The organism is Rhodopseudomonas parapalustris (assembly GCF_053772255.1).
In genome coordinates this window covers 1-111,635 of the sequence record NZ_JAMKBZ010000017.1, presented here as the reverse complement: position 1 = coordinate 111,635, position 111,635 = coordinate 1, and the positions used below count along the sequence as shown (strand labels likewise).

The following is a 111,635-nucleotide window of genomic DNA, read 5'->3' as shown; positions in this document are numbered from 1 at the left end:
ACGAGCGCAATGCCGACATCCGGATCAAGATCGCGCTCGATGCCGAGTATCCGCGCGCCAAGTCGATCGGCACGGTGTTTCCCAACGCGCCGTGGTACGAGCGCGAAGCCTACGACATGTTCGGCGTCGAGTTCGAAGCCCAGCCGCATTCGCTGCGCATCCTGCTGCCGCCGGGCTGGGAAGGCCACCCGATGCGCAAGACCCAGCCGGGTCGCGCCACCGAGCGGCCGCTGTTCAACATGACCGCGTCGCTGTTCGACGCCAAGGAACACGCGCTCGCCGCCGATCCGGAGAAGTTCGGCCTGCCGACGCATCGCGACGGCGTCGAGCTGATGATCTTGAACTACGGGCCGCATTCGATGGCGACCCACGGCGTGTTCCGAATCGTGCTGGCGCTCGACGGTGAAGAGATCGTCGCGGCGCGGCCCGATATCGGCTTCCATCATCGCGGCGCCGAGAAGATGGCCGAGCGCCAGACCTGGCACAACTTCCTGCCCTATACCGACCGGGTCGATTATCTCGGCGGAGTGATGGGCGAGATGCCGTACCTGCAGGCGGTCGAGAAAGCCTGTGGCATCAAGGTGCCGGACCGCGCGCTTACGGTGCGGATCATGCTGTCGGAAATGTTCCGCATCATGAATCACCTGTTGTTCTACGGCACCATGGCGCAGGATACGGGTGCGATGTCGCCGGTGTTCTACATGTTCACCGACCGCGAGCGCGGCTACCGGGTGATCGAGTCGATCACCGGCGCCCGGATGCATCCGGGCTTCTTCCGCATCGGTGGCCTGTCGATGGATCTGCCGGAGGGTTGGGACCGGCTGGTGCGCGAATTCCTCGACTGGATGCCGTCGCGGCTCGACGACTACGAGGGCATGGTGCTGCGCAACGAGATCTTTCGCGCGCGGACCAAGGGCATTGCGGCCTACGACACCGCGATGGCGCTGGACTGGGGCGTCACCGGTCCGGGCCTGCGCGCCACCGGCTATGCCTGGGATGTGCGCAAGGCGCGGCCCTATGCGGGCTTCGAGAATTTCGACTTCGAGATTCCGGTCGGCCACACGGGCGATTGCTACGACCGCACGGTGGTGCGGGTCGAAGAGATCCGGCAATCGCTGAAGATCATCCGGCAGTGCGTCGACAACATGCCGTCCGGTCCGATCAAGGCCGATCATCCGCTGACGACGCCGCCGCCGCGCGAGCGGATGCTGCACGACATCGAGACCATGATCCATCACTTCGTCAGCACGAGCTGGGGTCCGGTGCTGCCGCCGGGCGAATACACCGGCCAGGTCGAGACCGTGCGCGGCCTGACGCAGTTCGCGCTGATTTCGGACGGCGAGCCGTCGAGCTATCGCACCCGGATTCGCACGCCGTCGTTCGCGCATCTGCAGATGATTTCCGCGGTCGCCCCCGGCATGATGGTGGCCGATCTCGTCGCCTATCTCGGCAGCATTGACTACGTGATGTCGGACGTCGACCGATGAGCCTCAGTCCCGCCCTCAAGACTGCGATTCAGCACGCTGCCGCCACCCATGGCGGCGCGAAGGCTGCGATGGTGGAAGCGCTGAAGTTGGTGCAGGAAGCCGAAGGTTGGGTGTCCGACGTCCACCTGAAGGAAGCCGCCGACGTGCTCGGCGTCACGCCTGCCGAGATCGACGCGCTCGCGACCTTCTACAGCCAGATCTTCCGCTCGCCGGTCGGCGACACCGTGATCCTGCTTTGCGACGGGCTGAGCTGCTATCTGTGCGGCGGCGATGCGGTGCGCGATGCGGTGATGAGCAAGCTCGGCATCGGCTTTGGCGAAACCACGCCGGACGGCAAGTTCACCCTGATCAACATCTGCTGCGTCGGCGGCTGCGATCGTGCCCCGGTGGCGCTGGTCGGCCCGGAGCGCAAACTGGTCGGCCCGTTGACGCCGGACGATCTCGACGCGCTGATCGGCGGCGCTGTAGTGGGAGGCCAGCCATGAGCGACAAGCCGCTCACCGGCCGCGCGCGTGCCGACCGTCAGCCGCACAGCCTTGCCGCCTGGCGCGGGCTCGGCGGCTACGCGGCGCTGTCGCTCGCGCTCAAGCGCCACAGCCCGGAAGCGATCATCGCGATGGTCGAGGCCGCGGGCCTGCGCGGCCGCGGCGGCGCCGGCTTCCCGACCGCCAACAAATGGCGCTTCATGCGCACTGGCAGCGAGAAGGCCGGTCCAGGCGCGCGCTACCTCTGCGTCAACGGCGACGAGACCGAGCCGGGCTCGTTCAAGGACCGGCTGCTGATGGAGGCGCTGCCGCATCAGCTGATCGAGGGCGCGACCATCGCGGCTTACGCGACCGGCGCCACCGAAGTGATCATCCTGGTCCGCGACGAGTATCGCGCCGCTGCTGCTGCGCTGAGCCGCGCAATTGCCGAAGCGGAAGCGAGCGGCCTGCTCGGACGCGACATTCTCGGCTCCGGCTTCGACCTGACGATGCGGGTCCACGCCTCGGCGGGCCGTTACATCGTCGGCGAAGAGACCGCACTGATCGCCGCGATCGAGGGCGAGCGTCCGGTGCCGCGGCATAGGCCGCCTTATCCTGCGGTCAGCGGCCTGTGGGGACGGCCGACCACGGTCAACAATGTCGAGACACTGTCGTCGGTGCCGTCGATCATCGAGAACGGCGCCGACTGGTATCGGTCGCTGTCGTTCACCGACGAAGGCGGCACCAAGCTGTACGGCATCTCCGGCTGCGTCGAGCGCCCGCAACTGATCGAAGCGCCGATGGGTTCGACCGCGCGTGAGCTGCTGCATCGTGCCGGCGGCGTCCGCAATGGCCGTGCGCTGCTGGCATTCCAGCCCGGCGGCGGCGCCACCGCGTTCTTCGAGAAGGCCGAGCTCGACGTGCCGCTCGATTTCACAAGCACGAAGAAGGCCGGCAGTTCGCTCGGCACCGGCGCGCTGATTGTGCTCGATGATCGCGCCTGTCCGGTGGCGGCGATCGGGCGTCATATGCGGTTCTATGCGCGCGAGAGCTGCGGGCTGTGCACGCCGTGCCGCGACGGTCTGCCGTGGGTGTCGAAGCTGCTCGATACGCTCGAAGCCGGCAAGGGCACGCGCGCCGACATCGACCTGCTGCACCAGCACGTCGCGCTGTCCGGCCCGTCGGGCCGCTCCTATTGCGATCTCAACACCGGCGCGCTGACGCCGCTGCGCAGCGGTCTCGAACGCTTCGGCGATATCTTCACGGCCCACCTCCAGGGCTTCTGTCCGGTGGGCCGCGCATGACCAAGAAGAAGATCGAGATCGACGGCCGCGTCATCGAAGCCAAGGACGGCGAGGATCTGCTGTCGGCGTGTCTGACCCATGGCATCGACGTGCCGTATTTCTGCTGGCACGGCGCGCTCGGCTCGGTCGGCGCCTGCCGTCAGTGTGCCGTGAAAGTCTATGACGGTCCGGACGACAAGGAAGGCCGCATCGTCATGAGCTGCATGACGCCGGTCGCCGATGTCGAGCGGGTGTCGGTGTCCGATCCGGAAGCTGTGGCGTTCCGCGCCCAGGTGATCGAGTGGCTGATGGTCAACCATCCGCACGATTGCCCGGTGTGCGAGGAGGCCGGCTCCTGCCATCTGCAGGACATGACGATCGCCACCGGCCACATCGATCGCCGCTACAAATTCACCAAGCGCACCCATCGCAATCAGGATCTCGGGCCGCTGGTGACGCACGAGATGAACCGCTGCATCGCCTGCTATCGCTGCACCCGGTTCTATCGCGACTATGCGGGCGGCCGCGATCTCGACGCGTTCGGCGCCCACGACAACGTGTATTTCGGCCGTGCCGAGGATGGTCCGCTGGAAAGCCCGTTCGCCGGCAATCTCGCCGAAGTGTGTCCGACCGGCGTGTTCAACGACAAAGGCTGGTCGCGCGATTACGCGCGCAAATGGGACATGCGGGCGACGCCGTCGATCTGCCCGCATTGCTCGCTCGGTTGCAACATCCTGGTCGACCAGCGTGACGGCCGGGTGAAGCGGGTGCAGAACCGTTACCACGGCGCGCTCAACGGCTACTTCATCTGCGACCGCGGTCGCTACGGGCCGCTGCACGTCGTCTCCCAGCATCGGCTGCGGCAGCCGTTGATCGATGGGATGCCCGCCAGCGAGCACGACGCCGCCTCGGCCGCGCATGCGATCGTCGCCGAAGGCGCAATCGGGATCGGTTCGCCGCGTGCCTCGCTGGAAGCCAACTACGCGCTGCAGCGTCTGGTCGGGCCGGAGCGGTTCTTCGCCGGCGTGTCCGATGTCGAAGCAGGGCTGGTGCGCCGCATCCTCGAGATCCTCCGCGCCGGCCCGGCCAAGATCGCGTCGCTGCACGAGGTCGAGCACGCCGATGCCGTACTGGTGCTCGGGGAAAATCTCACCGGCACCGCGCCGCGACTGGCGCTGGCGCTGCGGCAGACAGCACGGGGCGCCGAGCGGGAGCTCGCCGCGCAGAAGGGCGTGCACGCCTTCCTCGATCCGGCGGTCCGCACCGCCGGCGAGGGGCGCCGCTCGCCGATCATGCTGGCGACGCCGCTGCCTGATGCGCTCGACGATCTCGCCACGCTGTCGCTGCGGCTCGATCCGCAAGGCGTCGCCGCGTTCGGCGGCAGCGTTGCGTCTGCGCTCGGCGCAGGCCCCGCCGGCTTGGTCGAGGAGCATTCTGAAGCGGCGCGGGTCGCCGAGATTCTGGCGAACGCCGAGCGGCCGCTGATCGTCGCCGGCTGTGCCCTGATGTCGGCCGAGATTATCGAGACGGCTGCGCGCATCGTTGCGGCGCTCGGCACGAAAGCGCGGATCGTTCTGCTGGCGCCGGAAGCCAACAGCATCGGGCTGGCTCTGCTCGGCGGTGACGGCCTCGACAGCGCTGCCGCTCTGCTCGAACGCGGCGGTGCCAAGACCGCGATCGTGCTCGAGAACGATCTGTTCGACCGCGCGCCGCGCGCTAGTGTCGAGCGGCTGTTTGCCGCCGCAAAGGGCGTGGTCGCGCTGGACTCGATGGCCAATGAGACCACGGCGCGCGCGGCGGTTGCGCTGCCGGTGGCGCCGTTCACCGAAGCGACCGGCACCTTCGTCAATTATGAAGGCCGCGCACAACGCTTCTTCGCCGCGGTGGCGCCGCAGGAGTCCGCACCGGCGAGCTGGCGCCGGCTCGATGCGTTCGGCGCCGGCGACTGGCACGGGCTCGATGCACTGATCGGCGATCTGATCGTCGAGCGTCCCGATCTCGTGGCGGTGGCCGACGCGGCGCCGGGCGAAGACTTCGGAATGGCCGACGGCAAGGTCACTCGCGCACCGCGGCCTTACACCGGCCGCACCGCCGACGATCGCGCCGGACAATTCGCCGATGCGGTGATCCCGGTCGATCAGGATGGACCGCTGACCTTCGGCATCAAGGGCGCGCGTGGCACCGCGGTGCCGACGCCGCTGATCACCAGCTACAAGACCTCCGGCCTGCATTCGGCCAACAACGTCACGCGCTTCCTGGAAGAAGTCGGCGGTCCGCTGCGCGGCGGCGATCCCGGCACCTTGCTGATCAAGCCGGGCGAAGCGTCTCTGCCGGACGCCGTGTCGCAACGGGGTGAGGCCGGCGAGGGACTGTGGCTGATCCCGCTGCACGACGCCTTCACCGGCGGCGAGCTGAGCCGCGCCAGTGCGCTACTTGCTGCGCGCCGGCCGGCGCCGCGCCTGCTGCTGCATCCAGACGATGCGGCGCTTCATGGTTTCCGTGACGGCGCCGCGGTGCAGGTCGACGGCAATCCCTGCGCGCCGGTGGTGACGCTCGACGCAACGGTGCCGCGCGGCACTGTGGTGATCAGCGCCGGCTCGTGCCAGCCGCGCGGTCCGCTGCGCCGGGTCAAGGTCGAGGCGGCGCCATGATCGGGATGATCATCACCGCCACCATCTCGGTCGCGCTCATCATGGCGCTGCTGGTGCTCGCCGGCACGTTCACCTGGGTCGAGCGGCGGCTGCTCGGCTTCGTGCAGGAGCGCTACGGGCCGAACCGCGTCGGTCCGTTCGGGGCGCTGCAATGGGTCGCCGACACGGTGAAGATCCTCACCAAGGAGGATCGGCCGCCGCCGGGCGCCGACAAGCTGCTTTACATCCTGGCGCCGGCCGTCGCCGCGACGCCGGTGCTTGCCGGCTTCGGCGTGGTGGCGATCGGTGACGGCTGGGCGCTGTCCTCGGTCGATGTCGGACTGTTGTTCCTGCTGGGCATGCTGGGGCTGACGGCTTATGCCGCCGTGCTCGGCGCCTGGGCGTCGAACAACCGGTTCTCGCTGCTCGGCGGCATGCGCGCCGCGGCGCAGATGCTGGCCTATGAGGTGTTCCTCGGCTTGTCGCTGATGGGCGTGGTGATGATCGCCGGCTCGTTCTCGATGACCGAGATCGTCGAGGCGCAGCGCGGCGCCTGGTTCGTGCTGGTGCAGCCGCTCGGCGCGGCGCTGTTCACCATCGCCGGCGTCGCCGCGGCGCACCGGCTGCCGTTCGACCTGCCGGAATCCGAGAACGACCTCGTGGCCGGCTTCATCACCGAATACACCGGCATGTCGTTCGGCCTGTTCTTCCTCGGCGAATATCTCGCGGTGCTGCTGGTGTCGGCGCTGGCGGTGGCGCTGTTCTTCGGCGGCTGGCTCGGGCCGTGGCTGCCGGGCCCGATTTGGTTCGGGCTGAAGACGGCGGTGATCGCCGTGGCGTTCGTTTGGCTGCGCGCGACCTTGCCGCGACCGCGCTACGATCAGTTGCTCGGCTTCGCCTGGAAAGTGGCGCTGCCGCTGTCGCTGCTCAATCTGATGCTGACCGGCATCGTCGTCGTGGCGAGGAGTGCGTCATGATCGGATTCGGATGGCTCGAAGCCCTCTTGCGGGTCGGCCGCAAGCTGTTCGTCAAGCCGGAGACCCAGCTCTATCCGGAAGAAAAGCCGAAGCTGTATCCGCGCGCCCGCGGTCGTATCGTGCTGACCCGCGATCCGGACGGCGAGGAGCGCTGCGTCGCCTGCAATCTGTGCGCGACGGTGTGCCCGGTCGGCTGCATCGATCTGGCAAAAGCGGTGGCCGATGACGGCCGCTGGTATCCGGAATATTTCCGCGTCAACTTCGCCCGCTGTATTTTCTGCGGCTTCTGCGAGGATGCCTGCCCGACCGCGGCGATCCAGCTCACGCCGGACTACGAATTGTCGGAATGGCGCCGCGACGCGTTGGTGTACGAGAAGCACGACCTGTTGATCTCCGGCGAAGGCAAGGTGCGGGGCTATCGCTACTGGTCGTTCGCCGGCAAGGCGATCCCGGGCAAGGACAAGGGTGAGGCCGAGCACGAGGCGCCGCCGGTGAACCTGAAGGGGCTGCTGCCATGAGTTCGCTGCTTGCGATCTATGCCGGCGCCTTCGCGCTGATCTCGGCGGCGCTGTCGGTGACGCGGCCGAATGCGGTGCATGCGCTGCTGTATCTGGTGGTGACGCTGCTGGCGCTGGCGGTGTGCTTCTTCGCGCTCGGCGCCGCGTTCGCCGCGGTGCTGCTGATCATGATCTATGCCGGCGCCATCGTGGTGCTGTTCGTGTTCGTCGTGATGACGCTGCCGATCTCGCCGGAAGCGATCACGCGGGAGCGCGCGCTGCTGCGCAGCGCCTGGCCGTTGCCGTTGTTGATGTCGGTGCTGATTGTCGCGCCGTTCGTGTTCGGCGAATTCGGTCTCCCCGCGGCCGGCGAGCCCGCGCCGGTGTCGGCGCAGGCGGTCGGCAAGCTGCTGTTCGGGCCGTGGGCGCTGGCGGTCGAACTGGCCTCGCTGTTGCTGCTCGCCGGCCTGATCGGCGTCCGCCACATCGGTCGCAACGACCGCAGCCCGAGGAGCGGATCATGACCGGCTCCGATCTGATCGCCATTATGATCCTCGCCGCCGGCCTGTTCGCGGTCGGTGTGTTCGGGGTGCTGGCGCGCCGCGGTATGCTGTTTCAGCTCGTCGCGCTGGAAGTCGCGCTCAGCGGCCCGGCGCTCGGCTTCATCGCGGCCGGCGCCTATCACGCCGATTCGGAAGGGCAGGGGATGTTCATCCTGGTGCTGACCCTCGCCGCGGCCGAAGTTGCGGTCGGGCTGGCGCTGTTCCTGCGCCTGCGCCGTCTCACTGGCACCGACGACAGCGATGCCATCAGCGGACTGAAGGGGTGAGCATGGCGCATCTGCTTCCCTTCGTCCCTGTCCCGGCGCTGCTCGGCTTCGTGCTGCTGTCGCTGATCCCGGCGCCGCTGTCGCGCGCCGCGGTGATCGCGCTCGGCGTCGGCGCTGCGGTGCTGCCGGCGATCCTGTTCTTCCCGGTCGCGCTGTCCTGCATCGAGGGCGTCTGCGTCGCCGGCGCGGCGGTGCCGATCCTGTCGATCGATACCGGTGTGTTCGTCGCGCAGATCGCGATGTCGATGGATCCGCTCAGCATGGTCACCGGCGGCACCGTGGTGCTGGTCGGTGCGCTGGTGCTGATCTATTCCGGCGCCTACATGGCGTCCGAGCCGCTGCCGGATCTGCGTCGCTTCTTCGCGGTGATGAACCTGTTCCTGGCCGGGATGCTGGCGGTGGTGTTCGCCGCCGACGTCATCCTGCTGTTCCTGGGGTGGGAAACCATCGGCCTGTGCAGCTTCATGCTGATCGCGTTCTACGACAAGCTGCCGAAGGCGGTGGCGTCGGGACGCAAGGCGCTGATCACCACCCGCGTCGCTGACAGCCTGCTACTCGCCGGCTTGATGATGCTGTTCCTGAACGCCGGCACCACGCGGCTCGACGGCATGCTGGCGGCGGTGCCGGGAATTGATCCATGGCGGCTGGCACCGATCGCCGGGTTGATCGCGCTCGGTGCGCTCGGCAAGTCGGCGCAGTTTCCGTTCCATACCTGGCTGCCGAGCGCGATGGCGGGCCCGACGCCGGTGTCGGCGCTGCTGCATTCGGCCACCATGGTGGCGGCTGGCGTGATCCTGCTGGCGCGGCTGGCGCCGCTGTTCGCCGCCGCGCCGGAAATCTCCGCCATGGTGGCGATGCTCGGCATCCTCACCGCGGCGCTCGGTGCGCTGGTGGCGCTGATCCAGACCGACGTCAAGAAGTTGCTGGCGTTCTCGACCATGAGCCAGATCGGCTTCATGGTGCTGGCGCTCGGGCTTGGCGCGCCTGCGGTGGCGCTGTCGCACTTCGCCATCCACGCCGTGTTCAAGTCGCTGCTGTTCCTCAGCGCCGGTGTAATGAGCCACGCCGCCGGCGGTTCGACCGCAATCGAGTCCCTGCGCGGCTCGCGCTATCGCCAGCCGCTGGCGTTCTGGAGCTTCGCCGTCGGCGCTGCGTCGCTCGCCGGCCTGCCGGTGATCACGGCCGGCTGGTACTCCAAGGAAGCAGTGCTCGCCGCAGTGTGGAGCAGCGGGCCGTGGGGCGTGCCGCTGTGGCTGCTCGCCGCCACCGCGGCGGTGCTGACCGGCGCCTATGCGTTCCGCGTGGTGTTCGTCGCCGCGAGCCAGACCGCGGATCTTGCCGCGCCGCCATGGGGTGGTCTCGCCGTGGTGGTGCCGCTGTCGGTGCTGACCTTCGTTGCCGTGGTCGGCGGAATCTCGGTCGGCGCGCTGATCAGTTTCGCCGGTGGCGCGCCCGAGCACATTCCGTTGGTGCCGGCGCTGCTCGGCGCGGCTGCGCCGATCCTCGGCGTGATCCTGGCGCGATGGCTGGTCAGGCATCCGCAAGAGCTGCAGCGGCTTACGGACCGGATGCGGCACATGCGCATCTTCCGCATCGAGGTGCTATACTACTATTACTTCGTCCGGCGCTTTCGCCGCATCGCCGCGGTGCTCGGCAACGCCGAAGGCACCGAGGCCGTGGCCGACGCCGTTGCGCTGCGGCGCGAAGGCGTCGACGTGCCCGGGCTCGTCACCGACGATCCGCTCGGTCGTGGCGCCAGCCAGGTTCGCGGCATTCGCACCGACCTGATCACCCGCGCGACCGATGGTCAGACGCCGGTGGTGCGGATGGTGGCCGGCGATCCGGTGGGGCGGCTGCTGATCGTCGTGGCGCGGCTGTTCGTCGGGTTCTTCGTGGCGCGGTTCAATCCAGACCGGATCGATCGCGCCTGGATGGGCTTGGCCGGTGGTGCCGGTCACGCCTGGGCGCTGGCGCGGCGCACGCAGACCGGCCGCGTCCGCGATCACTCGTTGTGGATCGCGCTCGGTTGCGCGGGACTTCTGTTGTTTGCCTGGGGGACGTCATGGCGCTGATTGCGCTCATCCTGCTGCCTGCTATCGGCGGCCTCGTCGCATTCTTCGTCGCCGGCAAGGGCGAACGCGAGCGCTGGGTCACGATCGCGACCTTCGCGCTGATGCTGGTGCTGCTGGTCGCGGTGGTCGCCACCGGAGCCGATGGCCGCTGGTACGACAAGGTGTCGTATCCCTGGGTGCCCTCGTTCGGCATCTCGCTGGAGTTCGCGATCGACGGCCTGTCGGCGACGATGATCGCGCTCGCAGCCGGTCTCGGCATCATCTCGGTGATGGCGTCGTGGAGTGAGATCCGCACCCAGTCGGGCCTATTCCACGCCAGCCTGTGCTGGACGGTGGCGGCCACCGTCGGCGTGTTCCTGTCGTTCGACCTGCTGATCTTCGCGTTCTTCTGGGAAGCGATGCTGGTGCCGGCGTTTACGCTGATCGCGGTGTGGGGCCATGGCGACAAGGAAGGCGCTGCGCTGAAATTCCTGATCTTCAACGCGGCTGCGGGCTTCGGTCTGCTGGCGGCATCGTTTGCGCTGGCGGCGATGGCCGATCACATGACCTTCAGCGCCTTCGAACTCGCCGAGATGAAGCTCTCGACCCACGTTCAGGTGTGGATGCTGCTCGGCTTCTCGCTCGCCTTCATGGTCAAGCTGTCGGTGCCGCCGTTCCATGCCTGGTTGCCGGAGGCGCACACGCTGGCGCCGACCGCGGGCTCGATCCTGCTCGCTGGCCTTTTGCTGAAGACCGGCGCCTATGGGCTGTTCCGGTTCGCCCCGATGCTGTTTCCGGACGGCCTCGCCGCGGTGGCACCTTACGGCATTGCGCTCGGCGCTGCCGGCGCGCTGTATGGCGGCCTCGTCGCTTGCGGCCAGAACGATGCCAAACGGCTGGTCGCCTATACGTCGATCGCCCACATGTCGATCGTGCTGATGGGTATCTCTGCCGGCGTCCACTACGCGCTTGCGGGTGCGGCAGTCGAGATGATCGCGCACTCGTTCTCGGCCTCGGCGCTGTTCCTGCTGATCGGCGCGCTGTACGAGCGCACGCATACCCGCGACCTGCGCCAGCTCGGCGGCCTGCAGCAGACCGCGCCGAAATTCGCCGCGGCGTTCGCGCTGTTCTGCTCGGCGCTGCTGGCGCTGCCCGGCACCGCCAACTTCGTCGGCGAGGCGCTGGTGGTGGTCGGCATCTTCCAGGTCAACTGGGTGTTTGCGCTGCTGGCGCTGTCGACCCTGATCGTCTCGGTGATCTACGCCACGCGTCTGCTCAAGGGACTGGTGTTCGGCCTGCCGCAGCCGAAGCCACCGCTCGCCGACATGACCTGGCGCGAGTATTGGCCGATCCTGGTGATGGGCATCGGTACGTTGATCGTCGGCCTCTATCCGCAGAGCCTGCTGGCGCTGCTGGAGCCGGCGATCAAGGCCGCGCTGATCCACACGCCGTGATCGCCGCGCCATGACCGCAGCCCAATTCGCCGCGCTCTTGCCGCTCGTGGTGCTGGCCATCGCCGCCGTCGCGGCAATGATGCTGGTGCCGCTGGCGCGGCTGCAGATCGTGCAGGCTTCCGCGGCGGTCGGGCTCGCGCTCGCCGCCGCGGTCGTGCTGCTGCGGATCGGCGCGCCGGCAGCGCCGATGGGGGCGCTGTTCACCGACGACGGGCCGGCGCGCTTCGGCATCGTGTTCGCGTGCCTGGTGTCGCTCGGCGCGCTGGTGTTTCTGCGCACCGGCCACCCTGCCAAGGAGGCGCCGTCGCTCTTGGTGCTGGTGGCGATCGGTGCCGCGACCTTGGCCGGCGCCGGCCACGCCGCGACGCTGTTTCTCGGCGTCGAGATCCTCAGCCTGTCGCTGATCGCGCTGTTCGCGTTCCGCCTGACGCGGCAGGGGCTGGAGGCGGCCTACAAGTTTCTGGTGATGAGCGGGCTGGCCTCCTCCGCGCTGCTGCTCGGCATCGCGCTGATCTTCGCCGAAACCGGCGCGCTCGATTTCGCCGGCTGGGGCGGCCGCGGCGCGCTCACCGCGCTCGGCACCGCCCTGTTGCTCGCCGGCCTTGCCTTCAAATTCTCGCTCGTGCCGTTCCACATGTGGACGCCGGACGCGTTCGAGGCCGCCCCTGCGAGCGCTGCGGCGCTGGCCGGCGTGGTGTCGAAATCGGCCGTGGCGATTGTGATCCTGCGGCTGGCGCTCACCGCGCATCTGCCGGAGCCGGTGTGGAGCCAAGGTCTCGCCGCGCTCGGCGGCGCCTCGGTGCTGATCGGCAATCTGTTGGCACTGCGGCAGCCGCAACTGCCGCGGATGCTCGGCTATTCGACGATCGCGCATTCCGGCTACATCGCGCTGATCATCGCCTCCGGCACGCCGCATGCCGGCGAGGCGGTGCTGTTCTATCTGGCGATCTATGCGCCGGCGATGCTCGGCGCGCTGTGCGTCTCCGCCGCGCTCGGTCACGCGCCGACGCTGCCGGATCTGCACGGGCTGATGCAGCGTCGGCCGCTGGAAGCAGTCGCGCTGTCGCTGTCGCTATTGTCACTTGCCGGCCTACCGGCAGCCGGCGGCTTCATCGCCAAGCTGTTCCTGCTGCGCGTTCTGATCGACGGCGGGCTGTGGGTGCTGGTCGGGATCGTGGTCGCCGGCTCGTCGCTCGGCTTCTTCTACTACGCCAAGTTCTTCACAGCGCCGTTCGTCGGCCACACGCACGACGAGTCCCAGCCGCTGCCGCAGCTCGATCGCGGCCTGTTGATCGTCTGCATCGCCCTGATCGTGATCTTCGGCGTCGCGCCGGCCGGCCTGATGAACGTCGTCACTGTGACGATGGCGCCGTAGGGTGGGTTAGCGCGGAGCGCGTAACCCACCGATCTACGTTTCGTCGAAAGCTGGTGGGTTACGGCGCGAGTGCGCCTAACCCACCCTACAGCTTTGTGCGTTACGCCGCGTTCGCCAGGCGTCCCGCCGCGAGGCCGCGGTCGATGTCGGCGAGGATGTCGTCGATGTGCTCGAGGCCGATCGACAGCCGCACATAGCCGTCCGACACGCCGGTCGCGAGCTGCTCTTCGGTCGAGAGCTGCGAGTGAGTGGTCGAGGCCGGATGGATCGCAAGGCTGCGGGTGTCGCCGATATTGGCGACGTGATACAGCAGTTCGAGCGCGTCGATGAACTTGCGTCCGGCCTCGCGCCCGCCGGCGAGTTCGAAGCCGACCAGACCGCCGAACTTGCCCTGGAGATACTTCTCGGCGCGCTCGCGGGCGACGCCGCTCTGCTTCGACGGATGGATCACCTTCACGACCTCGGGGCGCTTCTCCAGATAGTCGGCGACCTTCTGGGCGTTCTGGACGTGACGCTCGATCCGCAGCGGCAGCGTTTCCAGACCCTGAATGATCTGGAAGGCGTTGAACGGCGACAGCGCCGAGCCGAGGTCCCGCAGCAGCGTGGTGCGCGCCTTGATGATGTAAGCGACCGGGCCGATCGGTTTCACGGCTTCGACCCAGACTGCACCGTGATAGCTCGGATCCGGGGTGTTGAGCGCCGGCTGGCGCTGTGGAAACTGTTCCCACGGGAAGTTGCCGCCATCGACGATGATGCCGCCGATCGAGGTGCCGTGGCCGCCGATATATTTGGTCGCCGAGTACACCACCACCGCGGCGCCGTATTCGAGCGGCTTCACCAACAGCGGAGCGGCGGTGTTGTCGACGATCAGCGGAATGCCGTGCTTGCGGCCGATCGCGGCGACTTCCTCGATCGGAAACACCGCTAGCTTCGGATTCGGCAGGGTTTCGGCATAGTAGGCGCGGGTGCGCTCGTCGGTGGCGCGTTCGAATGCCTGCGGGTCGGTCGGATCGACGAAGCGGACTTCGATGCCCTGGTCCTTCAGGGTATTGGCGAACAGATTCCAGGTGCCGCCATACAGATCGGTCGACGACACGATGTTGTCGCCGACTCGGGCGAGGTTCTGAATCGCGAAGGCCGAGGCAGCCTGACCGGAGGCGACCGCGAGCGCGGCGACGCCGCCTTCCAGCGCAGCGACGCGCTGCTCCAGCACGTCGGTCGTCGGGTTGCCGAGCCGGGTGTAGATGTTGCCGAGCTCCTTCAGCGCGAACAGGTTCGCGGCGTGCTCGGTGTCGCGGAATTGGTACGAGGTGGTCTGGAATAGCGGCACCGCCACCGAGCCGGTCGAAGGATCGGCGCGCCAGCCGGCATGCAACGCGAGGGTTTCGGGGTGGAGCTTCTGGGTCATGGCGACATCCTTCGGGCAATAAAAACCGGGCTGTGACCGCGCGCGCCGGTGACGGCAACGCAGGTCCGCGGGTGTTCATCAGGACGGCGCTGGTCCTCCAAGTCAATCGAGCGGAGGAAATAAAAATCTCCATATCGGCAGTATGAAAATCGCAGTCAGTTCATTCTTTGCCGATCGTAGGGTGAAAGAGAAAAATCTTCCGGGCGATGGACGATCTCGGGTCATCCGATGCATCGCCCAACAACAGAAAAGGCCACCATCGCTGGCGGCCTGTCTGTCCGATCCGATTGGCAGCCGATGCTGCGGCGGGGAGGCCCGCCGAAGCCGGCCTTAGGCGTCGAGATTGCGAAGCTGGGCGCGGTTGCGCAGCTCGATCTGGCGGGCCCCGGAGAAGCCGAGAATACCCTTGCTCTGAAGCTGAGACAGCGCGCGGGACACGGTTTCGAGGGTCAGGCCGAGATAATCGCCGATATCGCGGCGGCACATCGGCAGGGCCATCATGCCGGCGACGGCGAGGCGGCGGTCCATTTCCAAGAGGAAGTTGGCGACACGCTCCATCGCATTCTTGCGGCCGAGCAGCAGCATGTGGTCTTCGGCGTGGCGCAGCTCGCCGGCGGTCATCGACCACAGGCCGCGGGCGATGTTGATGTCGGTTGCGGCGGCCTGTTCGAGGCTGCGGCGCTTGATCAGGCGAACAGTGGTGTCGACGATCGCTTCGGCGGTGAGGCGGTGGGTCGGGCCCGATTCCAGCCCGAACACGTTGCCCGGAAGGTAGAAGGCGCCGATCTGGCGGCGGCCATCGGACAGCAGCTTGTAGCTGCGCACGGCGCCGGACACGACCTGGTAAACGTACTCGGACGGTTCGTCCTCGCCGTAGATTTCTTCTTCCTTCTTGTAGGTGAATTCGGAAGCGATCAGACCGGCGTGGCCGGTGGTCACGAAGAACTGCTCGGCCGAATAACAGGAAGGATCAATCGGGGCGGCGGTGGCGGGGGTCCTGAGCGACTGGTTCAGCATCTGGCCATCTCCTGGCGTGATCGGATGGCCAGGGTTGTACGGAAGATTCCGAGGTCGAGGTATTTCGCTCCATATCTTAAGTGGGTTCACCTAAGTAGATTTACGGAGGGCGCGGCGCGCTGCGCCCTCCGCATCCTGCGGAAAACACCAGTGTTAACAAGGTATTAAAATGCGAGCGCGCTGAGGGCGATCACGTCACGCCGCCGCGCCGCTCTCCTGCAAGGCGGCGCGGATATGGGACACCAGGCTCTCTTCCAGGTGCGGCTTCACCACCACATGCTGCACGCCCACCGTGCCGGCTCGGCTGGAGATGGTGGAATCCGGGTAGCCGGTAATCATCACGATCGGCACGCGGACATCGCGTTCGCGCAATCCCCGGGCGAGATCGATGCCGTTCATGCCAGGCATCTTGTAGTCGATCACGATGCAGTCGACCGGGCCCTGGCCGATCGCGTCCAGCAGCGCCGGCCCACTGCGGAACGTCCGCACCGCGAAGCCGTCGGTCTCCAACAGAAACCGCAGCGATCCGAGCACGCCCTGATCGTCGTCGACGACGTAAACAATGGTCTTTGTCGGCGGGCTTGGCATCACCAAACCTCACGTTTGGAGGGCTGCGGGATCATCTGAAATGCTACCATATGGCTAGATCGCGCAGCCGGATTGATCTGTCTCAATCCTTGATGGCTCCGCCGCGCATCGCCATTCGCACCAGTTCCGACAGGCTCGAGGCCTGCATTTTGGTCATGACGTTGGCGCGATAGACCTCGATCGTTCGCGGACTGATATCGAATTCGCGGGCGATCACTTTGTTCGACATCCCGGCGATCAGCCCATCCATCACCTGGCGTTCGCGCGGGCTGAGCGATTGGATGCGCGCCGCGATGTCCTGTGCCACCGCTTCGCTCTTGGCGCCTTCCTGGGCCTGCTTCAGCGCCAGCTCGATCAGTCCGATCAGGCGGTCGTCATCGAACGGCTTCTCGATGAAGTCGGAGGCGCCGAGCTTCATCGCTTCGACCGCGAGCGGCACGTCGCCGTGACCGGTCATGATCAGGACCGGCAACTTGCTGCCGGCCGCCTTCTGCCGCTTCAGCAGATCGAGACCGTCGATGCCGGGCATCCGGACGTCGGACAGGATACAGCCGAATTCCACATCCGGCAGATCGAGAAACACCTGCGCCGATTCGTACAGTTTGACCTCGTAACCGGCGGAGCTCAGCAGGAATTCGATCGACTCTCGCATCGCGAGATCGTCGTCGATCACATGCACGGTTCCCTTAGGCATCAGTCAAATCCCCGACAGGCGCGAGCGGCAGTGTGAAGCGAAACGTTGCGCCGCCGACGCTGTTCGTTTCCGCCCACATCCGGCCGCCGTGCGCTTCGATGATCGAACGGCTGATCGAAAGGCCGACCCCCATTCCGGTTTCCTTGGTGGTGAAGAACGTCTGAAACAGTTTGGCTTTGACCTGCTCCGGCAGACCGCTGCCGGTGTCCGAGATGGTGACTTCGACCATGTCGTCCGCAACCAGCGTATTGCCGGCGGACAACTCCTTCTTATCGGAATTGGCCATCGCTTCCAGCGCATTGCGAAATAGATTGACCAGCACCTGCTGAATCTGCACGCGGTCGACCAGCACCAGATCGTGCGCCGGATCCAGATTGAAGCGCAGCACGACGCCTTGTTCCCGCGCGCCGGTCAAACCGAGAGCGCCGGCCTCCTCGATCAGTTTGGCGAGGCTCTCGACCCGCTTCTCGGACTCGCCGCGTGCGACGAAATCGCGCAGCCGCCGGATGATCTGCCCGGCGCGCAGCGCCTGTTCGGCGGCCCGCTCCATGGCGGTCTCGATCTTCGCGGTGTTGGGATCGGTGCTGCCGGCCAGCAGCCGGCGCGAGCCCTTCATGTAATTGCTGATCGCCGACAATGGCTGGTTCAGCTCGTGTGCCAGCGCCGACGCCATCTCGCCCATCGCGGTGAGCCGGGAGACATGGACCAGCTCGGCCTGTAGTTCGTGCAGCCGCGCCTGGATCTGCTGATACTCGGTGAGATCGCGGATGAAGCCGGTGAAGTAACGCTCGCCGCCGGATTCCATTTCGCCGATCGACAAGTGCATCGGGAACGAGGTGCCGTCCTTGCGGCGGCCGGTGACGATCCGGCCGATGCCGATGATGTGGCGCTCGCCGGTCGCGTTGTAGCGGTCGATGTACTCGTCGTGGCGCGATGCGTCGGAGCGAGGCATCATCGCGCTGATGTTCTGGCCGATCGCCTCGCGTTCGGACATGCCGAACATCCGCTCCGCGGCCCGCGAGAAGAACCGGATGATGCCGTGGCCGTCGATCAGGATCATCGCGTCAGGGGCGGTGTCGAGGATCGAGCGAAGTTGGCCCTGCTGCAGCCGCAGCTCCTGCTCCAGCACCTTCTGCTGATCGATGTCGAGCACGATGCCGCACAGATACGACACGCCGTCCTCGTTGACGATGCCGCCGCGCGCGCGCAGCCAGTGGCTCGGCCGGGTTTTGTCCGTGACCCGGTACATCACATCGATCTGGTCTCCGGATTCGATCGATCGTTGCAGTGCGAGGGCAATCTGTTCCCGATCGTCTGGATCGACCAGGGAGATGAAGGTGTCATAGGTGAGGGGAACGTCGGCCGGCACGCCCAGCAGCTTCCGCGCGGTCGCCGAGCACGCCAATTCCTGCGTGGCGAGATTGAGCTCCCAGGTACCGACACCGTAGCCGTCGATGCCCTGCTGCAATCGACGATCGCGCGCGAGGAGTTCGGTCGGCGGTTGGGTTGGATCGGTCACGCGACGCCTGAAATGCTGTCTTTGTCGCTCTTAACACACCGTCATTCCGATCCGCAACACGGTGTGATGGCGCGCCGACACCGCGGCGGAAGGCCCGGCGCCCACCGCCTCTCAGGAACGCAGTCTCGGCGCCTGACGCGCCGATTTCAGCTCGCTTTCTTGGCGGCCCGATCGTCCTCCGGCGAATTGAGGTAGAACCCCGACATGGTGTCGACCCAGCACAGATGATCGTGCACTTCGCGCACCCCGCAGACGTTCTCGGCTACGACGACTGCCGCCTGGCGTGAACGCTCTTCGGTGATCACGCCGTTGAGGTGAACGACGCCGTCGCGCACCAGCACGCTGAGGCCGAACGGACGCCAGTCGTTGCGTTCGATCTCGGTGATGATCTTGTCGCGAATCTTGTCGTCCGCGGCGTTCGGCTCGGGCGCCTGACGTGCCAGATCGGCGACCGCGCGCAACAGGTTCTTGCGGGTGACGATGCCGACCAGCACGTCGCCGCGCATCACCGGAAACCGTTTGACGTGATGCTTCTCCATCAGCTTGACGATGGTCTCGATCGAGGTGTCTTCGGTGATCGTGTACGGGTGATGCGTCATCACTTCGCCGACCTTGCGGCCGTGTTCGTGAACGAAGTCGCCGGCGCAGGTGCCCGGGCCGAGCAGCATCCGCAGCCACCGTCCGCGCTTACGCTCGGTGCCGATCTCGGCGCGGCGGATGAAGTCGCCCTCGGAGATGATGCCGATCAGCTTGCCGTCGGCATCGACGACAGGCAGACCGCTGAGGTGGTTGTCGATCATCGCGTTGGCGGCATCGACGATCGACGCCTCCGGGCCGATCGTCACCACCTGCCGGGTCATGATTTGGTGAGCACGCATATTCAGTCTCCCCTGAGCCGCGGCGGCAATCCGAACGTCACGCCGTCGCACCATGGCTTGTTGTGTCGCTGGCCCGCGCGATACGTCAATGCGAGATCAGTGCAGGCAAGGTCAGCGACTTGAAGATGCCTCGGGTCACGCCGCCGAGGATGAACTCGCGCAACCGCGAATGACCGTAGCCGCCCATCACCAGCAGGTTGGCGCCGATATCGGCCGCGAACGACAGGATGGTGTTGTGAATGTTGTTTGGCGCCGCGGTGAGCTGGTGGCCGGTCGCAGCGAGATCGTGCCGCAGCAGATGCGCCAGCAGCGCGCTGGACGATGCCTGTCCGACCACATCCTCGTCTTCGTTGACGGCGACCACGTCGATCGTGTTGGCCCGCTCGAGGAACGGCATCGCATCGCTAACCGCGCGCGCTGCCGGCCGTCCGCCGTCCCAGCACACCAGGACGCGGTCCAAGGCAAGGGGGCCGGTGTGGATGTACGGCACCATCAGCATCGGCTTGCCGGAACTAAACAGCACCGCCTCCGGCAGCGGATCCTGGTGGCCCGGCTTGGCGCGGTCGGGCTGAGCCACGACGGTCAGGTCGTACAGCCGCGAGATCTCCGCCAGGGCCTGGTTCGCCAGCACCGGCGTATCGCAAAGCGAGCGTGCACCGTGCGTGATACCGGCGGCGCGCGCGGCGACTTCGAACTGATCGAGCCGGGCCGCGGCCTCGTCGCCGTCGGTGTTGTATTGGGTGGCGGCGGCGTAGTAGGCCGCCGAGGCGCCGACCATGATCGCCGGATTGATCGGCTGGTAGGTGCAGACGATGCCGTCCAGATGCGCATCGAACGCGCTAGCCACCGAGACGGCGCAGGCGACGACGCCATCGGCCGCTCGATCGGCCGGGATGTGGACGACGATGTCACTCAGCATTGCAGGGACTCCCGTTCCAACTGTCGTGGACGGTTGCGGAATATATGGCCGGGTACGTCGGCTACTTTGATCTAGCTCATCGTGTCGAAGCGGTTTGTTGCGGGATCATGGACGCCCTACAGCGGCCGTAAGCGGCGAGCGGCGGCTGCGAGAGATCAAATGCCGCGGCGGTTTCGGGGGAGGTGTCGATGACATACTCGACAGTGATGGTCGCACTTGCGTTCGATCAGCCCAATGCCTGTCGTCTCGGCATCGCCGCGGAACTCGCCGAGCGGTTCGAATCGCGGCTGATCGGTATCGCCGCCTCGGAGTTGAGTCCGCCCGTCTACTATATGAGCGGCGCGCAGGCCGAGCGGGTGATGGCGGAGGGGCTCGCTGCCATCAAGCAGCGGCTGGGCGAGCTGGAAGCCGAGTTCCGCCAGGCGATGAGCGGGCACGCGCGCGAACTGGAGTGGCGCGGCGCAATCGAACAGCCGTCGCGCTACATTGTCCAGCAGGCCCGCGCGGCCGACATCGTGGTGTGCGGTGCCGGCACGCCGAGCATCCTGACCGATCCGTTCGCGCTGGCCGACCCGGCCGATCTGGTGATGGAAATCGGCCGGCCGTTGCTGGTGGTGCCGCCGAACGTCTGCCGGATCGATCTGTCCAGCGTGCTGGTGGCGTGGAAGGATGATCCGGAAGCAAGGCGTGCGATCGTCGATGCACTGCCGCTGCTCCGGCAGGCGAGCCATGTCACCGTCGCGGAGATCGTCGAGAGCGAGGAGGACGAGGGGCGGGCCGCCGCGCTCGCCGGTGTGCACGATGTCGTCGATTGGCTGTCGCGGCACCACATCCATGCCGTCGGCGAGGTCCCTGAGCCCTCCGGCGACGTATCGCGGCAGATCACCGATGTGGCCCGCAGGGTCGGAGCTGGCATCGTGATCGCCGGAGCCTACGGGCGCTCTCGCTTCCGGGAGTGGATTCTCGGCGGTGTCACTCAGCATCTGCTGGAGCAGACCTCGCGCTGCGCATTCCTGGCGCGCTGACCGGCAACGGCGGCGGGGCGTGATCCTTGATCGGTCCGGTCGATGAAGGACGCCCCGAGCCACCTGAGCCGAAATAGCTACCGCAGCTTAACCATTTCTTCCGCCGTCCGCTGCGGGACCGTGGGATGACTGCAAGATGACATCCTCATCGTTCTATATGTGGAGAGAATGGGGGTGCCGTGGCGCCCAAATCCGGTCGAGAATGCCCGATAGATAGCGCGGCCTTCCCTGCGAAGGCCGCGACGAGGTGACGATGTTGCAGACTTCTCCTCAGGTGCAGAGCGCCGTTCCGCCGCAGCAGGCTCGGCCGCCGGCACCGCTCAGCCGCTCCAACGACAGTGATCGCACACTGCATGCGACGCTTGCGCCATTGACCGGCGGGCTGTCGCCGACCGCGCTGACGCTGGCCTATGCCGATTGGCTGTCGCATTTGTTCTGGGCGCCGACCCACCGAATGGATCTTGTGAGCGACGCGCTGCGGCGCGCCACGCAGCTCGGCGAGGCCGCGCTCGATCAGTCCGCGCCGTGGTCGCTGATCGCACCGCAGCCACAGGACCGCCGCTTCACCGCGCCGGAATGGCGAGAGCAGCCGTTCAACCTGATGGCTCAGGGCTTCCTGCTGGCCGAGCAATGGTGGCACGCCGCCACCACCGACATCCGCGGGGTTTCGGAGCAGAACGAGAAGATTGTCGAATTCGCCACTCGGCAGATGCTCGACGTCTGGGCGCCGTCGAACTTCGCCCTCACCAATCCGGAAGTGCTTCGCCGCACCGTCTCCACCGAAGGGCGGAATCTCGCCGATGGCTTCCGGAACTGGTGGGAGGACCTGCTCGAACTGATGGCGCACGAGCCGAGGCACGATTTCGTCGTCGGCAAGGACGTGGCGGTGACGCCCGGCAAGGTGGTGTACAGCAACAATCTGATCGAGCTGATCCAATATGCGCCCGCGACCGAGACGGTGCGGCCGGAGCCGATCCTGATCGTGCCGGCGTGGATCATGAAATACTACATTCTCGATCTGTCGCCGCACAATTCGCTGGTGAAGTATCTCACCGAGCAGGGCTACACCGTGTTCATGATCTCGTGGCGCAATCCGACTGCCGCGGATCGCGAGGTCTCCCTCGAAGATTATCGCCGGCTCGGGGTGACGGCCGCGCTCGACAGCATCGGCGCGATCCTGCCCGAGCGTCGGGTTCATGCGGTCGGCTATTGTCTCGGGGGCACGCTGCTGTCGATCGCCGCGGCCGCGATGGGCCGCGACGGCGACGACCGGCTGAAATCGATCACATTGTTTGCCGCCCAGACCGACTTCACCGAGGCCGGCGAGCTGACGCTGTTCATCAACGAGAGCCAGGTCGCATTCCTCGAAGACATGATGTGGAATCGCGGCGTGCTCGACACCACCCAGATGTCCGGGGCGTTTCAGATCCTGCGCTCCAACGATCTGATCTGGTCGCGGCTGGTGCACGAATATCTGATGGGCGTGCGCTCGGAGCCGAATGATTTGATGGCGTGGAACGCCGACGCCACCCGGATGCCGTATCGGATGCACTCCGAGTATCTACGCAAGCTGTTCCTCGACAACGACCTGGCCGAAGGCCGCTACGCCGTCGATGGCCGGCCGATCGCGTTGTCGGACATCCACACACCGATCTTCGTCGTCGGCACCCAGCGTGATCACGTCGCGCCGTGGCGCTCGACCTTCAAGATTCATCTGCTCGCCGACGCCGATATCACCTTCTGTCTGACCGGCGGCGGCCACAATGCCGGCATCGTCTCGCCGCCGTCGCCGAAGGCACACGGCTATCAGGTGATGACCAAGTTGGCCGACGATCCCTATGTCGGCCCGGACGATTGGCTGCAGCAGGCGCCGCATGCCGAGGGCTCGTGGTGGACCGAATGGGTGCATTGGCTCGGCACCCGCTCCGGCGAACCGGCTGCGCCGCCTCGGATCGGCTTGCCGGAGGTTGATCCGGGCGCGCTCCCGAACGCGCCCGGCAGCTACGTGCTGCAGACCTGAGCGGCCTCGGGCAACGCCATTAGGGCCCGGTCGAGTGTGTCGGCCGGCGTGCCGGACGCATCGATTTCGGTCCAGCCGATCACGCCACGCGCGTAGCTCTGCTGCTGCCGGGCGATCGCCGGCGTCGCGTCGGATGCGTCGCCGGTGCGGCCGGCGACCCGCGCGATTCTGGTGTCGAGATCGGCGGTGAGAAACAGCCCATGAAACGGCACGGCAAGCTCGGTCGCGATGGCTTCGATCGCCTGGCGCTCGTCGGGTCTGGCGAACACCGCGTCGACGATCACCGAATGCCCTTGTTTCAACACGCGCGCGGCGTCCTTGGCGAGGCCGCGATACACCGTGTCGGTGACGTCCGGCGTGTACGCGGTCGCCGGCAGCCGCTCGGTGTCGGCGACGCCGTACAGTCGTTTGCGCGCCACGTCGGAGCGCAGCAGCACGGCACCCGGCAGGGGCGGGACGTGACCGGACAACGCGCGCGCCAGCACCGACTTGCCGGTGCCCGACAGGCCGCCGACCGCGATCAGCCTGGGAGGCGGCGGCGCGATCAGCCGAAGCGCTAGTGCGAAATAGGAATCGGCCGTGCTCCTGTTGGAGCGCTTGGTCGCGTCGTCGGCTGCGGGCCGTGCCAGCAACACCTTGGCGCGGATCGCTGCGCGCATCGACAGCAGCAGCGGCAGTGCCGATAAGGCGTCGAGATTGTCCTCGGGCGTCACCGCCAGATAACGGTTCAGAAGTTGTGCGGAGTCGCTGCTGCGGCCGTAGTGCAGCAGGTCCATCAGCGGGAAGGCGAGATCGTACAGCACATCGACCGAGGCGAAGGCCGGATCGAATTCGATGGCGTCGAACAGCATCGGCTTGCCGTCGATGATCACGATATTGGCGAGATGCAGATCGCCGTGACACCAGCGTACGAGGCCCGCGGCACCGCGCCGCTCCAACAGCGGCCGAAGCCGCGCCGCACAGGCGCGGCTGGCCTGATCCAGTGCCGCGACATCGGCGGCGGCATAGCCGCCCGCAGCGAGTTCGTTGGTATTGTCGGCCAGGATCGGTTCGATCGACGCCACCCAGGGCTCGCTCGCCGCCAGCGGCGCGGCGCGGTGCGATGCAGCGATCGTGTCGGCGACAGCGTCGATCAGCTCGGGGCCGAGTGCGCCGGCGTGGGCGAGATGATCAAGCGTTGCTTTGTCGTCGAAGCGTGTCATTTCGACCGCCCACTCCACCACGGGGCCGTCGCCGCCGATCTGTAACGCTCCCTTGTCAGTGCGTGTGATCGGAACGACACGGCGATAGATGGTGGGGGCGAATCGGCGGCCGACCTCGAGTTCCTGTTCGCAGGCTGTCTTGCGTTGAGCGAGCGTCGAATAGTCCAGAAACGGGAATTTGACCGCCCGCTTGATCTTCAGTGCCCGGTTTCCCTCGAGAAAGACCGCCGCGCCGTGGGTGTCGATCTGCACCGCCGGGGAGGGGCGATCGTCGCCGCCATGGCGGAGAAAGTCGAAGACTTCCTGTTGCTGGGATTTGTGGGCCGTGACGTTGGTCTCGGGCATCGGGACTACTACTTAGGGGATCGAGGAACTGTCCGAGGATGGATCACGCTGCATTCCGAACATGCAGTGGGACGGGCAGATCGTGCGCATTGTTATACGAAAAGCGGCGCTGCTGCGAATTGGCGCCTGTTTGACCTTGATCAATTCAATTCGCCAGAGCTGCGGTCAATTTGCAGGCCAACGACGATTAGCAGGACCGCCATCGGAACGCTGCAGATCGTCGGCGAAATTTCCAAGTGATTGGGTCCGGTCTTGTACAAGTTTCTAGAGGCAACCGTTGCCGACCATATGACGCGAGCGGTGAAATCCGTCTCGCGCGAGCTGACCATGCGCGAGCTGGAGGACAAGTTCGAGCACGACGACTTCAACGCCTATCCGGTGGTGGAGGATCAGCGTGTCATCGGCATGGTGACCAAGTACGATTTTCTGAGCTGCTTCGCGTTCCACCCGACCCAGATGCTGCCGCATTACGACGACCTGATGAATCGGTCGGTCGGCGACGTGATGTCGGCGGATTTCCTCTACGTGCACTCCGATACCAAGCTCACTCGGGTCCTCCAGTTGATGGTCGAACACCAGACGCGCAGCATCCCGGTCCTGGATGCCGATCGTAAACTGGACGGCATCATCTCGCGTGAGGACGTCATCAAGGCGCTGGCGAGCTTCACCAAGGTACGCTGACGGATCGATCGGTGCGCGTCTCTCCGCCGCGCTCCGCTGGCGTTGGCTTGACGCCGTATCTGTCGTACACAGTCACCCGCGCGTTCCGGATGGAGAGACGGCTGCCGTTCGCTGCTGGCCGGCCGGTGTCGAGGTGAGATGTCGACCTATCGATTGAACACTCTCCTGTCGCCTGGTGCGGTCGCGGTGGTCGGTGCAAGTCCGCGTCCCGCATCGCTCGGCCGAGCAATCCTCACCAATTTGCGCGAGGCGGGATTCAAAGGCGCCATCGGCGTCGTCAATCCTCGCTATCCGGAAATTGGCGGGTTCAAGACCGTCGGCTCGCTCGCGCAGCTCTCGTTCGTTCCCGATCTGATCGTGATCACTGCGCCGCCGCGCTCGGTCGCCAAGGTCGTCGCCGAAGCCGGCGAACTCGGCGTCGCTGGCGCGATCATCATCAGTTCGGAGATGGGGCGCGGCAAAGGCTCCTATGCGGAAGCGGCCAATCGCGCCGCGCGCAAGTCCGGCATCCGGCTGATCGGTCCGAACTGTCTCGGCATCATGATTCCCGGCGTCAATCTCAACGCCAGCTTCGCCGCCCACATGCCGCGGCGGGGCAATCTGGCGCTGATCTCACAATCCGGCGCGATCGCGGCCGGCATGGTGGATTGGGCGGCGGTGAAGGAGATCGGCTTCTCCGGCATCGTCTCGATCGGCGATCAGCTCGACGTCGATATCGCCGACATGCTCGACTTCTACGCGGCCGATATCGAGACCCGCGCGATCCTGCTCTACATCGAAGCCGTCACCGACGCTCGCAAGTTCATGTCGGCGGCCCGCGCTGCTGCGCGGGTCAAGCCGGTGGTGGTGGTGAAGTCGGGGCGGATGGCGCACGGCGCCAAGGCCGCGGCGACCCACACCGGCGCCTTCGCGGGCGCCGATGCGGTGTACGAAGCGGCGTTCCGACGCGCCGGCATGTTGCGGGTGTACGACCTGCGCGAACTGTTCGACTGCGCCGAAACGCTCGGCCGCGTTAGCGCGCCGCGCGGCAAGCGGGTCGCGATCCTCACCAATGGCGGCGGCATCGGCATTCTGGCGGTCGACCGGCTGGTCGAGCTCGGCGGCGAACCGGCGGCGCTGTCGGCCGATCTGCACAAGAAGCTCGATGCGATCCTGCCGACTTCCTGGTCCGGCTTCAATCCGATCGACATCACAGGTGATGCCGACGCCGAGCGTTATTCGGCGACGCTGTCGATGCTGCTCGCCGATCCGGACAACGACGCCATTTTGGTGATGAACGTGCAGACGGCGGTAGCCTCGCCCGGTGATATCGCGCGCGAAGTCATCCGCGTGGTCGGTGAGGAGCGGGTCCGCCGCACGTTGTTCAAGCCGGTGTTTGCGGTCTGGGTCGGGGCCGAGGAGGCGGTCACCCACGGCTTCGACGCCGCCTCGATTCCGAACTATCCGACCGAGGACGACGCGGTCCGCAGCATCATGAACATGGTGCGCTACCGCGAGGCGGTGCAGCTTCTCACCGAAGTGCCGCCGTCCCTCCCGAAGGACTTCGAGCCCGATACAGAAACCGCGCGCGCGATCGTCGAGAAGGCGCTGCGCGAAGGCCGCTCCTGGCTCGATCCGCTGGAGATCAGCGGTCTGTTCGCGGCCTATCAGATTCCGATGATCCCGACGCTGGCGGCGACCAACGCCGAAGAGGCGGTGTCGTGGGCGTCGTCGTTCCTGTCGCAGGGCGTCACCGTGGTGGTGAAGGTGCTGTCGCGCGACATCCCGCACAAATCGGATATCGGCGGGGTCGTGCTCAATCTCACCAGCGTCGAAGCGGTCCGCGCCGCGGTCGACGACATCCTGGCGCGCGCCGCCAAGCTGCGGCCGAATGCGCGCCTCGACGGCGTGATGGTGCAGCCGATGATTCTGCGGCCGAAGGCGCGCGAACTCACCATCGGCATCGCCGACGACCCGACCTTCGGTCCGGTGATCGCCTTCGGCCAAGGCGGCACCGGCGTCGAACTGATCGACGACCGGTCGTTGGCGCTGCCGCCGCTCGATCTGCCGCTCGCCGAGTCGCTGATCGCGCGCACCCGCGTGTCGAAGCTGCTCGGTGCCTATCGCGATGTGCCGGAGGTCAAGCGCAGCGCGGTAGCTCTGGCGCTGGTCAAGCTGTCGCAGATGGCGGCGGACCTGCCGGAGATCCGCGAACTCGACGTCAATCCATTGCTCGCCGACGAAACCGGCGTGGTGGCGATCGACGCACGCGTCGTGGTACGCCCGCCGGAGCGCAGGTTTGCCGGCCGCGGCAACGTCCATTTCGCGGTGAAGCCGTATCCGACCGAATGGGAGCGGCATCTGACCGTGAAGGACGGCTGGCGCGTGCTGGCCCGGCCGATCCGCCCGGACGACGAACCGGCGATCCACGAATTGCTCAAGCACGTCACGCCAGAGGATCTGCGGCTGCGGTTCTTCGCGGCCATGAAGGAGTTCAGCCACGCTTTCATCGCGCGATTGTCGCAGATCGACTACGCCCGCGCGATGGCCTTCGTGGCGTTTGATGAAATCACCGGCGAGATGCTCGGCGTGGTCCGCATCCACTCGGATTCGATCTACGAGAGCGGCGAATATGCCATCCTGCTGCGCTCCGACCTGAAGGGCAAAGGGCTCGGCTGGGCGTTGATGAAGCTGATCATCGAATACGCCCGGTCCGAAGGGCTGCACTATGTCTGCGGCCAGGTGCTGCGCGAAAACTCCGCGATGCTGCGGATGTGCCGCGATCTCGGCTTCGAGACCAAGACCGATGCGTCGGAGCCGGACATTCTCAACGTCCGGCTGCCGCTGACCGAAGAAGCCGCGCGCGCCGCCAATTCGGCGTGACGACCTGCTGGCTTATTGACCGCTACAGTCGGCTGACCGCGACGACGCGGAACGTATGCATGTCGCCTTCCTCGCGGAGCGACACGTATTCGCCCTGGACGAAGCGTTCGTCGGCGAAGTGATAACCGGCTTCGTCGGGCAGTTTCGCATCGCTGTCATATTGAAATGCCCATGATCCGCCGGGACGATGCACCAGATGGCCGAGGCTGTCCGGCTGATGCGGCCGCTGCCGTGACACCCGGCAGGCTTCGCGGTGCTTCTTCCAGATCTCCGGGTCGATCCGGTCGTCGGCATCGAGCGGAGCGATGATCACGTAGGCGATGTTGGCTTCGCCTTCGGGATGTCCAGGTTCGCGTGCGAGTTCGAGCCTGATCTGGCGGAAACATGCCGGCAACGAGGTGTTGAGGATTGTGGAGGGCGTAGCCTTGGTCATTGTTTCGCTCCTGTCGTTGCAAGCAATGCTGCTTCAGCGCAGAAGCACCATAATTGATTTGCATCAATCGAGGCACGAGACGCAGACTGTGCGCCGCAACAGATCGGCGCGAATCGAAACGGAGCAGCACATGCTGGCCTTCGACACCGGATGGGACCAGCCGTGAGCGTAGCGCCTGTCCTGGATGCCCACACCGATGGTGATACGCTGGAGCTCAAGCCGACCGGGGCTTGGATTGCGACCAACAGCAAGTCGATGGAGCGCCTGTCCGACGGCGTGGCCCCGCAGATCGCCGCGGCGAAGTCGCTGACCATCGACATGGCGGAGATCGGTGAGATCGACACCATCGGCGCCTGGGTGCTGGAAAGACTGTCGCGTAGCGCCGCGCAAGCCGGCCGCACGGCCCAGTTCAAAGGCATTTCCGGCAATTACGCCGAACTGATCGACGAGGTGCGGCAGCTCAATCGGCGTGGACCGACGCCACATCCGAAACCCAATCCGATCATCGCCAAGCTGGATCAGATCGGCCGCTCCGCCTGGAGCGCCACAGCCGATATCGCAGTGTTCCTGGAGATGCTCGGCGCGCTCGGCACCGCGCTGCTCGGCGTGCTACGCCGGCCGCGCTCGCTGCGGCTGACCTCGTTGACTTACCAGGTCTACCGGGTCGGCTGGCAGGCGATCCCGATCATGGTGCTGATCACCTTCCTGATCGGTGCGATCATCGCGCAGCAGGGGATCTTCCACTTCCGAAAGTTCGGCGCCGAGTCGTATGTCGTCGACATGGTCGCCATCCTGGTGCTGCGCGAGATCGGCGTGCTGATCGTCGCGATCATGGTCGCCGGGCGGTCGGGCAGTGCCTATACGGCCGAGCTCGGCTCGATGAAGATGCGCGAGGAGATCGACGCGCTCTCGACCATGGGCCTCGATCCGGTCGAGGTGCTGATCCTGCCGCGGATCATCGCGCTGGTGATCGCGCTGCCGATCCTCGCCTTCATCGGCTCGATGGCGGCGCTGTATGGCGGCATGCTGACGGCCTGGTTCTATGGCGGTATGCAGCCATCGGTGTTCATCGCCAGGCTTCATGAAGCGGTGTCGCTGAATTCGTTCCAGGTCGGGATGTGGAAGGCGCCGTTCATGGCGCTGGTGATCGGCATCGTCGCCTGCAGTGAAGGCTTGCGGGTCAAGGGCAGCGCCGAGTCGCTGGGCTTGCAGACCACGACGTCCGTGGTGAAGTCGATCTTCCTTGTGATCGTGCTGGACGGGATGTTCGCCGTGTTCTTCGCCTCGATCGGGATGTAGCGATGGACGCGCTCGCCGAACTCTACGCCATCCGCGTCGCCGATCTCGTGGTCGGCTTCGGTCGGCAGACGGTGCTCGATCATCTGTCGCTCGACGTCCGTCGCGGCGAAATCCTCGGACTGGTCGGCGCGTCGGGCGGCGGCAAGTCGGTGCTGATGCGCACGATCATCGGCCTGATCCCCAAGCAAAGCGGCCACATCGAAGTGATGGGCCACGACACCGAGCGCGGCTTCGGCAGCGCGCGCGCGTCGGTGGCGGCGACCTGGGGCATTTTGTTTCAGCAGGGGGCGCTGTTCTCATCGCTGACGGCGCGGCAGAACGTGCAGTTTCCGCTGCGCGAAATGCTCGACATATCGGAGAAGCTGCAGGACGAAATCGCCACCGCCAAGCTGGAAATGGTCGGTATCGGGCCCGACGACTGGGACAAATATCCGTCGCAGCTCTCCGGCGGCATGACCAAACGTGTCGCGCTGGCCCGCGCGCTCGCGCTCGATCCCAGCATCGTGTTTCTCGACGAGCCGACCAGCGGCCTCGATCCGATTGCGGCCGGTGACTTCGACCAGTTGATCAAGACCCTGCAAACCACGCTCGGGCTCACCGTATTCATGGTGACCCACGACCTCGCCAGCCTCAACGTCGTTTGCGACCGCGTCGCCGCGCTGGCGGACGGCAAGATCGTGGCGGTGGGGCCGATGCACGACTTACTGCAATCCCAACATCCCTGGGTGCGGGCCTATTTCCACGGCAAGCGCTCGGCGATGCTTCAGCCCAAACAGGACTAGGACGCCACGCCCATGGAAACTCGCGCTCCTTTCGTGATCGTCGGTGCGTTCGTGCTCGCAGCGATCTTCGCGGTGTTCGGCTTCGTGTTCTGGTTGCACAACACCTCGGGCGTCGGCGCACGCACCAGCTACCACGTTCAATTCCGCGACCCGGTGCCGGGGTTGCTGGTCGGCGCCGCGGTGCTGTTCAACGGCATCCGCGTCGGCGAGGTCACAGCGCTGGGGCTCGCGGCGGATGATCCGCGGCGCGTCGACGTGACCATTGCAGTCGCGCCATCGACGCCGGTCCGGCCGGACACCAAGGTCGGGTTGGATTTCCAGGGATTGACCGGCGTGCCGGTGGTGGCTCTCGAGGGCGGCAAGCAGCTCACCGGATCTGCGATCGCCACCACGCTGGTCGCGGAGCCGGGCGCCGGGATGAGCATGACCCAGGCCGCCCGCGAGGCGCTGCGCAAGGTCGATACCGTGCTTGGCGAGAACTCCGGGCCGCTGAAAGACACGATTGCGAATCTCAAGACGTTCTCGGAGTGGCTGTCGAGCAAGACTGGTAAGCTCGACGGCATCCTCGGCGGCGTCGAACGGATGACCGGCGCCAACGAGCCGGTGGTCAAGAAGGTGGTGTACGACCTGTCGGCTGCGAGCGGATTCCCGCCGCCGTCTCCGCCGCTCAAGGGACAGCTCACCATTCCGGAATCGAACACGGTGGTGCTGTTCGACAGCCAGAAAATGCTGCTCGCGCCCGGGCTCGAAGTCCCGGCATTCGCCGGTGCGCAATGGAGCGACAGCCTTCCGAAGATGTTGCAGGAAAAGCTGATCCAGAGCTTCGAAAACTACGACATCGCCCACGCTCCGATGCGCCCCAACGATGCCGTGCAGCCGGACCATCAATTGTTGACCGATATCCGTAGCTTCCAGGTGATCGGCGAGGGCGAACGCCTTCGCGCCGAGATCGCTTTCAGCGCCAAGATCATCGATAAGGACGGCAAGCTGGTCGCGGCGCGACTGTTTCAGCAGACGACGCCGCTGGACAAACCGGAGCCGGCTGCGGCGGTCACCGCGTTCGACAAATCGTTCGATACGATTGCCAAGGAGCTGGTGCCCTGGGCCGCGCAGGCGCTCGCGTCCGGCCGTGCCGAGGCCGAGCCGGCGTCGGAGACCAGTCGGCCGCCTACCTCTCCAAGGTCTTCAGGTACGATAAAAGGTCGTTGATCTCGTTCGGATCGAGCTCGAAGGCCGGCATCCGCGGGTGGCCGGTATAGATGCCTTCAGCGAACGCCTCGGCCAACGTTTCGATCGGATACCGCTTGTGCAGGGTGCGGAACGGCGGCGCCTGTTCGAGCCGACTTTTGCCGGAGCGCCCGATTGCATGGCAGCGCGCGCAATGCGCTTTTGCAAAGCCCAAGCCCCGCCTTTCCGACGGGGTTGCCGCAGACCCTTGGCCTGCCAGCATCATTAGGATCGCCGCACCGGCGAAAAGGCGTCGCATCAAGCCGTCCGCTCGGTAGAACAGGTCATCCAACAACAACTTGCACGATGCATGTGGGGCGTGGCATGACCTTGATCTGTGTCAAGCTGGCTTGACGATTTGCCGACATATTAGCTTTTCTGGCGCAACGGGGCGGTCAGTCGACGGCGATGCGCGCCAGGATTGGTTCTGTCTGGCGACCGCATGGAGTGATGGATGCCGCATCTCGCTTACCCGACCACGACCTGCGATGGATTTCGGTGTGAGACGCATTGCGCGGTGCGCGGGTTGGCCATTTGCGGCGAACTCGCCCCGGCCGAGCACGAGGAATTCGAGCGTCTCGCCCAGCACGTCCGCTATGGGCCGAAAGAGGCGCTGTTCTCCGAGGACGAGGTCGCCGATTCGGTCTACAGCCTCGTCGAAGGCATTGCCCGCCTGTACAAGCTGCTGCCCGACGGCCGTCGCCAGATCATCGGTTTCGCGCTTCCGGGCGATTTCCTCGGCATGGCGCCCGGCAATCGGTACTCGTTTTCGGCTGATTCCATCGGCGGCGTGACCGTCTGCAAGTTCTTCCGCGGACCGTTCCTGCGCTTCATCGAAAATCGCCCACATATGCTGCTCCGCATGAACGAGTTCGCCACCCGCGAACTCAGCCTCGCGCAGGACCAGATGCTGTTGCTCGGTCGGCGCTCGGCCGAGGAAAAGGTCGCCGCCTTCCTGGTCGGTTGGCGGGAGCGGCTTGCCCGCCTCGAAGGTGTCACCAAGACCGTCAGCCTGCCGATGGGCCGACAGGACATCGCCGATTTCCTCGGCTTGACCATCGAGACCGTAAGCCGCACCTTCACCAAGCTCGAACGGGAAAAACTGATCGTGATCGTCCCGGACGGCGTGCGCGTGCTGGACCCGAAACGCTTCGACGCGCTCGCCGCGGCCTGAACCGTTGAGCCGTCGTCGCGCGCCCGTCGGGATCCCACCCGAGGCGCCAATGCGCGACGAAACGCCGGCCTATCTCGCAGTCAGGCATTACTGCTACGAAATCCTGGAATCCCAGGCCCAGACCTCGCGCATGGGCGTAGCGGTCAATCGCTTTATCGTGTTCTTCATCGTGCTCAGCGTCGCGGTCACCGTGACGGAGTCGGTGCCGGCGATGCGCGACGGCTACGCCGTGGTGTTCCGGGGCATCGAGCTGATCTGCTTGGTGGTGTTCTCGATCGAATACTACATCCGGATCTGGATCGCTCCGGAGCATCTTCCCTATCGCCACATGAGCCCGCTACGCGCTGGGCTCGCCTACATGCTGAGCCCGCAGGGCATCGTCGATTGCCTGGCGGTGATGCCGCTGTGGGTGGCCATGCTCGGGTTCGACGATCTGCGCGTGCTCATCATCCTGCGCGTGTTGCGTGTGCTGAAATTCGCGCGCTACTCGTCGGGGATGCGGTCTCTGCTGGAGGTGCTGGAAAGCGAGCGGCGGGCGCTGATGGCCTGTCTGGTGATCCTCGCCTGCGCGACCTTGGTCTCGGCGACCGCGATGCACATCGCCGAAGGCAACGTTCAGCCGGAGAAGTTCGGCACCATTCCGGATGCGATGTGGTGGGCGATTGTGACGCTCAGCACGATCGGTTATGGCGACGTCGTGCCGGCGACCGGGGTAGGGCGGATGGTCGCGTCGGCCACCATCATCTGCGGCCTGATCATGATCGCGTTGCCTGTCGGTATCGTCGCCAATGCGTTCTCTGAGGTGATCCACCGGCGCGATTTCATCGTCAACTGGAGCATGGTCGCGCGGGTGCCGCTGTTCTCGCACCTCACCGCCGGCGACATCGCTCATATCATGCAGCTTCTTCAAGCACGTCAGATCGATCGCGGCGAAGTCGTGTTCCGTCGGGGCGAGCCCGCCACCGCGATGTATTTCATTGCCGAGGGGGAGATCGAAATCGAACTCGGCCCCGAGGACAAAGGCCGCCGGATCAGGCTCGGCACCGGGCACTTCTTCGGTGAAATCGCCGTTCTGAATCGGGTGGAGCGTTCTGCGACGGTCAAGGCGGTGTCGCGCACGCGGCTGCTGGTGCTGGACGGAGCAGATTTGCGCGCGCTGATTGCGCGCGAGCCGAGTATCGCGCGCAAGATCAACGAAATCGTCGAAGGCCGCACCGGTCGTAACCTCAACCTCGAGATCGCCGATCTCGAGGGGCAGGCGGACGTGACGCTCGGGGAGAGCGCCTGACACAAGGCGGGCTTACTCGGCCGCCATCGCGAACGAGCTGTGCCGCAGTCCGCCGTCGCGGAGACGCCTCTTCGGAAATTCGCCCGGACGCGCCAGCGACCGCTGTGCTGCCAGAAACGCCATCACCTTGTTGCCGGCGTCGGCGAACGATGCGCCGGGCGGCAGGCCAAACTTGCGGCAATCCTCCGCCGACAACGTCTGCTTGGCGTGGCGCAGCGCCATTGCGGGGCCCCACCACCAGCCGGGCGCGGGGGCGCGATCGCCCGCCGGAACTGCTCGCCACGCGGCTATTTCCTGCGCCAAACGGTTGAAATCGATGTTTTGTGCCGGTTGCATGTTGCGCATCGTCCTTGTTGAGCCGGCATAACGAACGGACCCGTGAAAAAGTTGCAGCCCGCCCGGTGAAGACCTTCGCTTTGCGAAGCCATGGTCCGCTACCGTTCTCAGCCGCGAAAACTCGTGATAACGGTTCGCATATGAACCAGCGCGCCGCGGTCGACATCCGCCACTCCACCTGTCCGCATGATTGTCCGTCGGCCTGTGCGCTCGACGTCGAAGTGATCGACGGCGCGACCATCGGTCGGCTGCGCGGCTCGAAGCGGCAGACCTACACGGCCGGCGTGGTCTGCGCCAAAGTCGCCCGCTACGCCGAGCGCATCCACCATCCCGATCGGCTGATCTATCCGATGCGTCGGACCGGTCCAAAAGGCTCCGGGCAGTTTGCCCGTATTTCCTGGGACGATGCACTGGACGAGATCGCCGCGCGGTTTCAGGCCGCCGAAGCGCAGTTCGGCGCGGAGTCGGTGTGGCCTTATTACTATGCCGGCACCATGGGGCTGGTGATGCGCGACGGCATCAACCGTCTCGCCAACGTCAAGAAATACTCGCGGTTCTATTCGACGATTTGCGCGAACGTCGCCTGGGCCGGCTATGCGGCGGGCGTCGGCAAGGTTGCGGGTGTCGATCCGCGCGAAATGGCGAAGTCGGATCTGATTGTCATCTGGGGTACCAATCCGGTTTCGACCCAGGTCAATGTGATGACCCACGCCGCGCGTGCCCGCAAAGACCGCGGTGCCAAGATTGCCGTCGTCGATATCTACGACAACGAAACGATGCAGCAGGCCGACATCCGGATCATCCTGCGTCCGGGCACCGACGGCGCTTTCGCCTGCGGCGTGATGCATGTTCTGTTTCGCGACGGCCTCGCGGACCGCGCCTATATGGCGCGCTACACCGATTGTCCTGAGGCGCTGGAAGCTCATCTGGCGACCCGGACTCCGGCATGGGCCTCGGCAATCTGCGGCGTGCCGGAGGCGGAGATCGAAGCCTTCGCGCACGCGGTCGGCAGTACCAAGCGAAGCTTTTTCCGTCTCGGCTATGGCTTCACCCGCAGCCGCAACGGTGCCGCCCAGATGCACGCTGCACTGTGTATTCCGGCCGCGACCGGTGCCTGGCAGCACGAAGGCGGCGGCGCATTCTTCAACAACGGCTCGATCTTCGGCTTCGACAAATCCTTGATCGAAGGATTGGATCAGCTCGATCCGGCGACGCGGATACTGGATCAGTCGCAGATCGGTCGCGTCCTCACCGGCGATGCCGAGGCGCTAGCCGGCGGCGCACCGGTCAAGGCGATGCTGATTCAGAACACCAACCCGATGACCGTGGCGCCGGAGCAGGAGCTGGTTCGTGCCGGCTTCGCGCGTGAAGACTTGTTCGTCGCGGTGCACGAACAGTTCATGACCGAGACGGCGCTGATGGCCGACATCGTACTGCCGGCGACGATGTTCCTGGAGCACGATGATCTGTACTACGGCGGCGGTCATCAGCACATCTCGGTCGGCGCGCGGCTGATCGACCCGCCGGGTGAGTGCCGCTCCAACCACGAGGTGCTACAGGGGGTCGCGCAGCGGCTCGGCGTCGCCCATCCGGCGTTTGCCATGACACCGCGGGAAGTCATCGATACGACCCTGAAAAGCAGTGGCTACGGTGGTATCGAGCAGCTCGAGGCCGATCTTTGGCGCGATCTGCAGCCGGATTTCCGCGCGTCGCACTTTCTCGACGGCTTCGGGCATCCGGACGGCAAGTTTCACTTCCGCGCGGACTGGGGCAACGTCAATCTGGCACGCAAGCTGCGGCTCGGGCCGTGGCAGGCGATGCCGAGCCTGCCGGACCACTGGGCCGTGACCGAAGAAGCCGACGCGGAGCATCCGTTCCGGCTCGCGACCAGTCCGGCCCGGAGCTTCCTCAACTCCACCTTCAATGAAACGCCCTCGTCGCAAGCGCGCGAGGGTGAGCCGAACGTGATGATGCATCCGTCCGACGCGGGCGAGATCGGTGTCGGTGACGGCGATATCGTGATGCTGGGGAATACCCGGGGGGAAACGTTGCTCACGGTCCGGTTGAACAGTGGACTGCGGCGCGGCGTTCTGGTCGCCGAATCAGTGTTTCCGAACCGGACTCATCGCGGCGGACGCGGAATCAACATCCTGACCAGCGCAGAACCGATCGCGCCGCACGGCGGTGCGGCGTTCCACGATAACAAAGTCTGGGTCAAAAAGGCTGCTGCGCCGCTCGCGAAGCGCGACTGATAGGGCCGGATGAGCCGGCCCTGGCCTGCGATCGGCCGTCGTAGTCGCTTCGCGAGCTGCGCGTTCAGGCTCAGCGCTGGTGGCCGAGACCGATACCGAGCTTCAACGCCTTCTGGCGCAGCGAGCCGACGGTCCGATTGGTCAGACGGGCGATTTCCGCCACCGGAGTGCGCGCCTTCGAATGCGCCTTCAGCTCCTTGATGTCTTCCTTGGTGTATTCGCGGCGAGTGATCTTGCCCTTCTTGGCGGCCTTGGCCTTGGTAGCGGTCTTCGCCGCGGCCTTGGTCACGACCTTCTTGGCCTTCTTCGACTTCGCTGCGGTCTTCGCAGTCTTTGCTTTCGCTTTCTTTGCCACGCGTAGGCTCCTTTAGTGAAGCGCCCTTCTACTACACTCATTTCGTGCCGACAATTCAGAAATTGAGAATTTCGAACTGATCGAAGCGGCTTCGGTTAGCGTTAGTTTAAGGTTGTGTAGTTGCCAATCGGGCGGAAATAGGTACTCGCCGCGTAGTGACAATCGTCGTTTCGTCGAATTCGCCGCCGTTGATCCGCCTCAAACGACTGCAAATCAGCGCCGGCTCTGCTGGCTGCCGCGTTTTCTCGCAAAGCGGAATCCTGCCGCCAAAGAGTGCGAATCGGCGGTTGTTCGCCGTGTATTTCCTGAAATCGTGCTGCTGATGGAGACGATTTGTCGCGAATGACGAGGTCTGAGCGCTGCTGCGCTTAGTGCCTCGACGGCGACGTGATTGCTCGACCAAAGGTGTAACCGGGACTCTTCGGCAGGATAGTCGGCGCAGCGAGGTGCGAATCGAGATTGCTTAGCGGGGGGATTTCGCGTCAGGCGCGAGTTCGGCGCGAGCGCGGGCCAGGGTGCGCTCGTAATATTCCTCACGCTCCTGCTTCAACCTGATCTGCAGATTTCGGAAGGCAGCAATGCGTTTTGCGATTTCGTCGCGTTCGTCGAGGGCTTTGGTCGCGTTCTGCTGCTGTGCGGGATCGCCAGAGAGCAGCAGCGCAGGAGCTGTGTTCTGGTCTTGATCGTCTGCGGTCTCAGCAACCGCCGCATGCTGCGCGGCATCGTCGGCCCGCTTTGCAGCGGCTTGCTGCTCAGGGCTGTTACCGCTTCGCTTCGGGATTTCTTTGTCCGGCAGTTGCGATGACGTCATTCTGTCCCCAGCGGGCATCATTGAAGTGCTGATCAGGTGCGTCAATTGAAATGAGCCCTGCCAGAACTGCAGTAGTGGATAAGATATGCGCACGGTTGCGGTCGTGTGCGGTACTCGGTAGCCGGTCTCCAACATCGGGAGGAGGTATGGCGGAAAGCGATCTTCATTTCTCGCGTATCGAGCAACTCGCCACGCCACGGCCAAGACCACCGAGATGTGCGCTGCCTATCTCGGCTGTTGCCGGCTTGCAATATCACGCAGCATCGTTCTTAGTCGCATGGCGGTGCATTCCGAGCGTTCGAACGGCCTTCGGGTCCGCTCGCACCGAGGTCTCAGCGGAATTCCAACATGTCTGATCATCACGGCCCCCTTCGCGTCGGTATCGGCGGCCCGGTTGGCTCCGGCAAAACCGCGCTGATGGATCTGCTCTGCAAGTCCATGCGCGAGCGCTACGACATCGCCGCGATCACCAACGACATCTATACGAGGTGGGACGCCGAATTCCTGGTGCGCTCCGGGTCGCTGACGCCGGATCGGATCGCCGGAGTGGAGACCGGCGGCTGTCCGCACACGGCTATTCGAGAGGATGCTTCGATGAATCTCGCCGCCGTCGCCGAGATGCGCGGCAAGTTTCCTGGCCTCGACCTCGTGCTGATCGAATCCGGTGGCGACAATCTGGCTGCGACATTTTCTCCGGAACTCGCCGACATCACCATTTACGTGATCGACGTTGCCGCCGGCGACAAGATCCCTTCGAAGGGAGGCCCGGGTATCACGCGGTCCGACTTGCTGGTGATCAACAAGATCGATCTGGCTCCCTACGTCGGCGCCTCGCTCGACAAGATGGATACCGACGCCCGCCGGATGCGCGGTGCGCGGCCGTTCGTGATGACCAATTTGAAGAAAAGCGAAGGCCTGGACCGCATCATCAGCTTCATCGAGGAGAAGGGTGGCCTGATCCCCCGTGGCAAGTCGGCTTGAAGCCTTCGCGGTCGACGAAAGCTCACTCCGCAGTGAGGCGTTCGCGGGCCGATGTATCGTGTTTGTGATCGGCGGCGTCGGAACCGGACTTGGGGCCGTTGTGTTGAACCGCTCTTGAAAAGAAGCCCCGACGCGCAGTCCTCAGGGATCATTCGGTTGCGTTGCAGTCGATGTCTCTGCATGGTGGAGGGCGATACCTTGAATACGAGAGGCGGGCGCTCCGCCTCGGACAATGAGTAAGAGCGTGGTTAGGCTTGGCTTCATCATCGGCTTGATCGCTGTTATCGGGGTGGTGCTGTCAGGCTTTTCCGCATCCCGGGTGTACGAGCAGGAAGCGGCGATCCAGCGGATCGCTCTCGGCCGGGCCATCGATGTTCATGCCAGTCAGGTTCAGGATCGCCTCACCGAGCGGGAGCTGCTCGGCCGCGTCGCGTCGGGACTGTTCCGCAAGCCGTCGGTGATCAAGGCCGACATGCTGCAGCCGCTGCGCTCCTCGATCTACACATTCAAGACAGATTTCGTGTTGGCGACCTGGGTCGCGCGGTTGAAGCCCGACGAAGTCACGGCTGCGGAAGAGGAGCTCACCAAGGCGGGCTTCCCGGATCCCACCGTCCGAGAATACGACGGCACGCCGCTCGAGGCGAGCAGCGATGCGGTCCCGCTGGACGTCGTCATGGACGTCGAACCTCGCAATCCCGAGACGATGGCGCTCACCGGCCGAATGCTGGACCACGATCCTGTACTCGGGCGTACATTCGCGCGCGCGTTGGCTGAAGGTCAGCCCTTCGTCTCCGATCCGGTGCCGTTGACGCGCAATGGTCCGATCGGTGTCGTGCTGGCTGCGCCGGTGAAGAATCCCGACAGTTCGGACACCGTCGGTTTCGTCACCTTCTCCTATAATCTGGCCACGCTGATGCTGACCAACGACGATTTGTCGTTGTTCTCAGTCGTGCTCAAGGATCCGGGCCGGGATGGATACGAGCTGGTCGCCGACGATAGCGGCGAGGTGACGACGCGCGCGGTTCCGGACGGCGCGGCGCCGATGATCACACGGACCGTGACGTTCGGTAACCGCGATTGGTCGCTCGCCTATTATCCCAAGATCGACCCCTACGACCGCGCGCAGAGAATGGCGCTGTTGATCGGCCTTGCCGGTCTGGCGCTCACGCTGATCATTGGCGGCCTGTTCGGCTACGTCAGCTACAGCAATATTCGGCTTCGGCGCGAGATCCAGATGCGGATCGGCTTCGAACGTCGTCTGACGGCGGTGATCGATGAGCTCAATCACCGGGTGAAGAACATCCTGGCGGTGATCCAGTCGATCGTGACCCGAACCTTGCGCCATGGTTCTGATGTCGACGTCGCTCGGGAATTGCTGATTGGCCGGATTCACGCGATGTCCAACGTGGTATCGCTGCTCAGCGAAAGCCAATGGCAGGGCGTGATGCTGAAGGGGCTGTTCGAGGGGCGCGCGATTCCGCATGCGGACCGGATCGAGATCGATGGGCCGGACATCGCGGTCAGCGCCCGTGCCGCACAGAGCCTGTCGCTGTTGTTCTTCGAGCTGGCGTCGCATTCCGACGAAGGGCTGGCCGTGGTCGGCAAGCACCCGCGGGTGGTGGCCAGTTGGTCCGTTGCCGGCGACGACAAGGATGCGACCTTCCACTTCCGTTGGGAGGAATTCAACACCAGCGCGGCGACCCGGCGTCCAGACAGTGAGTTCGGGATCATCCTGCTTGATCGCGTCGCGCCGGAAGCGCTCGGCGGGACGTCGAAGCGGTACTTCACCGACATCAGCTACGTCTACGAGCTGAATGCGCCGCTGGAAACGGTCGTGGATGTCAATGAGCGCGACCGCACCGGTCAGATCACCGCTCCGGTGCGGCCGGCTGCTAAGCCACGCAAGCGCTGAATCAGAAGAAAACTTTGGCGTCCACCCGGCGACCTGCGTCCGGTCGATGCGGAATCGACTCGTGCGGGCGAGGGGCCCTTTTCAGGGCCGTCCTCGCACGCGTGTCTTTGTGGGGTTGGCCGTGCGACCTTCGCTCGACGTCGTCAATTTGCGATCGAGCAACCGGTCGATCGGTGGCGGCTAGCCGTTGCCGCCGATCACGGCGCGCACCGTGTCGTCCGGGCCGAAATCTTCGGCGCCTTCGACATAGAGCAGCGCGCTGAGTTTAGACCGGGCACGGTTCACTCGGCTCTTGATCGTGCCCACCGCGCAGCCGCAGATCGCGGCGGCATCTTCGTAGGAGAAGCCCGAGGCGCCGACCAGGATCAGTGCTTCCCGTTGATCCTGCGGGAGCTTGTCCAGGGCGGTCCGGAATTCCTCGAACTCCAGATGCGCGGTCTGTCCAGGTTGCGACTTCAGCGTTTTGGCGTAGCTGCCGTCGGCATCCTCCACCTCCCGGCGCCGCTTGCGATAGTCCGAGCGAAACAGGTTGCGCAGGATCGTGAACAACCAGGCGGGCAGGTTGGAGCCCGGCTGAAACGAGTCGATGTTGGCCAGCGCTCGCAACAAGGTCTCCTGGACCAGGTCGTCGGCGCGATCGGCATTGCCGCTCAGCGAGATCGCGAACGCGCGCAGGCTCGGCACGGCGGCGAGGATGTCGTCTCGAAGGGAATCAGTGAGAGGCATATCAATCCCTCCCCTCTGTCGTACTCGTGGCACCCGCGGCTTGCGCTGCTTCCTGGGGATCATCCAGCTTCTTGATCAGCTCCGCGAACCTGTCAGGAACGCCCTGGCGAACGACGTCGTCGTACATCGCGCGCAACTGATGCCCGATCCGAGCCTGGATCTCCGCGTTGAGACCTCCCTTGGAGCCTGGAGCCGACTTCTTCATGGTTTGAGCCTTGAATTCTTGCATGACTGATCCAATGTGTTCCCCATGGTCAAGTCCCCTGAACTTCGAGGGTTTTCCTTGATCTGTCGCCGTTTACCGGAGCCTAATGCGGTCCCGGCGTGAAAGTTCCCGCAGGGAATGGAACTTTGGATCAGCTCGGGCGTAGTTGCCCTCGCAGAGGTGCAGGCCCGCCGCAGGCGTCGGCCGAGATGACTGATGGAGTGGGGATGTCGAGATCACAGGTTGTTGCCGAGCATTTGCCCTTGCTGCGCCGCTACGCGCGCGCCCTGACCGGAAGCCAAGCCTCCGGTGACGCCTATGTGGGCGCGATGCTGGAGGCGCTGCTCCAGGACCCGGCCCTGCTCGACGAGCGGCATGGCCCGCGGGCGGGTCTCTTCCGTCTTTTCACCCAGATCTGGAACTCGGTCGCGTTGAACGACGATACCGATGTGGCGACCCTGCCGATGCCGACCGAGCGCCGGCTGTCGGCGATCACGCCGCTGCCGCGCCAGGCCTTCTTGTTGCTTTCGCTGGAAGGCTTCTCCGAGGAAGAAGTGGCATTCGTGCTTCAGGTCGACGTCGTCGAGGTTCGGCAGCTCGTCGATACCGCGGGCCGCGAGATGGCCGAGGATATCGCTACCGATGTCCTGATCATCGAGGATGAGACCTTCATCGCGATGGATATCGAGAGCCTGGTCAAAGGGCTCGGTCACAATGTCATCGGCGTCGCACGCACGCACGCAGATGCGATCGCGCTGGCAAAGACCAAGAAGCCCGGTCTGATTTTGGCCGATATTCAGCTTGCTGACGGCAGTTCGGGTCTCGATGCGGTTAACGAATTGTTGCGAACCTTCGAAGTGCCGGTGGTGTTCATCACCGCCTATCCGGAGCGTTTCCTCACCGGCGAGCGGCCCGAGCCAGCCTTCCTGATTTCCAAGCCGTTCCAACCGGCAATGGTGTCCGCGGTTGCGAGCCAAGCGTTGTTCTTCCAGCGCAATTCACGCAATCGCAAGCCGAGCGCCGTCGCTTCCTGACATTTTCGCGTCTGCACAAAGTCAGCGCCGTCCGGGTGAACCCGGGCGGCGCTTTCATTTTGCGTTGCGACGAATGTCACCAACCGTTTGGAAATACTGGCCCCGCTAAAACAGGCAGAGCGCCGCTGGCATCACACAGCGGCGCTCTGTCCAGCCGGTTTCGTAATTCGGGGAGGGGGGACTCGACCGGCGCCTGTTGAACGCCGATGTGATCGGAACGTTCCAGTCAACTGTTAAAATCGTTAACACGCTCAGTTGATCGATGGTTATCGAACCGCTGCGCCCCCTGCGCGATTAATCATTGCGGGCGTCGTTAACGACGTTGTCACGGCCTCCGCACCAGGGAAAGCGGCACAACGCCTGCTACAACAAAGCGGCAAGATCACCATGTCACAGATCGTGCGGGGAATTTTGGGCGCCCTTGCTATCACCGGGACGCTCGGCGTAGCGCAACTGGCGGTCGGCGAAGACCTCGGCCGTGCGAACCTCATCCGGCAAGCATCGATCGCACCAGCGGTTCAGGACGTCAACCGCTCGACCAAAGCCGACCGGACAGTGACGCCGCTCGCGACGCAGCCGGGACAGACTTTTGCGGTGACGTTGATCGGACAGTCCGTGCTCGTTCGGATTCCGCAGGAGCAGATCAGCGGCGCCTTGCGCGCGCCGGAAGTGAAACGGCAGATGATGGCGCCGAAGCCGATCGTCGCTTGCGAGCCGGTGGTGAGCGTTCTGACCGAGGTCGCCAAGCAGCTCGCGCCGGGCCGATGCGTGGCCTGATGCTCGCCGGCTGACCGTCCGGACCTCACATCCGTTGTCGAACCGACATCCGCCCCCTTTGGGCGGATGCTTGCGTTTGAAAGGACCCGGATCCGCGGTAGCGGACAAGACGAGCCCTAGGTCGGCTCAACTGGGCTCAGCTGCCAGGAAGCTGTGGAGAGTCGTCCGGCATCAGGTGCTCTTTCAGCACCAGACCGACGATCAGCAGGGGCGACGCGAGGAAAGCGCCCATCGGCCCCCAAAGCCAGCTCCAGAACGCGATCGCGATGAAGACCGCCAGTGCATTCAGCGAAAGACGGCGGCCGATGACAGTGGGCGTGATGAAGTGCCCTTCAATGAAGGTCAGGCAGGCGAAGCCGAAAGCGGCTAGCAGCCCGGCGCCGAGTGTCGGCATGCTGACGATCCCGACGACGCACAGGATCAGGAACATCACGAACGGGCCGATGATCGGGATGAAGTTGAGCGTTGCCGCCAGAGCTCCCAGACCGGCGGGGTTCGGCATCCCGGCTACGGCGCAGATCAAGCCGGTTGCGGCGCCATAGCACAGATTGATCACCGTCACGGTCATCAGATAGGAGCCGAGGCTGTCCTCGAGTTCGTTCAGGATCCGCAAAGTCCGAAGCCGGGCTTCGCGCTCGGTGAACAGCATCACCAACGCCCGACGCAGGCCATGCCAGCTCGCCACGAACAGCACCAGAGTCACCAGAAACAGCATGATTTCGGTGAGCGTGGGGGAGAGAAATTCGACCGTCGGCTGCATCCAGTCGATCTTCGGCATCTGCATGGTCGGCGGCGCCAAGGTCTCGGCCCCACCCAATGCCGATTGGATCTGCCGCCACATGGCCACGGGCTTGTCGAGAACGTGAAGCTTGTCGCGCAATAGCGAGCCGAGCTCCGGGAGCCGGTTGGTCCACTCGATCAGCGGCACCGAAATCAGTCCGATCATGAAGGTGACGCCGGCCAGGCCCGCGAGCACGATCAGCACGGCGCTGACACCGCGCGGAATTCGCAAGCGTTCCAAAAGGCTCGCGACCGGCGACAACATCGTACCGACCACGAAGGCGGTAACGATCGGAAGGAAGAACGGTTTGCCGACGTAGAGCAGGCCGATCACAAAGATCACCAACAACGCCACCAGGGCGAAGGCGACCACCTCGGTGCGCCTTATCAGCGGTGGCCGGTCATCGGGGCTCTCGGGCAGCGGTGTACCTGGAAGCTCGGCTGGAAGACTGCGCACAAAAGTACCCCCAGCGACTGGATCGAACGGCCTTGTAGTCAGTCGCCGCTCGCTACGGCACTCGCCTTAAACCCATGTTGTCGCGGAAAGTTCCCCCGAGTTCTTTGCCGGCTTCGGTAGAGCGGTAGGGAACGGTTTGGGATGCGGCGACGTTTGTTAGCAGCTCGTGTCGAGACGACGCAACTAACAGGCGGGGATGCGATCATGATCACTCTTTCGAACACATCGACTTACGGCCGGTCGCCGACGCGCGTTGCGCGCCGCTGGCTGCTCGGTGCGGCGACGGTCTTGGTCGCGGGCGTCCTGTCTGCCGGTGGCGCATCGGCGCAAACGCTTGGCTACGCGGCTGCGCCGGAGGCCGGCCCGTTTACGACGGGGGACGAGGTTCTGGTGTCTCCGACGGATCAGGCCGACGACGCCGCCGTGGGCGACGAGGATGCGCAGCTTCCCGATCGGCTCCGCCGTACCGTCGTCAGCTATCCGTCCCGGGAGCCGGCCGGCACCGTCGTGATCGATACCGCCAATACGTATCTGTATTATGTGCTCGGCGGTGGCCGGGCGATCCGTTACGGGGTCGGTGTGGGGCGCGAAGGCTTCACCTGGTCAGGCGTTCAGACAGTCACCCGCAAGGCAGAGTGGCCGGATTGGCGGCCGCCGGCGGAGATGATCGCGCGTCAGCCTTACCTGCCGCGCTTCATGGCCGGTGGGCCGGGCAATCCGCTCGGTGCACGGGCGATGTATCTCGGTTCGACTGCCTACCGCATTCACGGCACCAACGATCCCTCGACGATCGGTAAGTTTGTGTCGTCGGGCTGCATCCGCCTGACCAATGAGGACGTCGAGGATCTGTTCAGCCGGGTCGGTCTCGGGACGCGGGTGGTGGTGCTGCCGAAGTCCGCCTCCCACCCGATCGAAGCGCGCGCGACGTCGCGGCCGGGTCGGCAGGCGATGAACATTTCAGTGTCGTCGATCGACTAACGCCAGAAAGCGACCGGAGATAGATCATGCGCAAGCTCAGTTCAGGCCGGATCGCAGTCGGCTTCGGCGTCGTCTTGGCTGCGGCCGCAGCGGCGCCGGCCGCCCATGCGCAGGACTTTTTCCAGGCACTGTTCGGCGGCTTCCAGGCGCCGCGCTATCAGCCGCGCATGCCGGCTTTGCCGTTTGCCGATGACGGTTATGCCCCTCAGACGCGTGAACGCCCGTCTCGTTCGAGCGCGCGCACCTATTCGGGCGGTGGTCAGGCGTATTGCGTCCGCAGTTGCGACGGCCGCTATTTTCCGATCTCGGCAACCGGCGGCGAGAGCAAGGCCGAGATGTGCAATAGCTTCTGTCCGTCGAGCGAGACCAAGGTGGTGTATGGCTCGTCGATCGACAATGCTCGCACCTCCAGCGGTAAGCCGTATTCGGAGTTGCCTAATGCGTTCAAGTACCGCACTGAGATCGTCGCCGGATGCACCTGCAACGGCAAGGATCAGTTCGGGCTCGCCAAGATTCCGATCGAGGACGATCCGACTGTGCGCAAGGGTGACCTCATCGCCGAAAAAGACGGGCTGATGGTCGCCGGCCGCAGCGCCTCAGGCAGCGACGGCAGAATCGCGCTCGCGCCTGCCTCCGGTGCGGATCATGTTCGAGCCGGCTATTCCAAGGTCCCGGTGCTGGCGCAGGACTGATTGTCCGCGCGCCTCATTGGGCAAATCGGCCCCCCGTCGGCCGACGCTGCTATAGCCACGGTTACAAACCTCGGCTCGCTAGGGCGCGAGACCGAGAATTGTGGTTGGCCCTGGCTATGAGATCGAAAGCGGCACCGGTGCTCCCATCCCTGAAGTCATCGTCCGGAGGCCCCGTCCCAGAGCACCTGATCCATCGCTCGAGGCTCGTAAAAGCTCCTGTAAGACTTGGGCCCTGCCTTCGCGGGGACGACAATCGAGATGGAGATGACTGAGAGGGGACGACAAACCCGAGCTCTGCGGCACGCTTCTGGTTGCAATCAGGCGCGATGCAGGCGGCGAAGGTGCGGACGTCAGTTCCGAGGCGGGAACCGATGAGCTTCTCGGCGATTGACCCAAGCGGAATAATCGCGGGTTGGAGCTAGGAAAAATGAGTGTCCTGATTGGAATTCTAATTACATTTCTCGTCATCATTCTGGTGCTGTACCTGATCAACATGCTGCCATTGGATGGTCGCGCCAAACAGATCGCACGGATCGTCGTCATCATCATCGGCGTCGTGTCGCTGCTGAAATATCTGGCGGTATTCTAAGTCATCGATCCGGCCGGGCATTTTGCCCGGCCGTTCTTTTTTCTGCGGCTTGTCGGCATTCGATTTCTGAAATGCCATTCAAATCAAAAAGCCCCGGCTCGCGCCGGGGCTTGTGTACGTCGACCTGTGAGGCCGATTACTTCAGGTTGGAGAACCAGTCGTCGACGTCCTTGCGGACCTGGTCCTTGGCGTAACCGTAGCGCTCCTGCAGCTTGCCTTCGAGCTGGTCGCGGCGGCCTTCGATCACGTCGAGATCGTCATCGGTGAGCTTGCCCCACTTCTCCTTGACGTTGCCCTTGAACTGCTTCCAGTTACCTTCCACGCGATTCCAGTCCATCTTGTCCTCCAGTGTTTGCATGCCGTTCAACGGGGAGCTTGGAGGATGGTTCCGGCTTTCGGTGCGGCAAGCGGTCACCAGAAATCGGCCTCGGGCACGCTTGAAATCGAACGTAAGTAATGAGCTACCAAAGCAAAAAGCCTCCCCCTTGCGGGGGGAGGCTTCGTGACGACGAAGTAACAAGTGTCGCCTGCTCAGCGCACCGTTTCCAGGTGCGCGGCCTTCGCCTCGCGGCGGCGTTCATGCAGGATGAACTCGGTGTAGCCGTTCGGCTGCGCCCGGCCCTTGAAGATCAAGTCGCAGGCAGCCTCGAACGCCACGCCGTCGAAGTCCGGCGCCATCGGCCGGTACAGCGCATCGCCTTCATTCTGCTTATCGACCACCACCGCCATCCGCTTCAGCGAGTCGAGCACCTGGTCTTTGGTGACGACGCCGTGATGCAGCCAGTTGGCGAGGTGCTGGCTGGAGATGCGCAGCGTGGCGCGGTCTTCCATCAGGCCGACGTCGTGGATGTCCGGCACCTTGGAGCAGCCGACGCCCTGATCGATCCAGCGCACCACGTAGCCGAGGATGCCCTGGCAGTTGTTGTCGATCTCTTGGCGGACGTCGTCCGGCGCCCAGTTCGAGTTCGACACCGGGATGGTGAGGATGTCTTCGAGCTTGGCGCGCGGACCGCCCTTGGCGAGTTCCTGCTGGCGAGCGATCACGTCGACCTGGTGGTAGTGCAGGGCGTGCAGCGTCGCAGCGGTCGGCGACGGCACCCAGGCGGTGGTAGCGCCGGCCTGCGGGTGGCCGATCTTCTGTGTCAGCATGTCGGCCATCTTGTCGGGGGCCGCCCACATGCCCTTGCCGATCTGGGCATGGCCGGGCAGGCCGTCGACCAGACCGGTGTCGACGTTCCAGTCTTCGTAGGCCTTGATCCAGGGCTGCGCCTTCATCTCGTTCTTGCGGATCATCGGGCCCGCTTCCATCGAGGTGTGGATCTCGTCGCCGGTGCGGTCGAGGAAGCCGGTGTTGATGAAGCAGATCCGCTTCGACGCGTTCTGGATGCAGGCCTTGAGGTTCACCGTGGTGCGGCGCTCCTCGTCCATGATGCCGACCTTCAGGGTGTTCGCGGTCAGGCCGAGCATCTCTTCGACGCGGCCGAACAGCTCGACGGTGAGGGCGACTTCATCCGGGCCGTGCATCTTCGGCTTGACGATGTAGACCGAGCCGGTGCGGCTGTTGCGGGTCTTGCCGAGGTGCTTGAGATCGTGGATCGCGATCAGGCCCGACACCGCGGCGTCGAGGAAGCCCTCCGGAATCTCCTGACCTTTATTGTCGAGCACCGCATCGGTCCACATGTGATGGCCGACGTTGCGCATCAGCAGCAGGCTGCGGCCGTGCAGCGAGATTTCCTTGCCGTCCGGCGCGGTGTAGGTGCGGTCGCCGTTGAGCGCACGAGTGACGGTCTTGCCGCCCTTCTCAAAGCTTTCCGACAGCGTGCCGTCCATCAGGCCGAGGGTGTTGCGATAAATCAGCACCTTGTCGTCGGCGTCGACCGCGGCGACCGAGTCTTCCATGTCGAGGATGGTCGACACTGCGGACTCGATGATCAGATCGGCGACGCCGGCCGGATCGTCCTTGCCGATAGTGTTGGTGCGGTCGATCTTGATCTCGATGTGCAGGCCGTTGTTGACCAGCAGCACGGCGGTCGGCGACGCGGCGTCGCCATTGTAACCGGCGAATTGGGCCGGCTTCTTCAGGCCGGTGGCGTTGCCATCTTTCAGCTTGGCGGAGAGCTGGCCGGAGATCACGCTGTAGCCGGTGACATCGCTGTGGCTGCCGGCGGCGAGCGGCGCAGCCTCGTCGAGGAACGCCTTGGCCTTGGCGATCACCTTGTCGCCGCGGGCCTTGTCGTAACCCTTGGCCTGGGTGGCTTCCTGCGGAATCGCGTCGGTGCCGTAAAACGCGTCGTACAGCGAACCCCAGCGCGCATTGGCGGCGTTCAGGGCGTAGCGCGCATTCGACAGCGGCACCACGAGCTGCGGGCCGCACAGCTTGCCGATTTCTTCATCGACATTGGCGGTCTCGACTGCGGCGGTCGCCGGCTCCGGCTGCAGGTAGCCGATTTCCTTCAGGAACGCGGTGTAGGCCGCCATGTCCTGCTTCTTGCCCTTGTTGGCGAGATGCCAAGCGTCGATCTTGGCCTGCAGATCGTCGCGCGTCTTCAGCAGCGCGCGGGTCTTCGGCGTCAGGTCGCGCAGGATCGCGGCGAGCCCGGCCCAGAATGCGTCGGGGTCTACCCCGGTCTTCGGCGCGGCCTCCTTGGCGATGAAGTCGAACAGGACGGGCGCGATTTTCAAGCCGTGGGCGTCAATACGATTCATTTTTGGATGTCTCGCGAGAAAACGGCGCGTGGGCGCCTTTTCAGGGGTCAAAATGACCGATCGCCGCTTGGCGGCGCCGGGTGCTCCTTTTAGCGTCAAAGGTCGCCAAAAGAGAAGGCCTGACCGCCGTGACGGGGCTTTCGATCCATCACGGACGTCGTGGTTCGTGGCGCGCGATACGGTCGAGCCCCGAGCGTGCCGCGTTTGGAATCATAAAATCGGCGGCACGAGGTTTGCTCGCCCAGCACGGCAGGGCCGTCCGCGAGAACCACAGTCTCCCGAACGCCGCTGCAGGGGGCGGAATTTCTCTCCAGCGGATCGCCAATGAAACGGAATGATTTTCTTCATCGATGGGTTGTGTCGGTCTCGTGGAGAAAATAATTCTAAACAGGCCGAGTAGGGCGACGGAGCGAACATGCGATTTCTTCCAGTGTTTCTGGATCTGGCGGCAGGGCCCGTGGTGCTGGTGGGCGCCGGCGAGATGGCGCGGGCCAAGCTGCGGCTCCTGCTTGGCGCCGGCGCTTCGATCCGCTGGTATGCGACCGACGGTGATCGCGATCTGGCCAGCCTGACCGAGGCCGAGCGGTCGCAGGTGAGCTTTCAGGACGGCGAGCCGCTGCACGCCGACCTCACCGGTGCGATTGCGCTGCTGTGCGCGGGGGCCGGCGATCTCGCCGCTCCGCTCGCGGCAAAAGCCCGGGCGCTCGGTGTGCCGGTCAACGTCATGGACGAGCTGTCGCATTCGACCTTCATTTTCCCCGCGATCGTCGATCGCGGCGATGTCGTGGTGGCGATCGGTACCGGCGGTACGTCGCCGGTTGTGGCGCGCCGCGTTCGCGAATTGATCGAGACCGTGCTGCCGGCGCGGATCGGCGATCTGGCGGCGCTGATCGGCCGCTGGCGGGCCCCGATCAAGGCGCGGATCGCTGAGTTTCCGCTGCGCCGCCGGTTCTGGGAGCGCGTCGTCGACGGCCCGATCGGCCGCGCGGTGCTCGAGGGGCGGCTGACCGAGGCCGAGACCGAGCTGAAGACGATCGACGACGCCACCGACTACGCGCGGCATTCGCTCGGCCGCCGGGCCGACGGCCATGTCACCTTGGTCGGCGCCGGACCGGGTGACCCTGATCTGCTGACGCTGAAGGCGCTGCGGGCGCTGTCGGACGCCGACGTGGTGTTCTACGACGAGCTGGTTTCTCCGGAGGTTCTCGATCGCATCCGCCGCGACGCCAAGCGCGTGCCGGTCGGCCGCCGCGTTGGTCAGCCGGGTATCGGTCAGGAGGCGATCAACGCGCTGCTGATCGAAGCCGCCCGCGCCGGCCAGCGCGCGGTGCGGCTGAAAGGCGGCGATGCATTCGTGTTCGGCCGCGGCGGCGAAGAAGTCGAAGCGCTGCGCGAAGCCGGCGTGTCCTATGCGGTGGTGCCGGGCATCAGCGCGGCGTTCGGTGCGGCGTCGCAGTTCGAAGTGCCGCTGACCTATCGGCACGAAGCGCTGCGCATCACCTTCCTCACCGCGCACAAGGCCAAAGACGCCGAGACGGTCGACTGGTCGGCGCTGACCGACCAGAAGATGACCGTGGTGGTCTACATGGGCATGAGCGCCGCTCCGACGATTCGCCAGGCTTTGCTCGCGGCTGGCCGCGCTGCCGATACCCCGGTCGGCGTGTTCGCGCGCGTGACACGGCCGGACGCCGTTGCGGCGGTCGGCGTGCTCGACGATCTGCCTGCGCTGGTCGAGCGGGTCGAAGGCGGTCCGGCGCTTCTGGTGATCGGCGATGTCGTCACCCACTCGGCGCCGTGGCGCCAGCAACAACTCCTACAACTCGTCTCGACCTATCAGATGGCCGCCGAATGACGTCCCCGCTGCAACAGAAGATCAAGATCACCGGCCCCTCGGTGGTGACCGCCAACCGCACGACCGACGGCGTGGTGATCTACCGGACCGCAACGAACGGCTGGTCGACCGATCTGGCCGACGCTGCGATCGTACGCGAGGCCGACCCGGCGCGCGCGCTGCTTGCCGCTGCGACCGCCGACGATATCGGCGCCGTCGGCGCCTACATCGCGCCGGTCGAGATCGGCGCGGACGGTGCCGTCGCTCCAGGAAATCTGCGCGAAAAAATCCGCCGTAACGGCGTCACCATCGCGCTGCCCGCTCGGGCTTGAGGGCTGTTCCATGTATGCTTACGACGAGATCGACCGTGCCATCGTCCACGAGCGCGTCGACGAATTCCGCGATCAGGTGCGCCGCCGCCTCAATGGCGAACTGACCGAGGACGAGTTCAAGCCGCTGCGGCTGATGAACGGCGTGTATCTGCAACTCCACGCCTACATGTTCCGCGTCGCCATTCCCTACGGCACGCTGTCCTCCGAACAGCTCCGCAAGCTGGCGCATGTCGCGCGGACCTACGACCGGGGCTACGGCCATTTCACCACGCGCCAGAACATCCAGTTCAATTGGATCGCGCTCGCCGATCTGCCCGATGCGCTCGCTGAGCTCGCCGAGGTCGGCATTCACGCGATGCAGACCTCGGGCAATTGCACCCGCAACGTCACTGCCGATCAGTGGGCCGGCGTCGCGCCGGGAGAGATCGAGGACCCGCGGGTCTGGGCCGAAATCCTGCGGCAGCACACCGCGCTGCATCCGGAATTCTCGTTCCTGCCGCGCAAGTTCAAGTTCGCCATCACGGCGTCCGATCACGACCGCGCCGCGATCAAGATCCACGATATCGGCCTGAAGCTCGTCAGGAACGACGCCGGCGAAACCGGCTTCGAAGTGCTGGTCGGTGGTGGGCTCGGCCGCTCGCCGTTCATCGGCAAGACCATCAAGCCCTTCGTGAAGGGTCGCGACATCCTCAGCTACATCGAGGCCGTGCTGCGCGTCTACAATCAGTACGGACGCCGCGACAACATCTACAAGGCGCGGATCAAGATCCTGGTGCACGAGCTCGGCGTCGAGAAGTTCGCCGCCGAGGTGGAGCAGGCATGGGCCGAGATTGCCGACGGGCCGCTCACGCTCGACGACGAGATGATCGAGGACATTCGCTCGCGCTTCATCTATCCGGCCTATGAAAAGCTGCCGGCCGAACCGGACGAGCTGCGCGCCGCGGCCGGCGATGCGCGGTTCGAAGCGTGGCGCGGCAACTCGGTCGCGCCGCATCGTCAGGACGGCTATGCCATCGTCACGTTGTCGCTGAAGCCCGCGGGCGGACCGCCCGGCGACGCCACGGCGGAGCAGATGGACGCGGTTGCCGATCTTGCCGACACCTACTCGTTCGGTGAGATCCGGGTCGGTCACGAACAAAATCTGGTGCTGCCGCACGTCGCCAAGCGCGACCTGCCGGCGCTGTGGGCCGCGCTCGACAAGCACGGTCTCGCCACGCCGAATGTCGGTCTCGTCAGTGACATCATTGCCTGCCCGGGGCTCGATTACTGCTCGCTGGCGAATGCACGGTCGATCCCGATCGCCCAGGAGCTGTCGCGGCGCTTCGCCAATCCCGACACCGCGGCGCTGATCGGGCGGCTGCACATCAACATCTCCGGCTGCATCAACGCCTGCGGCCATCATCACGTCGGCCACATCGGCATTCTCGGCGTCGAGAAGAACGGCGAGGAGTTCTATCAGATCACCATCGGCGGCCGCGCCGACGAGGGCGCCGAACTCGGCGTTCTGATCGGCCCGGCGGTGCCTTACGGTGAAGTCGCCGATGTGATCGAGGATATTGTCGAGGCCTATCTCAGCCTGCGGCAGCGGCCGGACGAGTTGTTCGTCGACGCCGTCAAGCGGCTCGGCGTCGAACCCTTCAAGGAGCGCGTCTATGCCACTCGTTAGGAACGGACAGATCGCGACCGACGAGTTCGTCGCTTTGGCCGACGACGCAGAGTTGCCGGCCGCCGGTCCGGTGCTGATCTTGGCTACGCGCTTGCTGGCCGATCCCGAGCGGCTGGTGGCGCGCAACAGCCCGCTCGGCGTGGTCTGGCCGAACAACCGTGACGTCGCCGAGCTGAAGCCCTGGCTCGACCGGCTGGCGCTGATCGCGCTGGTGTTTCCGACCTACAAGGACGGCCGCGCCCATAGCCAGGCGCGGCGGCTGCGCGAGGTCTATGGTTATCGCGGCGAGCTGCGCGCCACCGGGCAGGTGCTGCGCGATCAGTTCACTTTTCTGGTCCGCAATGGCTTCGACGCGCTCGACGTTAAGAAGGAAGCCGATGCACACGCCTTCCGCGAAGCGACGCATCGCTACACCGAGTTCTATCAACCGACCGGAGACGGTCACCGCAGCGCGCTCCAGCTCCGCCGCCAGCGGCATCTGACGTCGGCCAGTTAAGCCGCAGTTCTCCACGCCGTCATTGCGAGGAGCGTAGCGACGAAGCAATCCAGAGGCCGCACGCGTGGCGTCTGGATTGCTTCGCTTCGCTCGCAATGACGGGGGGAGGCATCGACCATCACGCCGCCGTTGACCTGGTGCGCGCTTTGCATCAAATGCGCCGCCATGAACAATCAACTTCTCGACCGTGTCGTTGCCGAAATCGCCGACGAGATGGCCCAGCGGGCGGACCGCGGCGAGGTGGCGAGCTACATCCCGGAGCTGGCGCGGGTCGATCCGAAGGCGTTCGGCCTCGCAGTGATCGCAGCCGACGGCCATATCGCGGCTGCCGGCGACGCCGACGTGGCGTTTTCGATCCAGAGCATTTCGAAGGTGTTCACGCTGACGCTGGCACTCGGCAAGGCCGGCGACCGGCTGTGGCACAGAGTTGGTCGCGAGCCGTCGGGATCGGCGTTCAACTCGATCGTGCAGCTCGAACACGAACGCGGCATCCCGCGCAATCCGTTCATCAATGCCGGCGCGATCGCCGTTACCGATCTGATCCTGTCCGGGCATCAACCGCGCGAGGCGCTCGGCGAGATCCTGCGCTTCATGCAGTTCCTGGCCGGCGATTCCTCGATCGCGATCGATGAAGCGGTGGCGAAATCCGAGCAGCGCACCGGCTTTCGCAACGCCGCACTCGCCAACTACATGAAGTCGTTCGGGGTGCTGGACAATCCGGTCGAGTACACGCTCGGAGTCTATTTCCACCATTGCGCGATCGCGATGAGCTGCCGTCAACTGGCGATGGCCGGGCGTTTCCTGGCGCACAGCGGCCAGAACCCGTCGACCGGCCACAACGTCGTGTCCAACGAACGCGCCCGGCGTATCAACGCGCTGATGCTGACCTGCGGTCATTATGACGGCTCGGGTGAGTTCGCCTACCGGGTCGGCCTGCCGGGTAAGAGCGGCGTCGGTGGCGGCGTGTTGGCGGTGGCGCCGGGCAAGGCCTCGATCGCGGTATGGGCGCCGGGTCTCGATGCCGCCGGCAACTCTCATCTCGGCCGGGTCGCGCTGGAGATGCTGACCAAGCGGATGGGCTGGTCGATCTTCGGCGTCTGACGGGATCCTCGCGCAGCAAAAAGGGCCGAACGCGTGCGCCGGCCCTTCGTCAGTCGCTGCGATGGTCGCGGCGGCATCGCCCCGCAAGTTGCGGTATCATGGCCGCTTGGTCGACTGCTCTTCGAGCATCGCGATCTCGTGATACCAGCTCGAGCAGGTCAGAATATTCGCCGGATTTGAGGCCGCTTCGCTGCTCGGCAGCGCCGTGCGGTTGGCTCCATCCCGGCCGCCGACCGGGAACTGGTAGATCTTGGCGGAGGTCTGATTCAGGCTACTCACGCGATCTCTCCTTTCTCTCCTTCGGGTCGATGAAGCTGACTCGACGAGCGGCCAGACCGCGCGTCGCAATGGATCATAACTTGGTTGCTTGGCGTGCAGGCAAAATGATCAATGAAGAACCAGTGATTGGCGCTTCTTTGCGCATTCAGTCGCCTGCTGATGAACTCGGCACTTGTTTGGTGCAACGCGACCGGGATGGCTTGGTTGCGCTTTCCACCTCCGAGAAAATCGTGCGCCCGAGTGGTTAATTTTGTTCACCGCTGCGAATGCGGGGGAATACGGATCATTCGGGCGTTTTGGCGCAAATGGCCGGCGATCGATCGATCGGGCTTTTCGCGCCCAGGTTGCTGTCTTGCAGCCGCTGCCGTGCCTGCGGCGATTTGGCTCAGTCTGGCATATTAAATGCTTCATCTCGGCTGGACCGAAGGCCGCCGGGTGCGGTTCCGCGTCCGCCATCGGGCCGAACGCCGATGGCATCTCCAACGAGAGGACCGCATGACCAAGTACAAGCTCGAGTACATCTGGCTGGACGGCTACAAGCCGACGCCGAACCTGCGCGGCAAGACGACCATCAAGGAATTCGAGGTCTATCCGACGCTCGAGCAGCTTCCGCTGTGGGGATTCGACGGCTCGTCCACGATGCAGGCCGAAGGCCACAGCTCGGACTGCGTGCTGAAGCCCGTCGCGATGTACCCGGACGCTGCTCGCAAGGACGGCATCCTGGTTCTGTGCGAAGTGATGATGCCGGACGGCGTCACCCCGCATCCGACCAACACCCGCGCCACCATCCTGGACGACGAAGGTGCCTGGTTCGGCTTCGAGCAGGAATACTTCTTCTACAAGAACGGCCGCCCGCTCGGCTTCCCCGATGCCGGCTATCCGGCGCCGCAGGGTCCGTACTACACCGGCGTTGGCTACAAGCACGTCGGTGACGTCGCGCGCCAGATCGTCGAAGAGCATCTCGACCTCTGCCTCGCCGCCGGCATCAACCACGAAGGCATCAACGCCGAAGTGGCGAAGGGCCAGTGGGAGTTCCAGGTGTTCGGCAAGGGATCGAGGACCGCCGCCGACCAGATGTGGATGGCGCGCTACCTGATGCTGCGCCTCACCGAAAAGTACGGCATCGACATCGAGTTCCACTGCAAGCCGCTCGGCGACACCGACTGGAACGGCTCGGGCATGCACTGCAATTTCTCCACCGCCTACATGCGCGAAGTCGGCGGCAAGGAGTATTTCGAAGCGATGATGAAGGCGTTCGAGGCCAACCTCGACGACCACATCGCGGTGTACGGTCCGGACAACCACATGCGGCTCACCGGCAAGCACGAGACCGCGCCGTGGAACAAGTTCTCCTACGGTATCGCGGATCGCGGCGCGTCGATCCGCGTTCCGCACTCGTTCGTCAACAATGGCTACAAGGGCTATCTTGAGGATCGCCGCCCGAACTCCCAGGGCGACCCCTACCAGATCGCTTCCCAGGTTCTGAAGACGATTTCGTCGGTCCCCACCTCGAAGTCGGCGGCCGCCGCCTGAACCTCCACGGCGACTGCTCACGGCCCGGACGCAAGTCCGGGCCGTTGTCGTTTGGGGGCCGTGACTCGCGTTTGCGGCCTGCGGCATCTTCACCATTCAGCCACTGTTGACGTGCAACAACTGCCCGGCGCGGCGTGAGCCGGTGACGGGCCGGCGGTGCCGATCGCGCGCGAATGGGGAATCTGCACAATGTTTCGCGGGGTGATGGCCGTTCTCGGCCTGTTGGTGCTGGCAGGCTGTACCGGCGATGTCGCGCCGTCGGTCGATACGCCGTCGATGTATCAGAGCATGGCGCGCGAAGGCGCCCGGGTCGATGTCGCCGCGGCGGCCACGATGATCTCGCAATATCGCCGGAACAACGGCCTTGGTCCGGTCACGGTGGATCCGGCGCTGACCAAGCTCGCCGAGGACCAGTCCTCGACCATGGCGAGACGCAACAAGCTCGACCACGACGTCAAGGCGCCGCTGGCGCAGAGGCTGAACTCCTCCGGCTATCCGGCGGCGATCGCGGTCGAGAACGTCTCGGCCGGCTATCACACGCTGGCGGAAGCGTTTTCGGGCTGGCGGGATTCGCCGCCGCATCGCGCCAACATGCTGAAGAACGGCGTCGACCGGATCGGTATCGCCGCGAGTTATGCGCCGGGCACCAAATACAAGGTGTTCTGGACCATGATTCTCGCCTCCACCGACACACCACGATAAACCGGGCGTGATCGCGCCCCGACGTTGGCGCGATTGACGCAGGCGCTGCGCCCCGCCAAGTTGCCGGCGTCTGCTCGAGGGTGCAACCAACCGGATGGACCAAACACCTCACAGAAAGGCCGGGAGGCCGTGCGATGCGCGCCGCGTGCTGGTGCTGCAGGGCGGCGGCGCGCTCGGCGCGTATCAGGCCGGTGCCTATCAGGCGCTGTGCCATCACGATTTCGAACCGCAATGGCTCGCCGGAATTTCGATCGGCGCCATCAATGCGGCGATCATCGCCGGCAATCCGCGCGAGCAGCGCGTCGAGAAGCTGAAGCAATTCTGGGAGATGGCGTCCTCGCCGGTGCCGTGGCAGCCGCTGCTGCACGACGATCATGTGCATTCGCTGTTCAACGAGGCCTCGGCGGCGATGATCGCGACCTTCGGTGTGCCCGGATTCTTCACGCCGCGGTTTCCGCCGACGCATCTGCTGCCGTCGGGCAAGCCGTCTAGTCTGAGCTATTACGATACCGCGCCGCTACGGTCGACGCTGGAGCGGCTGGTGGATTTTGATCGGCTCAACAATAACGGTATCCGGCTCAGTGTCGGTGCGGTCAACATCGTCACCGGCAACTTCGTTTACTTCGATACCACCAAGCAGACCATCGGCCCCGAGCACATCATGGCGTCGGCTGCGCTGCCGCCGGGGTTTCCAGCGATCGAGATCGACGGCGAGTATTACTGGGACGGCGGCGTCGCTTCGAATACGCCGCTGGATTACGTGCTCGACTGCGAGCAACGCGAGAATCTGCTGATCTTTCAGGTGGATCTTTTCAGCTCGCGCGGCCGTCTGCCGGAGACGCTGCTGGAGGCTGCCGAGCGCGAGAAGGACATCCGCTATTCCAGCCGTACCCGGCTGAATACCGACAAGAACAAGATGATCCACAATGCCCGCACGGCGCTGCGGGATTTGATCGACCGGCTGCCTGCGGAATTACGCGACGATCCGGCCTACGCCATCCTGCATCAGGCGGCGCAGGAGAATGCCGTCACGGTCGTGCATCTGATTTATCGTAAACGGGACTATGAGGCGTCGTCGAAGGACTACGATTTCTCCCGGCTGAACATGACCGAGCACTGGAAGGCCGGCGAGCAGGACGTCTACGTCTCGATGCGCGACCAGAGCTGGCAACGCGCGCCGCAGGACGGCGAGACCATGGTGACCTGGGACCTCACCCGGGATGCATTCGAATAAGCGGCCTGTTCTGCGCCGCTTTCTCAACCCCGCGAACAGGAGCGGATGATGACGAATCTGACAGGCAAAACCGCGGTCGTGACCGGCTCGACCTCGGGCATCGGGCTCAGCTATGCGCGCGCCTTCGCCAAGGCCGGCGCCAACGTCGTGATTAACGGCATGGGCGAAGCGGACGCGATCGAGAAGGAGCGCAAGGCGATCGAGACGGAATTCGCCGTGAAAGCGGTGTATTCGCCGGCCGACATGCTGAAGCCCGTCGAGATCGCCGAGATGATCAAGCTCGGTGAAATCACCTTTGGCTCGGTCGATATCCTGGTCAACAACGCCGGCATCCAGTTCGTCTCGCCGATTGAGGATTTTCCGATCGAGAAGTGGGACGCGATCATCGGCATCAATCTGTCGTCGGCGTTCCACGGCATCCGCGCCGCGGTGCCGGGGATGAAGAAGCGCGGCTGGGGCCGCATCATCAACACCGCCTCGGCGCACTCGCTGGTCGCGTCGCCGTTCAAGTCGGCCTATGTGGCCGCCAAGCACGGCATCGCCGGCCTGACCAAGACCGTGGCGCTGGAGCTGGCCACCCACAAGATCACCTGCAACTGCATCTCGCCGGGCTACGTCTGGACACCGCTGGTCGAGAAGCAGATTCCCGACACCATGAAGGCGCGCGGCCTGACGAAGGAGCAGGTGATCAACGACGTCCTGCTTGCCGCTCAGCCGACCAAACAGTTCGTCACGCCAGAACAGGTCGCCGCCCTCGCGGTCTATCTCTGCGGCGACGACGCCAGCCAGATCACCGGCGCTAACCTGTCGATGGACGGCGGCTGGACTGCGGCGTAAGGCGCACCAACAGCTTTCGCGCCTGCGCGGGGCGTAAGCGTCTGACCCACCACCGACGTCATCCTCCGCGAAAGCGGAGGATTCAGTATGCAGAGCATTTCGTATCTGGGGTACTTGGTCGCCCGGTCAAGCCGGGCGACGACTTTGGTCAATGAGTAGGGCGACTAATCGCTCTGCTGCATCGGCGCTCGCGCCGTGTGACGGATGTGCAGGATCTCGATCTTGGAGTCTCGCACGCGATAGAAGACCCGAAACGGATAGCGCACCACGGCTGCCGATCGAACGTCTGGACGTTGTGTGACTTTGGGCGCCGCATCGGGAGCCGATGCGATCCGAGCGATCACGTTTTCGATCCGCGCGCCGATCGATCGGGCAACTCTCGGGCTTGCGTGCTGGCCGTAATAGGCGGAGATCTGGTCGAGGTCGGCGAGAGCCTGCCGGGAGTAGACGACCTTCATCGCCCAAACTTGGCGAACGCAGCTCGAATTTCGTCGTCCGTGGCCTGCTCGCCCGCGTCGAGAGCTGCGGCCGCAGCGTCGATGATCCGCAGCTCTTCGGCACTTGCGTGATAGCAGTCTGCCTGAAGCTCGCTTTCGATCTCGCGGGCCACCGCGGCCAGTTCCTCCCGCGCCGCTTCCGGCCAGGATTCTGCCCGCTTGATCAAAGCCTCGAGGTTGTCCGCGCTCATGATGAAACTATAGCACGAGGTGGTGAGCTGGTCAGCAGCGCGCCGACCACTTGAACTAGCCTTTGCGGCCGAACGCCAGCACATGCAGGCCGAGGCGTTTGCGGACGATCCAGAACAGCAGCACGGTCTCGAAGGTCAGAGCCGCGGACGTCGCGGCGGCGGCGCCGTAGCCGCCGAAACGGGGGACCAGGATCAGGCACAACGCCAGATTCACCGCGAACGCCAGCGCATAGGCGAGGGCGCAGATGTGCTGGTGGCCGAGCATGTTGAGCAGGCGCTCGACCGGACCGATCGCGGCGCGGACCATCAGGCCGATCGCGGCGACGAACATGATGCCGTAGCCAGTGGTGAACTGCGGTCCGAACAGCCACAGCAGCGGCTTGCCGAGCGCCAGCAGCGCTAGCGTGGCCGCCAGCGACGGCCAGAACGTCCACTGAATTGCGTGACGGACATAGGCGGCCAGCCTCACGTTGTCGCCAGCTACGCTATATTCGGTGAAGCGGTGCGCTGTGCTCGCCGACATCGCGTAGTGAACGAAAGAGACCAGCGCCAGCGTTTTGACCACCGCGTAGTAGATGCCGACCTCTTCCGGCGTGCTGAACTGCTGCAGCACCAGCACGTCGGTGTAGGACAGCAGCAGATAGAAACTCTCCACCAGCAGGATCGGCAGCGAGGTGGCGAGCCAGCCACGGACGTCATAGGCGCTTGGGCCAGCCGGGATGTGGCCGGCGAGTCGGCGATTGAGCGCGACCATCTGGCCGAGCATGGCGATCCAGACCGCCGCACAGCTTGCCGCCATCGCCGCAACCGCGCCGAGTTCGAAACCGAGCACGAACAGGCCGGCCGTGAAACCGATGATCAGCGCCTGGCGGATGATGAACTGCGGCATCAGCCCGAGCCGCATCCAGTCGTGCGACCGGGCGATGCCGTCCTGGGTGTTGGCGACGACGAAGGCCGGCAGCGTCAGACAGCCGAGATACAGCGGCAGGACGGTGGCGTCGCCGATCAGCGGCGACAGCGCCCATACCAGCGCGGCGAGCAGCAGCGACACCACGCTGGAGGCGGCCAACGTGCCCCAGCGACTGCCGGACAGGAAGCCGCGCAACCGGTCGAGCTCGCCGCGCGCGCGATACTCTGGAATGATCTTCTGCGCCGAGGCGGAAATGCCGAAGTCCAGCATCGAACCGAGCAGCAGCACCCAGGTCCAGACGTAGACGTAGATGCCGTAATCCGACCCGCCCATCCAGCGTGCCAGCAGGATCTGCGCTCCGTAGGCGAGGCCAGCGCTGATGACACGAATGAGGAAAATGGTACCGGCGAGCCGGTTGGTGAGCGAGGCTTCGTTCGAGCCGCCGAACAGGGAGGCAAGGCGCGCTTTCAGCGCCGCCAGGGGCGTTGCTGGTGGAGAGTCCATAACGGCCAAAGCGCTTCCCCGAACCGGCCGTGTCGGCCCCGACGCGGCATCGGCTTGATTTAGCAACCGGATCTTAAGAATCGGTTGGGCGAAGCCGAGCCTGCTCGTCGGCAACGAGACGGTCGGTTTCGGTTATGGAACTCAGTCCCGCGCACCGCGTTGGGGTGTATGGCCTGCCCCAAATTGCCGCGGCGCCTGCGCCGCCAGACGAGCCTGGCCAAGCCCTCACATACGGACGTCCCTAGATGCCCAAATGGCCGATGCCGAAGTTATCGCGAAGGGATGTCGGACGCCTCGCTGGGGCCGGCGCTGCCGCGGTCATCATCGCGGCTGTTCTCAGCGTGGTGATGGTCAGCGGCTTCGGATGGCCGGTCACGTCCGTGAGGGTTTGGGCGTTGAACGTCGCCAGTCTGGTCGTTGCATTCCTTCTCATCGCAGGCGTCGGTCGTCGCCAGAACGATAAACGGTGAAGCCCGGACGGACGATTCGTTCTTGTCAGGGAAAATACTACAACGTGAGTTGATAGTATGCCGAACGATCGAATGGATGATCGAAACACCTCACTGTTCATTGCCTGCATTGGGCGGTTCGGTCGCTAGTTGGGCGAACTAACTATTAAGACCTGCCTCGTAGCTTTGCGTGGCGGGACCGGGGCGTTGATCAGTGTCCGCGCAAGTCTTCTTCAGCCGCTGAACCGGATTTCGCCGTGACCTCTTCCGTCAAGCCCACTGGCGTTGAAGTGTTCTTCGACGCCGACGACATTATCGTGTCCAAGACCGACCTGAAGGGACGCATCACCTACGCCAATCAGGTGTTCATCGACATCTGCGGATACAGCGAAGCCGAACTGCTCGGTCAGCCGCACTCGATCGTGCGACATCCTGACATGCCACGTTGTGTCTTCAAGCTGCTGTGGGATACCCTCGCCGAAGGGCGCGAGATCTTCGCCTACGTCAAGAACATGACAAAGGCCGGCGATCATTACTGGGTGTTCGCTCACATCACGCCGTCGTTCGACTCCGCCGGGACCGTGATCGGCTATCACTCCAATCGCCGCGTCCCGGAGCGCCGGGTCGTTGCCGCATTGGAGCCGGTCTATGCCGAGCTGCTCGCGCAGGAATCACGGCACCGCAACGGCAAGGATGCGCTGGCGGCCGGCCATCATCACCTGATCGATTTCGTCAAGTCGAAGAACATTTCTTATGATCAACTCGTCTTCTCTCTTTAGGGCAGGTCTCTGCCTCGCCGCCTGCGTCGCTGGGACCTTGGCTGCGGCGGCGGGCATGGTGCTCGGCATGCCGCTGCTGTTGCAGATCGGCCTCGGCGTGTCGCTGCTCGGCGCCACCGGCGTCGCGGCGATGCTGCTGCGGCTGGACCGCATGCTGAGCCAGATCGACGAGGTCTGCGGCCGCATCGCCGACGGCGACTTCGAGGCCCGGTTGGTCGGGCATCGCGATCGTGGGCGTCTGCTCGACCTGCAGAATCGCTTCAACGACATGATCGACCGCTGCGACGCGTTCGTGCGCGAATCCAGCGCTGCGATGGCGGCGATCCGCGACGACAAATACTATCGCCACATCCTGCCGCAGGGCCTGCGCGGCTCGCTGCTGATCGCCAGCCGCACCATCAACGAGGCGATGCAGGTGATCGAGACTCGGGTTGCGGCGTTCAACGCCAACACCGCAGAGTTCGAGACCGCGATCGGCACGGTGATCGATGCGGTCGGCGCCGCCTCCAGCAATATGGGCGAGACCGCCGGCAGTCTCAGCCGCGGCGTCAGCGCGACGCGCGACCGTACCATGGCGGTCTCGGCGGCCAGCGAACAGGCCTCGACCAATATGGAGACGGTAGCGGCGGCGACCGCCGAATTGACCGCCTCGGCCAACGAGATCCTCGGCAGCGTCAATCGCTCGGCGGCGATCGCGCAGGCCGCGGTGGCGGCCTCCGATCACGCTCGAGACACCGTCGGCAGCCTGTCGACCGCCACCGAGCGGATCGGCACGATCGTGCAGTTGATCGAAGAGATCGCCTCCCAGACCAATCTGCTGGCGCTCAACGCCACGATCGAAGCGGCGCGTGCCGGCGAAGCGGGGCGGGGCTTTTCGGTGGTGGCGCAGGAGGTGAAGTCGCTCGCCGAGCAGACTGCCAACGCCACCCGCGACATCTCGCGCAGCATCGCCGAAGTGCAGGAGACCACCCGCGCGGCGGTCGATGCGATTTCCGGGATCGGCCGCTCGATCGGCGAGGTCGACGATATCACGCATCAGGTCGCGCTTGCGGTCGAGGCGCAGACTGCGGCGACCGAAGAAGTCGCGCGCAACATCGAAGAGGCGTTCACCGGCATTCGCGACATCTCGGGGAACATCCAAAGCGTCGGCAGCAACATCACCGAGACCGAACAGCACGCCGAGGTGACGATGTCGGCATCCGGCACGCTGGCGCAGCAGGCTCGTTCGCTCGGCGATGCGGTGCGCGACTTCCTGCGCACGCTTCATCGCGACGGAGCAGAGACGCGCGAGGCCGCGTGAGCGGCTGCGGCCGAACCAGTTGTGCCGCACACCTTAACGAGAGTTCATGTAGATGAACTCTCTCGTCAGCGCCCGTTCAGATGCGACCTCCTAGGCTCAGGGCCGATCAATGGTTCTCGGTTCGAAGGAGGTTGTTCGATGAGACTGAAACTCGCCGTTGCTGCCGCTGCCACTCTGGGCGCGGTCGCGTTCGCTCCGGGCATCGCGTCTGCGGCGATGCCGAACGGTCTTCCCGGCACCGCGCAGGTCGCCGGCAGCACATCCGCCCAGGTCGACCAGGTTCGCTACGTCTGTAACGAATGGGGCCGGTGCTGGTGGCGGCCGAACTACTACGGCGCTTACGGCTATTATGGTCCGCGCTTCTACGGCCCGCGCTATTATGGCCCGCGGTTCTACGGTCCGCGGCCGTACTGGCGGCATCATGGTTGGCGCCGCTGGTGAGCGGACGACACCTTACTTGCCAACTGAAACAAGGGGCGGCCTCGCGCAGCAAGGCCGCCCCCTCGCGTTTGGGGCGAGCAGCGACGTCTCGTCGCTACTTCTTCACGCCGAAAGTCGCCGGGTCGAGCTTGGCGTAGACCTCGTTGTAGAACATGTCGCTGAGCTTCTTCGGATCGTTCTCGATCGGCGTGATCAGCTTTTCGTACTTCGCCAGTAGCTCTTTGTACTTGTCGACGAATTCCTGGGCATTCTCGATGCCCTTCTTCTTGGCGGCCTCGATGATGCCGGGCAGATCCTTCTCGACGAAGTCCTTGCGCGCGGCGAGCAGCGCCGGGTCCGGCTGGACCACCGGCACCTTCTTCTCCTTGGCGAGCTCGAGCGCCGCCTTGTCGCCGGCGTGATACTCGTTGACGGTCTTGACCACCGCCACCGGGATCGCCTTGAGGACGCCGGCGCGCTGCGGCGTTGTCATCTTCGACCAGGTGTCGAGGTTGATCGAATACAGATTGCCGGAGCGGAACGAGCCGAGATTGAGCATCACCACCTGGCCGGCGGTGTCGGCAAGGCCGTGGGTCTTGAGGCCGCCGACCGCATAGACCGCGGCATCGATGATGCCGCGCGACAAGGTCTCGTACATTTCGGACGACGGCACGTTGACGCCGGTGGCGCCGACCGATTTGGCGAAGCGGTCCCAGAGCGCGCCACCGGCGCGCAGCTTCTTGCCCTTGATCTTGTCGAGCGAATTGATGTCGCCTTTGGCGATCAGCACGTAGGGAGCGGTGCTCATGCCGCTGCCGAAAAGCTGGTTCTGCTTGGTGTATTCGGCAAGGCACGGCTTGCAGTGCAGGTTGAACAGCTCGGTGATCGCCATCGCGGCCGCCATGTCGTTCTCACCGACCATCGCCAGATCGTTGAGCATCACGCCGTAAGGATAATACGACGGGGTGTAGCTCATGGTGGCGAAGCCGACGTCGGCGACCTGATCGCGCAATCCGTCGGAGATCGCCTTGGCGCCGAGTAGGGATTCGGCCGGGAAGATGCGGACGGTGACTTCGCCGTTGGTGTTCTTCTTCACCTCCTCGGCGAAGGTCTCGTAGCCGAGCCCGACCGGGTGCTTCGGCGACAGATAGTGCACCGCCTTCAGCGTCACCGCCGAAGCGCTGCCGGAGGCGCCGAGTGCGAGCGCGAACGCCAGTGCGGTCGCGGCCATCCATTTTGCCTTCATGTCGTGTCTCCCTGTGGGTTTGATGTGCGGCTTGTCGCCGTCCTTGGTGCGTCCGTGAGCTACTCCGGCTAGTTGATCAGCGTGGTCAGGTAGGTCGCGATCTGCGGAAACGCGACCAGCAGCGCGACGCAGATCAGGTCGGCGACGAGAAACCACAGAATTCCGCGGAAGATCGTCTCGATCGGAATGGTGTCGCCAACGATGCCCTTGATGACGAAGACGTTGAGACCCACCGGCGGGGTGATCAGCCCGATTTCGAGCAGCTTGGTCAGCAGAATGCCGTACCAGATCAGGTCGACGTGCAGCTTCTCGACCGCCGGCAGGAACACCGGCAGCGTCAGCAGCATGATGCCGATCGGATCGAGAAAGCAGCCGAGGAACAGCAGCACCGCCATGGTGCCGAGCACCAGCATCAGCGGCGAGATCTGCCCCTCGATCACGACACCCGAGATGAAATCGGTGAAGCCGGACAGCGCCAGGAATCGGGTCAGCAGCAGCGCCCCGATCGCGATGATGAAGATCGAGCCGGTGGTCACCAGCGTCTCGGTGATGGCGAGCTTGATCTTGTCCCAGGTCAGCGTGCGCTGAGCGAAGCCGATCACGAACGCCAGCAACGCGCCGATGCCGCCGGCTTCGGTCGGGGTGAACACGCCGCCGAACAGGCCGCCGAACACGCCGAAGATCAGCACCAACACCGGCCACGTTCCCCGGAACGCACCGAAGCGGTCGGCCCAGGTGACCTTGTCGTCGATCCGCGGCGCCAGCGACGGGTTCAGCTTGACCCGGGTGACGATCATCGCGGCGTACAGCGCGGCCGTGAGCAGTCCCGGCACCACGCCCGCGATGAACAGTTTGCTGATCGGCAGTTCGGCGTAGATACCGTAGACCAGCAGCAGGATGCTCGGCGGGATCATCGAGCCGATGGTGCCTGCGACCGCGACCGTGCCGGCGGCAAGGCCGGGATGATACTTGCTGCGCAGCATCTCGGGGATCGCGATCCGTCCCATCGCGGCCGCGCAGGCGAGCGACGAGCCGGTGACTGCCGAAAAGCCGGCGGCCGCGCCGACCGAGGCCACGGCTAATCCGCCCGGCATCCACGACAGCCAAGCTCGCGCCACCCGGAACAGCCCGTCGGTGAGCTGCGAGTGGAAGCAGATGTAGCCCATCAACAGGAACATCGGCACCGAACTCAGCGTCCAGTGCGAGATGAAATCGTAAGGCATCGACGTCAGCGTGCCCCAGGCCACGCGCGGGCCGAGCATCGCCCAGATTCCGGCGAACGACAGACCGCCGAGTGCGACGCCGACCGGCACCCGGAGCAGCATCGCCACGATCAGCAGGCCGAGCACGACCCCGCTCAGCGTCAGATCATCCATCTTCGGCGTCCCCCTGCGCTCGGCTTCTTGTTATTCGATTGCTTCGCGCGCGACGTGAGGCTGCAGCACTTTCCGATCGCCTCTGAACAATCGGGCCGCCTTGTAGACGAGGACCAGAGCGATCATGCCGCAGCCGATCGGCAGGAAGAACCGCGTCGGCCACACCGTCACCGCCACGGTGCCGAGAGCCTGCTCGCCGATCTGATATTTCTTGATGGCGTCGCCGCCGGTCTGCCAGGCGAAGGCGCCGAAATAGGCCGCCGACACCAGTGCGACCACGCCGATCAGCATGTCCTGGACCCGGCGCGGGAAATGCTGAGTGGCGAGCTCGACCACGATGTGGCCGTTGGCACGCTCGATCATCGCCAGCGGCAGAAACACCACGGCGACCATGTAGTAGGCGGAGACGATCTCGACCGTCCCGTGCAGCGGCGCATTGAAAATGTAGCGAGCAACGACGTCGGCTGCGATGTGTAGCATCATCAGCACCAGCGCGATGCCGCCGATCCAGGCCAGCAACGCCGACGCGTAACCGAGCAATCTGCCCAGCATCTGTCCCCCCGCATGGATCGCATCGCCCGCGGGTTTTCCCGTCTTTTGCGTGTGCGGTCCGTAATCTTTTTCGTTGGCGACAGCGTCCAGTGCGCAGCGCTCAATGTCAAGCCCGTCGGCCCGATCCTGTTTCGAAGCAAATGAAATGTCGCATTGCAAAACTACGTTGTGGCCGTTTGGTACGGACTAATCGACAGGGATGTGGCTGTGGATCGATCAGCGAGATCGCTGTCAATCGCGCGCTTCGCAAACGTCGACCCATTCGGCGCCGACCAGTTCGGCCATCCGTTGCGGTGCGATCCGCACCGCGCTGTGGGTCGAGCCGGCGGCCGGAACCACGAGGTCGAATTGTCGCAGGGACACGTCGCAATAGATCGGAAGCGGCTCCTTCAAGCCGAACGGACACACGCCTCCGACCTCGTGGCCGGTGAGATCAGCAACTTCGTGAACGCCGAGCATCTTCGGCTTGCCGCCGAGCAGCGCCTTGGCCTTCTTGTTGTCGAGGCGCGTCGTACCGCTGGTGACGATCAGGACCACGCGCTCGCCGACGCGCAGCGACAGCGTCTTGGCGATCTGTTCCGGCGGCACGCCGTAGGCTTCGGCGGCGAGCGGCACGGTGGCCGAACTCATCTTCGATTCCTGAACGGCGATGTCGGGTGCGTGTTGCGCGAACCAGGCGCGGACGGATTCAAGACTCATGCGGCCCCTCAAAACCGGCGCTTCGAGCCGGCAACCGAGCAGCCGATATGCCGCAAAGCCCGTTACGGCGCAAATCTCAGTGGCTCGCGACGATCTCCGCCAGCGCCGTCAGCGAGCCGATGCGATGGTCTGGCTCGAACCCGAGCACATCCATCTGCGTGCGCAGCGCCTTGAACAGCGTTTGCGGCGGCAGCGGTCCTGGACGCCGCAGTTCGCGCGCCATCGCGTCGCGGCTGACGCGTTCGATCCAGGCCACGGTGAAGCCGAACGCCTTGGCGCCCGCCACGTCCCAAGGGTTCGACGACACGAACAGTATTTCGCGCGGCGCCACGCCGAGCCGTGCTTCGGCCAGCGCGTAGGCATGCGGATGCGGTTTGAACACCTTGGCGGCGTCGACGCTGATGACGTCGTCGAGCACGCGGTCGAGCCCGGTGTTGCGGGTGAGGGCGCCGAGCATATCGTGGCTGCCATTGGACAGGATCGCGCGCTTGCAGGGCGCGAGCGCATCCAGCGCCGACAGCGCTTCGGGATACAGCGCAAGATCGAGATATTTGGCGAAGATCCGCTCAAACGCGCCGCCGCCCGCCTCGATGCCGATGCAGTCGAGCGTGTAGGCGAGCGAATCCCGGGTGACGACCCCAAAGTCTTCGTAAGTCCCCATCTGCGAGCGCAGCCACGTATATTCGAGCTGCTTGATCCGCCAGAGTTGCGTGATCAGCTCGCCGTATCCGGGAAACTCCGTCTCGGTGATGGCTGCAACGGACTGAACATCGTACAGCGTGCCGTAAGCATCGAACACGACGGCCTTGATGGTCATGGGCGGGGCCCTCGGTTCGGTCGTCATTGCGTGGTGTACCCGGATCGGCGCTTAGCGCCGGCCCGGGTGCTTGTCATGACGGAGGATATCAGATCCCCAGCAGCTTGCGGGCGTTGTGCTTAAGCACCTTCGGCCGCACCTCGTCGCGGATCTCGAGCTTGGCGAAGTCCGACAGCCAACGGTCGGGCGTGATCACCGGCCAATCGGAGCCGAACAGCATTTTGTCCTGCAGAATGGTGTTGATGTAGCGTACCAGGATCGGCGGGAAGTACTTCGGCGACCAGCCCGACAGGTCGATGTAGACGTTGGGCTTGTGGGTCGCCACCGACAGCGCCTCTTCCTGCCAGGGGAAAGACGGATGCGCCAGGATGATCTTCATGTCGGGGAAATCGGCGGCGACATCGTCCATGTACATCGGGTTGGAGTATTTCAGCCGCATGCCCATCCCGCCCGGCATGCCGGAGCCGACGCCGGTCTGGCCGGTGTGGAACAGCGCGATCGCGCCGCCTTCCTGGATCGCCTCATAGAGCGGGTAGGCGAGCCGGTCGTTGGGATAGAAGCCCTGCATCGTCGGGTGGAACTTGAAGCCCTTGATGCCGTAGTCGGCGATCAGCCGCCGCGCTTCGCGGACGCCGAGCTTGCCCTTGTGCGGATCGATCGAGGCGAACGGAATCAGCACGTCGGAATTCGCCTTCGTGATCTCGATCATCTCGTCGTTGTTGTAGCGGCGGAAGCCGGTTTCGCGCTCGGCGTCGACCGGGAAGATCACCGCGGCGATTTTCTTGGCGCGATAATACGCAGCGGTCTCGGGCACCGTCGGCGGATGCTTGTTGGGCGAGCCGAAATACTCGGCCATCCGAGCCTGGAAGTCGTCGTAGCCGTCGTCGGCGTGGCAGCCGCACGGCTCCTCGGCGTGCGTGTGGATGTCGATAGCGACCAGGTCGTCGGGATTCAGCATCGGGCGTTTCCTTCGGGCGTTGCTCGCCTTCTTGGCGGCACAGAATTGATTATGGTGTATAATTATTTTGAGGAACTGTGAAGCGGTCCCGCACGCAGGATTGTGGCTTGTTCTGTTGCCTTATCGAGGTGTGGTGGACGGCGCGGACCGGTTTTCCGCATGCCATCCGCCGGTTCCGGCAGCGGATCGATTGACACGCGGGGACTCGCTGGATAGATAAACACCGTCCCGGGCGGGCTCCCGCCAGCGGGCTGTTCTCACTTTGCATTCGGCCAATTGTCACGGCCTTTCAAACAGTCAGGGTAGACCCATGAAGGTCCGTAACTCGCTGAAGTCGCTGCTTGCCCGCCACCGCGAAAACCGTCTGGTTCGCCGCAAGGGCCGGCTCTACGTCATCAACAAGACCCAGCGCCGCTTCAAGGCCCGTCAGGGCTGATCGCGAGAGCCGTTCGCGGCTCACGCCTTCGATTTCACGCCGCTGTGACGCGCGCGCTGCTTTGCAGCGCGCTTTGTCGTGTCTAGACTATCGCGATGGCGTTGATCTTCCCACATTCCCGGCGCGTCGGCTGCGTGCTGACGCTCGCTTTGTTGATCCTGGGAATGCCCGATGGCGCCTGGGCACAGGTGCCTGATGGCCCGAAGCATCCTTTGGAGAAACCGCTTGCTCAGCCGCCGGCCCCGCCGGAGAAGCTGCCGCGGGTTCCGACCGATCGTTCCAAGGGGCTCGATTTCCTGTTCGGCGCGCTGAAGGCCGCGCCCGATGAAGCCAGCGCCAAACACGTCGAGGGCCGGATCTGGGCGCTGTGGAGCCAGACCAGCAGCGACACCACGGCGCTGCTGATGGCACGCTCGAAAGTGGCGATGGACGCCAAGCAATATGACGTCGCGCTTAAGCTGCTCGACGCCGTGCTCGAGCTGAAGCCGGATTATGTCGAAGGCTGGAACCGGCGCGCAACGATCTACTATCTGCAGAACGAGTACATGCGCTCGCTCGAAGACATCGAGCAGGTGCTGGCGCGAGAACCGCGCCACTTCGGCGCGCTCGCCGGGCTCGGTATGATCATGCAGGAGCTCGGTGACGACAAACGCGCGCTCGATGCGTTCCGCAAGGCGCTTGCGCTCAATCCGCACCTCGACAAGGTGCCGGACCTCGTCAAGACGCTGTCCGAGAAGGTCGAAGGCCGCGACATCTGAGGCGGCTGACGGGCTCGTCCTTTCAATGCGGCCGGACGTTCCTACATCCAGTCTCCGCTGCCGCGGCCGGTTTGCCGCGGTTCATCATCGACAGCAGCACAGGAGAGCAAGGCATGAGCACGACATCCGGTTCGGCGAAGTGGCAGGGCGGCATCAAGGACGGCAAGGGCGCGATCTCGACCAAGAGCGGTGCGCTGTCGGATTATCCCTATGGCTTCGCCAGCCGGTTCGAAGGCAAGCCGGGCTCGAATCCCGAAGAGCTGATCGGCGCAGCGCACGCCGCCTGCTTCACCATGGCGCTGTCGCTGATCCTCGGCGAGGCCAAGCTCACCGCCGAGCAGATGGAAACCAAGGCCGACGTCACGCTGGAGAAGCAGGGCGACGGCTTCGCCATCACCGCGGTGCATCTGACCCTGACCGCCAAGATCCCCGGCGCCGACGACGCCACCTTCCAGGACTGCGCCGCCAAGGCCAAAGCCGGCTGTCCGGTGTCGAAGCTGCTCAACACCAAGATCACGCTGGACGCCAAGCTGGTGAGCTGAGCCAGCAACATCCTCTCCTCTGTCATTCCGGGGCGCTCACGAAGTGAGCGTACCCGGAATCCACATGCCCTGTGCAAGCTGTGAAGCACTGGGCGAGGGGGATTAGCGTAGCAACTAGTGTGATGGTTATGGATTCCGGGCTCGCGCTACGCGCGCCCCGGAATGACGAACGTGAGGTTGAACGAGGGAGGGCTTGCCTCTCCGTGCCGTCTCACACGTCCGTGTCGTTCGGGCCGACATAGGCGATGCGGACCATGTTCGTCGCGCCCGGTGTGCCGAGCGGGACGCCGGCGACGACGATGATGCGCTGGCCGGACTTGGCGAAGCCGTCGCGGAAGGCGATCCGGCCGGCGCGGTCGACCATGTCGTCCTGATCCTTGGCGTCTTCCGCCACCACGCAATGCACGCCCCACACCGCCGACAGCTTGCGCCCGGTGTTGATGTTCGGCGTGATCGCCACCACCGGCACCTTCGGCCGTTCGCGCGCGACGCGCAGCGCGGTCGAGCCCGACGAGGTCCAGCAGATGATCGCCGACAGATCGAGGGTTTCGGCGATCGAGCGCGCCGCGCCGGCGATGGCGTCGCCCGCGGTCGCTTCCGGCTCCGGCCGCTGCGCGGTCAGAACGCCGCGATACAGCGGGTCGCGTTCGACCTCTTCGCCGATACGATTCATGGTCGACACCGCCTCGACCGGATATTTGCCGGCGGCGGATTCGGCCGACAGCATGATCGCGTCAGCGCCTTCATAGACCGCGGTGGCGACGTCGGAGACTTCGGCGCGGGTCGGCACCGGGCTTGAGATCATCGATTCCAGCATCTGCGTGGCGACGACAACCGGCTTGCCGGCGCGCCGCGCCATTCGCGTCATCTGCTTCTGCAGGCTCGGCACTCGCTCCAACGGCATCTCGACGCCGAGGTCGCCACGCGCCACCATCAGCGCGTCGGAGACATCGAGGATGTCCTCGAGTCGATCGATTGCCTGCGGCTTCTCGATCTTGGCCATCACCGCGGCGCGGCCGCGGATCATCCGCTTGGCCTCGACGACGTCCTCGGCGCGCTGCACGAAGCTCAGCGCCACCCAGTCGATCCCGGTTTCGCAGGCGGCTTCGAGGTCGGCGCGGTCCTTGTTGGTCATCGCCGACATCGGCAGGTCGGTGTCGGGCAGGCTGACGCCCTTGCGGTCGCTCATCTTGCCGCCGATCACCACGCGGGTCACCGCGCGATCGCCCTCGGTCTCTTCGCAGATCAGCCGCACCTTGCCGTCGTCCAGCAGCAGCGCGTCACCGACCTTCAGCGCGGCGAGGATCTCCGGATGAGGCAGATGCACGCGCGTCGCGTCGCCCGGCTCCTTGATCGAGTCGAGCACAAAACTCGAGCCGTTGTTGAGCTGAATCGGCCCGTTGGCGAACGAGCCCAGCCGCAGCTTCGGTCCCTGCAGGTCGACCAGGATGCCGATCGGCCGGCCGTAGCTGCTTTCGACGTTGCGGATGGTCTTCACCAGCTCCCGCATCTTGTCGTGCGGGGTGTGGCTCATGTTGATCCGGAACACGTCGGCACCGGCCTCGAACAGCTTGCGGATCATCGCGCTGTCGGAGGAGGCGGGGCCGAGCGTGGCGAGGATCTTGATCCGGCGCAGGCGTCTCATGGCTTGGTCCCGGCCTCGCCTGGCGTGCCAGGCGTGGCGGGGGCGGTGCGGCCCGGCGTCGGAGGGATGCCCGGCAGTCCGGTCCCTGGCGCCCCGGGCATTCCCGGCAGCTTCTGCATGTTCTGTTCGTTGCTTTCAGTCAGTTGCACGGTCCAGGCCCGTTGCTCGCCGGTGTCGACCTCGAAGAAGCCTGTGCGGTCGAAGCCGCGCGCCAGGCAGTTCTCGGTCCCTTTGATGGTGAATTCCTTGTCGCGCGAGCACATGAAAGCCTGGCCGGACCATTCCCCGCCGCGGTCGTAGTCGAGCGCGTAGATGTAGTAGTACCGCGCGACCAGCGCGCCGCGCAGCAGCGTCTCGCAGCTGCGCGACGACACGTTCCACCAGCCTTCGGTGGTCCAGCCGTCGACGTCCTTGTAGCCCAGCGCAATTCCCACCCGGCTCGAGGTGTTGTTGCACAGCCGGAAGTCGGCCGCAGCCGGGACGCTGCCGCACAGCAGTACGCCGACGGCCAGCGCCGCGGTCACGGCTGCGGCGGGTCGGGCCCAGATGTGCCGGAAGGGGAGGGAATCTATGATGATCATGCAGCCAAGCTATACCAATTTGCTGATGATTTCGCGTGACAGAGGCGGCCTGTCAACGGCCGCGCCTGCCGCCGAGCCGTCTGGACCGGAGCCGCGGCGCGGCGGAGTCGGCTGTAGCCTCCAGATGTGGCAAAATCTCAGCCCGTCCCCATTTGGGGAGCACCACAAGCTCAGCATAAGGTGATCGCATGGACGACAGCACCCGGACAGAACTGGAGGCGGCGGCATTTCGCCGTCTGGTGGCGCATCTGCGCGAGCGCACCGACGTTCAGAACATCGATTTGATGAATCTCGCCGGGTTCTGTCGCAACTGCCTGTCGAACTGGCTGAAGGACGCCGCCGACGCGCAAGGCGTGGAAATGAGTCGGGACGAGAGTCGCGAGGCGGTCTACGGCATGCCTTACGAGACCTGGAAGGCCAAGTACCAGAGCGCGGCCACCGCGGACCAGGTCGAAGCGTTCAAGAAATCTCACCCGCACAGTCACTGACGCGGCGGCGTCGCGCTGCGCATCAAGGCGCAAATTCGGCGCCGGATATTTCCGCTGTGGGTCGCTGTGGATGGGCGCGATGCCCCTTGACGGGAGGCGTCGCGACGAAGAGTGTCCGGCGCAGATGCGGCGCGCGAGGCGACCGCCCCGCCGCTTTTTCCAATCATTATCTGCCAGGAGTGCACGATGGCCACCTCCGCTGCCGCCGTCCAGGACGATCCCGCGACCAATTTCGCCAAGGACCAGCTCCGGGCGATCATCGAGCGGATCGAACGTCTCGAGGAAGAAAAGAAGACGATCTCCGACGACATCCGCGACGTCTATGCGGAAGCCAAGGGGAACGGCTTCGACGTCAAGGCGCTGCGCACTATCGTGCGGATGCGCAAGCAGGACGCCAACGAGCGCGCCGAACAGGAGACGATCCTGGAGACCTACATGCAGGCGCTCGGGATGCTCTGAGGCCGGCTTCGGTGGGAGTCTGCACCGGACCGTCTCGATCCGCGATGGTCCGGCAAGACATCGCTCAACAAGACATCGTTCAAAACGAAAAATGCCCGGGGCGAACCCGGGCATTTTTTATGGATAGGATGGGATCGAAGCGAGGCCGTCAGCGCGATGCTTGGTCCGGGAACGACGTGGTGGTCAGCGTCGCCACCGCTGTGCCGCTGAAGGCATCGGCATAGAGGCCCGGCTGCGGATCATCGGCAAAGCCCATCGCCAGCGTGGCGTCCGGTTTGACGAAATAGCCGGTCAGCAGCGTCATGTCGGTGTCGCCGATCACAGTTGCGGCGGTGCGGATCGCCCGCGGCATCAGGATCATCGCGCGAATCCAGACGTCGTTGTCACGGCTGCCGGCTGCGGCGAGCCGCGCCGAGTTCGCCACCACGGTCTTGCCCTGTCCGGATTTGCCGATCACGCTGTCGATCTTGCCCGACACCGCGGCATGGCGCGACGGTTGAGCGCGGAAGCTGTGCGGGATCGGCGCACTGGCGGTGACCACCCGCGGATGCCGGCTTCGCGCATGCTGCGAGGTGTTGTCCTGGACCGACGGCGCGTAGGCCAGCGCATTCATGGCCGCCTCGTCCGATTTGTCAGCGGCGGCCAATGCCTCGCGAGCGCTGATGGCGGCGACCTGAGGGCGTTTCGCCTGCTCGGAGGCCAGCGGGAAATCGTCCCAGAAGCCGCGGGCGTTGATGATATCGGCCGGAGTCTGCAGCTTCGCTTCGGCGGATTTGATGTCGGCCGATTTGGCTTCCGTCTGCGTGGCCTTGGCCGGGCGCGGCGCCGGCAGCACCACGTCGCCGGCGGAGGCGAGCTGGATCGCAGCGGCGGGTTTGGCGCGCGGCACCGGCACCGGATCGCTGCTGCCGACATCGGCGGTCTTCACGCCGGCGGCGGCTGCCACGGCGTCAGCGGCGGCGACCTTGATGTCGGCCATCGGTTTGGCACCGGAGGGCTTGGCCACGGCTGCCGTCTCGTCCTCGTCGTCACGCGATTTGCCGCCGAACAATGCCGCGAGGAAATTGGTCTTGGCCGGCGCGGCACTGCTGCCGTCGCGACGGTTTTCGATGTCCGCCATGGCCAGCTCGTAGCCGCGCAGCGGCTTGCCATTGGACGGGATGTGCACGGTGCGTCCGTCCGGGAACACGCGGGCCAGCTGGTCGGCGGTCATCCGCGGCCAGTGCCGGATTCCGCCGGTATCGAGATGGACGAACGGTGAGCCCGAGGTCGGATAGAAGCCGACGCCGCCACGCTGCAGCCGCAGGCCTGCGAAACGGATCTTCTCCAGCGCGACGCCCGGAATGAAAAAGTCCATCGCATGCCCCAGCATGTGCTGGCTGTGGCGAGCCACGCCGGAGGAGCGGCGGCGAAGCATGGAGTTGGTGGAGGGGGAGCGGTAGGCGGAGATAATCTGAATTGGCTGTTTGGCGTCGACGTCCCGGTAGACTTCCCAGAGAATGTCGAACAGTCGGCGGTCCATCACCGTCTGGTCCTGGGACCGCCAGTCGCGCAGGAAATGGTTGAGCTGTTTCAGCGCATCTTCGTCGTATCGGCCGCTGCGCTTGAAGGTGACGGTGAGGCTTTCGCCCGAATGGGTGTGGTGGAACGAAAGGGTCCGGCTGTCGCCGACCGCGGACGCGTCATGGACCGAACCGGCGCCCACCAGCAACAATGCCGTCGTCAGCATGGCGCCGTAACCAGCTCTGGGCATCGACAGTGATTTCAGACGGCGCGAAATTGCAGCCAGCACGAAAGCAGCCCCACCAATGGTCGACCAACAAACCCTTGCCCGCGAACCCCAAGCCAGCGTGGCAGGGTAAACGCGCCGTTCACCGAAGTTAGCGATCCGGAAACGGCACCCGTGACCCCAAGTCGATCGTCAACCCTAACCCTCTGACTATGGCGAAATCGAGCCCGGTGCCCCAATCTAGATGGAGGATGGTTAATCTAAGTTAACGACAAAAGGGCCCGCCTCGCGGCGAGCCCTTGATATCGTTCAGTAACTTTCCGCGCCCGGGGTGGACGCGAGGATTGCTCAGCGGGTGTAGACCCGGCGCTGATTGCGCGCAGCCGGCTGCTGCGGCCGCGGCTGCGGTCCGCCGAACAGGTTCTCGAGGAACGAGAACGGGTTCGACGTGGCCCCCGACGAGCCGGTGTAGTCGCCGGCGACGCTCACGCCATCGGGCAGACGGGTGGGGCGGGTGTAGTTCGGCTGGGCGTGCGCCACCACGGCTTCCAGGTTCTTGCCCTTGTCGTTCTTCAGCAGCGTCAGCATCGTCGCGTCGCGGCCGTAGATGTCCTTGCGGAGCTGCAGCTTGCCGGAATCGTCGACGAACGCGGTCTGATAGGTGATGTTGACCGGGATCGGGGTCGGGAAGTTGAGATTGACCTCGTTACGGCCGTACATCGACCGGATCTTCGCCGGGGTGTAGTTCTTGTCCGGCATCGTGATGTTGAGCAGCGTCGCGGCGTACTGATCCGGATTCTGCACCCGCATGCAGCCGTGGCTGTAGGCGCGCTCGGTCTTGGCGAACAGGTTCTTGTCCGGGGTGTCGTGCTGATACACCAGGAACTTGTTCGGGAAGTTGAAGCGGATGCGGCCGAGCGCATTGGCTTCGCCCGGCGGCTGCGAGATGTGGATCGACCCGTCGCGGTTGCGCGACAGCTTCAGGCCCATGCGGTCGAGCACGGTGGGATCCTGCTGCAGCGCCGGCAAATATTCGTTGTAGATGATCGACGGCGGCACGTTCCAGGTCGGATTGACGGTGATGTACTTCATCGTCTCCGTAAGCAGCGGGGTGGCGTGCTTGCCCGGCTTGCCGGTGACGACCCGGGTCGACCACACTTCGGCGCCGTGCTGCATCACCTTCAGCGTGTAGTCCGGAATGTTGAGGATCACATAGGCGTCGCCGAGCGAGGGGACGCCGAGGTCGCGCGGCAGCCAGCGCCACCGCTCCATGTTGACGATGATGGTGTCGATGGTGCGGTCGCGCTTCGGCGTGTTCAGCGCCTTGACGGTGCGGTCGTCGAGCACGCCGGTGGCCTTGAGGTCGGCATGGCTCTGGAAGTGCCGCACGGCCGCCGCGACGGTGGCGTCGTAAGTGGTGCTGTCGGCGTTGTCGGTGATGCCGAGGCGGGCGCGGAGCTGCGGCACCCGCGGATCGTCCATCTTCACTTCGGCGCGCTTCTTGCGGGCCGGCTGGTAGCGCAGCGTCTCGCCCTCGGCGATCTTGGCCACCGGCTTGTCGCCTTCGCCGCGCAGCTCGGCGAGCTTCTTCTTCAGCTCGCGATACAGCTTGTGCGGCGGGTTGTAGCTGTCGAGCGCCGCCGAGGCGTCGGCCGCGGTGGTGACCTTGTCGAGCACCTGAGACGGATCGATCGGATGCTCGGGATACTGGATGTCGCCCGACACTTGCGACCAGTGCATCCGGCCGCTCTGCGCCTGGCGCGCATAGTCCATCATGCTCTCGGTCAGGCGCAGCTCGGCCTCGGCGAGCGCCTCTGGCGAGGTCGCGGCCGTAAAGTTCGGCACCGGATAGTCGTCGGGATCGAGGCCGTCGGCGGCGGCGTCCTTCAGCCGCGCGATCACGCCCTTGGCCGGGGCGGTCAGCGCGCCGGCGCTGGTCCACACCGGCGCATAGTCGCGGGTCTCGTAGAACTTCTCGACCGCGCTGCGCTCGGCCTTGCGCTCGAAATAGCGGTTGGCGCTCTTGGCGAGCAGATCGCGAAGCTGATCGGCGACCGGCTGGTCGGCCGTCGCGACCTTGCTGGCGGGCTGCTGCGGTTCGGCCGGTTTGGGGGAAGCGGCTTGTTCGGTTGCCGGCTTGGCGGGCTCGGCCGCTGGCGCAGCGGCCGTCGCAGCCGGTGTTTCGGCCTTCGGGGCGTCGGCCGCCGGCGTGGTTGCCGCGGTGTCGTTGCTCGGACCGGCAGCGGAAGGAGCGGCGGCGGTCGCGTTCGACTTGTCGCCCGTCGCTGCGGAAGGCGCAGCAGCGTCCTTGGTCGATTCGGCGGCTACGGGCTTGGCCGGGGAATCGATCTTGAAGTCACCGATCGAGGGAGGCGGAAGATCGACCGGGCTCGGAACCGGAACGGCGGCGTCGATCGCGAGATCTGCCGGTGACCGTGTTGGCGACTGCGCCAGCACCGAGGTCGCCGACACGGTGAGGAAGGTCGCCGCGACGGCCATCAGCACGCCTTCGAAACCGCGGCGTCCAGTCGAGTGATCTCGCATTCATCTACCCCTTTGGGAAAGCTGCCCGGCCGGCAGTTCGTGACTTGCAGTTCGTGACTTGCAGTTCGGTCTTCGAGCGTCGGGCCTCCGCCCGTGGAGCGGCGCGCGGCCGATCCCTTGCTTCAGTCGGAGGATACACAGGCCCGGTTCGAGCGGCCAGCATCGGCCGGGCAGACTCACGACAAACTGACCCCAAATGCTCTTTTCACTGAGGCGGTTCGGGCTTGTGCCATGGGCCGCCCCGGTTGTCTGTCACTCTCGCGCCACGGTGCGACAGGTTCCGCGAATCAGCGGCCCCGCGAGCCGCCACTCTGCAGCCACATTTGCTCCGCCGTCCCGAATCCATGCCTGGGCCGGCGGTGAAGTTCGTTACTGCGCCTCGGCCTGAGCGGCGCGTTCGGCTTCGATCTCGTCCAGTTTGCGATACAGCGTCGAGCGACCGATCTTCAGTCGCCGCGCCACTTCGGACATCTGGCCGCGATAATGCGAGATCGCGAACCGGATGATCTCGCGCTCCATCTCGTCGAGCGGGCGCACGTCATCGTCTGCAGTCAGCATTGACAGATTGCCGACGCTCGGCAGCGGTGCGATCGGCACTTCGCTCGCGGCGATGAATTGCGGCTCGCTGCGTTCGATCACCAGCGGCTCCCCGGTTGCGTCGTCCGCCGGGACGACCGACGGTGCGATCGCCAGCGGGAAGTCGGCGAGGCCGAGCTGGTCGCCGTCGCTCATCACCACTGCGCGATACACTGCGTTTTCGAGCTGGCGGATGTTGCCGGGCCAATCGAGCTGCGCCAGCCGCGCCATCGCCTCACCGGTGATGCCGCCGATGCTGCGGTTCTCTTCGGCGCAGAACCGCATCAAGAAGTGCCGCAGCAGCGGCGGGATGTCCTCGCGGCGGGTGCGCAGCGGCGGGACCGTCAGCGGCAGCACATGCAGCCGGTAGAACAGATCTTCACGGAATTGGCCGGCCTTCACGCGGTCGAGCAGCCGGCGATTGGTGGCCGAGATGATGCGGACATCGACCTTGATCGGCCGACGTCCGCCGACCGCTTCGACCGCGCCTTCCTGCAGCGCGCGCAGCAGCTTGACCTGAGCGCTCAGCGGCAGCTCGCTGACTTCGTCGAGAAACAGCGTGCCGCCAGAGGCTTCGACGAACTTTCCGTCGTGACGTTCGGTGGCGCCAGTGAACGCGCCCTTCTCGTGGCCGAACAGAATCGATTCGACCAGATTGTCGGGGATCGCTCCGCAATTCACGGCGACGAACGGCTTGGTGCGGCGGTCGCTGGAGCCGTGAATGGCGCGCGCGAACAGCTCCTTGCCGACGCCGGATTCGCCTTCGATCAGCACCGGGATTGCCGAGCCTGCCGCCTTCTCGGCGGTGCGCAGCACCGGGGCCATCGCCTCGCTGCGGGTGATGATGTCGGAAAACGTCAGCCGGCCTTCGCGGGCATGGCGAATGCGCTGCAGCTCGCCCTTCATCGCGCTGGCGTTGAGCGCGTTGCGCAACGACACCTGCAGCCGCTCGATGCCAACCGGTTTGACGACGAAGTCGTGCGCGCCGGCACGCATCGCCGAGACCACATTGTCGATGCCGCCATGCGCGGTCTGCACGATCACCGGCACGTCGAGACCGCCGGCGCGAATCTTCGACAGCACGCCGAGTCCGTCGAGGCCGGGCATCACCAGGTCGAGCACCACGGCATCGATCGCAGGCGCATCGGGCGCGGTCAGGACTTCGACCGCAGCGTCACCGCTATCGACAGAAATCGCCTCGTAGCCGCACTTCTGCACCATGTTCTCGACCAGCCGACGCTGCACTGCATCGTCGTCGGCGATCAGAATACGCTCAACCATTACTCGCTACTGCCCCAACCCGAACTGTCCCGAATTGGCGCACGATTGCGACGAATGCGTTAACGCTTGGTGAAAATGACGAGGGTTATCCGCTGTTATCCGAAGGCGTGCGGCCAGATCTCGAGCACGCCGCGATAGATCATGTCGCCGGCCACGTAGAGAATGATGGCGAGGCCAATATAGGCGATCCAGCGGTGCTTGTGCAGCAGCCGCGCGATGAAGCTGGCGGCGAGACCCATCAGCGCGATCGACAGGCCGAGGCCGAACACCAGAATCACCGGATGCTCGCGCGCCGCGCCGGCCACTGCCAGGACGTTGTCGAGCGACATCGAAACGTCCGCCAGCGTGATCTGCCACACCGCTTGCGCCATGGTCTTGGTCGGTGCGCCGCTCGCCGCGCCGGCTTCGCCGTCGAGAGCATCGATGTCTTCCGGCGGATTGCGCAGCTCGCGCCACATCTTCCAGCACACCCACAGCAGCAGCACGCCGCCGGCCAGCAGCAGGCCGATGATCTGCAGAAGCTGCACGGTGACGCTGGCGAAGGCGATGCGCAGCGCGGTGGCGACCAGGATACCGATCAGGATTGCTTTGCCGCGCTGCTGCTTCGGCAGGCCAGCGGCAGCGAGGCCGATGACGACGGCGTTGTCGCCGGCCAGCACCAGGTCGATCATGACGACCTGAGCGAATGCTGTAAGTCCTTCGGGCGTGAAGATCGCGAGAAAGTCGGTCATCGGGCGCTCCGTGAGCGTCCAGTCCGACATCACAGTTCAGACGAACTGCCAGAGGGGCCCGGTCCAGGACGTTGTGGCATGCCGCGCAGTCGAAACGACCGCGCCATCGCTTGCGTCGCTCCGATTCCATCACCAGACAGCGCGATGGTCAATCGCCACACAGTGATGGCTGATTATTCGGGAACGAACGCTTTGCAGCGGTGTCGTAATCCTGCCGCCGAGCTTGATCAAGGCGGCGAAGGCCTGTGCGAGGCGCGCTGCCTTGTCGCAGGGTTGTTCCCTTGAAGGAAACTGTGACTTGCGAAGCTGGTGACGGAGCTAGTAGCGTTTCGCAAGGCAAATCGCACGCGATCTGAAAGCACCATGGCGAAATCCGCGACCTCCCGAACCGCAAAGACCTCTTCCCGCAAGTCCACCCCCGCCAAATCAGCACCGCGCAAGGCTGCGCCGAGCAAGGCGAAAGCTGCCAAGACCGCGACGGCGGGCCGGAAGACGGCACCCAAGCCGGCGAAGCTGCCGGAGTGGAATCTGACCGATCTCTATCCGGCGATCGACGCGCCGGAGGTCGCCGCCGATCTCGACCGGCTCGATGCCCAATGCGCGTCGTTCGAGGCCGATTTCAAAGGCCGGCTCGCCGAGGAGACCGCGAAGGATGGCGGCGCGGTGTGGCTCGCCGGCGCGGTCAAGCGCTACGAGGCGATCGAGGATTTGGCTGGTCGGCTCGGCTCCTATGCGGGTCTGGTCCACGCCGGCGACAGCGTCGATCCGGTGAAGTCGAAATTCTATGGCGACGTTTCTGAACGACTCACCGCGGCCTCGGTGCATCTGTTGTTCTTCACCCTCGAGCTGAACCGCGTCGACGACGCGGTCCTCGAAACCGCGATGCAGACGCCGGAACTCGGCCATTATCGGCCGTGGATCGAGGATCTGCGCAAGGACAAGCCGTATCAGCTCGAAGATCGCATCGAGCAACTGTTCCACGAGAAGTCGCAGACCGGCTACGGCGCCTTCAATCGTCTGTTCGACCAGACGATCTCGTCACTGCGCTTCAAGGTCGGGGGCAAGGAGCTGGCAATCGAGCCGACGCTGAACCTGATGCAGGATCGCGCGCCGGCCAAACGCAAGGCGGCGGCTGAAGCGCTGGCCAAGACCTTCAAGGCCAACGAGCGCACCTTTGCGCTGATCACCAATACGCTCGCCAAGGACAAGGAAATCTCCGACCGTTGGCGCGGCTTCGAAGACGTCGCCGACAGTCGCCACCTCGCCAACCGGGTCGAGCGCGAAGTCGTCGACGCGCTGGTCGCCTCGGTGCGCGCCGCTTATCCGAAGCTGTCGCACCGCTATTACAAGCTCAAGGCCGGCTGGTTCAAAAAGAAGAAGCTGCCGTATTGGGATCGCAATGCGCCGCTGCCGTTCGCGGCCACCGGCACGATCGCCTGGCCGGACGCGCGCAGCATGGTGCTGACCGCCTACAATGCGTTCTCGCCGGAAATGGCGCAGATCGCCGAGCGGTTTTTCACCGATCGCTGGATCGATGCTCCGGTACGGCCAGGCAAGGCGCCCGGCGCGTTCTCGCATCCGACCACGCCGTCGGCGCACCCCTATGTGCTGATGAATTATCAGGGTAAGCCGCGGGACGTGATGACGCTGGCCCACGAGCTCGGCCACGGCGTGCATCAGGTGCTCGCCGCCAAGAACGGTGCGCTGATGGCGCCGACGCCGCTGACGCTGGCGGAGACCGCGAGCGTGTTCGGCGAAATGCTCACCTTCCGGCGGCTGCTGACGCAGACCAAGGACCGCAAGCAGCGTCAGGCGCTGCTCGCCGGCAAGGTCGAGGACATGATCAACACAGTGGTCCGGCAGATCGCGTTCTATTCGTTCGAGCGCGCGATCCACACCGAGCGTCGTAGCGGCGAGCTTACCGCGCAGCGGATCGGCGAGATCTGGCTCTCGGTGCAGGGTGAGAGCCTCGGCCCGGCGATCGAGATCAAGCCGGGCTACGAGAGCTTCTGGATGTATATCCCGCACTTCATCCATTCGCCGTTCTACGTCTACGCCTATGCGTTCGGCGACTGCCTGGTGAACTCGCTCTATGCGGTCTACGAGCACGCCCAGGAAGGCTTCGCTGAGCGCTATCTGGCGATGCTGGCGGCCGGCGGCACCAAGCACTATTCGGAACTGCTGGCCCCGTTCGGGCTCGATGCCAAGGATCCAAGATTCTGGGACGGTGGCCTGTCGGTGATCGCCGGGATGATCGACGAGCTGGAGGCGATGGGCTAGGGCGGTTCAGCGGCGTAAAACGTTTGTTGAACAGAGTGTCGTCCTCCGTTATACGTTTTGTATAACGGAGGCTTGCCCATGGACGGCCGAACCAAATCCGACAACGAGACTGGCCGCGTTCTGGCGACGGTCGAGATCAAAAAGATCGGCAATTCTTCGGGACTCATCTTCTCAAAGGAGCTGATGTCTCGGCTCAACCTGAATGCCGGCGACCAGCTTTACGCGACCCTGACGCCGGATGGCGGCATTCGATTCACGCCATCCAATCCCGACTTCGAAAAGGCGATGGAAGTCGCTCGCCGCGGCATGAAGCGCTACCACAATGCGCTGGCCGAGCTTGCCAAATGAGCGAGCCGTTCTGGCTGACTCGCCAGATGATCGTCGCCATTCATGACGAGCAATTGGCGGTTCATGGCGGGGCCGGCGGCTTGCGGGACGAGGGCATGTTGGAGTCGGCGCTCTATCGCCCGCGCAACAAATGGAGCTATGAACAGGCCGAGCTGCCCGAGCTTGCAGCCGGTTACACGTTCGACATTGCGCGAAACCATCCGTTCGTCGATGGCAACAAGCGAGCCTCGTTGCTCGCGCTTCATACGTTCCTTGGCGTGAACGGCATCGATTTCATCGTCTCTGAGGCCGATGCGGCGGCCATGATTCTTTCTCTCGCCGCAGGCGAAGTCAGCGAGGCCAGCCTGACGCGCTGGATCCGGGACAACTGGCCTGCCTGAGACGTGGTCGGGCGATCGCGCCGTGACCTCGAACCTCAATTCGTCTTCCCAAAAAGCGTGGTTGCTCCGCAGTGCGGAATAATCAGTTGTCGCCTTTTGCAATCGCTTCGTAAGAGCTTGTTCTAATCGTGTGTTACGATCACACTGCGCGGGCGATCGGTGATGGCGGCCTAGACTTTCGAACGAACCCAAACTGGCTAGGCTGACAATTGCTGCAGTGCCGTTGCCCTCGCAATAAGATTGCGCTAATTGCATCCCCCACTTCTCGAAGATGTCGGAGAGACGAATGGCAGAGCACCACGAGTTTGCCTACACGACTGCCGATGGCAACGACTACGCCGCGCATGAGCAGACCTACGAAGGGTTCATCAAGCTGGTGAAGTACGGCACCGTCGCCGTGATCGTGATCGTCTCGCTCATGGGCATTTTCCTGACTTGATCTGTGCTGGAGTGCGCCGTTACACGCGGCGCTCTCTCGGAGAACGCCCCGGCAAAGTGGAGTCCGGTTTGCCCCCGGACGTTCTCCAAACAAACAAGTAAGCGCGCATCCCGGTCCCAAAACCGGTCCCACTTTTGCGGGGTGCGCGCATATCTCGCTCGCTCACGCGCGTGCTTCGCGCCGCCGGAGGCTCCATGAAGATTGCTGTTGCCAAAGAACAAGATCCCGCCGAGCCGCGCGTCGCGGCGACGCCCGACACGGTCAAGAAGCTGAAAGCGCTCGGCGCCGAAGTCGCGGTCGAGCCGGGCGCGGGCCTCAAATCCGGCCTGCCGGATTCCGATTTCACCGCCGCCGGGGCCACCGTGTCCGCCGACGCTCTGAAGGACGCCGATGTCGTCTTCAAAGTGAAGCGTCCGGAGGCGTCCGAACTTGCCAGCTATAAGCGCGGTGCGCTGGTGCTGGCGATCATGGACCCCTACGGCAACGACGCCGCGCTGAAGAGCATGGCCGATGCCGGGATTGCCGCCTTCGCGATGGAGCTGATGCCGCGCATCACCCGCGCCCAGGTGATGGACGTGCTGTCGAGCCAGGCCAACCTCGCGGGCTATCGCGCCGTGATCGACGGCGCCGAAACCTTCGGCCGCGTCTTTCCGATGATGATGACCGCGGCCGGCACCGTGCCCGCCGCCAAGGTGTTCATCATGGGCGTCGGCGTCGCCGGTCTGCAGGCGATCGCCACCGCGCGCCGTCTCGGCGCCATCGTCACCGCGACCGACGTGCGTCCCGCCACTAAGGAGCAGGTCGAGAGCTTGGGCGCCAAATTCCTCGCCGTCGAGGACGACGAGTTCAAGAACGCCCAGACCGCCGGCGGCTACGCCAAGGAAATGTCCAAAGAGTATCAGGCCAAGCAGGCCGCGCTCACCGCCGAGCACATCAAGAAGCAGGACATCGTCATCACCACAGCGCTGATTCCGGGCCGGCCCGCGCCGCGCCTCGTCACCGCCGAAATGGTGAAGTCGATGAAGCCCGGTTCGGTGCTGGTCGACCTCGCGGTCGAACGCGGCGGCAACGTCGAAGGCGCTCAGCCGGGTCAGGTCGTCGAGATCGATGGCGTCAAGATCGTCGGCTACACCAATGTCGCCGGCCGTGTCGCTGCGTCGGCCTCTGCCCTCTATGCGCGCAATCTGCTGAGCTTCTTCGAGACCATGGTCAACAAGGAGAAGGCTCTGGCGGTGAACTGGGACGACGAACTGGTGAAGGCCACCGCGCTGACCCGCGACGGCGCCGTCGTTCACCCGAACTTCCAGCCCAAGTCGGCGTGAGCGCGACCGCTTAAGGAGAGTTGCTATGGAGCATATGGTTCAAGCGGTCGATCCGTTCGTGTTTCGGCTGTCGATTTTCGTCCTTGCCGTGTTCGTCGGCTATTTCGTGGTGTGGTCGGTGACGCCTGCGCTGCACACACCGCTGATGTCGGTGACCAACGCGATTTCCTCGGTGATCGTGGTCGGTGCACTGCTCGCCGTCGGCGTGTCGCTGGTCGGCAACGACAACGGTCCGCTGTGGGCGCGCGGCTTCGGCTTCGTCGCGCTGATCTTCGCATGTATCAACATCTTCGGCGGCTTCCTTGTCACCCAGCGCATGCTGGCGATGTACAAGAAGAAGCAGAAGTGATTAGGGGCCGTCGATGAGCGCCAATCTTTCCGCATTTCTGTATCTGATCGCAGGCGTCCTGTTCATTCTGGCGCTGCGCGGTCTGTCGTCGCCTGCCACCAGCCGTCAGGGCAACCTGATGGGCATGAGCGGCATGGCGATCGCGATCGTCACCACGCTCGCCGGCCATCCGCCGGCCGATCTGCTCGGTTGGGTGCTGGTGATCGCAGGCATCGCCATCGGCGGCGGCATCGGCGCGGTGATCGCCAAGAAGGTGCCGATGACCTCGATGCCCGAACTGGTCGCCGCCTTCCACTCGCTGGTCGGCATGGCCGCGGTGCTGGTCGCGGCCGGTGCGTTCTATGCGCCGGGTGCGTTCGACATCGGCGAGCCGGGCAACATCCACGCCCAGAGCCTCGTTGAAATGTCGCTCGGCGTCGCCATCGGCGCGCTGACCTTCACCGGTTCGGTGATCGCGTTCCTCAAGCTGTCGGGCCGCATGAGCGGCGCGCCGATCCTGTTGCCGGCTCGGCACGTGGTGAACATCGCGCTCGGCGTCATCATGTTCGCGGCGATCATCTACATGGTGATCACGCAGAGCGAGGTCGCCTTCTGGGTGATCACCGGCGTCGCGCTGTTGCTCGGCATCCTGATCATCGTCCCGATCGGCGGCGCCGACATGCCGGTGGTGATCTCGATGCTCAACTCCTATTCGGGGTGGGCCGCAGCCGGCATCGGCTTCACGCTCGGCAACTCGGCGCTGATCATCACTGGCGCGCTGGTCGGCTCCTCGGGTGCGATCCTGTCCTACATTATGTGCAAGGGCATGAACCGCTCGTTCATCTCGGTGATCCTCGGCGGCTTCGGCGGTGAAACCGCTGCGGCCGGCGGTGGCGGCGGCGAACAGCGCCCGGCCAAGCTCGGTTCGGCGGACGACGCGGCCTTCATCATGAAGAACGCCTCGAAGGTCATCATCGTGCCGGGCTACGGCATGGCGGTGGCGCAGGCTCAGCACGCGCTGCGTGAAATGGCCGATACGCTGAAGAAGGAAGGCGTCGAGGTGAAGTACGCGATTCATCCGGTCGCCGGCCGTATGCCGGGCCACATGAACGTGCTGCTCGCCGAAGCCAATGTGCCCTACGACGAGGTGTTCGAACTCGAGGACATCAACTCGGAGTTCGCGCAGGCCGACGTCGCGTTCGTGATCGGCGCCAACGACGTCACCAACCCGGCGGCCGAAGAGGATCCGTCCTCGCCGATCTACGGCATGCCGGTGCTGCAGGTCTGGAAGGCCGGCACCGTGATGTTCATCAAGCGGTCGCTCGCCTCCGGTTACGCCGGCATCGACAACCCGCTGTTCTATCGCGACAACACCATGATGCTGCTCGGCGACGCCAAGAAGATGACCGAGAACATCGTCAAGGCGATGGCGCACTAACCGCCGACGTCTTGCCCAAAACGAAACGCCCGGCCGCGAGGCCGGGCGTTTTTGTTTTTCGGCGGAGGTCGTCGCCACACCCTTCATGGCGAGCGAAGCGAGGCAATCCACGGCTCAGTCCACTGCGCTTCTGGATTGCTTCGTCGCTTCGCTCCTCGGAATGACGGGAGCGCGAGCCTCACATCCGGTGCATCACGCAGAGCTTGTTGCCGTCGGGATCGCGCAGGTAAGCGAGGTACAGCTTCATCTCGCCCATCGCGCGGATGCCGGGCGGGTCCTCGCAGCTCGTCGCGCCGTTGGCGACGCCGGTGGCGTGCCAGGCGTCGGCCTCTTCCGGGGATTTCGCTACGAAACCGATGGTGCCGCCATTGGCGGCGGTTGCGGGCTCGCCGTTGATCGGCTTGCTGACCGCGAAGGTCCCGGTCTTGGTCCGGTAAAAAATACGATGACGATCGACCACCGCAGGGGGAATGCCGAGGGTGCCGAGCAGCTTGTCGTAGAAGTCCTTCGCCGCTTCGAGATTGTTGGTGCCGATCATGATGTGTGAAAACATGGCGTTTCCCGTGTGCTCCTTGGTGCTTTCACCCTGAGGGTGCCCGCCGACTATACCGTTCGCCAGCCATCTGGCGATACCGCCGGAACATCTCCGCGCTGATTGTACGCATGGCCCCGACGTCGCATCGCCGGATGTCGGGCAGGACGATTGGTGGTATCCGTTTCTCGGTTGGCAGTGCTCTTGCCCCGGAGAAGGAACGACATGACGGTTGCGGCAAAATCCGAAGTTCAGATCGACAACGCCGAAGTGCGTGTGACCGAGTGGCGGCTGCCGCCGGGGTCGGCGACCGGGCACCACACCCACGGCATGGACTATGTCGTGGTGCCGATGGCTGACGGCGAGATGACCATCGTGGCGCCGGACGGCTCGCGCTCGCTGGCCCAGATCAAAGCCGGCCGGTCGTATGCCCGCAAGGCCGGGGTCGAACACGACGTTCGCAACGAATCCACAGCCGAGATCGTGTTTCTCGAGATTGAATTGAAGGCTTAACCTCTCGTTAAGCCACAAGCTCCAGCTTCGCCGGTGACCTGTCGGGTGGCGCTCAGAACGCTTCGTTCCGGTGCCACCGATCGGTCGCAGTTGATCCCTCAATCAGCCTCAAACTTCCAGCATCACCCTTTGCGGGGAAGAGGCCGGCCATGCTGAAATTCATCACCGAAAAACTGCTCGGGCAGATCCTGCCGTCGGTGGTCGCGACCGTGATCGGCGCCTATGTCGTCAATCAGTACATCGTCGCCAGACCCGACGCGCCGCCGCCGGCCCCCCCGGCGCAGCAATTCGACTCGGCCAGGGCGGCCGTCAAGCCGGCCGAACCTGTTGCAGCCTTGATGGTTCCGGAGCCCGCCAAGACCGAGCCAGCGAAGAGTGAGCCGCTCAAGGTCAAGCTCGGCGCCGAGAAGATCTCCACCGAGAAGACGGCGGCCGAGAAGCCTGCGGAGCGTCCGGCCGGCCGGCATCAGCCGCATGACAGGGCCTCGTCCTCGACCAAATCAACGACGAACACAGCCTCTACGACGCCGGAATCGGTCAAGGCGCAGGAAGAGCGGAACGAGGCTGCCCGCGACCCCAACGAGGTGCTGCGGGCCGCTGTCGAACGGCTGCGCGCCTCGGCCCCGGCCGAGGCCTCCTCCCGGGCTCGCGAGACCGCCAGCCGTGCGCCTGAGCCGCCCAAACTGTCCGAGCCGTTGCGCGCGCAGGAGCCGCCCCGCTTCCAGGAGACCGCACGCGTTGTGGCTCCGGTGCTCCCGCCGGCCGTGAACGTCGCGCCGGCCGCCATCTCGATCGCGCCCTATGCCAATCCTCCGGCGGCGACGGTGTCGGTGCCGGCAAGCAATCGTCCTGCCGATTCGATCGGATCGAGTGACGGTGACCAGCAGCCACCGACGCCACCGGCCGACATTCCAGGGGCGCGCGCGGATGGGTCCGGCGCCGGTAATGCCGCCCGCAAGCCCTCGGTCGCGGAGGATGTGCTGTTCAGCGCCAAATCGGTGCTGCATTCGGTGCTGCCGCGCTAGCAGCAAAGCCGGCATCTGCGGGTCCGGTTTGACCCGTGCCAATGTTCAGCGTGGCGCAGCCGGCGAGATGCCGGCTCGACGAGTCGGCACCGCAACGGAAAACGCGGGCTCGGAGCCCGCGTTTTTCAAACTCAGTTGGTTTGCTCGTCTCGGAGGCGCGATCAGCGCGCCGCAGCGCTCGGACGGCGATCCGCGCCGAAAGCCGGCTTCGGTTTGCTCGGCAGCAGGCCTTCGCGCTGCAGCTTCTTGCGGGCGAGCTTACGGGCGCGGCGTACGGCTTCCGCCTTCTCGCGCGCCTTCTTCTCGGACGGCTTCTCGTAGTGTCCGCGCAGCTTCATCTCGCGGAAAATTCCCTCACGCTGCATCTTCTTCTTCAGCGCCTTGAGGGCTTGATCGACGTTGTTATCGCGAACGAGAACCTGCACGCGGCATCCTCTTCAGGGTAATCAGATCTGAATGTTTCGGAATAGGCGGGGCCGACGACGGCCTGGCCCTCCACCTAGAGGGCGCCCATGTAACAGATCGGACCGCCAATGTCCACCAGACACTAAAATTAAGTTATGCACCGTTGGTCGGGTCTGTCAGCTCTTCCTGGGCTCGACCACGGTGACATGACCCATCTTGCGACCGGGGAGGGCGTGGCGCTTGCCGTACAGGTGCACGGTGGCGCCGGGAACCGTCAGCCAGCGGCCGTAGTCATGAACGTCGTCGCCGATCAGGTTGGTCATGGAGACCACACCGTGGCGCACCGGCTCGGCCAGCGGCCATCCGGCAATCGCCCGGATGTGCTGTTCGAACTGCGACACCGACGCGCCGTCCAGGGTCCAGTGGCCGGAATTGTGCACCCGGGGGGCGATCTCGTTGACCAGCACCTTCGGGCCATCGGCGCCCGGCACCACGAACATCTCGACCCCGAGTACGCCGACATAGCCGAGCGCATCGGCGATCGTCTTGGCGATCCGCCGAGCCTCGTCGGCCACCGCATCGGGGATCGACGCCGGCGCCTTCGAGACCTTCAGAATGTGGTCGCGGTGCTCGTTTTCGGTGACGTCGTAGCTCACCACCTGACCGTCGGCGCCGCGCGCGGCGATCACCGAGATCTCCCGCTCGAATGGGACGAAAGCCTCGAGGATCGCCACGCGCGTCTCCAGGCTGGCCCAGGCGGCTTCCGGATCGTCGCCCGGACGCAGCATCACCTGGCCTTTGCCGTCGTAGCCGAACCGCCGGGTCTTCAGCACCGCCGGCAGACCGAGCCGGGCGACTGCGTCGCGCAGCGCTTGCGGCGAGGTGATGTCGGCGTAGGCGGCGGTGCCGATGCCGAGCTTGGTGACGAAGTCCTTCTCCGCCAGCCGGTCCTGGGTGGTCTCCAGAATGCTGTGGTCCGGCAGCACCGGCTTGCGGGCCGCCAGCACCAGCGCAGCGGAGGCCGGCACGTTCTCGAACTCGTAGGTGATGACGTCGACCTCGGAGGCGAACAGTTCCAGCGCCTCGACGTCGGCATATTCGGCGCAGGTGGCGTTCTGCACCACGTCGAAGGCCGGCGAATCCGGGTCCGGCGAGAACACCTGGCACTTCAGGCCGAGTCTGGCCGCGGCGAGCGCCAGCATCCGGCCGAGCTGGCCGCCGCCTAGGATGCCGATGGTGTCGCCGGGCTTCAGCGGCTCACGACGGGGGCCGCTCACGCCGTGCCCTCCGGCCGGGCCGCGACCGCGTCGGTCTGAGCCTTGCGCCATGCCGCCAGTCGGGTCGCCAGATCGGAATCGGTCAGCGCCAGTACGCTCGCGGCGAGGAGGGCGGCGTTGATCGCGCCGGCCTTGCCGATCGCCAGTGTGCCGACCGGGATGCCGGCCGGCATCTGCACGATCGAGTACAGCGAATCCAGGCCAGACATCGTCTTGGATTCCACCGGCACACCGAACACCGGCAGCTCCGTTAGCGCCGCGGTCATCCCCGGCAGATGCGCAGCACCGCCGGCGCCGGCAATGACGATGCGGTAGCCGGCTGCTTTCGCGCCTTTGGCAAAAGCGTACAGGCGGTCGGGGGTACGATGCGCGGAAACGATCTGGGCGTCATGGGCGATGCCGAGAGCGGTCAGGGTGTCGGCGGCATGCCGCATCGTTTCCCAGTCCGACTGACTGCCCATGATGATCGCGACGGGAACTGTCATTCAAACGATTCTTTCGAGCGATTCTGTCGTGAATCCAGAAACATAGGTGGGAATTATAAGGACGCCGGCCGGTCCGGCCAAGGCGCCCGGAATGCACTATCCTTTCTTGGTGAAGAGCGGCAAGTGTTGTGGCGGTTCTCCGGCTGATTCTCATGAAAAAGAAGCCCATCCGCCCCGCGTCATCCTGCCAATCCGTCGGCCGCGGGATCCCGAAGCCTCCTGCCAAGAAGCGAAAACTGCCGCCTGCCGGGCCGCGCCCGGCGCCGGCGACGCCGCGGGCGCGGGTTGCCGGGGGACGGCTGCCGGTCGATCCGCAGCTCAAGATCCGCCGGCTGAAGGCCCAGCTCGCCGCCGCGCTGGCGGAGATCGACGTGCTGCGCGCTTCCGCCGAAACCGACTTCCTGCTCGGCATTGCCAATCGGCGCGGCTTCGAGCGAGAGCTCGGCCGCGCGCTCGCCTACATCAAGCGCTATGGCGCCACCGGCGCTTTGATCATGCTCGATGTCGACCGGTTGAAACCGGTCAACGACACGCTCGGCCATGCCGCCGGCGACGTCGTGCTCAAGGCGGTGACCGAAGCGCTGCTGCGTCATGTCCGCGCCTCCGATCTGATCGGGCGGCTCGGCGGCGACGAGTTCGCATTGCTGCTGTGGAATCTCGGCGAGAGCGATGCCCTGGCCAAGGCTCTGGGGTTGGAAGACGCCGTCGACTCGCTCGCGATCCGCTACGGGGATCAGACGATCGAAGTCGGTATTTCAGCAGGCGTCGCGATGCTGACGCCGGACATGGACGTTGCCGAAGCGTTCGCTTGTGCGGATCGTGCGATGTATGCGCGCAAAGCCGAACGCCGCGCCGCAGCAGGTGCGCCGCTCAGGCGATGATGTCGGGCGTGATCTGATCTTCGATGAAGGCGATGCGGTCGCGCAGCGCCAGCTTCCGCTTCTTCAGCCGTTGCAACCGCAACAGATCGGGCGCCGGCGAATGATGCAGCGCATCGATCGCGGCGTCGAGATCGCGATGCTCTTGTTGCAGCTTGGCCAGCTCGGCACCGAGGTCGCCCTCGTCTTCGTCGGTCATGTTCAGTGTCGGCTTGAACCAACTCGCGAACGGCGGGCCGGTTGCGGAGGATAATCGATCAGTTCTGCGTCATTATCGCTTTTGCAGCGTTGCGAGCAAGCGGCGCGACCTTGCGTGAAGCTGGTTACGACCTTTGTCGGGTGAATAATCCACCAACGCGAGCCCAGCGAGCGCGGGCTTCCGGAGGCCTGCACCGACCTCGGTGTTGTGCGGGGATGAAGTGGTGCCGCCGACGATTCGTTTCCTCAACCGCGAAATTATGACGCGGATATTTCAAGACCTATCGACAGACGGCGCCAGAGATGTAGACTTCCTCGTCCGGATGGAAACTCAGTCTCACCAAATGAGGAGGTTTCGTATGGCAATTCAAGCGCATCTCGTCGAACTGGAACGCAAGCACAAGGTTCTGGAGACCGAATTGCACGACGCTCTCGCCCATCCCTCCACGGACGATGCTCGTATCGCCGACCTGAAACGCCGTAAGCTCATGGTCCGGGATCAAATCGCGAAACTGAAGCAGACCGCCCCCAGCCTCCACTGACATCTCCACTGCACTGAAGCAGAGCTGACTCTCGCGTCGATCCGCATCCACGATGCCAACGACGCGATGACGTCAGCCTCGGGACATCGTCGACCTCTGACACCGAAGTGCCTTCCGGGCGGTGCCAGAGGTGACTTGAGAAGTCCCGATCTCAAGGTGTTTGGCGCCGGTCACACCGCCGCGAGTTCGGCGACGTGATCGGCAATTGCCAGCGATGCCGTCAATCCCGGCGACTCGATCCCGAACAGATTGATCAGCCCCGACACTCCGTGCTCGCGCGGTGTCTGGAGGACGAAATCCTGCACCGCGACCGACGGCGGCACGATCTTCGGCCGGATGCCGGAGTAGCCCGGCGAAAGCGCTCCATCGGGCAGTCCCGGCCAGTACTTGCGGATCGCCGGATAGAACCGCGCCGCCCGTGCCGGATCGACCACGTAGTCGATTTCGTCGATCCATTCGACATCGGGGCCGAACTTAGCCTGACCACCCAGATCCAGCGTTAGATGGACGCCGAGTCCGCCGGGCTCAGGCACCGGGTAGATCAGGTGTGAGAACGGCGCTCGCGCGCTGCAGGTGAAGTAATTGCCCTTGGCGAGATACGCGGTCGGCACCAGCTCTGGCGGCATCGTGTCGATCGCGCGCGCGATCGCCGGTGCGCCGAGCCCGGCGGCGTTGATCAGCAGCCGGCAGCCGAGCGTCATCGGCATCTCACCGCCGATCTCGAGCGCCAGCACTTCGCCTTCACGGCGTGCCGACAGCAACGGCGCGTGAAACGCGAATGCTGCGCCGGCCGCTTCCGCATCGCCGCGCAACGCGAGCATGTAAGCGTGGCTATCGACGATGCCGGTGGACGGCGACACCAGTGCGGCCACGCAGGCAAGCGCCGGCTCCATCCGCTGCGCTTCGGTGCCGTCGATCGCGCGCAGGTCATCGACGCCGTTGGCGGCGGCGTGAGCTCGGATCGACTCCAGTTTGTCGGCTTCCGCGCCGGTTGTGGCGACGATCAGCTTTCCGCATTGCCGATGCGGAATGCCGTGGTCAGCGCAGTAGGCGTACAGCGCGCGCCGGCCTGCGACGCAGAGCCGGGCCATCAGGCTGCCGGCGCGATAGTAAATGCCGGCATGGATCACTTCACTGTTGCGCGACGAGGTGCCGGTTCCAATCGCCTCGGCCTGCTCGACCACGACCACTTCGCGGCCTTGCTGCGCCAGCTTCCGCGCGATCGCCAAACCGACCACGCCCGCGCCGACAACGACGCACTCAACTTCATCCATCGATACGCGCTCTTGTTGCGAGTCACTTGCCAAGCGGCGTTTATGATCGGGTTAACCATCTCCGGTCAATTGACGAAAATTGACGCGATACCAATCCGTCTAACTTGCGTTGTTTACATGTTCCAAAGGTGTCGTGCACCAGAGTTCGGCTGCAATTTCTGGGTGTTGTATGAAGGCGTGGATAGGGAAGGCGGGCAGCGGAGCAGCATTGGCTGTAGTGACGACCGGTCTTCCTCTGTCGGCAGCGATCGCATCGCAGAGCTTCGCGCCTGCCAGCTATATCGGCGGCGTCGAACCTGACCTCATGTGGGAGTTGCTGATCGGCGGATTGACGGTGGCGTCGTTCACTTGCGCGGTCGCATTGTGGGCGGCATCGATGTTGCGCAAGCAGCGCCGCGCCCAGCGTCGAAAGAACATGCTGGTCGATTCGGTCCTCAACAAGCTGCAGCAGGGCGTGGTGATTGTCGACGCCTCGGGCCGAGTCGTGTTCTGCAACGACCGCTATCTCGAGATGTACGGTCTGACCCGCGCCGAGGTGCCGCGCGGCCTGCCGGGGCAAGAGTTGCTGGCACTACGCCGTGCCCGCGGCATGTTCGATCTGACCGACGACGAATTCTACCGCAGCGCCGGCCTGCCACAGGGCTGCGTCCACGAGCTCCAGGACGGCCGTTGCATCCAGGTCAAATTCTCGAAGCTCGCCAACGGCGGCACCATCGCGACGCACGACGACTGCAGCGAATTACGGCGGGTGTCGAAGGAGCTGGCAACCACGAAGCAGTTCCTGGAATCAGTGATCGACAACATCCCGGTCTGCGTCGCCGCCAAGAGCATCGACGACGGTCGCTACATCCTCGCCAATCGTGCGTTCGAAACCATGTCGGGGATGAGCCGGGAGCGGATCGTCGGTGCGACGGCAGACGATTTGTATCCGCCGCGATCGGCGGCGAGCATCCGCGAGGCGGATCGCCGCGCGCTGCAATCGAGCAGCGGCGCCCACTCCTGCGAATTGACCGTCGAGATGGGGCCGAGCGAGCGGGTTCTTGCCAGCAACCGCGTCGTCGCCCGCAATGAACGCGGCGAGCCCGAATTCCTCATCGCGCTGTTCGAGGACGTCACCAACCGCCGTGCGCTGTCGCTAGAATTGGAGAAGACCAAGCGCTTCCTCGAGCTGGTGATCGACAACATTCCGGTTTCCCTGACGGTGCAGAATACCGCCGATGGTCGCTACGTGCTCGCCAACCGCGGCGCCGAGATCATCTTCAACCGTCGCCGTGAGGACGCTATCGGGCTGACCTCCGCCGAGATCTTCAACACCAAGGAAGCGCGGCTGATTGCCGAACGCGACGAACTCGCGATCCGCAAAGGCGGCCTGGTGGTCGAGGAGCACCCGATCTCGACCGCCGGTGGCTTACGCCTGTTCGTCACCCGGCGGATGACCGTCACCGACGAGGCCGATCAGGCGCACTACCTGATCAAGACCCATGTCGACGTCACGGACCGCCGCCAGACCGAGGCGCGGATGGCCCATATGGCCTATCACGACGGCCTCACCGATCTGCCGAACCGCGATGCCTTCCTGAAGTCGCTGACCCAGATGATCGAGGCGTGCGACGATGCGGTTGACGAGTTCGCCGTGCTCTCTCTCGACCTCGACGGTCTGAAGGAGATCAACGACGTATTCGGCCACGCGATCGGCGACAAACTATTGATCGAAGTGGCGCGCCGGATCGAATGGGCGGCGCGCGGCGGTGTGGTAGCGCGGCTGTCCGGCGACGAATTCGGTCTGATCATCGACGGCCAGCAGCCGGCGGCTGCGTGCGACCTGGCCAGCATGGTCGCCAAAGCGCTGGCGTCCGGCTTCGTCATCGACGGGAAGACGGTGCGGATCTGTGTCACCACAGGCATCGCACTGTTTCCCGCCAACGGCACCGATGCGGCATCTCTGCTCGCCAATGCCGGTGCGGCGCTGTTTCGCGCCAAGGCAAAAGCGCGCGGGTCGGTCACGGTGTTCGAACCGGAGATGGACATGCAGATCCGCGACCGGCGGGTGCTGCATCAGGATCTGTCGAACGCGATCCGAAACGGCGAGATGTCGCTCTACTATCAGCCGCAGGCTTCGAGCACCAAGCACGTCGGCAACAACGACATCGTCGGCTTCGAGGCACTGGCGCGCTGGCGGCATCCGACCCGCGGCTTCGTTCCGCCGAGCGAGTTCATTCCGCTCGCCGAAGAGAGCGGGCTGATTGTCGAGCTCGGCGAATGGATCCTGCGCGAAGCCTGCCGTCAGGCCGCTTCCTGGGCGCGGCCACTGCAGGTCGCCGTCAACCTGTCCCCGGCCCAATTCCTGAACACCGATCTGGTCGGCTTCGTCCACGAGGTTTTGTTGCAGACCGGGCTCGATCCGGGGCGGCTGGAGCTGGAAATCACCGAGGGCGTGCTGATCGATGACTTCGATCGCGGCCTGTCGCTGCTGCGCCGGCTGAAGGCGTTGGGCGTCCGGGTTTCGATGGACGATTTTGGCAGCGGCTATTCGTCACTGACTTATCTGCAGGCGTTCCCGTTCGACAAGATCAAGATCGACCGTGCCTTCATCATGAATCTCGGCCGCAATCCGCAATCGGCGGCGATCGTGCGCGCCGTGATCGGACTCGGCCACGGCCTCGGTGTGACGCTTGTGGCCGAAGGCGTCGAGACCCAGGATCAGCTCGACTTCCTGGTCGACGAGTCGTGCGACGCAGTGCAAGGCTATCTGATCGGAAGGCCGGCTCCGATCGAACAGTATCGCTGGCTGGTCGGGCTGGACCCCGACCGAGCCGGCGCCTTGTCGGGTGCACGCGAAGCAGGCTGATCGCCTGTCGCGTGACACGCCGCGCAGCTTCGCAGACGCTCAGGCCCCGGTGCCGCCCGCGCCCGATTTTCCGCCGAAGGCCACCGGCGTTTGCGGTCGCTCGTCGACATGCAGCGTGAACAGGTCCGGTCGCGAATAGTGCCCGACCGCATCGAAGTCGAGCGTCGCGCCGAGAATATCGTCGGTGTCGATGTCCGCGGTCAGGATGCCTTCCTCGTCGAGCAGCGGGCCGGCGAGGATTTCGCCGAGCGGGCCGACGATCACCGAGCGACCGTGCATCATCCATTCGTCCGGGCCAGCGTCGATCCGGCTGGCATAGTCGGCGGGGAAGTCCGATCGCCGCATCACCTGGCAGGCGCCGATCACGAAGCAACGGCCTTCGAGTGCGATGTGGCGCATGGTGGCGATCCAGCTCTCGCGGTCGTCGGCGGTCGGCGCGGCCCAGAGCTGTACGCCCTTAGCGTAGTACGCGGCGCGCATCAGCGGCATGTAGTGCTCCCAGCAGATCGCACCGCCGAGCCTGCCGTAAGGAGTGTCGACCACGGTGAGTGTCGACGCGTCGCCGAAGCCCCACACCAGCCGCTCAGATCCGGTCGGCATCAGCTTGCGGTGGATGCCGAGCAGGCGGCCAGGGGCCAGGTACAGCGCCGTGCAATACAGCGTGCCGCCGTCGCGTTCGATCACGCCGACCACGGCGTGGATGTCGTGCTCCGCGCAAGCAGCGACGAGCTGCTCGACCTCTGGGCCCGGAATGCTGATCGAGCCACGCACATAGCGGGCGAAATCCTCTCGGCCTTCCGGCGTGCGCCGTCCAATCGCGCAGCCGAAATCGAGGCCCTTCGGATAGCCGCCGATGAAGGCTTCCGGAAACACCGCGAGCTGCACGCCCTTGGCGGCGGCTTCGCCGAGCAGCGCCACGGTGCGCGCGGTCGCGGCCGCGGCGTCGAACGGAACGGTCGTCGCCTGAATTGCAGCGACTTTCAACTTGGCCATCTGATGTGTCCTTATGATGTGGTGGTGGGAGTGATCTTCGCGTCCTGCCAGAGCGGACGGTCGAGATCGAACAGATCACGGGTGCGGGTGTAGGCGGAGGCGCCATGCATCCGTCCGACGAGATCGAGCGCGGTAGGATCGACGCGGGGCCGTTGCGGATCGCCGGTCAGGACGTGATGGGCGTAGTGTGCATGCAGCACCTCGCCGACCACCATCACCTGGCCGGGGCCGGTGTCGAGCCAATGCGTGCGGCGGCATTCGAACGCGACCGGCGAGGCGGCGATGCGCGGCGGCCGGATCGCGACGCTCGGCAGTGTTTCCAATCCCGCCAGATCGAGTTCGTCGATTTCCGGCGGAGCTTCGACGCAGGTCGCGTTCATCGCCGCGACTAGGCTGAACGGCACGAGGTTGACGACGAATTCGCCGGTGGTGCGGATGTTCGTGGCCGTATCCTTCGGCGCATCCGGTCGCGTCAGAATGCCGAGCGCGACCACCGGGCGGTCGGAGCCGAACATGTTGAAGAACGAGTAGGGCGCGGCGTTGACACAGCCGTCGGGCGCGCAGGTGACGACCCAGGCGATCGGGCGCGGCATGATGGTTGACGCCATCAAACGGTAGCGATCGGCACCGGACATTTTGGCGAAGTCGAAATGCCGCATCTCCGATGCGGCGTCGATGCAGCCGGCGGCGCGCGCGAGGGGCGTATCGGCGCGTTGCGGTTCGGCTGGTCGCTCCAGCAGGTCAGCCGAGGATGATATCAGCGTCTTGCTCATCGTGATCCTGTCACGCCGACGGGGAATGATGCGCCTCTGTCATGGCCGGGCTGGTCCCGGCCATCCACGTCTTTCCTGCGTTGGGCGCTGTAAGGCGTGGATGCCCGGCACTAGGCCGGGCATGACGATGTTCGACCGAGGCGTCCGGTCAGGCGCGGGTGATCTTCACGCTTTTGGGGTCGAAGCCCTGCGCAGCCATTTCCTTGTCGACCGCGCTGGCGATCGTAGTGTCGACGAATTTGGTGACGTCGGGTACGCGCGGCAGCAGCTTGTTCTCCACGCCCCATTTCGCGAGTGTGTCCATCTTGGCGATCTGCGCCGGGGTCAGCGTCGCCTTGATGTCGGTGAACGATTTGGCGCTCCAGGCCGGATCGTAGCTCGACGCCTTCTCCAAGACTTCGACCGGGATATTCTTGGCCGGCTCCAGCGTGCGGAACCAGCCGTTGACCAGGTCGTGGTTCTGGCTGGCGAAGAACAGTGCTTCGGAGTTCGCCTTCAGCATCCGCTTCAGCACCGCGGGGCGGTCCTTGAAGAAGCGGTTGTTGGCGGCGAGAACGATCACCGGAGTGACGTTCTGCGACACCACCTGGGCGAAGCCGGCGTTTTCGAAGAACGACACGAACGGATCGTAGGTGAAGAATGCGTCGATCCGCTGTGCGCCGACCGCGTCGGCCAGTTCGGCGGGGCCGACATTGACGAAGGTCACGTCCTTGCCGGGCGTCAGTCCGGCCTGCAGCACGGCATCTTGGGCGTTCTGGAATGCAGTGATGCCGAAGGTTCCGTAAATCTGCTTACCCTTGAGGCCGGCTAGATCGGTGATGCCGGACTTCTTGGTGGTGAGCACCGCAGAGCGGAAGATCGCCTGCGACGATACGGTGGTCACCGGGGCGCCGATCGCCATCGTCGTGACCGCGGCGAAGTCGGACAGGGTGCCGATGTCGGCAGCGCCGGAGACTAGCGCTTCGGTGATCGCCGGCGAGGCGGCGAGCTGGATCATATCCATCTTCAAGCCGTTGCGCGCGGCGATGTCGGTGCGCATCAGCACATGGGCGATCTGGGCCGACACCGTGGTGGTGTTGAACCAGCCCATCTTGACCACATCGCCTTCCTGCGCACGCAGGATCGACGGAGCGGCGAGAGGCATGGTGGCGGCGAAGCCAGCGGCGAGCTGACCGAAGCGGCGGCGCGATAGAGTGATGGTCACTGTCTATTCCCCTTTTTGCCATTCAGGCTTCAGCGTCTCCCACAGGTCTTTGACGGTGGAGACGAACCATGGATCGGAACGCATTTCGGCAGTGCGCGGCCGCGGCAGCGGCACCAGAACTTCGTCGCGGACGCGGCCGGGACGCGGGCTCATCACGACCACGCGGTCGGCGAGGAACACTGCTTCGTCGATACCGTGAGTGACGAAGATCACCGTCTTGCCCGCCTCGGTGGAGATGCGGGCGATTTCTTCCTGCAGCAGCACGCGGGTCTGGGCGTCGAGCGCGCCGAACGGTTCGTCCATCAAGAGGATGTCGGGATCCGGCGCCAGCGCGCGGGCGATCGCGGCGCGCTGCTTCATGCCGCCGGACATCTGGTGCGGATACTTGTCTTCGAAGCCGGCGAGATGGACGGTTCGGATCAGCGAGCGCGCGATTTCGGCGCGCTCGGCCTTCGGCAGACCCTTGGCCTTCAGCCCGAACTCGACGTTCTGTTGCACCGTCATCCACCCGAACAACGCGTAGTCCTGAAACACCACGGTGCGCGAAGCGTCGGGCTTGGAGATCGGCTTGCCGTTCTGCAGGATCTGGCCGCTCGAAGCCGACTGGAAGCCGGCGATGATGCTGAGCAGCGTCGACTTTCCGCATCCCGACGGGCCGAGCAGCGAGATGAACTCGCCTTTTTTGATGCGGAGCGAGACGCCGTCGAGCGCGATCACGGCCTGATGGGTAGTCTTTGAGTCGTAGACCTTGCCGACGTTGCGGATGTCGATCTGAACCTCAGCGGTCGAGGCTTGCGGCACGGCGATCTCGGCTGCGGCGAAAGTAGCGGCTGCAAATTGTGCGTTCATGATGAGGGCCCTCAGCTACGCTCGGAAGGAGCCCACGCGTTCACGCGCCGCTCGATACGTTCAAGGATGGCGGACATCGCGAAGCCGATCAGTCCGATCGTCACCATGCCGGCGACGACGTTGTTGATCTGGAACAGCATGCGCGATTGCTGGATCAGGTAGCCGAGGCCGGTCTGGGCGGCGATCAGCTCGGCCGTGACCACGCACATCCAGCCGACGCCGAGCGCGATTCGCAGGCCCGGCAGAATGATCGGCAGCGATGCCGGGATCAGCACGTCGGTGAAGAGTTGCCACGGCTTGGCGCCGAGACAGAGCGCGGCGTTCATCTGATTGCGGTCGAGGCCGCGGATCGCCGTGTAGGTGGCGATGAATACCGGAAACACCGCGCCGAGGAACACCAGGAAGTAGGATGCGGCGTCGCCGAGTCCGAACCACAGGATGGTGATCGGGATCCACGCCAGCGGCGGGATCGGCCGCAAGGCTTCGATGACCGGCCGGACATAGTCCGACACCGTGCGCCACCAGCCGCAGAGCAGGCCGAGCGCCAGCCCGACCACGCAGGCGAACAGAAAGCCGACTGCGACTCGCTGCAGGCTGGCGCCGAGGTGAATCCATAAGGAGCCATCGAGCGCGAGTTGCCACAGCGCTTCGGCGATCGCGACCGGCGAGGGCAGCAGGAAGCCATCGACCAGATTGAGCTGGGTGACCGCCTGCCAGATCGCGAAGAACGCGGTCAGGCCGACCGCGGCGCGCATCGGGCGGCCCGCAAAGGCGTTCTGAATCATCGCGAACCGCGGCCTCATGGTTTCAACCGGCAGGCGGCCCGCATCGGCTTCCGCTTCCATCTGCAATCCTCCTTTGGTCGCGCTCTGTCCTCGCGTGACTGCCCAATTTTGAAATATGTCGGACGTTTCCGTCAATCTAGAATCGGAGGTCGGTCGTATATAGATCGAGCAAATTCGCGGAATATCCGCTCAAATTCACGCCACTTGCCGGCGTATTGTGCATTGCGGTCTGTTTTTTGTGAAATTCGTCGGTGAAATCCGACAATAGACGTTGTGACCGAGATCGGACATGGTCGGCGCCGCTTAGGCGCTGGGGGACGACGTTGGATATCGAAGGAAAACTGGCCCGGATCGGCATCACCGGGACGCTGTACAAGCTGTATCTCACCGCCGTCGGCCTCGGCGGCGCGTCGGTGACCGCGATTGCAGCCAAGGCCGGTCTGCCGCGCACCACGGCGCACGATGCGCTCGCAAAACTGGAATCCGAGGGGCTGGTCCGGTTCGTAGATCACGGTCGGCGGCGCTTCGTCGTCGCCCAGGATCCCGGGATTCTGCTGGAGCGGCTGGAGGCGCGCCGGCAGATGCTGGAAGACGTCATGCCGGTGCTCCGCTCGATGTATCATCACGAGAGCGGCCAGCCGAACGTGCGCTTCCATCCCGGGCCGGAAGGTATTCGCACCACGCTGTGGGATACCCTGTCGGGCGGCGACAAGGTGCTGCGCGCCACGCTGTCGATGCGCGAACTGATGGCCGAGCCTGGGCTGGAGGAAATGGAGCGCTATCTGCAGGAGCGCGCCCGCCGCGGCATTTGGCTGCGGGTGATCCGCTCGGTCGAGCGCGACATCGCGCCGATCTGGCCGTCCAGCCAGGAACTGTGCCGCGAGCTGCGCTACGCGCCGCACGCGCACACGCTATCGATGACGTGCTTCATCTACGGCAACAAAGTCTGCCTGATCTCGTCGGCGCGGGAGAGCTACGGGCTGATCATCGACAGCGCTGAATTCGCGGCTTTCCAGGCCTCGATGTTCGACGCGATGTGGAGTCTCAGTACGCCGGACACGCAGCAGGCGATCCCGACGTCCGACAGCGACGGCTGAGCGGAGGCGCCAGCTTTCGCGACGGTTGAGTAGCGTGCGATAGGCCGCTACAGCTTGCGGTTCTGACCGAACGGGCCTGGAGCTGTAGAGACGCTGAAAAAAATGACGGAGCACGCTGGATATTCCGCGCCGGCCGAGGTTGCCGGTGAGCCGCTGTTGCGTATCGAAGCCGTGGAGAAGCGGTTCGGCGGATTCGTCGCCGTCGACCGGCTGTCGCTGGACATCAAGGCTGGTGAGTTCTTCGCGCTGCTGGGCCCCAGCGGTTGCGGCAAGACGACGCTGCTGCGGATGCTGGCGGGCTTCGAGACGCCGGATGCCGGGCGCATCCTGCTGAACGGCGTGGATATCGCCGCGGTGCTGCCTCACGAGCGCCCGGTCAACATGATGTTCCAGAACTACGCGTTGTTTCCGCATCTCACCGTCGCGGCCAATATCGCGTTTGGGCTGAAGCGCGCCCGGTTGCCGCGCAAGGAGATCAAGGCGCGCGTCGACGAGATGCTGGCGCTGGTCAGGCTCGACGGGCTTGGCAAGCGCAAGCCGGATCAGCTCTCCGGCGGCCAGCAGCAGCGCGTCGCGTTGGCGCGCGCGCTGGCGCTGCGGCCGAAGCTCTTGCTGCTCGACGAACCGATGGCGGCGCTTGACAAGAAGCTCCGCGAGAGCACCCAGCTCGAACTGATGGCGCTCCAGAAGCGGCTCGGCACCACCTTCGTGATCGTCACCCACGATCAGCAGGAGGCAATGACAGTCGCGGACCGCATCGGCGTGATGCGCGCCGGCCGGCTCGACCAGGTCGCGGCACCGCGGCAGCTCTACGAGGTACCGGCGTCGCGCTGGGTCGCGGAGTTTGTCGGAGACGTCAATATGCTGGAAGGCAGCGTTGCGGGCCATGAGCATGGCCGCATTACGGTCGCGACCGGCGGGGCCGGGGAGGTGGTCGCGACAGAGCCGCGCGAGGCTGTTGAGAACGACACGATCTGCGTGGCGATCCGGCCCGAGAAGATCAAGCTGTCGCTGCGTGGGCCCGCGTCCGACGCCGGCCATGCCGACGCGATCAACCGGCTCGACGGCACCATCACCGATATCGGCTATGCCGGCGGCATGACCAGCTACAAGGTCCGGCTCGATCACGGCGCGACGCTGCTCGCCGCGGTGGCCAACACCACGCGCCTCGACGTCGACGCCTATCACGCCGGCCAGCATGTGGTGGCGTGGTTCTCGCCCGACGATTGCGTGGTGCTGACCCGATGAGCGGCCGTCGGATCTTCACCAAGTCGGCGCGGCTCGCTGCGGTCGCGCCTTACGTCTGGATGCTGCTGTTCTTCCTGGTGCCGTTCGGCTTCGTGGTGAAGATCAGCCTGTCGCAGACCGCGATCGCGCAGCCGCCCTACACGCCGGTGTTCGATCTCTCCGCCGGCTGGACGGCGCTGCAGGCGGCGTTCAACGCGCTGTCGGTCGACAATTTCAAGCTGATCCTCGGTGACCACCTCTACGTGGTCTCCTATCTGCGCAGCCTGACGGTTGCCGCGGTCTCGACCGGCATCCTGCTCGCGATCGGCTATCCGATCGCCTACGCGATGGCGCGGCTGCCACGCGGCTGGCAGCCGCTGGCGATGATGTTGGTGATCGTGCCGTTCTGGACCTCGTTCCTGATCCGCATCTATGCTTGGATCAACATCCTGCAGCACGACGGCCTGCTCAACCAGCTCCTGCTGGCGCTGCATATTGTGTCGAAGCCGGTGGTGTGGCTGTCGACCGACACCGCGATGTACATCGGCATCGTCTACTCCTACCTGCCGTTCATGGTGCTGCCGCTGTACGCGACGCTGGCGAAGCTACCGCATTCGCTGTCGGAAGCCGCCGCAGACCTCGGCGCCTCGCCGCGCCAGGCGTTCTGGCTGGTGACGTTCCCGTTGTCGCTGCCCGGTATCGGTGCCGGCGTGCTGTTGTGCTTCATCCCCATCGTCGGCGAGTTCGTGATCCCGGACCTGCTGGCCGGATCGCGATCGCCGATGATCGGCCAGACGCTGTGGCTGGAGTTCTTCACCAACCGCGACTGGCCGGTCGCATCCGCGCTCGCGGTGCTGCTCCTCGGCGTGCTGCTGCTGCCGCTGCTGATCTACGAGCGGGCACAGCGCCGCCAGCTCGAAGGGAGGTCGTGATGGTGTTGGTGAAAACAGACCTCACCGCGAGCGTTGCCTTCTCCCTCCCCCCTTGCGGGGGAGGGTCGGGGTGGGGGGTAGTCACGAAGCGAGACTTCCGTCGTGGACCCCCACCCCCGACCCCTCCCCGCAAGGGGGAGGGGAGCAGAGGGGGCATGCCATGAAGCTCTCCCGTTTCAACCTCGTCTCGCTGACGCTGGGGCTGGCGTTCCTGTATCTGCCGATCGTGATCCTGGTGATCTATTCGTTCAACGATTCCCGCCTGGTCACGGTATGGGGCGGCTGGTCGCTGCGCTGGTATCGCGAGTTCTTCCAGGATCAGCCGATGCTGGATGCCGCCTGGATGAGCCTGCGCGTGGCGCTGACGTCGGCCACCGCGGCGGCTGTGCTCGGTACACTGGCGGCGGTGGCGCTGTCCCGCGCTGGGCACTTCAAGGGGCGCACCCTGTTCTCCGGAATGCTGTACGCGCCGCTGGTGATGCCGGAAGTCATCACCGGCCTGTCACTGCTGCTGCTGTTCGTCGCGATCAACGCGGAGCGCGGGTTCTGGACGGTGGTGATTGCTCACACCACGCTGACGATGTGTTTCGTCGCGGTGGTGGTGCAGTCGCGGCTGCACGCGCTCGACCGCAGCATCGAAGAGGCTGCGATGGATCTCGGCTGCGCCCCGGTGGAAGCGTTCCTCCGCGCCACCGTGCCGCTGATCTGGCCGGCGATTGCGGCGGGCTGGATGCTGGCGTTTGCGCTGTCGCTCGACGACCTGGTGATCGCCAGCTTCACCACCGGTCCCGGTTCGACCACGCTGCCGATCCGGATCTATTCGGAAGTGCGGCTCGGGGTGAAGCCTGAGATCAACGCGATCTGCACGTTGATCATTGCCGCCGTAACGGTGCTGATCGTGGTCGCGTCGCTGGCCTCGAAGCTGTCGAAGACCCAGGCCGACAACGCCGCGCCGATGTGACGCGGTCACAAGTTCTCGTCATTGCGAGGAGCGTAGCGACGAAGCAATCCAGCCGTTCGATGCCGGAGGGCACAGATTGCTTCGCTGCGCTCGCAATGACGGGGAGGGGCATGCCGGTGCGTAGCCGGCGGCCGCGCGGATCACGCTGAACTGATCAGTTCGCCTTCGGCTCGGGCTGCGCGGCGGCAGGGGCGTCGGCGGGCGGTTCGGCGTCCTGCTTCTTGCCGGTGATGCGTTCGAGCACCGAGCGGACGGTGTCGCGGGTCTTGCGGTCTTTCACCGCATCGAGCAGCGGCGCGGAGGCCGGCGAGCGGCGAATCAGGCTCTCCGGATCGGGGAAGATCAGCGGGTCGTCCCACGGTCCCTGCACGATGAAGGGCAGGTCGAATCCGGGCTTGGCGGCGGGGCCGTTCGCCAGGCTGGCGACGCCCTTCAGATCGTATTCCCGCGCTGGCACCGAGGCGGTGCCGCTCAGCGAGATCCGCGCGTTCGGCCCTTCGATCCGTACCTCGTCGGCGGTAGCGATGCCGTCGGCGAACCGCACCGAGACGGTGAGCTTGTCGAACGGCGTCTTGCCGCTGCGGAAATTGCCGCCGCCGGACAGCGGCCTGCGCTCGAGCCGCTTCAGGAGCTGTTCCACGTTGAAACCGTTGATCGAGCCGTCGTGTCCGGTGAGAAGCGCCGAGCCGTCGAGCGATTGGGCCAGCCCGAACGGGGAGGCGCCCTCGGCTTCCAGCGATACGCTGAGATTGCCGCGCCCCGACAGATTGCGCACCCCGAGCAGGTCGGCGGCGCAGGTCTGCAGCTCGACATCGTTGAACTGGAACTGGGCCTTCACGCTGGCGGCCTTTTCGGAGCGCGAGACGCCAAACGTGCCTTGCGCGACGCCGCCGTACACCTGCGCCTCACCGACGCTGAGCGCCAGCGCGCCGCCGCGCAAGTTGGCGCTGAGCGCGGTGCGGCCGAGCGTGGTGGAGCCGATCGTCACCTTGGCGGCCGACAGCCGCATGTCGAGGTCGACCGGGTCGGTCGAGGACAGGTCGAATAATTGCCGGTTCCAGTCGCGCGCGCCGCTGGCCAGCAGCCGGATCGTCGACAGATACGGCGTGACGTCGATACTGCCGGCGGCCAGCGTCGCCTGGAGCCCCTGATGGCCGCCGGCGACCGTATAGGTCATCACCCCTTCGGCGACGTTCTTGTCGAGCTCGACATTGACGTTGGTGAGCGCCACCGTTGGACCGATCAGATTGGCTCGCGCTTTCAGCGAGAAACGGCCGAATCCGCCGGTGCCTGGCGGCTCCTGTCCGGCCCAGCGCAGCGCATTGCGCAGCGATACGCTGTCCGCGGTGACCGTTCCGGTCAGAACCAGGCTGGTTTTGTTGGCGATGGTGCCGTCGAACGCGATCTTCATCGGTGCGCCGGCGAGCCGCAGCTTGATGCCGGAAGAATCGCCGCGCAGCGCGGCGATGAAGTCTGCGACCGTGATCGAGCCGTCGATGCGCTCGCCGCGGAAATCGAACTGGCCGGTAGCCGCAAAGGTGCGGGAGATCGAAGGCCATGCCAGCGACAGGTCGATGTCGCTGATGTGCTCGTGCTGGCCGCTGGCCTGGTCGAGATAGTTCAGCTCACCGTCCTGCAGCCGGATCTCGGAGAACGACACCTGGTCGTCGAGGCCGGGCTTCATGGTTCGCGTCAGGCTGTCGATGAACGGCGTCCAGTTGCTGCGGCCGTCGGCATCGCGCACCACCTCGATCGTCGGCTGGCCGAGCACCACGTCGGCGATCTCGAACCGGCGCAGCAGTAGCGGTAGCAGCCGGAGGTTGGTGGTGAGCGTCTTGACGCTGAGCGCAGCGTCATTGCCGGCGTCCTCGCCGCTTTTCAGCCGTACATCGCTGAACACCACGGTGCTGCGCGGGAAGATCGTGACGTCGGTGGTCCCGTCGACCTCGAGCTGGAGGCCGGTGGCGACGCGGAGCTGCTGTTCCACCGCTTGTCGCAGCGCACCGCGATCGATCGTCAGCGACAGTGCGAACGCCGCCATCACGGCGACGGCGATCAGCACTGCGACCGAGATCCCGAGGCGCTTAATTCCTTGGGCCATCGCCAACCAATTTCCGGAACGTGAGCGTGAATGTCGTGCGCGAGAGGCGGCTCATAGGGGGCCGGACCTGAGGGCGCAACTTGATCGGTTTTCTTGGCGCTTTCAAGGCTTTCCGGGCGTTGCGGGCCCTGGCGCAATTGACGGGTTGCGGGGTTTTTGCCTAATAGACCTAATCGCAGCCAAGCCCCCTCACAGGTCCCTGCATCATGAACAAGGTCTACCCCGACGCCAAGGCGGCACTCGACGGCATCTTGCGGGACGGCATGATGATCATGTCCGGCGGCTTCGGCCTTTGCGGCATTCCCGAGACCCTATCGGACGCGATCCGCGATGCGGGCGTCAAGGATCTCACCTTCGTCTCCAATAACGCGGGCGTCGACGGCATCGGCCTCAGCCGGCTGCTCGAAACCCGCCAGATCAAGAAAATGATCTCGTCCTATGTGGGCGAGAACAAGCTGTTCGCGCAGCAGTTTCTGGCCGGCGAGCTGGAATTGGAGTTCGCCCCGCAGGGCACCCTAGCCGAGCGCATCCGGGCCGGTGGCGCCGGCATTCCGGCGTTCTTCACCAAGACCGGCGTCGGCACACTGGTGGCGGAGGGCAAGGAAGTCCGCGAGTTCGACGGCGAGAAGTACGTGATGGAGCGCGGCCTGTTCGGCGATATCGCGATCGTCCACGCCTGGAAGGGCGATACCGCCGGCAACCTCGTGTACCGAAAGACCGCGCGCAACTTCAATCCGATGATGGCCACCGCGGCCAAGATCACGATCGCCGAGGTCGAGCATCTGGTGCCGGCCGGCGAGATCGACCCGGATCATATCCACACCCCGGGCATCTTCGTGCAGCGCATCGTCCATGTGCCGAACGCCAAGAAACACATCGAGCAGCGTACCACCCGCAAGCGCGCCGAAACGGCGGCGAGCTGAGGAGAACCCTGATGGCTTGGACCCGCGAACAGATGGCGGCGCGCGCCGCCAAGGAATTGCGCGACGGCTTCTACGTCAACCTCGGCATCGGGATTCCGACGCTGGTTTCGAACTACATCCCCGACGGCGTCGACGTGGTGCTGCAGAGCGAGAACGGCATGCTCGGCATGGGCCCGTTCCCCTACGAGGGTGAAGAAGATCCGGACCTGATCAACGCCGGCAAGCAGACCGTCACCGAGCTGCCGTCGACCAGTTACTTCTCGTCGGCCGACTCTTTCGCGATGGTTCGCGGCGGCCACATCGACCTCTCCATTCTCGGCGCCATGCAGGTCGCGCAGAACGGCGACCTCGCCAACTGGATGATTCCGGGCAAGATGGTGAAGGGCATGGGCGGCGCGATGGATCTCGTCGCCGGCGTCAAGCGCGTCGTTGTGGTGATGGAGCACTCCGCCAAGGACGGCCCGAAGCTGCTCAAGGAGTGCAACCTGCCGCTGACCGGTGAGCGCGTTGTCGACATGGTCGTCACCGACCTTGCGGTGTTCACCATCGACAAGCACGGCAACGACGGCATGGCGCTGATCGAACTCGCCGACGGCGTCACCCTCGACGAGGTCAAGGCCAAGACCGAAGCCGAATTCCGCGTCGCGCTGAAGAACGCTTAGTTGGTGTAGCAACGCAAGGTGGGCAAAGGCGCGCAGCTCCGAGCCCACTTTGTACCAATTAGCGCGACGACCTGCCAAACCAGCACGATGCCGTCATCTTGAGGTGCGCGCTCTTGCGTCGTCCGTGAACAATTTGGA

General features: G+C 64.9%; 110 protein-coding genes (1 of these 110 running past the window's edge). 64 read left to right on the top strand and 46 right to left on the bottom strand.

Going from position 1 to position 111,635, the window contains the following annotated elements:
• The 11 genes in view from nuoC to M9H71_RS16010 are tightly spaced (at most 10 nt apart) and all read left to right on the top strand, a layout consistent with a single transcriptional unit that may run on beyond the window.
• Positions 1-1,487, top strand: partial view of an NADH-quinone oxidoreductase subunit C/D gene (gene nuoC / locus M9H71_RS16060; RefSeq protein WP_455405961.1) — the 3' portion only. It extends 259 nt beyond the left edge of the window; the window shows 1,487 of its 1,746 coding nt (coding positions 260-1,746); the start codon falls outside the window, past its left edge; it ends in the stop codon at positions 1,485-1,487.
• Complete coding sequence (gene nuoE, locus M9H71_RS16055; RefSeq protein WP_455405960.1) at positions 1,484-1,972, top strand: NADH-quinone oxidoreductase subunit NuoE; 489 nt, start codon at positions 1,484-1,486, stop codon at positions 1,970-1,972. The genes nuoC and nuoE overlap by 4 nt, the downstream gene beginning before the upstream one ends.
• Positions 1,969-3,255, top strand: a complete 1,287-nt coding sequence (locus M9H71_RS16050; RefSeq protein WP_455405959.1) for a complex I 51 kDa subunit family protein — start codon at positions 1,969-1,971, stop codon at positions 3,253-3,255. Before nuoE ends, M9H71_RS16050 begins: the two co-directional genes overlap by 4 nt.
• Entirely contained in the window at positions 3,252-5,885 is a 2,634-nt protein-coding gene (gene nuoG / locus M9H71_RS16045) for an NADH-quinone oxidoreductase subunit NuoG (RefSeq protein ID WP_455405958.1), read from the top strand. Before M9H71_RS16050 ends, nuoG begins: the two co-directional genes overlap by 4 nt.
• Positions 5,882-6,841, top strand: a complete 960-nt coding sequence (gene nuoH / locus M9H71_RS16040; protein WP_455405957.1) for an NADH-quinone oxidoreductase subunit NuoH — start codon at positions 5,882-5,884, stop codon at positions 6,839-6,841. The genes nuoG and nuoH overlap by 4 nt, the downstream gene beginning before the upstream one ends.
• Positions 6,838-7,359, top strand: coding sequence for an NADH-quinone oxidoreductase subunit NuoI (gene nuoI, locus M9H71_RS16035; protein WP_455405956.1), 522 nt, complete (start codon positions 6,838-6,840; stop codon positions 7,357-7,359). The genes nuoH and nuoI overlap by 4 nt, the downstream gene beginning before the upstream one ends.
• Positions 7,356-7,862 (top strand): NADH-quinone oxidoreductase subunit J family protein, encoded by a 507-nt coding sequence (locus M9H71_RS16030; protein ID WP_455405955.1) that lies wholly within the window; start codon positions 7,356-7,358, stop codon positions 7,860-7,862. Before nuoI ends, M9H71_RS16030 begins: the two co-directional genes overlap by 4 nt.
• Complete coding sequence (gene nuoK, locus M9H71_RS16025; protein ID WP_455405954.1) at positions 7,859-8,167, top strand: NADH-quinone oxidoreductase subunit NuoK; 309 nt, start codon at positions 7,859-7,861, stop codon at positions 8,165-8,167. The genes M9H71_RS16030 and nuoK overlap by 4 nt, the downstream gene beginning before the upstream one ends.
• A gap of 2 nt (positions 8,168-8,169) precedes the next feature.
• Positions 8,170-10,239, top strand: a complete 2,070-nt coding sequence (locus tag M9H71_RS16020) for an NADH-quinone oxidoreductase subunit 5 family protein (RefSeq protein ID WP_455405953.1) — start codon at positions 8,170-8,172, stop codon at positions 10,237-10,239.
• Positions 10,230-11,672 (top strand): complex I subunit 4 family protein, encoded by a 1,443-nt coding sequence (locus tag M9H71_RS16015; protein ID WP_455405952.1) that lies wholly within the window; start codon positions 10,230-10,232, stop codon positions 11,670-11,672. Before M9H71_RS16020 ends, M9H71_RS16015 begins: the two co-directional genes overlap by 10 nt.
• A 10-nt stretch (positions 11,673-11,682) precedes the next feature.
• A complete protein-coding gene (locus tag M9H71_RS16010; protein ID WP_455405951.1) occupies positions 11,683-13,047 on the top strand; it encodes an NADH-quinone oxidoreductase subunit N in 1,365 nt (454 codons plus the stop codon).
• A gap of 100 nt (positions 13,048-13,147) precedes the next feature.
• On the opposite strand, the gene M9H71_RS16005 is transcribed toward M9H71_RS16010, so the two are convergent.
• From M9H71_RS16005 to M9H71_RS15975, 7 genes are all read right to left on the bottom strand, one after another.
• A complete protein-coding gene (locus M9H71_RS16005; protein WP_455405950.1) occupies positions 13,148-14,455 on the bottom strand; it encodes an O-acetylhomoserine aminocarboxypropyltransferase/cysteine synthase family protein in 1,308 nt (435 codons plus the stop codon).
• A 330-nt stretch (positions 14,456-14,785) separates the two neighbouring features.
• Complete coding sequence (locus M9H71_RS16000) at positions 14,786-15,472, bottom strand: helix-turn-helix domain-containing protein (RefSeq protein ID WP_455405949.1); 687 nt, start codon at positions 15,470-15,472, stop codon at positions 14,786-14,788.
• 195 nt (positions 15,473-15,667) lie between these two features.
• Positions 15,668-16,060 carry a response regulator gene (locus tag M9H71_RS15995; RefSeq protein ID WP_455405948.1) on the bottom strand — a complete coding sequence of 131 codons (393 nt, stop codon included), beginning with the start codon at positions 16,058-16,060 and terminating at the stop codon, positions 15,668-15,670.
• A gap of 82 nt (positions 16,061-16,142) precedes the next feature.
• The gene (fixJ, locus tag M9H71_RS15990; RefSeq protein WP_455405947.1) at positions 16,143-16,754 is read right to left on the bottom strand and encodes a response regulator FixJ; all 612 of its coding nucleotides are present in this window, start codon (positions 16,752-16,754) and stop codon (positions 16,143-16,145) included.
• Positions 16,747-18,273, bottom strand: a complete 1,527-nt coding sequence (gene fixL, locus M9H71_RS15985; protein ID WP_455405946.1) for a sensor protein FixL — start codon at positions 18,271-18,273, stop codon at positions 16,747-16,749. Before fixL ends, fixJ begins: the two co-directional genes overlap by 8 nt.
• A gap of 146 nt (positions 18,274-18,419) precedes the next feature.
• Positions 18,420-19,151 carry a CBS domain-containing protein gene (locus M9H71_RS15980; RefSeq protein ID WP_455405945.1) on the bottom strand — a complete coding sequence of 244 codons (732 nt, stop codon included), beginning with the start codon at positions 19,149-19,151 and terminating at the stop codon, positions 18,420-18,422.
• An 85-nt stretch (positions 19,152-19,236) separates the two neighbouring features.
• A complete protein-coding gene (locus M9H71_RS15975; protein WP_455405944.1) occupies positions 19,237-20,070 on the bottom strand; it encodes a universal stress protein in 834 nt (277 codons plus the stop codon).
• Positions 20,071-20,258: 188 nt separating this feature from the next.
• Here M9H71_RS15975 and M9H71_RS15970 point away from each other — a divergent pair, with 188 nt between their 5' ends.
• Both M9H71_RS15970 and M9H71_RS15965 read left to right on the top strand, forming a co-directional pair.
• Complete coding sequence (locus M9H71_RS15970; RefSeq protein WP_455405943.1) at positions 20,259-21,095, top strand: universal stress protein; 837 nt, start codon at positions 20,259-20,261, stop codon at positions 21,093-21,095.
• A gap of 253 nt (positions 21,096-21,348) precedes the next feature.
• On the top strand, positions 21,349-23,115 hold the full coding sequence (locus tag M9H71_RS15965; RefSeq protein WP_455405942.1) for a PHA/PHB synthase family protein: 1,767 nt from the start codon (positions 21,349-21,351) through the stop codon (positions 23,113-23,115).
• On the opposite strand, the gene M9H71_RS15960 is transcribed toward M9H71_RS15965, so the two are convergent.
• On the bottom strand, positions 23,097-24,662 hold the full coding sequence (locus M9H71_RS15960; RefSeq protein WP_455405941.1) for a bifunctional aminoglycoside phosphotransferase/ATP-binding protein: 1,566 nt from the start codon (positions 24,660-24,662) through the stop codon (positions 23,097-23,099). The genes M9H71_RS15965 and M9H71_RS15960 overlap by 19 nt on opposite strands.
• Before the next feature lie 252 nt (positions 24,663-24,914).
• Here M9H71_RS15960 and M9H71_RS15955 point away from each other — a divergent pair, with 252 nt between their 5' ends.
• Positions 24,915-25,343, top strand: coding sequence for a CBS domain-containing protein (locus M9H71_RS15955; RefSeq protein WP_455405940.1), 429 nt, complete (start codon positions 24,915-24,917; stop codon positions 25,341-25,343).
• 138 nt (positions 25,344-25,481) lie between these two features.
• Positions 25,482-28,205: a bifunctional acetate--CoA ligase family protein/GNAT family N-acetyltransferase gene (locus tag M9H71_RS15950; RefSeq protein WP_455405939.1), complete on the top strand. Its 2,724-nt coding sequence runs from the start codon at positions 25,482-25,484 to the stop codon at positions 28,203-28,205.
• A gap of 22 nt (positions 28,206-28,227) precedes the next feature.
• On the opposite strand, the gene M9H71_RS15945 is transcribed toward M9H71_RS15950, so the two are convergent.
• A complete protein-coding gene (locus tag M9H71_RS15945; RefSeq protein WP_455405938.1) occupies positions 28,228-28,638 on the bottom strand; it encodes a hypothetical protein in 411 nt (136 codons plus the stop codon).
• Between the two features lie 150 nt (positions 28,639-28,788).
• Between M9H71_RS15945 and M9H71_RS15940 the strand changes: the two genes are divergently transcribed.
• Genes M9H71_RS15940 through M9H71_RS15930 form a run of 3 tightly spaced genes read left to right on the top strand, consistent with a single transcriptional unit; the run spans position 28,789 to position 31,928 of the window.
• Positions 28,789-29,937, top strand: coding sequence for an MlaE family lipid ABC transporter permease subunit (locus M9H71_RS15940; protein ID WP_455405937.1), 1,149 nt, complete (start codon positions 28,789-28,791; stop codon positions 29,935-29,937).
• Positions 29,938-29,939: 2 nt separating this feature from the next.
• Positions 29,940-30,719, top strand: a complete 780-nt coding sequence (locus M9H71_RS15935) for an ABC transporter ATP-binding protein (RefSeq protein WP_455405936.1) — start codon at positions 29,940-29,942, stop codon at positions 30,717-30,719.
• 12 nt (positions 30,720-30,731) lie between these two features.
• The gene (locus tag M9H71_RS15930) at positions 30,732-31,928 is read left to right on the top strand and encodes an ABC-type transport auxiliary lipoprotein family protein (RefSeq protein WP_455405935.1); all 1,197 of its coding nucleotides are present in this window, start codon (positions 30,732-30,734) and stop codon (positions 31,926-31,928) included.
• On the opposite strand, the gene M9H71_RS15925 is transcribed toward M9H71_RS15930, so the two are convergent.
• The gene (locus M9H71_RS15925; RefSeq protein ID WP_455405967.1) at positions 31,888-32,205 is read right to left on the bottom strand and encodes a c-type cytochrome; all 318 of its coding nucleotides are present in this window, start codon (positions 32,203-32,205) and stop codon (positions 31,888-31,890) included. The genes M9H71_RS15930 and M9H71_RS15925 overlap by 41 nt on opposite strands.
• A 195-nt stretch (positions 32,206-32,400) precedes the next feature.
• Between M9H71_RS15925 and aadR the strand changes: the two genes are divergently transcribed.
• On the top strand, positions 32,401-33,120 hold the full coding sequence (aadR, locus tag M9H71_RS15920; protein WP_455405934.1) for a transcriptional activatory protein AadR: 720 nt from the start codon (positions 32,401-32,403) through the stop codon (positions 33,118-33,120).
• A 49-nt stretch (positions 33,121-33,169) separates the two neighbouring features.
• The gene (locus M9H71_RS15915) at positions 33,170-34,408 is read left to right on the top strand and encodes a cyclic nucleotide-gated ion channel (protein WP_455405933.1); all 1,239 of its coding nucleotides are present in this window, start codon (positions 33,170-33,172) and stop codon (positions 34,406-34,408) included.
• A 12-nt stretch (positions 34,409-34,420) separates the two neighbouring features.
• Here M9H71_RS15915 and M9H71_RS15910 read toward each other — a convergent pair whose 3' ends face one another.
• Entirely contained in the window at positions 34,421-34,744 is a 324-nt protein-coding gene (locus tag M9H71_RS15910; protein ID WP_455405932.1) for a hypothetical protein, read from the bottom strand.
• A gap of 140 nt (positions 34,745-34,884) precedes the next feature.
• Here M9H71_RS15910 and M9H71_RS15905 point away from each other — a divergent pair, with 140 nt between their 5' ends.
• Positions 34,885-36,996, top strand: coding sequence for a molybdopterin oxidoreductase family protein (locus M9H71_RS15905; RefSeq protein ID WP_455405931.1), 2,112 nt, complete (start codon positions 34,885-34,887; stop codon positions 36,994-36,996).
• A 70-nt stretch (positions 36,997-37,066) separates the two neighbouring features.
• Here the strand turns inward: M9H71_RS15905 and M9H71_RS15900 are convergent, their stop codons facing one another.
• Positions 37,067-37,351: a hypothetical protein gene (locus M9H71_RS15900; protein WP_011159765.1), complete on the bottom strand. Its 285-nt coding sequence runs from the start codon at positions 37,349-37,351 to the stop codon at positions 37,067-37,069.
• A gap of 463 nt (positions 37,352-37,814) precedes the next feature.
• Entirely contained in the window at positions 37,815-38,162 is a 348-nt protein-coding gene (locus M9H71_RS15895; protein ID WP_455405930.1) for a hypothetical protein, read from the bottom strand.
• A gap of 348 nt (positions 38,163-38,510) precedes the next feature.
• Between M9H71_RS15895 and ureG the strand changes: the two genes are divergently transcribed.
• Positions 38,511-39,143 (top strand): urease accessory protein UreG, encoded by a 633-nt coding sequence (gene ureG, locus M9H71_RS15890; RefSeq protein ID WP_455405929.1) that lies wholly within the window; start codon positions 38,511-38,513, stop codon positions 39,141-39,143.
• 244 nt (positions 39,144-39,387) lie between these two features.
• A complete protein-coding gene (locus M9H71_RS15885) occupies positions 39,388-41,055 on the top strand; it encodes a CHASE domain-containing protein (protein ID WP_455405928.1) in 1,668 nt (555 codons plus the stop codon).
• 180 nt (positions 41,056-41,235) lie between these two features.
• Here the strand turns inward: M9H71_RS15885 and M9H71_RS15880 are convergent, their stop codons facing one another.
• Positions 41,236-41,781 carry a sigma-70 family RNA polymerase sigma factor gene (locus M9H71_RS15880; RefSeq protein ID WP_455405927.1) on the bottom strand — a complete coding sequence of 182 codons (546 nt, stop codon included), beginning with the start codon at positions 41,779-41,781 and terminating at the stop codon, positions 41,236-41,238.
• Between the two features lies 1 nt (position 41,782).
• A complete protein-coding gene (locus M9H71_RS15875) occupies positions 41,783-42,010 on the bottom strand; it encodes a NepR family anti-sigma factor (protein WP_455405926.1) in 228 nt (75 codons plus the stop codon).
• 203 nt (positions 42,011-42,213) lie between these two features.
• On the opposite strand from M9H71_RS15875, the gene M9H71_RS15870 reads away from it, so the two are divergent.
• Together M9H71_RS15870 and M9H71_RS15865 are read left to right on the top strand one after the other, a co-directional pair.
• Positions 42,214-43,020, top strand: coding sequence for a response regulator (locus M9H71_RS15870; RefSeq protein WP_455405966.1), 807 nt, complete (start codon positions 42,214-42,216; stop codon positions 43,018-43,020).
• 255 nt (positions 43,021-43,275) lie between these two features.
• Positions 43,276-43,797, top strand: coding sequence for a hypothetical protein (locus tag M9H71_RS15865; protein WP_455405925.1), 522 nt, complete (start codon positions 43,276-43,278; stop codon positions 43,795-43,797).
• A gap of 136 nt (positions 43,798-43,933) precedes the next feature.
• Here M9H71_RS15865 and M9H71_RS15860 read toward each other — a convergent pair whose 3' ends face one another.
• Positions 43,934-45,034, bottom strand: coding sequence for an AI-2E family transporter (locus tag M9H71_RS15860; protein WP_455405924.1), 1,101 nt, complete (start codon positions 45,032-45,034; stop codon positions 43,934-43,936).
• Between the two features lie 204 nt (positions 45,035-45,238).
• Between M9H71_RS15860 and M9H71_RS15855 the strand changes: the two genes are divergently transcribed.
• From M9H71_RS15855 to M9H71_RS15845, 3 genes are all read left to right on the top strand, one after another.
• Positions 45,239-46,012: a L,D-transpeptidase gene (locus M9H71_RS15855; protein WP_455405923.1), complete on the top strand. Its 774-nt coding sequence runs from the start codon at positions 45,239-45,241 to the stop codon at positions 46,010-46,012.
• 26 nt (positions 46,013-46,038) lie between these two features.
• Positions 46,039-46,704: a DUF2865 domain-containing protein gene (locus M9H71_RS15850; protein WP_455405922.1), complete on the top strand. Its 666-nt coding sequence runs from the start codon at positions 46,039-46,041 to the stop codon at positions 46,702-46,704.
• A 427-nt stretch (positions 46,705-47,131) separates the two neighbouring features.
• Positions 47,132-47,293: a Thivi_2564 family membrane protein gene (locus M9H71_RS15845; protein WP_455405921.1), complete on the top strand. Its 162-nt coding sequence runs from the start codon at positions 47,132-47,134 to the stop codon at positions 47,291-47,293.
• 136 nt (positions 47,294-47,429) lie between these two features.
• On the opposite strand, the gene M9H71_RS15840 is transcribed toward M9H71_RS15845, so the two are convergent.
• Complete coding sequence (locus M9H71_RS15840) at positions 47,430-47,630, bottom strand: CsbD family protein (protein WP_455405920.1); 201 nt, start codon at positions 47,628-47,630, stop codon at positions 47,430-47,432.
• A 194-nt stretch (positions 47,631-47,824) separates the two neighbouring features.
• Complete coding sequence (locus M9H71_RS15835; protein WP_455405919.1) at positions 47,825-49,999, bottom strand: malate synthase G; 2,175 nt, start codon at positions 49,997-49,999, stop codon at positions 47,825-47,827.
• 415 nt (positions 50,000-50,414) lie between these two features.
• Here M9H71_RS15835 and cysG point away from each other — a divergent pair, with 415 nt between their 5' ends.
• The 5 genes from cysG to M9H71_RS15810 all read left to right on the top strand — a co-directional run bounded on the left by cysG (position 50,415) and on the right by M9H71_RS15810 (position 55,425).
• Positions 50,415-51,851 carry a siroheme synthase CysG gene (gene cysG, locus M9H71_RS15830; protein ID WP_455405918.1) on the top strand — a complete coding sequence of 479 codons (1,437 nt, stop codon included), beginning with the start codon at positions 50,415-50,417 and terminating at the stop codon, positions 51,849-51,851.
• Entirely contained in the window at positions 51,848-52,162 is a 315-nt protein-coding gene (locus M9H71_RS15825) for a DUF2849 domain-containing protein (RefSeq protein ID WP_455405917.1), read from the top strand. Before cysG ends, M9H71_RS15825 begins: the two co-directional genes overlap by 4 nt.
• A 10-nt stretch (positions 52,163-52,172) precedes the next feature.
• Positions 52,173-53,828, top strand: a complete 1,656-nt coding sequence (locus M9H71_RS15820; protein WP_455405916.1) for a nitrite/sulfite reductase — start codon at positions 52,173-52,175, stop codon at positions 53,826-53,828.
• Positions 53,815-54,324, top strand: coding sequence for a DUF934 domain-containing protein (locus tag M9H71_RS15815; RefSeq protein WP_455405915.1), 510 nt, complete (start codon positions 53,815-53,817; stop codon positions 54,322-54,324). The genes M9H71_RS15820 and M9H71_RS15815 overlap by 14 nt, the downstream gene beginning before the upstream one ends.
• 165 nt (positions 54,325-54,489) lie before the next feature.
• Complete coding sequence (locus M9H71_RS15810; protein WP_455405914.1) at positions 54,490-55,425, top strand: glutaminase; 936 nt, start codon at positions 54,490-54,492, stop codon at positions 55,423-55,425.
• A gap of 96 nt (positions 55,426-55,521) precedes the next feature.
• Here M9H71_RS15810 and M9H71_RS15805 read toward each other — a convergent pair whose 3' ends face one another.
• Positions 55,522-55,704 (bottom strand): DUF2735 domain-containing protein, encoded by a 183-nt coding sequence (locus M9H71_RS15805; RefSeq protein WP_012497457.1) that lies wholly within the window; start codon positions 55,702-55,704, stop codon positions 55,522-55,524.
• 68 nt (positions 55,705-55,772) lie between these two features.
• Here M9H71_RS15805 and M9H71_RS15800 point away from each other — a divergent pair, with 68 nt between their 5' ends.
• From M9H71_RS15800 to M9H71_RS15780, 5 genes are all read left to right on the top strand, one after another.
• Complete coding sequence (locus tag M9H71_RS15800; RefSeq protein ID WP_455405913.1) at positions 55,773-55,952, top strand: hypothetical protein; 180 nt, start codon at positions 55,773-55,775, stop codon at positions 55,950-55,952.
• 247 nt (positions 55,953-56,199) lie between these two features.
• Complete coding sequence (locus M9H71_RS15795; RefSeq protein WP_455405912.1) at positions 56,200-57,237, top strand: glutamine synthetase beta-grasp domain-containing protein; 1,038 nt, start codon at positions 56,200-56,202, stop codon at positions 57,235-57,237.
• 189 nt (positions 57,238-57,426) lie between these two features.
• Positions 57,427-57,939 (top strand): CAP domain-containing protein, encoded by a 513-nt coding sequence (locus M9H71_RS15790; protein ID WP_455405911.1) that lies wholly within the window; start codon positions 57,427-57,429, stop codon positions 57,937-57,939.
• Between the two features lie 94 nt (positions 57,940-58,033).
• A complete protein-coding gene (locus M9H71_RS15785) occupies positions 58,034-59,173 on the top strand; it encodes a DUF3734 domain-containing protein (RefSeq protein WP_455405910.1) in 1,140 nt (379 codons plus the stop codon).
• Between the two features lie 48 nt (positions 59,174-59,221).
• Positions 59,222-60,010 carry a 3-hydroxybutyrate dehydrogenase gene (locus tag M9H71_RS15780; protein ID WP_455405909.1) on the top strand — a complete coding sequence of 263 codons (789 nt, stop codon included), beginning with the start codon at positions 59,222-59,224 and terminating at the stop codon, positions 60,008-60,010.
• Positions 60,011-60,174: 164 nt separating this feature from the next.
• Here M9H71_RS15780 and M9H71_RS15775 read toward each other — a convergent pair whose 3' ends face one another.
• From M9H71_RS15775 to M9H71_RS15765, 3 genes are read right to left on the bottom strand one after another with little or no spacing between them, the layout of a single operon-like run.
• Positions 60,175-60,468, bottom strand: coding sequence for a type II toxin-antitoxin system RelE/ParE family toxin (locus tag M9H71_RS15775; RefSeq protein ID WP_455405908.1), 294 nt, complete (start codon positions 60,466-60,468; stop codon positions 60,175-60,177).
• Positions 60,465-60,698, bottom strand: a complete 234-nt coding sequence (locus M9H71_RS15770; protein ID WP_455405907.1) for a hypothetical protein — start codon at positions 60,696-60,698, stop codon at positions 60,465-60,467. The genes M9H71_RS15775 and M9H71_RS15770 overlap by 4 nt, the downstream gene beginning before the upstream one ends.
• A gap of 55 nt (positions 60,699-60,753) precedes the next feature.
• Positions 60,754-62,112 carry a lipopolysaccharide biosynthesis protein gene (locus M9H71_RS15765; protein ID WP_455405906.1) on the bottom strand — a complete coding sequence of 453 codons (1,359 nt, stop codon included), beginning with the start codon at positions 62,110-62,112 and terminating at the stop codon, positions 60,754-60,756.
• A 706-nt stretch (positions 62,113-62,818) separates the two neighbouring features.
• Between M9H71_RS15765 and M9H71_RS15760 the strand changes: the two genes are divergently transcribed.
• From M9H71_RS15760 to M9H71_RS15750, 3 genes are all read left to right on the top strand, one after another.
• Entirely contained in the window at positions 62,819-63,340 is a 522-nt protein-coding gene (locus M9H71_RS15760; RefSeq protein WP_455405905.1) for a PAS domain-containing protein, read from the top strand.
• Positions 63,315-64,640, top strand: coding sequence for a methyl-accepting chemotaxis protein (locus M9H71_RS15755; protein WP_455405904.1), 1,326 nt, complete (start codon positions 63,315-63,317; stop codon positions 64,638-64,640). The genes M9H71_RS15760 and M9H71_RS15755 overlap by 26 nt, the downstream gene beginning before the upstream one ends.
• Before the next feature lie 138 nt (positions 64,641-64,778).
• Positions 64,779-65,081, top strand: coding sequence for a hypothetical protein (locus tag M9H71_RS15750; RefSeq protein WP_455405903.1), 303 nt, complete (start codon positions 64,779-64,781; stop codon positions 65,079-65,081).
• A 94-nt stretch (positions 65,082-65,175) separates the two neighbouring features.
• Here the strand turns inward: M9H71_RS15750 and M9H71_RS15745 are convergent, their stop codons facing one another.
• From M9H71_RS15745 to M9H71_RS15720, 6 genes are all read right to left on the bottom strand, one after another.
• On the bottom strand, positions 65,176-66,306 hold the full coding sequence (locus tag M9H71_RS15745; RefSeq protein WP_455405902.1) for a C4-dicarboxylate TRAP transporter substrate-binding protein: 1,131 nt from the start codon (positions 66,304-66,306) through the stop codon (positions 65,176-65,178).
• A 68-nt stretch (positions 66,307-66,374) separates the two neighbouring features.
• Positions 66,375-67,682 (bottom strand): TRAP transporter large permease, encoded by a 1,308-nt coding sequence (locus M9H71_RS15740; RefSeq protein WP_455405901.1) that lies wholly within the window; start codon positions 67,680-67,682, stop codon positions 66,375-66,377.
• Positions 67,683-67,712: 30 nt separating this feature from the next.
• Entirely contained in the window at positions 67,713-68,234 is a 522-nt protein-coding gene (locus tag M9H71_RS15735; protein ID WP_455405900.1) for a TRAP transporter small permease, read from the bottom strand.
• 231 nt (positions 68,235-68,465) lie between these two features.
• Complete coding sequence (locus tag M9H71_RS15730) at positions 68,466-68,933, bottom strand: YbaK/EbsC family protein (protein WP_455405899.1); 468 nt, start codon at positions 68,931-68,933, stop codon at positions 68,466-68,468.
• A 76-nt stretch (positions 68,934-69,009) separates the two neighbouring features.
• Positions 69,010-69,750: a haloacid dehalogenase type II gene (locus tag M9H71_RS15725; protein ID WP_455405898.1), complete on the bottom strand. Its 741-nt coding sequence runs from the start codon at positions 69,748-69,750 to the stop codon at positions 69,010-69,012.
• 88 nt (positions 69,751-69,838) lie between these two features.
• The gene (locus tag M9H71_RS15720; protein ID WP_455405897.1) at positions 69,839-70,708 is read right to left on the bottom strand and encodes an amidohydrolase family protein; all 870 of its coding nucleotides are present in this window, start codon (positions 70,706-70,708) and stop codon (positions 69,839-69,841) included.
• Positions 70,709-71,018: 310 nt separating this feature from the next.
• On the opposite strand from M9H71_RS15720, the gene ykgO reads away from it, so the two are divergent.
• The 3 genes from ykgO (at position 71,019) to M9H71_RS15705 (ending at position 72,444) form a co-directional block, all read left to right on the top strand.
• Complete coding sequence (ykgO, locus tag M9H71_RS15715) at positions 71,019-71,144, top strand: type B 50S ribosomal protein L36 (protein ID WP_013504065.1); 126 nt, start codon at positions 71,019-71,021, stop codon at positions 71,142-71,144.
• A gap of 95 nt (positions 71,145-71,239) precedes the next feature.
• The gene (locus M9H71_RS15710; RefSeq protein ID WP_455405896.1) at positions 71,240-71,902 is read left to right on the top strand and encodes a tetratricopeptide repeat protein; all 663 of its coding nucleotides are present in this window, start codon (positions 71,240-71,242) and stop codon (positions 71,900-71,902) included.
• Positions 71,903-72,015: 113 nt separating this feature from the next.
• Complete coding sequence (locus tag M9H71_RS15705; RefSeq protein ID WP_455405895.1) at positions 72,016-72,444, top strand: OsmC family protein; 429 nt, start codon at positions 72,016-72,018, stop codon at positions 72,442-72,444.
• Positions 72,445-72,655: 211 nt separating this feature from the next.
• Here the strand turns inward: M9H71_RS15705 and pyk are convergent, their stop codons facing one another.
• Positions 72,656-74,089 (bottom strand): pyruvate kinase, encoded by a 1,434-nt coding sequence (gene pyk / locus M9H71_RS15700; protein ID WP_455405894.1) that lies wholly within the window; start codon positions 74,087-74,089, stop codon positions 72,656-72,658.
• Positions 74,086-74,670 (bottom strand): DUF1036 domain-containing protein, encoded by a 585-nt coding sequence (locus tag M9H71_RS15695; protein WP_455405893.1) that lies wholly within the window; start codon positions 74,668-74,670, stop codon positions 74,086-74,088. The genes pyk and M9H71_RS15695 overlap by 4 nt, the downstream gene beginning before the upstream one ends.
• 188 nt (positions 74,671-74,858) lie before the next feature.
• Between M9H71_RS15695 and M9H71_RS15690 the strand changes: the two genes are divergently transcribed.
• Entirely contained in the window at positions 74,859-75,158 is a 300-nt protein-coding gene (locus M9H71_RS15690) for a DUF1244 domain-containing protein (RefSeq protein ID WP_455405892.1), read from the top strand.
• A gap of 186 nt (positions 75,159-75,344) precedes the next feature.
• Positions 75,345-75,617, top strand: a complete 273-nt coding sequence (locus M9H71_RS15685; RefSeq protein WP_013504056.1) for a DUF2312 domain-containing protein — start codon at positions 75,345-75,347, stop codon at positions 75,615-75,617.
• Between the two features lie 148 nt (positions 75,618-75,765).
• Here M9H71_RS15685 and M9H71_RS15680 read toward each other — a convergent pair whose 3' ends face one another.
• From M9H71_RS15680 to M9H71_RS15665, 4 genes are all read right to left on the bottom strand, one after another.
• Entirely contained in the window at positions 75,766-77,370 is a 1,605-nt protein-coding gene (locus tag M9H71_RS15680; protein WP_455405891.1) for a DUF882 domain-containing protein, read from the bottom strand.
• Between the two features lie 324 nt (positions 77,371-77,694).
• Positions 77,695-79,890, bottom strand: coding sequence for a L,D-transpeptidase scaffold domain-containing protein (locus tag M9H71_RS15675; protein ID WP_455405890.1), 2,196 nt, complete (start codon positions 79,888-79,890; stop codon positions 77,695-77,697).
• A gap of 369 nt (positions 79,891-80,259) precedes the next feature.
• A complete protein-coding gene (locus M9H71_RS15670) occupies positions 80,260-81,747 on the bottom strand; it encodes a sigma-54-dependent transcriptional regulator (protein ID WP_455405889.1) in 1,488 nt (495 codons plus the stop codon).
• Between the two features lie 95 nt (positions 81,748-81,842).
• Complete coding sequence (locus M9H71_RS15665; protein ID WP_455405888.1) at positions 81,843-82,478, bottom strand: TerC family protein; 636 nt, start codon at positions 82,476-82,478, stop codon at positions 81,843-81,845.
• 363 nt (positions 82,479-82,841) lie between these two features.
• On the opposite strand from M9H71_RS15665, the gene M9H71_RS15660 reads away from it, so the two are divergent.
• The 7 genes from M9H71_RS15660 (at position 82,842) to M9H71_RS15630 (ending at position 89,013) form a co-directional block, all read left to right on the top strand.
• Positions 82,842-84,758: a M3 family oligoendopeptidase gene (locus tag M9H71_RS15660; protein ID WP_455405887.1), complete on the top strand. Its 1,917-nt coding sequence runs from the start codon at positions 82,842-82,844 to the stop codon at positions 84,756-84,758.
• Between the two features lie 78 nt (positions 84,759-84,836).
• Positions 84,837-85,106 carry an AbrB family transcriptional regulator gene (locus M9H71_RS15655; protein WP_455405886.1) on the top strand — a complete coding sequence of 90 codons (270 nt, stop codon included), beginning with the start codon at positions 84,837-84,839 and terminating at the stop codon, positions 85,104-85,106.
• Complete coding sequence (locus M9H71_RS15650) at positions 85,103-85,486, top strand: type II toxin-antitoxin system death-on-curing family toxin (protein WP_455405885.1); 384 nt, start codon at positions 85,103-85,105, stop codon at positions 85,484-85,486. Before M9H71_RS15655 ends, M9H71_RS15650 begins: the two co-directional genes overlap by 4 nt.
• A gap of 286 nt (positions 85,487-85,772) precedes the next feature.
• A complete protein-coding gene (locus M9H71_RS15645) occupies positions 85,773-85,925 on the top strand; it encodes an aa3-type cytochrome c oxidase subunit IV (RefSeq protein ID WP_164606873.1) in 153 nt (50 codons plus the stop codon).
• 194 nt (positions 85,926-86,119) lie between these two features.
• Complete coding sequence (locus tag M9H71_RS15640) at positions 86,120-87,247, top strand: Re/Si-specific NAD(P)(+) transhydrogenase subunit alpha (protein ID WP_455405884.1); 1,128 nt, start codon at positions 86,120-86,122, stop codon at positions 87,245-87,247.
• Positions 87,248-87,272: 25 nt separating this feature from the next.
• Positions 87,273-87,596, top strand: a complete 324-nt coding sequence (locus M9H71_RS15635) for a proton-translocating transhydrogenase family protein (RefSeq protein WP_011159716.1) — start codon at positions 87,273-87,275, stop codon at positions 87,594-87,596.
• 13 nt (positions 87,597-87,609) lie between these two features.
• The gene (locus M9H71_RS15630) at positions 87,610-89,013 is read left to right on the top strand and encodes an NAD(P)(+) transhydrogenase (Re/Si-specific) subunit beta (protein ID WP_110784927.1); all 1,404 of its coding nucleotides are present in this window, start codon (positions 87,610-87,612) and stop codon (positions 89,011-89,013) included.
• A 178-nt stretch (positions 89,014-89,191) separates the two neighbouring features.
• Here M9H71_RS15630 and M9H71_RS15625 read toward each other — a convergent pair whose 3' ends face one another.
• Positions 89,192-89,566: a VOC family protein gene (locus M9H71_RS15625; protein ID WP_415216275.1), complete on the bottom strand. Its 375-nt coding sequence runs from the start codon at positions 89,564-89,566 to the stop codon at positions 89,192-89,194.
• A 204-nt stretch (positions 89,567-89,770) separates the two neighbouring features.
• On the opposite strand from M9H71_RS15625, the gene M9H71_RS15620 reads away from it, so the two are divergent.
• Together M9H71_RS15620 and M9H71_RS15615 are read left to right on the top strand one after the other, a co-directional pair.
• Entirely contained in the window at positions 89,771-90,058 is a 288-nt protein-coding gene (locus M9H71_RS15620; protein ID WP_455405883.1) for a cupin domain-containing protein, read from the top strand.
• 149 nt (positions 90,059-90,207) lie between these two features.
• The gene (locus tag M9H71_RS15615; protein ID WP_455405882.1) at positions 90,208-91,083 is read left to right on the top strand and encodes a hypothetical protein; all 876 of its coding nucleotides are present in this window, start codon (positions 90,208-90,210) and stop codon (positions 91,081-91,083) included.
• A 161-nt stretch (positions 91,084-91,244) separates the two neighbouring features.
• Here M9H71_RS15615 and rpsU read toward each other — a convergent pair whose 3' ends face one another.
• From rpsU to purE, 3 genes are all read right to left on the bottom strand, one after another.
• Positions 91,245-91,508 (bottom strand): 30S ribosomal protein S21, encoded by a 264-nt coding sequence (gene rpsU / locus M9H71_RS15610; protein ID WP_011159711.1) that lies wholly within the window; start codon positions 91,506-91,508, stop codon positions 91,245-91,247.
• Between the two features lie 156 nt (positions 91,509-91,664).
• The gene (locus M9H71_RS15605) at positions 91,665-92,765 is read right to left on the bottom strand and encodes a 5-(carboxyamino)imidazole ribonucleotide synthase (RefSeq protein WP_455405881.1); all 1,101 of its coding nucleotides are present in this window, start codon (positions 92,763-92,765) and stop codon (positions 91,665-91,667) included.
• Positions 92,762-93,250, bottom strand: a complete 489-nt coding sequence (gene purE, locus M9H71_RS15600; protein WP_455405880.1) for a 5-(carboxyamino)imidazole ribonucleotide mutase — start codon at positions 93,248-93,250, stop codon at positions 92,762-92,764. The genes M9H71_RS15605 and purE overlap by 4 nt, the downstream gene beginning before the upstream one ends.
• A gap of 152 nt (positions 93,251-93,402) precedes the next feature.
• Between purE and M9H71_RS15595 the strand changes: the two genes are divergently transcribed.
• Complete coding sequence (locus M9H71_RS15595) at positions 93,403-94,131, top strand: GGDEF domain-containing protein (protein ID WP_455405879.1); 729 nt, start codon at positions 93,403-93,405, stop codon at positions 94,129-94,131.
• Here the strand turns inward: M9H71_RS15595 and M9H71_RS15590 are convergent.
• Complete coding sequence (locus M9H71_RS15590; protein WP_012497433.1) at positions 94,121-94,327, bottom strand: YdcH family protein; 207 nt, start codon at positions 94,325-94,327, stop codon at positions 94,121-94,123. The genes M9H71_RS15595 and M9H71_RS15590 overlap by 11 nt on opposite strands.
• 358 nt (positions 94,328-94,685) lie before the next feature.
• Here M9H71_RS15590 and M9H71_RS15585 point away from each other — a divergent pair, with 358 nt between their 5' ends.
• Positions 94,686-94,868: a YdcH family protein gene (locus tag M9H71_RS15585; RefSeq protein WP_164606885.1), complete on the top strand. Its 183-nt coding sequence runs from the start codon at positions 94,686-94,688 to the stop codon at positions 94,866-94,868.
• 170 nt (positions 94,869-95,038) lie between these two features.
• On the opposite strand, the gene M9H71_RS15580 is transcribed toward M9H71_RS15585, so the two are convergent.
• Positions 95,039-96,142, bottom strand: a complete 1,104-nt coding sequence (locus M9H71_RS15580; RefSeq protein ID WP_455405878.1) for an NAD(P)/FAD-dependent oxidoreductase — start codon at positions 96,140-96,142, stop codon at positions 95,039-95,041.
• A 169-nt stretch (positions 96,143-96,311) separates the two neighbouring features.
• Between M9H71_RS15580 and M9H71_RS15575 the strand changes: the two genes are divergently transcribed.
• Positions 96,312-98,990: a sensor domain-containing protein gene (locus M9H71_RS15575; RefSeq protein WP_455405877.1), complete on the top strand. Its 2,679-nt coding sequence runs from the start codon at positions 96,312-96,314 to the stop codon at positions 98,988-98,990.
• A 39-nt stretch (positions 98,991-99,029) separates the two neighbouring features.
• Here M9H71_RS15575 and M9H71_RS15570 read toward each other — a convergent pair whose 3' ends face one another.
• From M9H71_RS15570 to M9H71_RS15550, 5 genes are all read right to left on the bottom strand, one after another.
• Positions 99,030-99,983: a carbon-nitrogen hydrolase family protein gene (locus tag M9H71_RS15570; RefSeq protein WP_455405876.1), complete on the bottom strand. Its 954-nt coding sequence runs from the start codon at positions 99,981-99,983 to the stop codon at positions 99,030-99,032.
• Positions 99,984-99,994: 11 nt separating this feature from the next.
• A complete protein-coding gene (locus tag M9H71_RS15565; protein ID WP_455405875.1) occupies positions 99,995-100,756 on the bottom strand; it encodes a flavin reductase family protein in 762 nt (253 codons plus the stop codon).
• A gap of 148 nt (positions 100,757-100,904) precedes the next feature.
• A complete protein-coding gene (locus M9H71_RS15560; protein ID WP_455405874.1) occupies positions 100,905-101,960 on the bottom strand; it encodes an ABC transporter substrate-binding protein in 1,056 nt (351 codons plus the stop codon).
• Positions 101,961-101,963: 3 nt separating this feature from the next.
• Positions 101,964-102,809, bottom strand: coding sequence for an ABC transporter ATP-binding protein (locus M9H71_RS15555; RefSeq protein ID WP_455405873.1), 846 nt, complete (start codon positions 102,807-102,809; stop codon positions 101,964-101,966).
• A gap of 11 nt (positions 102,810-102,820) precedes the next feature.
• Entirely contained in the window at positions 102,821-103,654 is an 834-nt protein-coding gene (locus M9H71_RS15550; protein WP_455405872.1) for an ABC transporter permease, read from the bottom strand.
• A gap of 263 nt (positions 103,655-103,917) precedes the next feature.
• On the opposite strand from M9H71_RS15550, the gene M9H71_RS15545 reads away from it, so the two are divergent.
• The 4 genes from M9H71_RS15545 to M9H71_RS15530 all read left to right on the top strand — a co-directional run bounded on the left by M9H71_RS15545 (position 103,918) and on the right by M9H71_RS15530 (position 107,811).
• Complete coding sequence (locus M9H71_RS15545) at positions 103,918-104,691, top strand: TrmB family transcriptional regulator (RefSeq protein WP_455405871.1); 774 nt, start codon at positions 103,918-103,920, stop codon at positions 104,689-104,691.
• Positions 104,692-104,793: 102 nt separating this feature from the next.
• A complete protein-coding gene (locus M9H71_RS15540) occupies positions 104,794-105,939 on the top strand; it encodes an ABC transporter ATP-binding protein (protein ID WP_455405870.1) in 1,146 nt (381 codons plus the stop codon).
• Positions 105,936-106,850 carry an ABC transporter permease gene (locus tag M9H71_RS15535; RefSeq protein WP_455405869.1) on the top strand — a complete coding sequence of 305 codons (915 nt, stop codon included), beginning with the start codon at positions 105,936-105,938 and terminating at the stop codon, positions 106,848-106,850. Before M9H71_RS15540 ends, M9H71_RS15535 begins: the two co-directional genes overlap by 4 nt.
• A gap of 160 nt (positions 106,851-107,010) precedes the next feature.
• On the top strand, positions 107,011-107,811 hold the full coding sequence (locus tag M9H71_RS15530) for an ABC transporter permease (protein ID WP_455405868.1): 801 nt from the start codon (positions 107,011-107,013) through the stop codon (positions 107,809-107,811).
• Between the two features lie 154 nt (positions 107,812-107,965).
• Here the strand turns inward: M9H71_RS15530 and M9H71_RS15525 are convergent, their stop codons facing one another.
• The gene (locus M9H71_RS15525) at positions 107,966-109,912 is read right to left on the bottom strand and encodes an AsmA family protein (protein WP_455405867.1); all 1,947 of its coding nucleotides are present in this window, start codon (positions 109,910-109,912) and stop codon (positions 107,966-107,968) included.
• Between the two features lie 206 nt (positions 109,913-110,118).
• On the opposite strand from M9H71_RS15525, the gene M9H71_RS15520 reads away from it, so the two are divergent.
• Positions 110,119-110,835 carry a CoA transferase subunit A gene (locus M9H71_RS15520; protein ID WP_455405866.1) on the top strand — a complete coding sequence of 239 codons (717 nt, stop codon included), beginning with the start codon at positions 110,119-110,121 and terminating at the stop codon, positions 110,833-110,835.
• A gap of 11 nt (positions 110,836-110,846) precedes the next feature.
• Entirely contained in the window at positions 110,847-111,497 is a 651-nt protein-coding gene (locus M9H71_RS15515) for a CoA transferase subunit B (protein ID WP_455405865.1), read from the top strand.
• Positions 111,498-111,635 lie beyond the last annotated feature (138 nt).

What these genes read in the sequence shown, in the direction of transcription:
- M9H71_RS15720 (WP_455405897.1), bottom strand. Translation starts at nt 70,708, where the DNA reads ATGCTGAATCCCGACGACCTGGTCGCTATCGACATCCACACGCACGCC.
- M9H71_RS15875 (WP_455405926.1), bottom strand. Translation starts at nt 42,010, where the DNA reads ATGCAAGAATTCAAGGCTCAAACCATGAAGAAGTCGGCTCCAGGCTCC.
- M9H71_RS15665 (WP_455405888.1), bottom strand. Translation starts at nt 82,478, where the DNA reads ATGACCGACTTTCTCGCGATCTTCACGCCCGAAGGACTTACAGCATTC.
- M9H71_RS15840 (WP_455405920.1), bottom strand. Translation starts at nt 47,630, where the DNA reads ATGGACTGGAATCGCGTGGAAGGTAACTGGAAGCAGTTCAAGGGCAAC.
- M9H71_RS15730 (WP_455405899.1), bottom strand. Translation starts at nt 68,933, where the DNA reads ATGAGTCTTGAATCCGTCCGCGCCTGGTTCGCGCAACACGCACCCGAC.
- M9H71_RS15595 (WP_455405879.1), top strand. Translation starts at nt 93,403, where the DNA reads ATGAAAAAGAAGCCCATCCGCCCCGCGTCATCCTGCCAATCCGTCGGC.
- M9H71_RS15820 (WP_455405916.1), top strand. Translation starts at nt 52,173, where the DNA reads ATGTATGCTTACGACGAGATCGACCGTGCCATCGTCCACGAGCGCGTC.
- M9H71_RS15880 (WP_455405927.1), bottom strand. Translation starts at nt 41,781, where the DNA reads ATGCCTCTCACTGATTCCCTTCGAGACGACATCCTCGCCGCCGTGCCG.
- M9H71_RS15770 (WP_455405907.1), bottom strand. Translation starts at nt 60,698, where the DNA reads ATGAGCGCGGACAACCTCGAGGCTTTGATCAAGCGGGCAGAATCCTGG.
- M9H71_RS15825 (WP_455405917.1), top strand. Translation starts at nt 51,848, where the DNA reads ATGACGTCCCCGCTGCAACAGAAGATCAAGATCACCGGCCCCTCGGTG.
- M9H71_RS15635 (WP_011159716.1), top strand. Translation starts at nt 87,273, where the DNA reads ATGGAGCATATGGTTCAAGCGGTCGATCCGTTCGTGTTTCGGCTGTCG.
- nuoG (WP_455405958.1), top strand. Translation starts at nt 3,252, where the DNA reads ATGACCAAGAAGAAGATCGAGATCGACGGCCGCGTCATCGAAGCCAAG.
- M9H71_RS16030 (WP_455405955.1), top strand. Translation starts at nt 7,356, where the DNA reads ATGAGTTCGCTGCTTGCGATCTATGCCGGCGCCTTCGCGCTGATCTCG.
- M9H71_RS15530 (WP_455405868.1), top strand. Translation starts at nt 107,011, where the DNA reads ATGAAGCTCTCCCGTTTCAACCTCGTCTCGCTGACGCTGGGGCTGGCG.
- M9H71_RS15755 (WP_455405904.1), top strand. Translation starts at nt 63,315, where the DNA reads ATGATCAACTCGTCTTCTCTCTTTAGGGCAGGTCTCTGCCTCGCCGCC.
- purE (WP_455405880.1), bottom strand. Translation starts at nt 93,250, where the DNA reads ATGACAGTTCCCGTCGCGATCATCATGGGCAGTCAGTCGGACTGGGAA.
- M9H71_RS15655 (WP_455405886.1), top strand. Translation starts at nt 84,837, where the DNA reads ATGGACGGCCGAACCAAATCCGACAACGAGACTGGCCGCGTTCTGGCG.
- M9H71_RS15575 (WP_455405877.1), top strand. Translation starts at nt 96,312, where the DNA reads ATGAAGGCGTGGATAGGGAAGGCGGGCAGCGGAGCAGCATTGGCTGTA.
- M9H71_RS15570 (WP_455405876.1), bottom strand. Translation starts at nt 99,983, where the DNA reads ATGGCCAAGTTGAAAGTCGCTGCAATTCAGGCGACGACCGTTCCGTTC.
- M9H71_RS15965 (WP_455405942.1), top strand. Translation starts at nt 21,349, where the DNA reads ATGTTGCAGACTTCTCCTCAGGTGCAGAGCGCCGTTCCGCCGCAGCAG.
- M9H71_RS15925 (WP_455405967.1), bottom strand. Translation starts at nt 32,205, where the DNA reads ATGCGACGCCTTTTCGCCGGTGCGGCGATCCTAATGATGCTGGCAGGC.
- M9H71_RS15680 (WP_455405891.1), bottom strand. Translation starts at nt 77,370, where the DNA reads ATGCCCAGAGCTGGTTACGGCGCCATGCTGACGACGGCATTGTTGCTG.
- M9H71_RS16050 (WP_455405959.1), top strand. Translation starts at nt 1,969, where the DNA reads ATGAGCGACAAGCCGCTCACCGGCCGCGCGCGTGCCGACCGTCAGCCG.
- M9H71_RS15780 (WP_455405909.1), top strand. Translation starts at nt 59,222, where the DNA reads ATGACGAATCTGACAGGCAAAACCGCGGTCGTGACCGGCTCGACCTCG.
- M9H71_RS15970 (WP_455405943.1), top strand. Translation starts at nt 20,259, where the DNA reads ATGACATACTCGACAGTGATGGTCGCACTTGCGTTCGATCAGCCCAAT.
- M9H71_RS15565 (WP_455405875.1), bottom strand. Translation starts at nt 100,756, where the DNA reads ATGAGCAAGACGCTGATATCATCCTCGGCTGACCTGCTGGAGCGACCA.
- M9H71_RS15750 (WP_455405903.1), top strand. Translation starts at nt 64,779, where the DNA reads ATGAGACTGAAACTCGCCGTTGCTGCCGCTGCCACTCTGGGCGCGGTC.
- M9H71_RS16000 (WP_455405949.1), bottom strand. Translation starts at nt 15,472, where the DNA reads ATGCTGAACCAGTCGCTCAGGACCCCCGCCACCGCCGCCCCGATTGAT.
- M9H71_RS15535 (WP_455405869.1), top strand. Translation starts at nt 105,936, where the DNA reads ATGAGCGGCCGTCGGATCTTCACCAAGTCGGCGCGGCTCGCTGCGGTC.
- nuoE (WP_455405960.1), top strand. Translation starts at nt 1,484, where the DNA reads ATGAGCCTCAGTCCCGCCCTCAAGACTGCGATTCAGCACGCTGCCGCC.
- M9H71_RS15725 (WP_455405898.1), bottom strand. Translation starts at nt 69,750, where the DNA reads ATGACCATCAAGGCCGTCGTGTTCGATGCTTACGGCACGCTGTACGAT.
- M9H71_RS15785 (WP_455405910.1), top strand. Translation starts at nt 58,034, where the DNA reads ATGGACCAAACACCTCACAGAAAGGCCGGGAGGCCGTGCGATGCGCGC.
- M9H71_RS15555 (WP_455405873.1), bottom strand. Translation starts at nt 102,809, where the DNA reads ATGAACGCACAATTTGCAGCCGCTACTTTCGCCGCAGCCGAGATCGCC.
- M9H71_RS15630 (WP_110784927.1), top strand. Translation starts at nt 87,610, where the DNA reads ATGAGCGCCAATCTTTCCGCATTTCTGTATCTGATCGCAGGCGTCCTG.
- M9H71_RS16005 (WP_455405950.1), bottom strand. Translation starts at nt 14,455, where the DNA reads ATGACCCAGAAGCTCCACCCCGAAACCCTCGCGTTGCATGCCGGCTGG.
- M9H71_RS15540 (WP_455405870.1), top strand. Translation starts at nt 104,794, where the DNA reads ATGACGGAGCACGCTGGATATTCCGCGCCGGCCGAGGTTGCCGGTGAG.
- M9H71_RS15810 (WP_455405914.1), top strand. Translation starts at nt 54,490, where the DNA reads ATGAACAATCAACTTCTCGACCGTGTCGTTGCCGAAATCGCCGACGAG.
- M9H71_RS15765 (WP_455405906.1), bottom strand. Translation starts at nt 62,112, where the DNA reads ATGGACTCTCCACCAGCAACGCCCCTGGCGGCGCTGAAAGCGCGCCTT.
- M9H71_RS15930 (WP_455405935.1), top strand. Translation starts at nt 30,732, where the DNA reads ATGGAAACTCGCGCTCCTTTCGTGATCGTCGGTGCGTTCGTGCTCGCA.
- ykgO (WP_013504065.1), top strand. Translation starts at nt 71,019, where the DNA reads ATGAAGGTCCGTAACTCGCTGAAGTCGCTGCTTGCCCGCCACCGCGAA.
- M9H71_RS15745 (WP_455405902.1), bottom strand. Translation starts at nt 66,306, where the DNA reads ATGAAGGCAAAATGGATGGCCGCGACCGCACTGGCGTTCGCGCTCGCA.
- ureG (WP_455405929.1), top strand. Translation starts at nt 38,511, where the DNA reads ATGTCTGATCATCACGGCCCCCTTCGCGTCGGTATCGGCGGCCCGGTT.
- M9H71_RS15800 (WP_455405913.1), top strand. Translation starts at nt 55,773, where the DNA reads ATGGATCATAACTTGGTTGCTTGGCGTGCAGGCAAAATGATCAATGAA.
- M9H71_RS15895 (WP_455405930.1), bottom strand. Translation starts at nt 38,162, where the DNA reads ATGACGTCATCGCAACTGCCGGACAAAGAAATCCCGAAGCGAAGCGGT.
- M9H71_RS15845 (WP_455405921.1), top strand. Translation starts at nt 47,132, where the DNA reads ATGAGTGTCCTGATTGGAATTCTAATTACATTTCTCGTCATCATTCTG.
- M9H71_RS15705 (WP_455405895.1), top strand. Translation starts at nt 72,016, where the DNA reads ATGAGCACGACATCCGGTTCGGCGAAGTGGCAGGGCGGCATCAAGGAC.
- M9H71_RS15850 (WP_455405922.1), top strand. Translation starts at nt 46,039, where the DNA reads ATGCGCAAGCTCAGTTCAGGCCGGATCGCAGTCGGCTTCGGCGTCGTC.
- M9H71_RS15940 (WP_455405937.1), top strand. Translation starts at nt 28,789, where the DNA reads ATGGGACCAGCCGTGAGCGTAGCGCCTGTCCTGGATGCCCACACCGAT.
- M9H71_RS15675 (WP_455405890.1), bottom strand. Translation starts at nt 79,890, where the DNA reads ATGCGAGATCACTCGACTGGACGCCGCGGTTTCGAAGGCGTGCTGATG.
- M9H71_RS15515 (WP_455405865.1), top strand. Translation starts at nt 110,847, where the DNA reads ATGGCTTGGACCCGCGAACAGATGGCGGCGCGCGCCGCCAAGGAATTG.
- M9H71_RS15685 (WP_013504056.1), top strand. Translation starts at nt 75,345, where the DNA reads ATGGCCACCTCCGCTGCCGCCGTCCAGGACGATCCCGCGACCAATTTC.
- M9H71_RS16020 (WP_455405953.1), top strand. Translation starts at nt 8,170, where the DNA reads ATGGCGCATCTGCTTCCCTTCGTCCCTGTCCCGGCGCTGCTCGGCTTC.
- M9H71_RS15625 (WP_415216275.1), bottom strand. Translation starts at nt 89,566, where the DNA reads ATGTTTTCACACATCATGATCGGCACCAACAATCTCGAAGCGGCGAAG.
- M9H71_RS15640 (WP_455405884.1), top strand. Translation starts at nt 86,120, where the DNA reads ATGAAGATTGCTGTTGCCAAAGAACAAGATCCCGCCGAGCCGCGCGTC.
- M9H71_RS15910 (WP_455405932.1), bottom strand. Translation starts at nt 34,744, where the DNA reads ATGCAACCGGCACAAAACATCGATTTCAACCGTTTGGCGCAGGAAATA.
- M9H71_RS15975 (WP_455405944.1), bottom strand. Translation starts at nt 20,070, where the DNA reads ATGCTGAGTGACATCGTCGTCCACATCCCGGCCGATCGAGCGGCCGAT.
- fixJ (WP_455405947.1), bottom strand. Translation starts at nt 16,754, where the DNA reads ATGCCTAAGGGAACCGTGCATGTGATCGACGACGATCTCGCGATGCGA.
- M9H71_RS15795 (WP_455405912.1), top strand. Translation starts at nt 56,200, where the DNA reads ATGACCAAGTACAAGCTCGAGTACATCTGGCTGGACGGCTACAAGCCG.
- aadR (WP_455405934.1), top strand. Translation starts at nt 32,401, where the DNA reads ATGCCGCATCTCGCTTACCCGACCACGACCTGCGATGGATTTCGGTGT.
- M9H71_RS15740 (WP_455405901.1), bottom strand. Translation starts at nt 67,682, where the DNA reads ATGGATGATCTGACGCTGAGCGGGGTCGTGCTCGGCCTGCTGATCGTG.
- M9H71_RS15950 (WP_455405939.1), top strand. Translation starts at nt 25,482, where the DNA reads ATGTCGACCTATCGATTGAACACTCTCCTGTCGCCTGGTGCGGTCGCG.
- M9H71_RS15935 (WP_455405936.1), top strand. Translation starts at nt 29,940, where the DNA reads ATGGACGCGCTCGCCGAACTCTACGCCATCCGCGTCGCCGATCTCGTG.
- M9H71_RS15980 (WP_455405945.1), bottom strand. Translation starts at nt 19,151, where the DNA reads ATGCGTGCTCACCAAATCATGACCCGGCAGGTGGTGACGATCGGCCCG.
- M9H71_RS15815 (WP_455405915.1), top strand. Translation starts at nt 53,815, where the DNA reads ATGCCACTCGTTAGGAACGGACAGATCGCGACCGACGAGTTCGTCGCT.
- M9H71_RS15520 (WP_455405866.1), top strand. Translation starts at nt 110,119, where the DNA reads ATGAACAAGGTCTACCCCGACGCCAAGGCGGCACTCGACGGCATCTTG.
- M9H71_RS15855 (WP_455405923.1), top strand. Translation starts at nt 45,239, where the DNA reads ATGATCACTCTTTCGAACACATCGACTTACGGCCGGTCGCCGACGCGC.
- M9H71_RS15710 (WP_455405896.1), top strand. Translation starts at nt 71,240, where the DNA reads ATGGCGTTGATCTTCCCACATTCCCGGCGCGTCGGCTGCGTGCTGACG.
- M9H71_RS15590 (WP_012497433.1), bottom strand. Translation starts at nt 94,327, where the DNA reads ATGACCGACGAAGACGAGGGCGACCTCGGTGCCGAGCTGGCCAAGCTG.
- M9H71_RS15615 (WP_455405882.1), top strand. Translation starts at nt 90,208, where the DNA reads ATGCTGAAATTCATCACCGAAAAACTGCTCGGGCAGATCCTGCCGTCG.
- M9H71_RS15905 (WP_455405931.1), top strand. Translation starts at nt 34,885, where the DNA reads ATGAACCAGCGCGCCGCGGTCGACATCCGCCACTCCACCTGTCCGCAT.
- nuoH (WP_455405957.1), top strand. Translation starts at nt 5,882, where the DNA reads ATGATCGGGATGATCATCACCGCCACCATCTCGGTCGCGCTCATCATG.
- M9H71_RS15580 (WP_455405878.1), bottom strand. Translation starts at nt 96,142, where the DNA reads ATGGATGAAGTTGAGTGCGTCGTTGTCGGCGCGGGCGTGGTCGGTTTG.
- M9H71_RS15695 (WP_455405893.1), bottom strand. Translation starts at nt 74,670, where the DNA reads ATGATCATCATAGATTCCCTCCCCTTCCGGCACATCTGGGCCCGACCC.
- M9H71_RS15645 (WP_164606873.1), top strand. Translation starts at nt 85,773, where the DNA reads ATGGCAGAGCACCACGAGTTTGCCTACACGACTGCCGATGGCAACGAC.
- M9H71_RS15945 (WP_455405938.1), bottom strand. Translation starts at nt 28,638, where the DNA reads ATGACCAAGGCTACGCCCTCCACAATCCTCAACACCTCGTTGCCGGCA.
- cysG (WP_455405918.1), top strand. Translation starts at nt 50,415, where the DNA reads ATGCGATTTCTTCCAGTGTTTCTGGATCTGGCGGCAGGGCCCGTGGTG.
- M9H71_RS15620 (WP_455405883.1), top strand. Translation starts at nt 89,771, where the DNA reads ATGACGGTTGCGGCAAAATCCGAAGTTCAGATCGACAACGCCGAAGTG.
- M9H71_RS15525 (WP_455405867.1), bottom strand. Translation starts at nt 109,912, where the DNA reads ATGGCCCAAGGAATTAAGCGCCTCGGGATCTCGGTCGCAGTGCTGATC.
- M9H71_RS15585 (WP_164606885.1), top strand. Translation starts at nt 94,686, where the DNA reads ATGGCAATTCAAGCGCATCTCGTCGAACTGGAACGCAAGCACAAGGTT.
- M9H71_RS15870 (WP_455405966.1), top strand. Translation starts at nt 42,214, where the DNA reads ATGTCGAGATCACAGGTTGTTGCCGAGCATTTGCCCTTGCTGCGCCGC.
- nuoI (WP_455405956.1), top strand. Translation starts at nt 6,838, where the DNA reads ATGATCGGATTCGGATGGCTCGAAGCCCTCTTGCGGGTCGGCCGCAAG.
- M9H71_RS16015 (WP_455405952.1), top strand. Translation starts at nt 10,230, where the DNA reads ATGGCGCTGATTGCGCTCATCCTGCTGCCTGCTATCGGCGGCCTCGTC.
- M9H71_RS15790 (WP_455405911.1), top strand. Translation starts at nt 57,427, where the DNA reads ATGTTTCGCGGGGTGATGGCCGTTCTCGGCCTGTTGGTGCTGGCAGGC.
- M9H71_RS15670 (WP_455405889.1), bottom strand. Translation starts at nt 81,747, where the DNA reads ATGGTTGAGCGTATTCTGATCGCCGACGACGATGCAGTGCAGCGTCGG.
- M9H71_RS15690 (WP_455405892.1), top strand. Translation starts at nt 74,859, where the DNA reads ATGGACGACAGCACCCGGACAGAACTGGAGGCGGCGGCATTTCGCCGT.
- M9H71_RS15835 (WP_455405919.1), bottom strand. Translation starts at nt 49,999, where the DNA reads ATGAATCGTATTGACGCCCACGGCTTGAAAATCGCGCCCGTCCTGTTC.
- M9H71_RS15960 (WP_455405941.1), bottom strand. Translation starts at nt 24,662, where the DNA reads ATGCCCGAGACCAACGTCACGGCCCACAAATCCCAGCAACAGGAAGTC.
- M9H71_RS15775 (WP_455405908.1), bottom strand. Translation starts at nt 60,468, where the DNA reads ATGAAGGTCGTCTACTCCCGGCAGGCTCTCGCCGACCTCGACCAGATC.
- M9H71_RS15915 (WP_455405933.1), top strand. Translation starts at nt 33,170, where the DNA reads ATGCGCGACGAAACGCCGGCCTATCTCGCAGTCAGGCATTACTGCTAC.
- nuoK (WP_455405954.1), top strand. Translation starts at nt 7,859, where the DNA reads ATGACCGGCTCCGATCTGATCGCCATTATGATCCTCGCCGCCGGCCTG.
- M9H71_RS15660 (WP_455405887.1), top strand. Translation starts at nt 82,842, where the DNA reads ATGGCGAAATCCGCGACCTCCCGAACCGCAAAGACCTCTTCCCGCAAG.
- M9H71_RS16010 (WP_455405951.1), top strand. Translation starts at nt 11,683, where the DNA reads ATGACCGCAGCCCAATTCGCCGCGCTCTTGCCGCTCGTGGTGCTGGCC.
- pyk (WP_455405894.1), bottom strand. Translation starts at nt 74,089, where the DNA reads ATGAGACGCCTGCGCCGGATCAAGATCCTCGCCACGCTCGGCCCCGCC.
- M9H71_RS15735 (WP_455405900.1), bottom strand. Translation starts at nt 68,234, where the DNA reads ATGCTGGGCAGATTGCTCGGTTACGCGTCGGCGTTGCTGGCCTGGATC.
- M9H71_RS15995 (WP_455405948.1), bottom strand. Translation starts at nt 16,060, where the DNA reads ATGCCAAGCCCGCCGACAAAGACCATTGTTTACGTCGTCGACGACGAT.
- M9H71_RS15550 (WP_455405872.1), bottom strand. Translation starts at nt 103,654, where the DNA reads ATGGAAGCGGAAGCCGATGCGGGCCGCCTGCCGGTTGAAACCATGAGG.
- M9H71_RS15650 (WP_455405885.1), top strand. Translation starts at nt 85,103, where the DNA reads ATGAGCGAGCCGTTCTGGCTGACTCGCCAGATGATCGTCGCCATTCAT.